Source organism: Pseudomonas fluorescens, assembly GCF_040448305.1.
GTDB classification, from domain to species: Bacteria; Pseudomonadota; Gammaproteobacteria; order Pseudomonadales; family Pseudomonadaceae; genus Aquipseudomonas; species Aquipseudomonas fluorescens_BH.
The window spans coordinates 173,015-288,357 of the sequence record NZ_CP148752.1 but is presented as its reverse complement, the minus strand read 5'-3'; the positions used below and the strand labels follow the sequence as shown (position 1 = coordinate 288,357).

General features: G+C 59.2%; 99 protein-coding genes (2 of these 99 running past the window's edge). 34 read left to right on the top strand and 65 right to left on the bottom strand.

Annotation, left to right across the window (positions count from 1 at the left end):
• On the top strand, positions 1-200 hold the final stretch of the coding sequence (locus WHX55_RS01280) for an Abi family protein (protein WP_353741868.1). It extends 298 nt beyond the left edge of the window; the window shows 200 of its 498 coding nt (coding positions 299-498); the start codon falls outside the window, past its left edge; it ends in the stop codon at positions 198-200.
• A 244-nt stretch (positions 201-444) separates the two neighbouring features.
• Here the strand turns inward: WHX55_RS01280 and WHX55_RS01275 are convergent, their stop codons facing one another.
• The 7 genes from WHX55_RS01275 to WHX55_RS01245 all read right to left on the bottom strand — a co-directional run bounded on the left by WHX55_RS01275 (position 445) and on the right by WHX55_RS01245 (position 5,351).
• Positions 445-1,155: an SDR family oxidoreductase gene (locus tag WHX55_RS01275; RefSeq protein WP_150726491.1), complete on the bottom strand. Its 711-nt coding sequence runs from the start codon at positions 1,153-1,155 to the stop codon at positions 445-447.
• A gap of 43 nt (positions 1,156-1,198) precedes the next feature.
• Positions 1,199-1,855 carry a DsbA family oxidoreductase gene (locus WHX55_RS01270; RefSeq protein ID WP_353741867.1) on the bottom strand — a complete coding sequence of 219 codons (657 nt, stop codon included), beginning with the start codon at positions 1,853-1,855 and terminating at the stop codon, positions 1,199-1,201.
• Positions 1,852-2,073 carry a 4-oxalocrotonate tautomerase family protein gene (locus tag WHX55_RS01265; protein ID WP_150755619.1) on the bottom strand — a complete coding sequence of 74 codons (222 nt, stop codon included), beginning with the start codon at positions 2,071-2,073 and terminating at the stop codon, positions 1,852-1,854. The genes WHX55_RS01270 and WHX55_RS01265 overlap by 4 nt, the downstream gene beginning before the upstream one ends.
• Before the next feature lie 219 nt (positions 2,074-2,292).
• Complete coding sequence (locus tag WHX55_RS01260; RefSeq protein WP_008003166.1) at positions 2,293-2,577, bottom strand: helix-turn-helix domain-containing protein; 285 nt, start codon at positions 2,575-2,577, stop codon at positions 2,293-2,295.
• Entirely contained in the window at positions 2,567-2,884 is a 318-nt protein-coding gene (locus WHX55_RS01255; protein ID WP_046040827.1) for a hypothetical protein, read from the bottom strand. The genes WHX55_RS01260 and WHX55_RS01255 overlap by 11 nt, the downstream gene beginning before the upstream one ends.
• A 247-nt stretch (positions 2,885-3,131) precedes the next feature.
• Entirely contained in the window at positions 3,132-4,418 is a 1,287-nt protein-coding gene (locus tag WHX55_RS01250; RefSeq protein ID WP_150755618.1) for an OprD family porin, read from the bottom strand.
• A 261-nt stretch (positions 4,419-4,679) separates the two neighbouring features.
• Entirely contained in the window at positions 4,680-5,351 is a 672-nt protein-coding gene (locus WHX55_RS01245; protein WP_353741866.1) for a DsbA family protein, read from the bottom strand.
• A gap of 263 nt (positions 5,352-5,614) precedes the next feature.
• Between WHX55_RS01245 and WHX55_RS01240 the strand changes: the two genes are divergently transcribed.
• Positions 5,615-7,708, top strand: a complete 2,094-nt coding sequence (locus WHX55_RS01240; protein ID WP_150755616.1) for a TonB-dependent siderophore receptor — start codon at positions 5,615-5,617, stop codon at positions 7,706-7,708.
• Between the two features lie 229 nt (positions 7,709-7,937).
• Here WHX55_RS01240 and WHX55_RS01235 read toward each other — a convergent pair whose 3' ends face one another.
• From WHX55_RS01235 to WHX55_RS01225, 3 genes are all read right to left on the bottom strand, one after another.
• Positions 7,938-8,150, bottom strand: a complete 213-nt coding sequence (locus WHX55_RS01235; protein ID WP_007972820.1) for a hypothetical protein — start codon at positions 8,148-8,150, stop codon at positions 7,938-7,940.
• Between the two features lie 243 nt (positions 8,151-8,393).
• Complete coding sequence (aguA, locus tag WHX55_RS01230) at positions 8,394-9,500, bottom strand: agmatine deiminase (RefSeq protein WP_353741865.1); 1,107 nt, start codon at positions 9,498-9,500, stop codon at positions 8,394-8,396.
• 275 nt (positions 9,501-9,775) lie between these two features.
• The gene (locus WHX55_RS01225) at positions 9,776-12,688 is read right to left on the bottom strand and encodes an aminotransferase (protein WP_353741864.1); all 2,913 of its coding nucleotides are present in this window, start codon (positions 12,686-12,688) and stop codon (positions 9,776-9,778) included.
• A gap of 185 nt (positions 12,689-12,873) precedes the next feature.
• Here WHX55_RS01225 and rfbC point away from each other — a divergent pair, with 185 nt between their 5' ends.
• The 4 genes from rfbC to WHX55_RS01205 all read left to right on the top strand — a co-directional run bounded on the left by rfbC (position 12,874) and on the right by WHX55_RS01205 (position 17,208).
• Entirely contained in the window at positions 12,874-13,419 is a 546-nt protein-coding gene (rfbC, locus tag WHX55_RS01220; RefSeq protein ID WP_150726483.1) for a dTDP-4-dehydrorhamnose 3,5-epimerase, read from the top strand.
• 93 nt (positions 13,420-13,512) lie between these two features.
• The gene (locus tag WHX55_RS01215) at positions 13,513-15,321 is read left to right on the top strand and encodes an ATP-binding protein (protein WP_150755612.1); all 1,809 of its coding nucleotides are present in this window, start codon (positions 13,513-13,515) and stop codon (positions 15,319-15,321) included.
• Positions 15,318-16,712, top strand: a complete 1,395-nt coding sequence (locus tag WHX55_RS01210) for a sigma-54 dependent transcriptional regulator (RefSeq protein WP_150755611.1) — start codon at positions 15,318-15,320, stop codon at positions 16,710-16,712. The genes WHX55_RS01215 and WHX55_RS01210 overlap by 4 nt, the downstream gene beginning before the upstream one ends.
• A gap of 40 nt (positions 16,713-16,752) precedes the next feature.
• Positions 16,753-17,208: a thioesterase domain-containing protein gene (locus WHX55_RS01205; protein WP_150756828.1), complete on the top strand. Its 456-nt coding sequence runs from the start codon at positions 16,753-16,755 to the stop codon at positions 17,206-17,208.
• An 82-nt stretch (positions 17,209-17,290) separates the two neighbouring features.
• Here the strand turns inward: WHX55_RS01205 and WHX55_RS01200 are convergent, their stop codons facing one another.
• The 3 genes from WHX55_RS01200 to nudE form a co-directional block, all read right to left on the bottom strand.
• A complete protein-coding gene (locus WHX55_RS01200) occupies positions 17,291-17,704 on the bottom strand; it encodes a hypothetical protein (protein ID WP_150756829.1) in 414 nt (137 codons plus the stop codon).
• A 183-nt stretch (positions 17,705-17,887) separates the two neighbouring features.
• Positions 17,888-18,718, bottom strand: coding sequence for a 3'(2'),5'-bisphosphate nucleotidase CysQ (cysQ, locus tag WHX55_RS01195; protein WP_150756830.1), 831 nt, complete (start codon positions 18,716-18,718; stop codon positions 17,888-17,890).
• Positions 18,715-19,281: an ADP compounds hydrolase NudE gene (gene nudE / locus WHX55_RS01190; RefSeq protein ID WP_056726899.1), complete on the bottom strand. Its 567-nt coding sequence runs from the start codon at positions 19,279-19,281 to the stop codon at positions 18,715-18,717. Before nudE ends, cysQ begins: the two co-directional genes overlap by 4 nt.
• Positions 19,282-19,369: 88 nt before the next feature.
• On the opposite strand from nudE, the gene yrfG reads away from it, so the two are divergent.
• Positions 19,370-20,032, top strand: a complete 663-nt coding sequence (gene yrfG / locus WHX55_RS01185; RefSeq protein ID WP_150755608.1) for a GMP/IMP nucleotidase — start codon at positions 19,370-19,372, stop codon at positions 20,030-20,032.
• A 121-nt stretch (positions 20,033-20,153) separates the two neighbouring features.
• On the opposite strand, the gene lysM is transcribed toward yrfG, so the two are convergent.
• On the bottom strand, positions 20,154-20,594 hold the full coding sequence (gene lysM, locus WHX55_RS01180; protein ID WP_150726478.1) for a peptidoglycan-binding protein LysM: 441 nt from the start codon (positions 20,592-20,594) through the stop codon (positions 20,154-20,156).
• A gap of 128 nt (positions 20,595-20,722) precedes the next feature.
• Here lysM and WHX55_RS01175 point away from each other — a divergent pair, with 128 nt between their 5' ends.
• The 4 genes from WHX55_RS01175 to WHX55_RS01160 all read left to right on the top strand — a co-directional run bounded on the left by WHX55_RS01175 (position 20,723) and on the right by WHX55_RS01160 (position 25,748).
• Positions 20,723-21,610 (top strand): LysR family transcriptional regulator, encoded by an 888-nt coding sequence (locus WHX55_RS01175; protein WP_150755955.1) that lies wholly within the window; start codon positions 20,723-20,725, stop codon positions 21,608-21,610.
• A gap of 92 nt (positions 21,611-21,702) precedes the next feature.
• Positions 21,703-22,557: a formate dehydrogenase accessory sulfurtransferase FdhD gene (fdhD, locus tag WHX55_RS01170; RefSeq protein WP_150726476.1), complete on the top strand. Its 855-nt coding sequence runs from the start codon at positions 21,703-21,705 to the stop codon at positions 22,555-22,557.
• Positions 22,554-24,902 (top strand): FdhF/YdeP family oxidoreductase, encoded by a 2,349-nt coding sequence (locus tag WHX55_RS01165; protein WP_353741863.1) that lies wholly within the window; start codon positions 22,554-22,556, stop codon positions 24,900-24,902. The genes fdhD and WHX55_RS01165 overlap by 4 nt, the downstream gene beginning before the upstream one ends.
• Before the next feature lie 354 nt (positions 24,903-25,256).
• Complete coding sequence (locus WHX55_RS01160) at positions 25,257-25,748, top strand: glycine zipper domain-containing protein (RefSeq protein WP_353741862.1); 492 nt, start codon at positions 25,257-25,259, stop codon at positions 25,746-25,748.
• 66 nt (positions 25,749-25,814) lie between these two features.
• On the opposite strand, the gene WHX55_RS01155 is transcribed toward WHX55_RS01160, so the two are convergent.
• The 3 genes from WHX55_RS01155 to WHX55_RS01145 form a co-directional block, all read right to left on the bottom strand.
• Positions 25,815-26,237: a thioesterase family protein gene (locus WHX55_RS01155; RefSeq protein ID WP_150726473.1), complete on the bottom strand. Its 423-nt coding sequence runs from the start codon at positions 26,235-26,237 to the stop codon at positions 25,815-25,817.
• Between the two features lie 170 nt (positions 26,238-26,407).
• The gene (locus tag WHX55_RS01150) at positions 26,408-27,634 is read right to left on the bottom strand and encodes a 3-hydroxyacyl-CoA dehydrogenase NAD-binding domain-containing protein (protein WP_353741861.1); all 1,227 of its coding nucleotides are present in this window, start codon (positions 27,632-27,634) and stop codon (positions 26,408-26,410) included.
• 230 nt (positions 27,635-27,864) lie between these two features.
• Positions 27,865-29,799, bottom strand: coding sequence for an ATP-dependent DNA helicase RecQ (locus tag WHX55_RS01145; RefSeq protein ID WP_353741860.1), 1,935 nt, complete (start codon positions 29,797-29,799; stop codon positions 27,865-27,867).
• Between the two features lie 269 nt (positions 29,800-30,068).
• On the opposite strand from WHX55_RS01145, the gene WHX55_RS01140 reads away from it, so the two are divergent.
• The 3 genes from WHX55_RS01140 to WHX55_RS01130 all read left to right on the top strand — a co-directional run bounded on the left by WHX55_RS01140 (position 30,069) and on the right by WHX55_RS01130 (position 34,608).
• Entirely contained in the window at positions 30,069-31,112 is a 1,044-nt protein-coding gene (locus tag WHX55_RS01140; RefSeq protein WP_353741859.1) for a S8 family peptidase, read from the top strand.
• A gap of 333 nt (positions 31,113-31,445) precedes the next feature.
• Complete coding sequence (locus tag WHX55_RS01135; protein WP_056726907.1) at positions 31,446-31,736, top strand: hypothetical protein; 291 nt, start codon at positions 31,446-31,448, stop codon at positions 31,734-31,736.
• 154 nt (positions 31,737-31,890) lie between these two features.
• On the top strand, positions 31,891-34,608 hold the full coding sequence (locus WHX55_RS01130; protein WP_353741858.1) for an RHS repeat-associated core domain-containing protein: 2,718 nt from the start codon (positions 31,891-31,893) through the stop codon (positions 34,606-34,608).
• A gap of 38 nt (positions 34,609-34,646) precedes the next feature.
• Here WHX55_RS01130 and WHX55_RS01125 read toward each other — a convergent pair whose 3' ends face one another.
• The 11 genes from WHX55_RS01125 to WHX55_RS01075 form a co-directional block, all read right to left on the bottom strand.
• Positions 34,647-35,291, bottom strand: a complete 645-nt coding sequence (locus WHX55_RS01125) for a methionine ABC transporter permease (protein ID WP_030128490.1) — start codon at positions 35,289-35,291, stop codon at positions 34,647-34,649.
• The gene (locus WHX55_RS01120) at positions 35,281-36,402 is read right to left on the bottom strand and encodes an ATP-binding cassette domain-containing protein (RefSeq protein ID WP_353741857.1); all 1,122 of its coding nucleotides are present in this window, start codon (positions 36,400-36,402) and stop codon (positions 35,281-35,283) included. Before WHX55_RS01120 ends, WHX55_RS01125 begins: the two co-directional genes overlap by 11 nt.
• 2 nt (positions 36,403-36,404) lie before the next feature.
• Positions 36,405-37,214: a MetQ/NlpA family ABC transporter substrate-binding protein gene (locus WHX55_RS01115; protein ID WP_223465378.1), complete on the bottom strand. Its 810-nt coding sequence runs from the start codon at positions 37,212-37,214 to the stop codon at positions 36,405-36,407.
• 130 nt (positions 37,215-37,344) lie between these two features.
• The gene (locus tag WHX55_RS01110) at positions 37,345-38,703 is read right to left on the bottom strand and encodes an LLM class flavin-dependent oxidoreductase (protein WP_150755947.1); all 1,359 of its coding nucleotides are present in this window, start codon (positions 38,701-38,703) and stop codon (positions 37,345-37,347) included.
• Positions 38,704-39,897, bottom strand: coding sequence for an SfnB family sulfur acquisition oxidoreductase (locus WHX55_RS01105; RefSeq protein WP_150755946.1), 1,194 nt, complete (start codon positions 39,895-39,897; stop codon positions 38,704-38,706).
• A gap of 23 nt (positions 39,898-39,920) precedes the next feature.
• A complete protein-coding gene (locus tag WHX55_RS01100) occupies positions 39,921-41,153 on the bottom strand; it encodes an SfnB family sulfur acquisition oxidoreductase (protein ID WP_150755945.1) in 1,233 nt (410 codons plus the stop codon).
• 267 nt (positions 41,154-41,420) lie between these two features.
• On the bottom strand, positions 41,421-42,185 hold the full coding sequence (locus WHX55_RS01095; protein WP_353741856.1) for a hypothetical protein: 765 nt from the start codon (positions 42,183-42,185) through the stop codon (positions 41,421-41,423).
• 483 nt (positions 42,186-42,668) lie between these two features.
• Positions 42,669-43,424 carry an L-cystine ABC transporter ATP-binding protein TcyN gene (gene tcyN, locus WHX55_RS01090; RefSeq protein ID WP_150726462.1) on the bottom strand — a complete coding sequence of 252 codons (756 nt, stop codon included), beginning with the start codon at positions 43,422-43,424 and terminating at the stop codon, positions 42,669-42,671.
• 4 nt (positions 43,425-43,428) lie between these two features.
• A complete protein-coding gene (gene tcyL / locus WHX55_RS01085; protein ID WP_046040764.1) occupies positions 43,429-44,094 on the bottom strand; it encodes a cystine ABC transporter permease in 666 nt (221 codons plus the stop codon).
• Positions 44,094-44,894, bottom strand: a complete 801-nt coding sequence (gene tcyJ / locus WHX55_RS01080) for a cystine ABC transporter substrate-binding protein (protein WP_150755943.1) — start codon at positions 44,892-44,894, stop codon at positions 44,094-44,096. The genes tcyL and tcyJ overlap by 1 nt, the downstream gene beginning before the upstream one ends.
• Before the next feature lie 295 nt (positions 44,895-45,189).
• Positions 45,190-46,182 carry a D-cysteine desulfhydrase gene (locus WHX55_RS01075; protein WP_150755942.1) on the bottom strand — a complete coding sequence of 331 codons (993 nt, stop codon included), beginning with the start codon at positions 46,180-46,182 and terminating at the stop codon, positions 45,190-45,192.
• 190 nt (positions 46,183-46,372) lie between these two features.
• On the opposite strand from WHX55_RS01075, the gene epsC reads away from it, so the two are divergent.
• Both epsC and betT read left to right on the top strand, forming a co-directional pair.
• The gene (gene epsC / locus WHX55_RS01070; RefSeq protein WP_150673687.1) at positions 46,373-47,299 is read left to right on the top strand and encodes a serine O-acetyltransferase EpsC; all 927 of its coding nucleotides are present in this window, start codon (positions 46,373-46,375) and stop codon (positions 47,297-47,299) included.
• Positions 47,300-47,692: 393 nt separating this feature from the next.
• Complete coding sequence (betT, locus tag WHX55_RS01065) at positions 47,693-49,648, top strand: choline transporter BetT (RefSeq protein ID WP_353743018.1); 1,956 nt, start codon at positions 47,693-47,695, stop codon at positions 49,646-49,648.
• A gap of 9 nt (positions 49,649-49,657) precedes the next feature.
• On the opposite strand, the gene WHX55_RS01060 is transcribed toward betT, so the two are convergent.
• Both WHX55_RS01060 and WHX55_RS01055 read right to left on the bottom strand, forming a co-directional pair.
• Entirely contained in the window at positions 49,658-49,918 is a 261-nt protein-coding gene (locus WHX55_RS01060) for a hypothetical protein (RefSeq protein ID WP_150755941.1), read from the bottom strand.
• A gap of 137 nt (positions 49,919-50,055) precedes the next feature.
• Positions 50,056-50,796 carry an SDR family oxidoreductase gene (locus tag WHX55_RS01055; protein ID WP_353741855.1) on the bottom strand — a complete coding sequence of 247 codons (741 nt, stop codon included), beginning with the start codon at positions 50,794-50,796 and terminating at the stop codon, positions 50,056-50,058.
• 120 nt (positions 50,797-50,916) lie between these two features.
• On the opposite strand from WHX55_RS01055, the gene WHX55_RS01050 reads away from it, so the two are divergent.
• On the top strand, positions 50,917-51,807 hold the full coding sequence (locus WHX55_RS01050; protein WP_353741854.1) for a LysR family transcriptional regulator: 891 nt from the start codon (positions 50,917-50,919) through the stop codon (positions 51,805-51,807).
• A 134-nt stretch (positions 51,808-51,941) separates the two neighbouring features.
• On the top strand, positions 51,942-52,979 hold the full coding sequence (gene mgrA / locus WHX55_RS01045; RefSeq protein WP_150755938.1) for an L-glyceraldehyde 3-phosphate reductase: 1,038 nt from the start codon (positions 51,942-51,944) through the stop codon (positions 52,977-52,979).
• 144 nt (positions 52,980-53,123) lie between these two features.
• Here mgrA and tauD read toward each other — a convergent pair whose 3' ends face one another.
• The 7 genes from tauD to WHX55_RS01010 all read right to left on the bottom strand — a co-directional run bounded on the left by tauD (position 53,124) and on the right by WHX55_RS01010 (position 61,492).
• Positions 53,124-53,966: a taurine dioxygenase gene (gene tauD / locus WHX55_RS01040; RefSeq protein ID WP_353741853.1), complete on the bottom strand. Its 843-nt coding sequence runs from the start codon at positions 53,964-53,966 to the stop codon at positions 53,124-53,126.
• Positions 53,967-54,110: 144 nt separating this feature from the next.
• Positions 54,111-54,944 (bottom strand): taurine ABC transporter permease TauC, encoded by an 834-nt coding sequence (gene tauC / locus WHX55_RS01035; protein WP_150755936.1) that lies wholly within the window; start codon positions 54,942-54,944, stop codon positions 54,111-54,113.
• Positions 54,941-55,735 (bottom strand): taurine ABC transporter ATP-binding subunit, encoded by a 795-nt coding sequence (tauB, locus tag WHX55_RS01030; protein ID WP_150755935.1) that lies wholly within the window; start codon positions 55,733-55,735, stop codon positions 54,941-54,943. The genes tauC and tauB overlap by 4 nt, the downstream gene beginning before the upstream one ends.
• A 15-nt stretch (positions 55,736-55,750) precedes the next feature.
• Complete coding sequence (gene tauA, locus WHX55_RS01025; RefSeq protein WP_353741852.1) at positions 55,751-56,728, bottom strand: taurine ABC transporter substrate-binding protein; 978 nt, start codon at positions 56,726-56,728, stop codon at positions 55,751-55,753.
• Between the two features lie 240 nt (positions 56,729-56,968).
• Positions 56,969-58,552: a glutamate--cysteine ligase gene (gene gshA / locus WHX55_RS01020; RefSeq protein WP_353741851.1), complete on the bottom strand. Its 1,584-nt coding sequence runs from the start codon at positions 58,550-58,552 to the stop codon at positions 56,969-56,971.
• A gap of 232 nt (positions 58,553-58,784) precedes the next feature.
• Positions 58,785-59,168, bottom strand: coding sequence for a PaaI family thioesterase (locus WHX55_RS01015; protein WP_353741850.1), 384 nt, complete (start codon positions 59,166-59,168; stop codon positions 58,785-58,787).
• Entirely contained in the window at positions 59,168-61,492 is a 2,325-nt protein-coding gene (locus tag WHX55_RS01010; RefSeq protein ID WP_150755933.1) for a Tex family protein, read from the bottom strand. Before WHX55_RS01010 ends, WHX55_RS01015 begins: the two co-directional genes overlap by 1 nt.
• 361 nt (positions 61,493-61,853) lie before the next feature.
• Between WHX55_RS01010 and ompR the strand changes: the two genes are divergently transcribed.
• Both ompR and WHX55_RS01000 read left to right on the top strand, forming a co-directional pair.
• On the top strand, positions 61,854-62,594 hold the full coding sequence (gene ompR, locus WHX55_RS01005; protein WP_007972873.1) for a two-component system response regulator OmpR: 741 nt from the start codon (positions 61,854-61,856) through the stop codon (positions 62,592-62,594).
• Between the two features lie 115 nt (positions 62,595-62,709).
• Positions 62,710-64,023 carry an ATP-binding protein gene (locus WHX55_RS01000; protein ID WP_150726446.1) on the top strand — a complete coding sequence of 438 codons (1,314 nt, stop codon included), beginning with the start codon at positions 62,710-62,712 and terminating at the stop codon, positions 64,021-64,023.
• A 156-nt stretch (positions 64,024-64,179) separates the two neighbouring features.
• Here WHX55_RS01000 and rimK read toward each other — a convergent pair whose 3' ends face one another.
• Both rimK and WHX55_RS00990 read right to left on the bottom strand, forming a co-directional pair.
• Positions 64,180-65,085, bottom strand: a complete 906-nt coding sequence (rimK, locus tag WHX55_RS00995) for a 30S ribosomal protein S6--L-glutamate ligase (RefSeq protein ID WP_007972871.1) — start codon at positions 65,083-65,085, stop codon at positions 64,180-64,182.
• Complete coding sequence (locus tag WHX55_RS00990; protein ID WP_353743017.1) at positions 65,082-65,501, bottom strand: ATP-dependent zinc protease; 420 nt, start codon at positions 65,499-65,501, stop codon at positions 65,082-65,084. The genes rimK and WHX55_RS00990 overlap by 4 nt, the downstream gene beginning before the upstream one ends.
• A gap of 276 nt (positions 65,502-65,777) precedes the next feature.
• Between WHX55_RS00990 and WHX55_RS00985 the strand changes: the two genes are divergently transcribed.
• The 5 genes from WHX55_RS00985 (at position 65,778) to WHX55_RS00965 (ending at position 72,070) form a co-directional block, all read left to right on the top strand.
• Positions 65,778-66,185 (top strand): S4 domain-containing protein, encoded by a 408-nt coding sequence (locus tag WHX55_RS00985; protein ID WP_150726444.1) that lies wholly within the window; start codon positions 65,778-65,780, stop codon positions 66,183-66,185.
• A gap of 363 nt (positions 66,186-66,548) precedes the next feature.
• A complete protein-coding gene (gene hslO, locus WHX55_RS00980; protein WP_150726443.1) occupies positions 66,549-67,451 on the top strand; it encodes an Hsp33 family molecular chaperone HslO in 903 nt (300 codons plus the stop codon).
• 180 nt (positions 67,452-67,631) lie between these two features.
• The gene (locus tag WHX55_RS00975) at positions 67,632-69,173 is read left to right on the top strand and encodes a phosphoenolpyruvate carboxykinase (RefSeq protein WP_056726915.1); all 1,542 of its coding nucleotides are present in this window, start codon (positions 67,632-67,634) and stop codon (positions 69,171-69,173) included.
• A gap of 832 nt (positions 69,174-70,005) precedes the next feature.
• Positions 70,006-71,625, top strand: a complete 1,620-nt coding sequence (locus WHX55_RS00970) for a hypothetical protein (RefSeq protein ID WP_353741849.1) — start codon at positions 70,006-70,008, stop codon at positions 71,623-71,625.
• Between the two features lie 313 nt (positions 71,626-71,938).
• A complete protein-coding gene (locus WHX55_RS00965) occupies positions 71,939-72,070 on the top strand; it encodes a hypothetical protein (protein WP_353741848.1) in 132 nt (43 codons plus the stop codon).
• Between the two features lie 871 nt (positions 72,071-72,941).
• Here WHX55_RS00965 and WHX55_RS00960 read toward each other — a convergent pair.
• The 4 genes from WHX55_RS00960 to WHX55_RS00945 form a co-directional block, all read right to left on the bottom strand.
• A complete protein-coding gene (locus WHX55_RS00960; RefSeq protein WP_353741847.1) occupies positions 72,942-73,295 on the bottom strand; it encodes a DUF1493 family protein in 354 nt (117 codons plus the stop codon).
• Positions 73,292-74,569 carry a HipA domain-containing protein gene (locus WHX55_RS00955; RefSeq protein WP_353741846.1) on the bottom strand — a complete coding sequence of 426 codons (1,278 nt, stop codon included), beginning with the start codon at positions 74,567-74,569 and terminating at the stop codon, positions 73,292-73,294. The genes WHX55_RS00960 and WHX55_RS00955 overlap by 4 nt, the downstream gene beginning before the upstream one ends.
• Entirely contained in the window at positions 74,566-75,057 is a 492-nt protein-coding gene (locus tag WHX55_RS00950) for a helix-turn-helix transcriptional regulator (RefSeq protein ID WP_353743016.1), read from the bottom strand. The genes WHX55_RS00955 and WHX55_RS00950 overlap by 4 nt, the downstream gene beginning before the upstream one ends.
• Positions 75,058-75,261: 204 nt before the next feature.
• Positions 75,262-75,558 (bottom strand): hypothetical protein, encoded by a 297-nt coding sequence (locus tag WHX55_RS00945; RefSeq protein ID WP_353741845.1) that lies wholly within the window; start codon positions 75,556-75,558, stop codon positions 75,262-75,264.
• A gap of 519 nt (positions 75,559-76,077) precedes the next feature.
• On the opposite strand from WHX55_RS00945, the gene WHX55_RS00940 reads away from it, so the two are divergent.
• Positions 76,078-76,707 carry a class I SAM-dependent methyltransferase gene (locus WHX55_RS00940; RefSeq protein ID WP_353741844.1) on the top strand — a complete coding sequence of 210 codons (630 nt, stop codon included), beginning with the start codon at positions 76,078-76,080 and terminating at the stop codon, positions 76,705-76,707.
• 9 nt (positions 76,708-76,716) lie between these two features.
• Here the strand turns inward: WHX55_RS00940 and WHX55_RS00935 are convergent, their stop codons facing one another.
• The 4 genes from WHX55_RS00935 to WHX55_RS00920 all read right to left on the bottom strand — a co-directional run bounded on the left by WHX55_RS00935 (position 76,717) and on the right by WHX55_RS00920 (position 84,342).
• Positions 76,717-78,963: a glycoside hydrolase gene (locus WHX55_RS00935; protein WP_353741843.1), complete on the bottom strand. Its 2,247-nt coding sequence runs from the start codon at positions 78,961-78,963 to the stop codon at positions 76,717-76,719.
• Positions 78,964-79,130: 167 nt separating this feature from the next.
• Entirely contained in the window at positions 79,131-82,181 is a 3,051-nt protein-coding gene (locus tag WHX55_RS00930) for an efflux RND transporter permease subunit (RefSeq protein ID WP_353741842.1), read from the bottom strand.
• Positions 82,178-83,242 (bottom strand): efflux RND transporter periplasmic adaptor subunit, encoded by a 1,065-nt coding sequence (locus WHX55_RS00925; protein WP_353741841.1) that lies wholly within the window; start codon positions 83,240-83,242, stop codon positions 82,178-82,180. Before WHX55_RS00925 ends, WHX55_RS00930 begins: the two co-directional genes overlap by 4 nt.
• Entirely contained in the window at positions 83,239-84,342 is a 1,104-nt protein-coding gene (locus WHX55_RS00920; RefSeq protein ID WP_353741840.1) for an efflux RND transporter periplasmic adaptor subunit, read from the bottom strand. The genes WHX55_RS00925 and WHX55_RS00920 overlap by 4 nt, the downstream gene beginning before the upstream one ends.
• A 177-nt stretch (positions 84,343-84,519) precedes the next feature.
• Between WHX55_RS00920 and WHX55_RS00915 the strand changes: the two genes are divergently transcribed.
• Positions 84,520-85,689 (top strand): AAA family ATPase, encoded by a 1,170-nt coding sequence (locus WHX55_RS00915; protein WP_150726433.1) that lies wholly within the window; start codon positions 84,520-84,522, stop codon positions 85,687-85,689.
• A 387-nt stretch (positions 85,690-86,076) separates the two neighbouring features.
• Here WHX55_RS00915 and WHX55_RS00910 read toward each other — a convergent pair whose 3' ends face one another.
• The 8 genes from WHX55_RS00910 to WHX55_RS00875 all read right to left on the bottom strand — a co-directional run bounded on the left by WHX55_RS00910 (position 86,077) and on the right by WHX55_RS00875 (position 96,877).
• A complete protein-coding gene (locus WHX55_RS00910; RefSeq protein ID WP_008045406.1) occupies positions 86,077-86,859 on the bottom strand; it encodes a MetQ/NlpA family ABC transporter substrate-binding protein in 783 nt (260 codons plus the stop codon).
• Positions 86,860-87,037: 178 nt separating this feature from the next.
• On the bottom strand, positions 87,038-91,750 hold the full coding sequence (locus tag WHX55_RS00905) for an RHS repeat-associated core domain-containing protein (protein WP_353741839.1): 4,713 nt from the start codon (positions 91,748-91,750) through the stop codon (positions 87,038-87,040).
• A gap of 32 nt (positions 91,751-91,782) precedes the next feature.
• The gene (locus WHX55_RS00900; protein ID WP_353741838.1) at positions 91,783-92,829 is read right to left on the bottom strand and encodes a hypothetical protein; all 1,047 of its coding nucleotides are present in this window, start codon (positions 92,827-92,829) and stop codon (positions 91,783-91,785) included.
• 211 nt (positions 92,830-93,040) lie between these two features.
• The gene (locus WHX55_RS00895) at positions 93,041-93,967 is read right to left on the bottom strand and encodes a sigma 54-interacting transcriptional regulator (RefSeq protein WP_353741837.1); all 927 of its coding nucleotides are present in this window, start codon (positions 93,965-93,967) and stop codon (positions 93,041-93,043) included.
• Positions 93,968-94,022: 55 nt separating this feature from the next.
• Positions 94,023-94,604, bottom strand: coding sequence for an alpha/beta hydrolase (locus WHX55_RS00890; RefSeq protein ID WP_353741836.1), 582 nt, complete (start codon positions 94,602-94,604; stop codon positions 94,023-94,025).
• A 290-nt stretch (positions 94,605-94,894) separates the two neighbouring features.
• Positions 94,895-95,296 (bottom strand): biopolymer transporter ExbD, encoded by a 402-nt coding sequence (locus tag WHX55_RS00885; protein ID WP_008045412.1) that lies wholly within the window; start codon positions 95,294-95,296, stop codon positions 94,895-94,897.
• A 1-nt stretch (position 95,297) separates the two neighbouring features.
• Complete coding sequence (locus WHX55_RS00880) at positions 95,298-96,023, bottom strand: MotA/TolQ/ExbB proton channel family protein (protein WP_353741835.1); 726 nt, start codon at positions 96,021-96,023, stop codon at positions 95,298-95,300.
• 44 nt (positions 96,024-96,067) lie between these two features.
• Positions 96,068-96,877, bottom strand: a complete 810-nt coding sequence (locus tag WHX55_RS00875) for an energy transducer TonB (RefSeq protein WP_353741834.1) — start codon at positions 96,875-96,877, stop codon at positions 96,068-96,070.
• 374 nt (positions 96,878-97,251) lie between these two features.
• Here WHX55_RS00875 and WHX55_RS00870 point away from each other — a divergent pair, with 374 nt between their 5' ends.
• Positions 97,252-97,563: a hypothetical protein gene (locus WHX55_RS00870; protein ID WP_150756841.1), complete on the top strand. Its 312-nt coding sequence runs from the start codon at positions 97,252-97,254 to the stop codon at positions 97,561-97,563.
• Between the two features lie 53 nt (positions 97,564-97,616).
• On the opposite strand, the gene WHX55_RS00865 is transcribed toward WHX55_RS00870, so the two are convergent.
• Both WHX55_RS00865 and WHX55_RS00860 read right to left on the bottom strand, forming a co-directional pair.
• Positions 97,617-99,977: a TonB-dependent receptor gene (locus tag WHX55_RS00865; RefSeq protein WP_353741833.1), complete on the bottom strand. Its 2,361-nt coding sequence runs from the start codon at positions 99,975-99,977 to the stop codon at positions 97,617-97,619.
• Between the two features lie 134 nt (positions 99,978-100,111).
• Positions 100,112-101,032, bottom strand: coding sequence for a TauD/TfdA family dioxygenase (locus tag WHX55_RS00860; RefSeq protein ID WP_353741832.1), 921 nt, complete (start codon positions 101,030-101,032; stop codon positions 100,112-100,114).
• A 183-nt stretch (positions 101,033-101,215) separates the two neighbouring features.
• Between WHX55_RS00860 and WHX55_RS00855 the strand changes: the two genes are divergently transcribed.
• Positions 101,216-102,136, top strand: coding sequence for a LysR family transcriptional regulator (locus WHX55_RS00855; RefSeq protein ID WP_353741831.1), 921 nt, complete (start codon positions 101,216-101,218; stop codon positions 102,134-102,136).
• 105 nt (positions 102,137-102,241) lie between these two features.
• Here WHX55_RS00855 and WHX55_RS00850 read toward each other — a convergent pair whose 3' ends face one another.
• Positions 102,242-103,255, bottom strand: coding sequence for an ABC transporter substrate-binding protein (locus WHX55_RS00850; protein WP_150755912.1), 1,014 nt, complete (start codon positions 103,253-103,255; stop codon positions 102,242-102,244).
• A gap of 403 nt (positions 103,256-103,658) precedes the next feature.
• Between WHX55_RS00850 and WHX55_RS00845 the strand changes: the two genes are divergently transcribed.
• Genes WHX55_RS00845 through WHX55_RS00835 form a run of 3 tightly spaced genes read left to right on the top strand, consistent with a single transcriptional unit; the run spans position 103,659 to position 107,695 of the window.
• Positions 103,659-105,257 carry an ABC transporter permease subunit gene (locus WHX55_RS00845; protein WP_353741830.1) on the top strand — a complete coding sequence of 533 codons (1,599 nt, stop codon included), beginning with the start codon at positions 103,659-103,661 and terminating at the stop codon, positions 105,255-105,257.
• The gene (locus WHX55_RS00840) at positions 105,254-106,069 is read left to right on the top strand and encodes an ABC transporter ATP-binding protein (protein WP_095944998.1); all 816 of its coding nucleotides are present in this window, start codon (positions 105,254-105,256) and stop codon (positions 106,067-106,069) included. The genes WHX55_RS00845 and WHX55_RS00840 overlap by 4 nt, the downstream gene beginning before the upstream one ends.
• Positions 106,070-106,084: 15 nt before the next feature.
• A complete protein-coding gene (locus tag WHX55_RS00835; protein WP_353741829.1) occupies positions 106,085-107,695 on the top strand; it encodes an arylsulfatase in 1,611 nt (536 codons plus the stop codon).
• 132 nt (positions 107,696-107,827) lie between these two features.
• On the opposite strand, the gene WHX55_RS00830 is transcribed toward WHX55_RS00835, so the two are convergent.
• The gene (locus WHX55_RS00830) at positions 107,828-108,901 is read right to left on the bottom strand and encodes a fatty acid desaturase (protein WP_353741828.1); all 1,074 of its coding nucleotides are present in this window, start codon (positions 108,899-108,901) and stop codon (positions 107,828-107,830) included.
• Between the two features lie 100 nt (positions 108,902-109,001).
• Here WHX55_RS00830 and WHX55_RS00825 point away from each other — a divergent pair, with 100 nt between their 5' ends.
• Positions 109,002-110,006 carry an AraC family transcriptional regulator gene (locus tag WHX55_RS00825; protein ID WP_150756843.1) on the top strand — a complete coding sequence of 335 codons (1,005 nt, stop codon included), beginning with the start codon at positions 109,002-109,004 and terminating at the stop codon, positions 110,004-110,006.
• Here the strand turns inward: WHX55_RS00825 and WHX55_RS00820 are convergent, their stop codons facing one another.
• The 3 genes from WHX55_RS00820 to WHX55_RS00810 all read right to left on the bottom strand — a co-directional run bounded on the left by WHX55_RS00820 (position 110,007) and on the right by WHX55_RS00810 (position 112,282).
• Positions 110,007-111,239, bottom strand: coding sequence for a type II toxin-antitoxin system HipA family toxin (locus WHX55_RS00820; RefSeq protein ID WP_353741827.1), 1,233 nt, complete (start codon positions 111,237-111,239; stop codon positions 110,007-110,009). It abuts the gene before it with no gap.
• Entirely contained in the window at positions 111,232-111,480 is a 249-nt protein-coding gene (locus WHX55_RS00815) for a helix-turn-helix transcriptional regulator (RefSeq protein WP_150755905.1), read from the bottom strand. Before WHX55_RS00815 ends, WHX55_RS00820 begins: the two co-directional genes overlap by 8 nt.
• 115 nt (positions 111,481-111,595) lie before the next feature.
• Positions 111,596-112,282 (bottom strand): Crp/Fnr family transcriptional regulator, encoded by a 687-nt coding sequence (locus tag WHX55_RS00810; protein WP_150755904.1) that lies wholly within the window; start codon positions 112,280-112,282, stop codon positions 111,596-111,598.
• Between the two features lie 83 nt (positions 112,283-112,365).
• Between WHX55_RS00810 and WHX55_RS00805 the strand changes: the two genes are divergently transcribed.
• The gene (locus tag WHX55_RS00805; protein ID WP_353741826.1) at positions 112,366-112,884 is read left to right on the top strand and encodes an Mpo1-like protein; all 519 of its coding nucleotides are present in this window, start codon (positions 112,366-112,368) and stop codon (positions 112,882-112,884) included.
• A 121-nt stretch (positions 112,885-113,005) separates the two neighbouring features.
• Here the strand turns inward: WHX55_RS00805 and WHX55_RS00800 are convergent, their stop codons facing one another.
• The 3 genes in view from WHX55_RS00800 to cysT are tightly spaced (at most 12 nt apart) and all read right to left on the bottom strand, a layout consistent with a single transcriptional unit that may run on beyond the window.
• A complete protein-coding gene (locus tag WHX55_RS00800; RefSeq protein ID WP_150755903.1) occupies positions 113,006-113,995 on the bottom strand; it encodes a sulfate ABC transporter ATP-binding protein in 990 nt (329 codons plus the stop codon).
• A 3-nt stretch (positions 113,996-113,998) separates the two neighbouring features.
• Positions 113,999-114,868, bottom strand: a complete 870-nt coding sequence (gene cysW / locus WHX55_RS00795; protein ID WP_150726413.1) for a sulfate ABC transporter permease subunit CysW — start codon at positions 114,866-114,868, stop codon at positions 113,999-114,001.
• A 12-nt stretch (positions 114,869-114,880) separates the two neighbouring features.
• On the bottom strand, positions 114,881-115,343 hold the 3' portion of the coding sequence (gene cysT, locus WHX55_RS00790) for a sulfate ABC transporter permease subunit CysT (protein ID WP_007972956.1). 356 nt of this gene lie beyond the right edge of the window; the window shows 463 of its 819 coding nt (coding positions 357-819); its start codon lies beyond the right edge, outside the window — the gene reads right to left on this strand; its stop codon occupies positions 114,881-114,883.

The window sequence follows — 115,343 nt, the reverse complement described above, 5'->3', positions numbered from 1 at the left end:
CACCTGGCGACGGGCCTCAGCCTAAGCAGCGTCTGTACATCGTATTGACGATACTGGCCTATCTAACCGACCTGATCAGTCCAGACAGTCAATGGAAGCTTCGCCTGGCAAAAATCATGGATCAGCAGGAACCGGGCTATTTGAGACTCATGGGATTTCCAAATGATTGGAAACGTCAGCAGCAATGGAGTTTGGAGTAAGGAAGCCAGAAATCGTGGATTGTCCCCCCGAATAAGCACAGACCTCCTCCTGATTGAGCTTGTCGTGTGGCTCCTCCAGAGGCCTTGATAGTCGTATCGACTGCGATGATCGTCCTCACGTATGAGGCCCTGAGGAAACCTAATCTTCCCGAAACATACCGTTCGTCTGGCGGGCACCACACAAAACGAAGCCCTCATAGCAACACGAGGGCTTTGTTGTTTCCGGGGTTTGGAAAAAGTGCTTTCAGTGACCTGCGCTCTGACCACCGTCCACGTGCAGGATTTCGCCAGTAACGAATTTGGCGCCATCCAGATACACGACCGCTTGCGCAATATCATCGATCTCGCCCATGTGCCCGACCGGGTGCAGATTGCCCAGCGCGGCATGGGTTTCCTCGCCGTGCATCGGGGTCTTGATGATGCCCGGGCTGACCGCGTTCACCCGGATCCCGCGCTTGGCGTATTCGATGGCCAGGGATTTGGTTGCCGCGTTGAGGCCGCCCTTGGTCAGTGAAGCCAACACCGATGGCACTCCGTCGATGGCGTGGTCCACCAGGCTGGTGGTGATGTTGACGACGTGGCCGCTGCCTTGTTTTTCCATCTCGGCGATAGCGAGTTGGGTGATGTAGAAGAAGCCATTGACGTTCACCGACAGCACATTGGCGTAGTCTTCTGCGGTGTACGCGGTGAACGGCTTGGCGATGAAGATCCCGGCGTTGTTGACCAGGGTGTCGATGCGACCGAAACGGGACATCGCTTCACGGATGACGCGCTGGGCGGTTTCCGGCTCGCCGATGTCACCGGCCACGGTGAGAATGTCCGGATCGGTGGACGGTTTGATCGAGCGCGAAGTCGCGACGATCCGGTAACCGAGTTCACGAAAGGCTTTGACCATACCGTCGCCGAGACCTTGGGATGCGCCGGTGATTACGATGACTTTTTTCGAAATGCTCATGATGAAGACCTCTGACAATAAAAAGTGGGGTAGAAATCTGTAATCAGGCTTCGGCCGGGGCGTTCGCCATTTGTCGCAACATCTGTTCGTAGTACTCGACCGATTGCGAACCGGACACCAGGTGGCGACCGTTCAGCACCAAGGCCGGGACCGAGTTGATGCCGTGCTGGCGGTAATACATTTCAAGTTCACGCACTTCGCTGGCGAATGCGTCGGACGCCAGCACCTCTCCCGCATCTGTCGCATCCAGCCCCGCCTCAGTCGCCAGACGCACCAGCGTCGAGTGATCGCTCGGGTTCTGGCCTTCGCTGAAGTAGGCCTGTAGCAGCACCTTCTTCAGCTCGACCTGCCGGCCTTCCTGCAACGCCCACAGCAACAAACGGTGCGCATCGAAGGTGTTGTAGAAGTGCGTGCGCTTCTCCAGATCGAACTTGAAGCCGATGGCCTCGCCGCGAGCGATCTGCATGGCCTTGCCGGCGGCGACGTCGTCGGCCGTTCTCCCGTACTTGCGCATCAAGTGCTCGACCGCTTGCTCACCTTCGGCCGGCATATCCGGGTTCAACTCGAACGGCTTGTAGGTCAGCTCGACCGAGACTTCCCCGGCCACGTTTTCGATCGCCTGCTCCAGCGCCGTCGCCCCCAGCGCGCACCAGGGGCACACCACATCGGAGATGAAATCGATGGTGACGGAGGACGTCATGATTGCCCTTGCGCCTCGGCCAGCTGCTTGCGGTACTGGGTGGTGGTGATTCCGGCGTAACCCCAGTTATCGGTGTCGACTTCCTCGATCACGATGTGGGTCAGGTCAGGGCGTTTGTTGAGGACGCGTTCCAGTGTTTCAGTGATCTCGGCAATCACCTGAGCTTTCTGCTCAGTGGTAACGCCATCGCGGGTGATGCGTACGGTTACGAAAGGCATGAGGGCAACTCCAGTGACCTTCCCGTCGGGATGATGGGAGAGGCGTTGGAGATGAATGTATGGGGTTGGCGGGAGGGGATAAAGGTGGGGGCGGGAACTTCATTCGTTACGTGGCGTAATGAATTAAAGAGAAAGCATGCAAAGTACTGGCGCCCATCGAGAAACCTGCCGACTTTCTCAATTTCGGCGATGTGTTGAGAATGGAGTTTGCCTTCTTAGCTAAATCGCTTGAAGGTCACGCAATGCCTCAGGATGCTGACTCGCCACACGCAATAGTGTCTGCGCCGCTCCCGTCGGTTGCCGCCGCCCCTGCTCCCAATCCTGCAACGTTCGCAAACTGACTCCAATCAGCTTGGCGAATGCACTTTGAGATACACCGACTTTTGCCCGCGCTTCAGCTGCCGCAGACAACGGCACCTCAGTCACACGAGCGGCTTTGCCTGCTTTCATTTGACGCACAGAGTCCAGCAAGTCCTGCTGGAATTGCTCCAGTTCATTGACCATTACTGATTTCCTCCTTCAGCTGCTTAAGGAAGGCTGCGGGTAAATTGTCGAATTTCGCCTTGGTGTAGGCGATTAGCAACCAGATAGAGCCTTCAGAAAGCGTGTTGTAGTAAATGACACGAGTACCACCTCGTTTGCCCATCCCGCTACGGGACCAACGAACCTTGCGCAGACCACCGCTACCAGGAACCACGTCGCCGGCCAACGGATTAGCCGCCAGCCAGGTAATGAATTCATGACGTTCGCCATCGTCCCAGATGGATTCAGCATAACGCTTGAAAATTTCGGTTTCGATAATCGTGAACATGGACCCAACTATACGGCATTGCCGTATATTCGAGCAATCGATTTGAAGTGCTACGACGTGTCGCAATTTTTCACTTTTTGCGACACGTCTTCCGAACATGTCGCCGCGGACGACACGTTCGAAAGACGTGTTACCGAAATCGAGTTTCGGCGACATGAGCACATCAAAAGTAAAAAAAACCCCGAACCAGTCGGGGCTTCTTCTTTTTTCTCAGCCTTGCATCAGGCCTCGATACCGCAACCCATCATCAAAAAATATTGATCGGGTAATCCACAAACACACGCACTTCGTTGCCGCTGACGTTGTATTCGCTCGACTTCTGCGACACGCGCAGGACCGAGCTGCGCAGTTTCACGCTGAGGTCTTTGGCCGGGCCGCTTTGCACGACGTATTTGATCTGGTTGAAGATCTCGCGCTCGGTGCCGCCTTCGCTGGTGGACGTGGTGATGTTGTCGCCGCGCACGTAGGCCACGTTGTAGCTCAGGCCCGGTACACCGAAGGTGCTGAAGTCCAGGCCGTAGCCCACTTGCCAGCTGCGTTCGTCTTCGGCGTTGAAGTCGGACCAGTAGGAGTTCGCCAGGTAGATGGTGTTGCCACCGTCGCCGACACGACCCTGGTCTTTCTGGTAGCCGCCGTAGGCGTAGCCCAGGTTGCTGTCGCCGGTGCTGCGCTGGTGCGCGAGGGTGAATGAGTGCGGGCCGGTGATGAAGGTGGCCGCCAGGCTCCAGATCTTGTTGTCGTCACCGGTGATACCGTTTTCGCGGACGTAGGAATCTTCCAGCTTGGTACGGTAGCCGTTGAAGTCCAGGGTCAGGGACTGATCCTTGTCGATCGGGAACACGTAGTTGGCGTTCACGTATTGTTTCTTCAGCACGTCTTCGACGTCGGAAGCGTACAGCGCAGCCTTGAATTGCTCGGTGAACTGGTAGCTACCGCCCAATACGTTGATCGACTTCAAGCCACCGCTGTCATGGCCTTCGGCGCTTTTGCGCGATTCGGCGGTGAAGCGACCCGCGTCCAGTTGCAGGCCGTTGATCTCTTTGGAGGTAATCAAGGTGCCGGTGTAGCTTTCCGGCAGCAGGCGCGAGTTGTCGTAGTTCAGCACCGGCAGGGCCGGCATCTGGTCGCCGTAGGTCAGGGTGGTGCTGGACAGGCGGAACTTGATTGCTGCGCCGCCCTTGGACAGGTCGTCCGCCGGTTGGCCGCTGTCGCCCTTTTTGAAGAAATCGATGCCTTGTGCGCCGCTACGGTCTTCGCTGCGCTCCAGGTTCAGTGCGTATAACCCGAAAGCGTCCACACCCACACCCACGGTGCCTTGGGTGAAGCCGGACGAGAACGTACCGATGGCCGCCTGGCCCCACTCGGATTTATCCGGGTTGCCGTCTTTGAAGTCACGGTTCATATAGGCGTTGCGCAGCAGCACTTTGAGACTGCTGTCTTCAACAAAACCCTTGGATTCGGCCTGGTCGTTCGCCATGGCCTGTGTCGCACTCAACATCCCCAGAGCGATCAGGCTGATTCGCTTGTTCAACATTTTGTTCTTTTCCTTAATTCCGGTTGATACGCGCTGTGTTGAACGGCCGAAACGGCGCTATCGCGCTCTTATTTCATGACAAAAACAAAAAGGCCCGCCCACGATTTCTCGCGGCGGGCCTTCTTATAATTTTTGATCGTGGCGGTCGGCCACAGGCGTTGGGCCGAATCGTAGCCGCGCCCTCAACGATGTGTCAATTTCATGAATCGTCTAAAAACAAGCGAAAATCGTCTAAGAAATGGCTTTACGCGGCAGGAATATTCAATCAACGCAGCCTTCGAGGCCACAGGCTGCTGCGGAAATGGATGATCCCTGATCGGGCAGCGACTGACCCAGCCACTGCGCAAATGCCTGGGGTTTGCCCAGCCATGGCCCGATATCGATCAGGGTGAATTGGTCATTGTGCTCAAGTGCCAGGGTCGGAAAGCCCTGCCCGCCAACCTTGGCCAGAAGCGCTCGGCTGTTCCTGATATGGCCTTCGGTGTCGGCCGCCCTGAAGGCTTTTTCGAAGGCTTCGCGGTCCAGCCCCATGCCGTGGGCAAGTTCAAACAGTACCGACTCGTCGGCGATGCGGCACCCCTCCACGTAGTGAGCACTTTGCAAGTGCCCCAGTAACTCCAGCCCGCGACCGGCCATTTGCTCGGCAGCCAGCACCGCAGCGATGGGTGGCGCCGAGTCGAACACGGCGGTGTGATCACGCAGCAAACCTTCGAAATAGGCTTCACCGAACGGCTGCCCGCTGTATTCGGCAATACGCCGGTCGTGGGGCATGACGTAATTGCGCAGTTGTGGCGAAACCTTTTGCCGATTGGCCCCCGTCATCATGCCGCCGCCGTGGGCAATCACGGGCAGCACTGCTTGGGCGGCCTGCACCAGCGGTTTGGCGCCGTAGCACCAACCGCACAAGGGGTCGTAGATGTAATGCAGGATCATGGGAAAGCTCCGACAGAAATTCAGGAAAATTCGATGTCGGCAGGTTAGTGCCGCAGCGGCCCCGGAAAAACGCCGGATTGGCTTTCAGTTTGTTGCTTGAATCGGTCGAATGAATGCGTCGGCATTTTGTATTAATTCCGACACAATTCGAAACAATCAAATGAGACAAATTCTCAATAACAACTAACGACAGTAAATGACAAGCATTACTATCCGCGCCCTCCTACACGCTTCAATCTAAAATCCTACGGATGCGCTCTTCAATGCCTGCCCCTTTTCGTCTTGCGCCCTACAGCTTTGGGCTCTCTGCCTTGTTGTCTGCCGGTTTTTCCTACGCTGCACCGACCACCCTACCTGCCACATCGATCAGCGCCGAAGCTGAAGCCGACGACCCGCGCGTAACCCAAACCAGCACGGCAACCCGGACCGCCACACCGGTGCGCTACGTGCCACAAGCCATCGACTCGATCAAAACCTCGAACGTCATGGATTACGGCACCAACGATCTGGGCACGGCGCTCAGCGGTATCCCCAACGTCAGCAGCGGCGCCGACACTCGTTTCGACAGCCTGCGCATCCGCGGCTTCGACGCCAGCAACGACTTCTATCTTGATGGCATCCGCGACGACAGCCAGTACGTTCGCGACCTGCACAACATCGAACGCATCGACGTGTTAAAAGGCCCCGCCGCCGTGTTGTATGGCCGTGGCAGCCAGGGCGGCATCGTCAACCGGGTGAGCAAACTGCCTGAGTTCGGTCGCCGCTCGACCATTGAAGCCCAGGGCGGTAGTGAGGACTTGCGCAGCCTCTATGCCGACCTCAGCACCGACCCTTCCGAGAACATCAGCCTGCGACTGAACATGGGCAACATGGACGAGAACAGTTTCCGCGATGGCGTGAGTGGCAATCGTCAGTTGTTCGCGCCCTCGATCAGCTGGCAGCTGACCCCCGACCTGAACTGGTTGGTGCAGTACGAATACAGTCGCTATAATCGAACACCGGATCGCGGCATTCCCGGTGTAAACGGTCGCCCGGCAGACGTGGGACGCGATACGACCTACGGCAGCGAAAACGATTTCATCGACGATAAGGCGCAATCCCTGCGCTCGAAACTCACTTATGAACTGAGCGACAACTGGCAACTGCGCCAGACCCTGGGTGTGTTCAAGCTCGACAGTGATTTCGACAATACCTACCTGAGCGGCTACGTCCCGGCCACCAACAAGGTCACGCGCCAGCACTGGCAGCAGGACCTGAACACTCGAAACATCTACAACAACGTCGAGCTGGAAGGTGGCTTCGATACCTTTGGCCTGGAGCACCGCCTGCTCACCGGCATCGAAATCGGCAGCCAGCGCCGCGACCCCCTGTTGTACACCGCCGCCACTTCCGGACCGGGCAGTTCATCGGTGCCGGCGCTGGACCTGTACAACCCCGACCGCAACTTGCGTCACACCGGGCGCATGGTGGTGTCGAGCAATACCCACACCGAGGTCGAGAGCCGCGCGGTGTATGTACAGGATCAATTGCGCCTGAACGATCAATGGCAATTGCTCGGTGGCCTGCGTTACGACACGTTCGATATCGAGTCGACGAACAAGGTGCGCAACATTTCCGAAGACAGTGACAGCCATAGCACCAGCCCTCGCGTTGGCGTGGTCTGGACGCCGCTGCAAAATCACTCCTTCTACGCCTCCTGGAGCAAGACGTTCTCACCGGCCGGCGGTGGCTTGATCGGCATCACCCCGGGCGCGGCGGGCAACAGTAATGACCTGAGCCCCGAGCTGACCAAGCAGAAGGAAATCGGGGTCAAGAGTGACTGGCTCGATGATCGTTTGAGCACCACGCTGGCCATCTATGAGCTGGAGCTCTACAACCGCCGTACCAGCGACCCGAACAACCCGACCATTACCCTGCTTTCAGGTCTGCAACGCTCTCGCGGGATCGAGTTGACCGCCGCCGGCAGGATTACCGGCAACTGGTACATGCGCGGTGGCGTGGGTCTGCAGGACGCAACCATCGAAAAGGACAACAACGGCCTGGAAGGCAAACGCATCAACAACGTGGCCAAGCATAACGGCAGCCTGTTCCTGACCTGGAAACCGGAAATGGGCTGGTACGCCGAAACCGGCTTGACCCTGGTCGGCGACCGTTACGCCGACAACCTCAACACCACCGTGTTACCGGGTTATGGCCGCTGGGACGCCTTGGCGGGCTTCCGTCAGAAGGATTGGGATTTGCGCGCAGCGCTGAACAATATCAGCGACAAGACGTATTACGAGTCGGCGACCAGTGCATTCCAGATCCAGCCGGGGGCACCGCGTAGCCTGGTGGTGACGGGTACCTACAGTTTCTAAACACCATTTATCCCGGTGTGAACCAATAACACTGGTTCACACCATTCCCTTGTGGGAGCGAGCTTGCTCGCGATAGCGGTGGGTCAGTCAATATAAATGCTGACTGGTCGGGCGCCATCGCGAGCAGGCTCGCTCCCACAGGGGATCGCGGTGATTGCATGAACCTGCGCAAAAAAAAGCGCTGCCATCCCGGCAGCGCTTTTTTTTGTTCAATCCGTTGTTGTTCTTCTTATCCTTCCATCACATCCCACAACGCATCCAGTTCCGCCTCGCTGAATAAACCAGCAGGGTAACGCTCGATCATCGTCCGGCGCGGATCAGTTTCGCTGATCTGACGCATTCCATTGGACTTGAACCAGTGCGCCAGGATCTGGAGCGATTCGCTATTTACTGCCAGGGGATGCAACGCCTTGTCGCTCACTACGTTCACTTCGGCGTTCATTTCAGCGCTCTCTCCCGGTTTGTGAGCGGCTAACTTATCCAAGGTTTATGACAGAACATCGAAGTCCTCCCCACCCCGAGTTACAACAGCAGAGATACAAGAGCTGTGCCAAGGTTTCTGAAGTGTGGCCAAGCGGATACAAAAAAGCCCGCAGGCCTGTAGGGCCGCGGGCTCCGTGCAACGCTGGTGGCTGATCGACAGCCTGAGGAATTTCGCAATCAACTCAAGCTGTTACGACCTCACTCACTCCTTGTGCGGCGCGGGTTGTTGCTGGGTAAGGCAGTGAATATTGCCGCCCCCCAGTAACAGTTCGCGACCAGGCACCATGACCACTTCATGCTGCGGGAACAGGTTCTGCAGGATCTCTTTCGCCGGGCCATCCTGCGGGTCGTCAAAGCTCGGCGCGATGATGCCGCCGTTGACGATCAGGAAGTTCACGTAGGAACCGGCCAGACGAACAGTAGGATTACGCTCCTGCGTACCATCGACCGGATCGACACCGGCGCACTCTTGCTCGGTCGCAAACAGCGGACCCGGGATCGGCATCTTGTGCACCGTGAATGGGCGGCCCTTGGCGTCGGTGCTGTTTTGCAGCACGTTCATTGCCGCCTGGCAGCGCGGGTAGTTCGGGTCCTGCGGATCATCGGTCCAGGCCAGCAGCACTTCACCCGGACGCACGTAGCAGCAGAAGTTATCCACATGGCCATCGGTTTCGTCGTTGAACAAGCCATCCGGCAGCCAGATGATTTTATCCACAGCCAGGTTCGCACTCAGCACCGCTTCGATTTCTGCGCGATTCATGTGCGGGTTGCGATTGCGGTTGAGCAGGCATTCTTCGGTGGTGATCAGGGTACCTTCGCCGTCGACGTGAATCGAACCGCCTTCCAGCACGAAGCCTTCGGTGCGGTAGCGCGGGCTGCGCTCGATCTCGAGGATCTTGCCGCCGACCTGCGAGTCACGGTTCCACGGCGAATACAGGCCGCCGTCGAAGCCACCCCAGGCGTTGAAGTCCCAGTTCACGCCACGGACTTCACCCTTGTTATTGATGACAAAGGTCGGGCCGGTGTCGCGGACCCAGGCGTCGTCACTGGACATCTCCACCACACGAATATTCGGCACGTCGAGACGGGCACGGGCGTTTTCGTACTGGCCGGCGGAAACCGCCACGGTTACCGGTTCGAAACGGGCGATGGCCTTGGCCACTGCCACGTGGGCGGCTTGTGCCGGTTTGCCCCCCAGGCGCCAGTTGTCCGGGCGCTCGGGCCAGATCATCCAGGTCTGAGTTTGGGGTGCCCATTCGGCTGGCATGTAGAAGCCGTCGGCGCGAGGGGTGCTGTTCAACGTGGTCATGGCTCAGGACTCCGGAGTGACTTTGATACCTGACAGAAATGGAAGCGTATGGGTACACGCCGTGGACTGGCCACTTTATATCCGATAAATATCGACCTTTAAAGCACCTTACATCCAGAGTTACAAAAACAATTGATAAAAAGCCGATATCAATCGAATTAAAAGCACCATTTATGTGGGAGCGGGCTTGCTCGCGATGAGGCCATTTCAGTCACAGTTTTTTCGACTGAAAAACCGCTATCGCGAGCAGGCTCGCTCCCACAGGAGGGATGTGTTTACAGCCCTTCCGCGAGCACCTTCGACAGCATGTCCACGAAGAAATCCACGCTCTGGCGCGAAGTGACCATCGGCGGCTTGATCTTGAGGATGTTCAGGTAATCGCCGGTCGGCTGCATGAATATCCCCAGCTCGCGCAAGCGATCGCACAGTGCGGTGGTTTCTTCGGTGGCCGGCTCCAGGGTTTCGCGGTTGCGGATCAACTCGACGCCCAGGTAGAAACCGGAACCGTGCACCGCGCCCACTAACGGATGAATATCGATCAATGCTTCGAGGCGCTTCTTGAAGTGCCCGCCTACGACCTGGGCGTTCTCCCAGAGTTTTTCCTCTTGCATCACATCCAGCACGGCCATGCCGACCTGGCAACTGACCGGGCTGCCACCGGCGGACGAGAAGAAGTAACCCTCGGCCTCCAGCGCCTCGGCGATTTCCCGGCGGGTGATGACCGCGCCCAGTGGCTGGCCGTTACCCATGCCCTTGGCCATGGTGATGATGTCCGGTACCACGCCCTGCTCTTCAAAGCCCCAAAAGAAATCGCCCATGCGCCCGTAGCCGACTTGCACTTCGTCGGCGATGCACACGCCGCCCCTGGCCCGGACCATTGCATAGACTTGTTTCAAATAACCTGGAGGCAGCGAGATACCGCCGGCATTGCCGTACACCGGTTCGCAGATGAAACCGGCCAGTTGGCGTTTCTGCTCGGCGATTTTCGCCAGGTTGTGTTCGACGCTGCGCACATAATCCGGCGCGCTGTCGGGGCCACGGAATTCACCGCGATAGGTGTTTGGCGCGGTCACCGGGTGCACCCAGTCCGGGCGGCTGCTCAACGCCTTGGGGTTGTCGGCGATCGAGGTCGACACCGAATCCGCGCCCACCGTCCAGCCGTGATAGGCCTCCAGCACGCTGAGCATGTCGCGGCCGCCGCTGTAGGCCCACGCCAGGCGGATCGCCAGGTCGTTGGCCTCGCTACCGCTGTTGACCAGGAACACGCGGTCCATGCCGTCAGGGGACAGCTTCAGCAAACGTTCGGAGAACTCGGCCACGGCTGCGTAGTTGAAGCGCGAGTTGGTGTTGAGCAACGACCACTGGCGGCTGGCGACGGCGGCCATGCGTGGATGACCGTGCCCCAGCACCGCGACGTTGTTGAGCATGTCGAGGTAAGAGCGGCCCTGCATGTCGATCAAATGGTTGCGCCAGCCACGTTCGATGCGCGGCGGATCAACGTAATAATGTTTTTGCGTGCGGGCGAAGCTGGCATCGCGCCGGGCCAGCAGGGTCGGGCCGTCGAGCTCGGCTTCGGCATCACAGGCCAGCCCCAGCAACGCTGCCGGCGAAGGGCACAACGCCTGCCAGGCCGCCGCGCGCGAAGGTGTACAGAACAACGGCGCATTGATCGATGCGCCACGGCACAACTGCACGATCAATGGCCCGCTGACCGAACCCAGTACCTGGCCTTTGACCAGTGCCGCGCCGCTGTGCAGCGCCGGTGTGACGCCCCAAAGCCGCACACTCAGTTGCGGGCCGTCCAGTTGCAGCACCCCCGCCGATGGGTGATGCACCACCCCGGCAAACGGCGCTTCGACCGTCGTGCTCAGCGGCACACGCAACTCGACGTGCAACGGGCAAGTGTCCGGCTCAGCAGCGCTGTCCGGGCGGGTGTGGGACAAGCGGTATTGCCCATAACGACTGGCCGCCAGACCATGTGCCGCGGCCGCTTCGTCCAGCAGGCGCTGATCGACGCCTTCTTGCTCCCAGTTCCCGGCCTCGAAATGCGGACTGAGCACACCCAGGTCGATCAGCGCGAACTCACGCCCCACCAGGCTCGGCAACAGCGGCGCGAAGCCTTCGCTGCCGATGGTGGGCAGGTTCTGGCCGACGGCGGTGAGGATCGCCGCCTCCATCAACGCCAACGGCACCGAAGTGGCCACACGGAAGATTTCCCATTCATGGACCAGGTTGTCGCGGCTGTAGGCATTGCCCGGATCGATGCTGACCTGCTGTTCGCCGCTGAGCACCAACACCGCCGCGCGGGCGACGATCAGCGGCCACAACGCCTGCAGTTCTTCGTGTTGCAACGGGTTGACCGCGTGATAGGTCTGGATTGCCGGCAAAATGCAGAACGGATCGCCCTCGCCATGATGCAGCAGCGCGGCGCAGGTCACCGACAGATCGGTGATACGCCAAGTGCGCACCAGATCGCCGAAATCGATCACGCCCTGCAGCTGCCAATGGCGCTGCGCATCACGCTGCCACACCACGTTGTCGTCAGTGATGTCCATGTGAATGGCCTGCACCGGCAGTTTGTCCTGCAGAGGCTGCAAATACCGCTCGGCTTGTTCGGACGCTTCGACGATCAGTTTGCGCTGGGCTTCGTCCTTGATCACCGGCAGCAAATGCGCGATCAGGGCGTGAGCATGGCGGGCGTCCCATTGCAGGGTTCGCACCAAACCCGGATGGTCGAAATCCGCCAGGGCCAGGTCCATTTCACCGCACAGGCGCCCGAAGCCGGACACCACCGTCGGGTTGAAATGACCGAGGCTCGTCAGTGGCTGGCCTTCGATGTAGTCGAGCAGGCGAACGTGCACTGCCTGGCCATCAACGTCCAGCGACAGCAGATCTGCACCGTTTTTCGCCGCGATAACACGCGGCACCTGTACATCGGGATGTTCGCCCAGATGCTTGAGCCCGGCATGTTGCGCCTGAAGCTCCAGTACCGAGTAGTCGCCACGGCAGATTTTCAGGACGAAACGTCCCCGCTCGCTGTCGACGCGGTAGTTCAGGTCTTGCTGGCTGCCAAGGGCCTGCAACCTGCCGCTGAACCCGTAATGTTCCTCCAGCAGCCCTAGCGCTTGCTCCGCAGACACCTGCGGACTGGGCAAACTGGCGCGATGAATCAACGTGGCGAGCGGCATACAACGACCCCTGAAATTTTATTAGGCGCCTATATCGCCACTGGTTCGGGCGATACGCAACCCCCCGGGGCTGGCGCTGGTCGTTTGTCAGGGCGGTATTGAGCGTTTTATCCCTGCGTACTCGCCTCGATCAGCACTTTGCGCAAGAATGGCGGCCATCAAACGCCTGTTACTGGAGAAACACCATGAATGTAGTGACCACCGACCTGCCCGGTGTTCTGATCCTCGAACCCAAAGTGTTTGGTGACGAACGTGGTTTCTTCTACGAGAGCTTCAACGCCAGGGCTTTCAAAGAGGCCACCGGACTGGACACTGAATTCGTTCAAGACAATCACTCCCGTTCGCAGAAGGGCGTGCTGCGCGGTCTGCATTACCAACTGGAAAATACTCAGGGAAAACTGGTTCGCGTCACGGTCGGTGAAGTGCTGGATGTAGCCGTAGACATCCGTCGCAGCTCACCGCACTTCGGTAAATGGGTCGCTGTGCGCCTGTCTGCCGCCAATCATCGCCAGCTCTGGGTCCCGGAAGGTTTCGCCCACGGGTTCGTGGTCTTGAGCGAATTTGCCGAGTTCCTTTACAAAACCACCGACTACTACACGCCATCGGCCGAGCGCAGCATTCGCTGGGATGACCCGGACCTGGCCATCGACTGGCAACTGGAAGGCACACCGCAACTGTCGGCGAAAGATCAGGCCGGGGTATTTTTCAAGGATGCCGACGTCTTTGCCTGAAAGGCCGGCTGAAGCTCGCCGATCAAGATGCAGCTGACCCAAGGCGGGCAAGCCTAGGCATAATGCGCCTGTACCCACAGGCGCATGCTGCTCATGAAACCGACTCTTCCCCCCAGACCCCGTTGGCGCAGCCTGGCCCTGCTGGCACTGTGCCTGGCGCCGTTGCTGTGGCCGCTGGAGCATCTCGCCGAGCGTTACTACCGCAGCGAGCTGGCCAGTCAGAATCGTCAGACCCTCGACCTCTACGTCGCCAACCTGCTGGGTACCCTGCACCGCTATGAAGTGTTGCCGCAGATCCTCGGCGACCTGCCGGCCTTGCGTGCCGTGCTCGGTGCGCCAGACGATGGCGTCACCCAAGGCAATGCCAACCGCCTGTTGAAAAACATCGCCACCCAGACCGGTGCCGAAGTCATGTACCTGATGGACGCCACCGGCAAGACCCTGGCCGCCTCCAACTGGGACAAACACGACAGTTTCGTCGGGCGCAACTTTTCCTTCCGGCCGTATTTCAGCGAAGCCATGGCCGGGCGGCTCGGGCGCTTTTTCGGCCTGGGCACGACCTCCGCCAAGCGCGGTTACTTTTTCGCCGCCGGCGTGCGCAACGGCGAAAAAATCGTTGGCGTGCTGGTGGTCAAGGTCGACCTCGACCATACCGAAAGCCTCTGGGGCAAAACCCCGGAACAACTGTTGCTGACCGACCACAACGGCGTGGTCATTCTCACCTCGCGACCGGAGTGGCGATTCCGCTCGACCCGCCCGTTGAGCGAGGATGAAAGCAAAGCCATCACGGCGATCCAGCCCTATCCAACCCGCGATCCAAAACCGCTGAAGCTCAATCCCAATGCCTGGCTGACCCAGACCCAGCAGATCGCCGAAACCGGCTGGGACGTCAGCATCCTCGCCCCGCGCACCTTGATCGACCGCCCGGTGCGCACAGTTGTGGCCATCGGTGGTGCAACGTTGCTGGTGTTGATGCTGTTGCTTGGCCTGATGATGCAGCGCCGTCGCCATTACCTCGAACGCATCGCTTTCGAAGCCAAGGCCCGCCGCGAACTGGAAGGTCGGGTCGCCGAGCGCACCAGCGATCTCGAGGGCCTGAACCGGCGCCTGAAACAGGAAGTGCTGGAACGCGAACAGGCCCAGCAGGAGCTGGTCCGCGCCCAGGATGATCTGGTGCAGGCCGGCAAATTATCGGCACTGGGCACCATGTCGGCGAGCATCAGCCACGAACTCAATCAGCCGCTGGCAGCGATTCGCAGCTACGCGGAAAACGCCGAAGTGCTGCTCGATCACCAGCGCACCGACGATGCCCGCGGCAACCTCAAGCTGATCAGCGAATTGACCGGTCGCATGGCCTCGATCATCGCCCACCTGCGCGCTTTTGCCCGGCGCGACCGGCATGCTCCGGAAAGCGTCGCCCTGCAACCGGCGCTGGACGATGCCCTGGCCTTGCTGGCCAAGCGTCGACGCAGCATGGAAGTCGAGCTGATCCGTGATCTGCCCGCCGCCACCCTGTGGGTCGAGGCCGGAGAAACCCGCTTGCGCCAGGTACTCGGCAATCTGCTGGCCAACGCCCTGGATGCCCTGACGGAAAAAGGCCCGCCACGTAAACTCTGGCTGAGTGCCCAATCCACGGCCGATGGCGTCAACCTGTACATTCGCGACAATGGCCCCGGCTTTTGCATGGAAGCCCTTGGGCGCGCCAGCGAGCCGTTCTACACCACCAAGACCCGCACCCAGGGCCTCGGCTTGGGGCTAGCGATTTGCGAAACCCTGATGCGCGCCTTCGGCGGTGAACTGTCATTCGCCAACCACAAGGAGGGCGGCGCCCTGATTACCCTGAAGCTGCGCGCAGGCGCACCGGGCGTGAGCCTGCAACCGTCCGAGGACCGAAGTGCATGACCATCGACAACCGCATTCAGGTCGTGTTGATCGACGACGATCCCCACTTGCGCCAGGCCTTGAGCCAGACGCTGGATCTGGCGGGCCTGAAAATCCTGCCGCTGGCCGAAGCCAAGGGCCTGGCCGCGCAACTTGAACGTGATTGGCCAGGGGTGGTGGTCAGCGACATCCGCATGCCCGGCATGGACGGTCTCGAATTGTTGACCGAACTGCATGCTCAGGACCCTGAGCTCCCGGTGCTGTTGATCACCGGCCACGGCGATGTGCCGCTGGCGGTGCAGGCCATGCGCGCCGGCGCCTATGACTTTCTGGAGAAACCCTTCGCCAGCGACGCCCTGCTCGACAGCGTGCGCCGTGCATTGGCCCTGCGCCGGCTGGTACTGGACAACCGCAGCCTGCGGCTGGCCTTGAGCGACCGCAATGAGCTGAGCACACGGTTGGTTGGCCACTCACCTTCGATGCTGCGCCTGCGCGAGCAGATCGGTGCACTGGCGGCGACCAGGGCCGACGTGCTGATCCTCGGCGAAACCGGCGCTGGCAAAGAAGTCGTGGCCCGGGCGCTGCATGATTTATCAAGCCGTCGCAACGGTCCGTTCGTGGCGATCAACGCCGGTGCCCTGGCCGAATCAGTGGTCGAAAGCGAGCTGTTCGGCCACGAGCCCGGCGCCTTTACCGGTGCGCAGAAGCGTCGCATCGGCAAGTTCGAATTCGCCAATGGCGGCACGCTGTTCCTCGATGAAATCGAAAGCATGAGCCTGGATGTGCAGGTCAAATTGCTGCGCTTGCTGCAAGAGCGGGTGGTCGAACGCCTGGGCGGCAATCAACTGATCCCGCTGGACATCCGCATCATCGCCGCCACCAAGGAAGACCTGCGTCAGGCGGCGGATCAAGGGCGTTTCCGTGCCGACCTGTATTACCGCCTGAACGTTGCGCCGCTGCGGATTCCACCGCTGCGCGAACGGGGCGAAGATGCGCTGATGCTGTTCCAGTATTTTGCCGATGAAGCCAGCGCCCGCCACGGCTTGCCGCCCCATGAACTGCAACCGGGGCAACGTGCCTTGCTGCTGCGCCACACCTGGCCCGGCAACGTGCGCGAGCTGCAAAATGCGGCCGAACGTTTTGCCCTCGGACTGGAGCTGGAACTCGACCACAGCACGCCGGATGGCGGCGCTGGCAACAGGGTCGAAGTCGTCAGCGGCGGTTTGAGCGAGCAAGTGGAGAACTTCGAAAAAACCCTCATCGCCGCCGAACTGGCACGTTCGCACAGTTCTGTGCGCAGCGTCGCCGAAGCCCTCGGCATTCCACGCAAGACCCTGCACGACAAACTGCGCAAGCACGGTCTGAGTTTCACCGACAGTGGCGCCTCGGCCCACCCTGACGATCTCGACTGAGCTACCGTCCAATCATCCACTTCAAGCCAGAGGCCCCTGAATGAGCCGCGACAGTCGACAACTGGAATCCGTTCTTCATCACGACATTCCCCTCACCCGGGACATGGGCCTCAAAGTGCTCGACTGGCATGACCAGCAACTACGCCTGTACTTGCCGCTGGAAGCCAACGTCAACCACAAGAGCACCATGTTCGGCGGCAGCCTGTATTGTGGCGCGGTCCTGGCCGGTTGGGGCTGGCTGCATTTGCGCCTCAAGGAAGAAGGCATTACCGACGGGCACATCGTGATTCAGGAAGGGCAGATCAGCTATCCGCTGCCGGTGACGGGGGATGCCAACGCCATTTGCCAGGCGCCGGACCCGGTGATCTGGAAGAAATTTTTGACCACCTTCCAGCGATACAGCCGAGCGCGGTTGACGCTGCATACGCGGGTCGTCAATGAAGGCCGTGATGAGGATGCGGTGAGGTTTGTTGGGCAGTATGTCCTACATAAGTAATCCTGCACTCAAATACACCTCAAAGGTCCGTTGAAGAGGAGCATGTTTCGACGCGTGCTCCTTATATTTCAAGCACGCAGAATCACGGATTTTTAGTAAACGTAATAACTACATCGTTAGCGCCTTCAGTCCTTAGCTGGGTAAGTTTTTTGCTATCGCCATTGCAAGTTTCTTCTTTAAAACCAACGATTTTCATTTTGACCGAATATTTCCCATCCATAGTACAGGCAATATGATTACCATAAAGCCATTCCGCCCCCTCACTATGAAACAAGTCAACAAATCCAATAATGTCCCCTTCGAGATCCGGAGATATATACCCATTAGTTACTGATACACCTGTGAGAATCAAATCCTTATCCCCATATTCCAGCTTACCAGCGCTTGTATGCAGGAGAAGTCCTTTCGGCGGGGCTTTAATAGTAAGCGTTCCAGCGGTTGCCATACCGGCGAACACTGAAACAAACGCAAGCAACAACAGGTTTTTAATTTTCATTTAATGCTCTTCCCGAAAAGTGAAGAAAGTATTTAATTGGGCACACCCACATCAACTACACAGAGCAGCATTAGTGAGACTCCAAATTAAAACTACCACCAAACAAACAAATAAAAACCTGTCAAAATTGACAGGTGTATAAACCGACAGCACAACAGCTAGTAGGCCTGTGGCTTTACATGACTACATAATCGACGCCAAATGCAAAAGCCTATCTCGCCACGCCGCCTTCGCCGGTAATGCCAAAAAGAATTCATTCAACAGCGACTCCCGCGCCGGATAGCTAAACGGCTCACCGCTCAACTCCAGCACCTCACCGCCTGCGCCTTCCAGCACACCTTGCGCTGCCGCCGTGTCCCACTGGGAAGTCGGTGCCAGGCGCGGATAGCAATCCGCCGCCCCTTCAGCCAGCAGGCAAAACTTCAGCGAACTGCCGATACTGGCCAGTTGCAGCTCGCCAAGGCTGGCGCTCAACCCGGCCAGCAAGCGCTCCTGCTCCGGGCTCGTATGACGACGGCTGGCCACCACGGTGAACGACTCGCCGGGCGCTAATGCATCACGCACCTTGATCGCCACGGGCGTACCACCTTTATCGCCGCGCCAGGCACCGAGGCCGGCGCCACCGACATAGAAGCGCCCGTTGGTCGGCATCGACACCACGCCGAACACCACCCGACCGTTTTCGATCAGCGCGATGTTGACGGTGAACTCTTCGCTGCCGCTGATGAATTCCTTGGTGCCATCCAGCGGATCGACCAGCCACCAGCGCTGCCACCCGGCCCGCACGCTTTGGGGAATGTTGGCGTCCTCTTCGGAGAGCACCGGGATGCTCGGATCGAGCGCCGTCAGCCCGGCCAGAATCAGGTGGTGCGCGGCCAGGTCGGCAGCGGTCACTGGCGAGTCATCAGCCTTCGCCGTAACGGCCGTGCCTGTGCGCCAGAACGGCAGGATCGCATTACCGGCCTGCAAGGCCAGCTCAATGACCGGTGCCATCAACGGATGCGGGAAATTCATGGCTGGAACGCTCCGCGCTGAGTCAGCAGGTCTCGGGCCAGGTACAGCGCCGCCAAGGCACGGCCTTCGGTAAATTGTGGGTTTTGTGCAAGCGCCGAGAGTTCACGCAGATTGACCTTGTCCACTCGCATCGGCTCTGGCTCGTCGCCTTCCAGACGCTCTTCGTAGAGGTCGGTAGCCAGCACCACTTGAATCTTCTGGCTCATGTAACCGGGAGACAGCGACAACTCGGTCAGGTGCTCCAGTTGCCGCGCGCCAAAACCGGCCTCCTCCTTGAGCTCGCGCTCGGCTGCCGCCAGCACGTCTTCACCCGGCTCGATCAAACCCTTGGGCAATGACATTTCATATGCATCCGTGCCGCCGCAATACTCCTCGACCAGCACCGCATGCTCGGCATCGAGCATCGCCACGATCATCACCGCGCCGTACCCGGCGCCCTTGCCGACCAGGCGTTCATACGTGCGCTCCACGCCGTTGGAAAAGCGCAGCTTCATCTCTTCCACGCAAAACAATCGACTGGTGGCGACAATTTCGCGGGCGAGTATGGTGGGTTTCTGGCGCATGCAAAGCTCCTTGGCGTGAACGCGCTACTATAACGCGGCTTTCCCGATTGTTTACGCCAGAAATCTTTCTACTGCCCGAGACGTTGCCATGCCTTCATTACCCTGGTCCGACATCGATACCGTTCTGCTGGACATGGACGGTACGCTGCTGGACCTGCATTTCGACAATCACTTCTGGATGGAGCACCTACCCCAGCGTTACGCCGAACTGCACGGGGTCAGCCGGGCCATGGCCGAGATGGAATTGCAGCCGTTGTTCGAGCGTAATGCCGGCCAGTTGCAGTGGTACTGCCTGGACTTCTGGAGCGCCGAACTGAAGCTGTCGGTACGCGACCTGAAACTGGAAACCGCGCATCTGATCGCCCTGCGCCCGGATGCCGATACCTTTCTGGCCGCGATCAAACGGGCCGGCAAGCGTGTGGTGCTGATTACCAATGCCCATCGGGATGCGCTGTCGTTGAAGCTGGAAAAAATCGAACTGGCGCCCTACTTCGAACGCTTGATCAGTTCCCATGACTACGGCTTCCCCAAGGAAAACCCACAATTCTGGGATGCGCTGCAAGCCGATATCGATTTCGATCCTGCGCGCAGCCTGTTCATCGACGACACCTTGCCGATCCTGCGCAGCGCACGGGACTTTGGAGTGGCGCATTTGCTGGCCGTGCGCGAGCCGGACAGCCGCAAGGGGCCGAAGGATACGGCGGAGTTTGCGGCGGTCGGGGATTATCGGGATTTGATTGCAGGACTTTAGACCGAGTTGACCGCATCGCGAGCAGGCTCGCTCCCACATTTGATCTTGGTCGTATACAAATCCCGTGTTCACGGGAGATGCATTGTGGGAGCGAGCCTGCTCGCGATAGCGGTCTTGAGGCTTACTCAGGAATCCGCAACGACTGCCCCGGATAGATCTTGTCCGGGTGCGACAGCATTGGTTTGTTGGCTTCAAAAATCTTGTTGTACTGGTTGGCACTGCCATACACAGCCAGGGATATGGCGCTGAGGGTGTCGCCCTTTTTCACGACCACGAAGCGCGCGGCAGCAACGACAGGCCCGGTCACGGTAATCTGATCATCCACACTGCCAACCCCGGCGATATTGCCCACCGCCAGCAGGATCTTTTCCTTCTCTTCCTGGCTCGCCACTTCACCGGTCACCGTGACCTTGTCGCCATCGACCGTCGCCTGCACATTCGGGTTACCCAGACCGACCTTGCTGATGTGCGCCTTCAATTGCTCACTGGCATTGGCGTTGCCTGGCGTCAGCAAATCCAGCAATTTTTCGCCTGCTTCCTTCACAAAGCTCAAAAGACTCATGGTGCACTCTCCTTGGGTTTCGGGTTCCAGACGTCAAAGCCTAGACCACGGTCGTCACCTGCGAATCCAACCCGACCAATGACCCCGCTTGCGATAGAATCCGCACCTTCCCACCCCCTGGAGCGCAGATGGACATCAAGCAGCTGAAATTCCTCATCGCGCTCGACGAAACCCGCCATTTCGGCCAGGCCGCCGCACGCTGCCACATCACCCAGCCGACCCTGTCCATGCGCCTGCGCAGCCTCGAAGAAGAACTCGACCTGCCGCTGGTCAATCGCGGCCAGCGTTTCGAAGGCTTCACCGCGCCGGGCGAGCGGGTGCTGGCCTGGGCGCGCACCGTACTGGCGGCCTACGACGGCTTATACGCCGAGGCGGCCGCCTGTCGCGGCAGTCTGGTCGGTACGTTGCGATTGGGTATGGTGCCGCTGTCGAGCTTCGATCCGCTGCCGCTGCTGCAACGCCTGCACGGGGAGCATCCGAACCTGCGCTTCGAACTCTCGGCCCTGAGTTCCGAGCAGATCCTCGAGCAACTGGCGAACAATCGCCTGGACCTCGGTGTTTCCTACCTGGAACGCCTCGACACCGAACATTTCGACTCCCAGGCCTTCAGCGAAACCCGCATGGGCCTGCTCTACGACCAACGCTTCTTCACCTTTGGCGAGGCACCATTGAGTTGGGAATCGTTGATCGAACTGCCACTGGGCATGCTCACCAGCGGTATGCACTTTCGCCAGTCCATCGACCACAACTTCCACAGCCGCGGCCTGACCCCGCAGCCGTTGTTGCAGACCGATGCCGTGCATCAACTGTTACAAGCCGTGCATGGCGGCCTGTGTTGCGCCGTGATGCCATTGGAAGGTGGCCTCGAAGGGCTGACCGAACACCTGCGCCTGCAACCGATCGAGAACGCCCAGACCCTTGGCCGACTGGGGCTGATCATGCGTCGCAGCGCACCGCGCTCGGCCTTGGCTGAGGCCTGTTTCGCGATCTATCAACAATCATTGATCGGCGCTTGATCGACGGCATCTATCGGTAGATCAGTAATAGCGATTAGACGCGACAACTTGCCGCGCCTAGTCTTAAAGCTGATCAATCCGTCGGTGATGCCATGAACACCAAGCGCCCAGCCTGCGCGGCGCCTGCCCTCGAAACGCCCGCACCCGCCGCCAGCCAGACTTACAGCTACTGCAATCTGCGTCGTACCGAAACGGATAGCGCCGAATCGGCCAGCACCGCGCTGGCCGAGGAAGTCGCACTGGCGATTGCCTTCAACGGCATCAGCCAGGCGGTCATGCTGGTAACGCCCACGGACCTGGAAGATTTCATCGTCGGCTTCAGCCTGGGCAGCGGCATCATCCAGGACGCCACGGACATCTATGACCTGCAACTCAGCGGCTCGGGTTCGGCGCAATACGCACAAGTGACCATCGCCAACCGCGCCTTCTGGAACCTCAAGCAACAGCGTCGGCAACTGGCCGGCACCAGCGGTTGCGGGTTGTGCGGCGTGGAAGCGCTCGAGCAGGCGTTGCCGGACCTTCAGGTATTACCCGGCGCCCCGTTGCCGCCGGTCGAATGGCTTGACGGCCTGCGCGAGCGCATCGGCGCCTTCCAGCCGCTGGGCCAACATTGCGGTGCGGTGCATGCCGCGGTGTTCATGAATGACAAAGGTGAGTTGTTGCTCGGCCGCGAAGATATCGGCCGGCACAACGCCCTCGACAAACTGATCGGCGGATTGATCCGCCAGAAGATCCCGACCGCTGGCGGGCTGGCGATTGTCACCAGCCGCTGCAGCCTCGAATTGATCCAGAAAGTCTTGCGCGCCGGCATCCAGACCCTGGTCAGCCTGTCGTCGCCCACGGGCCTTGCCGTGCAATGGGCCCGTCGCCACAACCTCAATCTCATCCATCTGCCACAGAAGAATGCACCGCGGGTCTACAGCCCAACGTTGGAGAATCAAGCGTGAGTCAACACCGTCAAGCCGATCAGAAACCCGTCCCTCGCTACAAGCCCTACAAAGGCCCGGCCGGTGGCTGGGGCGCACTGATCAGCGTGGCCCAGGCTTGGTTGACCAGCGACAACGCGCTGAAAAACTTGCGCATAATGCTCAAGACCAACCAGAACGGTGGCTTCGACTGCCCGGGTTGCGCCTGGGGTGACTCTCCGGAAAAGGGCATGGTGATGTTCTGTGAGAACGGCGCCAAGGCGGTGAACTGGGAGGCGACCAAACGTCGTGTCGATGCCAAGTTCTTCGCCAAACACAGCGTCACTTCGCTGCTGGAGCAAAGCGACTATTGGCTCGAATACCAGGGCCGCCTGACCGAGCCGATGAGCTATGACGCCGAGACCGATCGCTACCAGCCGATCAGCTGGGACGACGCATTCGCCCTGATCGCCAAGCATCTGAACGGCCTGTCGAACCCCGATCAGGCCGAGTTCTACACTTCCGGCCGTGCCAGCAACGAAGCGGCGTACCTCTATCAGCTGTTCGTGCGCGCCTATGGCACCAACAACTTCCCTGACTGCTCGAACATGTGCCACGAGGCCAGCGGTGTCGCGTTGTCGCAAAGCGTCGGGGTCGGCAAAGGCACCGTGACCTTCGACGACTTCGAACACGCCGATGCGATTTTCGTCTGGGGCCAGAACCCCGGCACCAACCACCCGCGAATGCTCGAACCGTTGCGCGAAGCGGTGAAGCGCGGCGCGCAAGTGGTGTGCATCAACCCGCTGAAAGAGCGTGGCCTGGAGCGCTTCCAGCATCCGCAGCACGCGCTCGAAATGCTCACCAACGGCGACAAGCCGACCAACACCGCATTCTTCCGCCCGGCCCTAGGTGGCGACATGGCGATCATGCGCGGCATGGCGAAATTCCTCCTGCTGTGGGAGCGCGACGCGCAGAAAACCGGTGCCCCGGCGGTGTTCGACCATGACTTCCTCAACGAGCACAGCGTCAGCGTGCTGGATTACCTGGCCGTCATCGACGACACCCCGTGGGAGCAGATCGTCGAGCAATCCGGCCTGAGCCTGGTGGAAATCGAGCAAGCCGCGCGCATGTACGCCAAAGGCAAGAACGTGATCATGTGCTGGGCCATGGGCATCACCCAGCACCGCCATTCGGTGGCGACCATCCAGGAAATCGCCAACCTGATGCTGCTGCGCGGCAACATCGGCCGGCCGGGTGCAGGCCTGTGCCCGGTGCGTGGTCACAGTAACGTGCAGGGCGACCGGACCATGGGCATCAATGAACGCCCTCCTGTCGCGTTCCTCGATGCTCTGGAGCGGCGCTTCCAGTTCAAGGTGCCACGCGACAACGGCCACAACGTGGTCGAGGCGATTCACGCCATGGCTGAAGGCCGGGCGAAAGTCTTCATCGGTCTGGGCGGCAACTTCGCCCAAGCCACGCCGGACAGCCCGCGCACGTTCCAGGCCCTGCGAAACTGCGACCTGACCGTACAGATCAGCACCAAGCTCAACCGCAGCCATTTGACCCACGGTAAAGACGCGCTGATCCTGCCGTGCCTGGGCCGCACCGACATCGATATCCAGACCCAAGGCCCGCAAGCGATAACCGTCGAAGACTCGTTCAGCATGGTCCACGCCTCCAATGGTCAGCTGCAGCCGCTGTCGAACCAGATGCGCTCGGAGCCGGCGATCCTGGCCGGCATCGCTGCCGCGACCCTGGGCAGCCACCCGGTGGACTGGAACTGGATGGTGGCCGACTACAGCCGCATCCGCGACCTGATCGCCGAGACCATTCCCGGCTTCAAGGACTTCAATGAGAAGATCAAGAACCCGGGCGGTTTCTACCTGGGCAACAGTGCCGGTGCACGCAAGTGGAGCACCGCTTCGGGCCGGGCCAATTTCCGCTCGAACGCACTGCCCAAAGACCTGGTACACGAACGCACCCGCGCTACCGGTGTGCTGCCGGACCTGATCATGCAATCGATGCGTTCCCACGATCAGTACAACACCACCATTTATGGCCTCAACGACCGTTATCGCGGCGTGAAGGGTCAGCGGGACGTGTTGTTCGTCAACGAAGCCGACATCATTCGCCTGGGCTTCAAGCCGGGGCAAAAGGCCGACATCGTTTCGCTCTGGGACGATGGCGTGGAACGTCGGGTAAAAGGCTTCACGCTGCTGGCGTTTGATATCCCGGCCGGGCAAGCGGCGGCCTACTATCCGGAAGTGAACCCGTTGGTGCCGCTGGAAAGCACCGGCGATGACAGCCATACGCCGACATCGAAGTTTGTGGCGATCCGGTTGGAAGCGGCGAGTGAGACCGGGTTGATCATGGCCAGGTCTGCTTAATATGTTGTCTGAACTGGCCCTATCGCGAGCAAGCTCGCTCCCACAGGTTTTTTCTGTTGTTCACATAATCTGCGTTCGACTGAAATCCCTGTGGGAGCGAGCTTGCTCGCGATAGGGCCAGACCAATCACCAAAAACTCTGGACCCTGCACTTTCCTTTCGCCCACAAAAAAGGCCGTTTCCTCATGAAAACGGCCTTTGCGAAGTAGTAAAAGACCGGCAAAAAAACGTTAAGTTCCGCCCAAAAAACAGTAACTTGCAATATTGTATACAGGTCGTGTTATTCGTCGGATTTCGATTGTCACGCCCATTCCAGAGCCTCAGGATCGCGCCGTCATCCCCTTGAGGTTCCTCCATGAAGTTCTCCTCGATTCTCTTGTTGTCCCTTGGCCTGGTCAGCGGTATCGCGTCTGCTGGCGGCACCACCGAAGCCGGTGTAGGCGGCGCATTGGGCGGGGTTTTAGGCTCGGTCGTCGGTCAGTCGTTAGGCGGCAATACAGGTTCCACCATCGGCGCGGCCCTGGGTGGCGCGGGTGGTAGCGCCGTCGGTGCAAACAAACACAGCCGTGGCGAAGCAGCCCTTGGCGGTGCGTTGGGCGCCGCGGGCGGTAACGTGGTCGGTCGCAGCGTGGGCGGCACCACCGGCAGTCTGATCGGCGCAGCAGCAGGCGGCGGCGCCGGTGGCGCGCTGGGTAACTACATGGGCAAAGAGTACGATAATGATGACGACGACGATCGTCGTTCGTATCGCGGCCATGGTGATCGTCGTTACTACCGTGACGGCCATCCGGGCCGTGGCCATGCCTATGGCCATCGCAAGAAGCACCACAAGTACTACCGCGACTAAGGCCTCGAGCACCTCGCTGGTAAGTACAACAAAAATCGCAGCCCAAGGGCTGCGATTTTTTTTGCCTTACTGATCCACCAGACGCTCCAGCGCCCCGCGCAACCCTGCAGGAATCGCCACGGGTTGATTCGACGCACGATCGACAAACACATGCACGAAGCGCCCCGCCGCGCAGGCCTCGTCTTCTCCCTGCTTGAACACGGCCAGTTCGTATTGCACCGAACTGTTGCCCAACTTGCCCACCCGCAGACCGATCTCGATGCGGTCCGGGAAGGCAATGGAAGCAAAGTAATCACAGGAGGAGCTCACCACGAACCCCACCACCTCACCATCATGGATATCCAGGCCGCCAACTTCGATCAGGTAAGTGTTCACCGCCGTATCGAAGAAGCTGTAGTAGGTAACGTTGTTGACGTGACCGTAGGCATCGTTGTCGTGCCAGCGGGTGGTGATGGGCTGGAAGTGGGGGTAGTCGGTGCGTTGGGGCATTGGCGTTGATTCCTGAGTGGGTTCGCCAGTCTAAGGCGAAACCGCGTTGTATTCATCGCGAGCAGGCTCGCTCCCACATTGGATCTCGACCAGACGCACTAGCTGTCTTCACCCGATCACCTGTGGGAGCGAGCCTGCTCGCGAAGGCGCCCTCACAGGCGCCGCATCAATCACTTGTCAGCAAAGCCCTTGCCAGCCGCCGCCAACTCCCCAATCAACCGCGCTGGCTGCCAGTGATCGCCCTGACGCGTCTCAAGGTCCATCAAGCGCCGGTGAATGTCCGCCAGCCCTTGCTGATCCGCCCAGGCCATCGGCCCGCCCTTGTCCGCCGGGAAACCATAGCCGTTGAGGTAGACCAGATCGATATCGTGAGCTGACCCGGCGATGCCTTCCTGCAGGATCTTCGCGCCTTCGTTGACCAGTGCCAGCAAGCAGCGCTCGAGAATCTCCTCCGGGCCGATCTCGCGGCGATGGAACCCTAGCCCTTCGCTGACCTCCAGCACCAGCGCATCCACCAGTGGATCGTGTTCGGCCTGACGACTGCCCGGTTCATAGTGGTAAAAGCCGTTGCCACTCTTCTGGCCGAAACGTCCCTGCTCACACAAACGGTTATCCACCTGAACTTGCGGCGCATCCTGTCCAATGCCGGATAACTGGCGCGCGCGCCATTGCAGGTCGACGCCCACCACATCGAACATGCGGAACGGCCCCATGGCAAAACCGAAGCCTTGCAGCGCTGCATCCACCTGATACGGATAAGCGCCTTCCAGCAGCATTTTTCGCGCTTCGAGCACATAGGTATTGAGCATGCGGTTGCCGATGAAACCGTCGCAATTGCCCGACACCACACTGACCTTGCCCATGCGCTGGCCGAGCGCCAGTGCCGCGTCGAGCACCGCCGGCGCCGTCTGTGCACCACGGACGATTTCCAGCAGCTTCATGATGTGCGCCGGGCTGAAGAAGTGCAGGCCCAGTACTTGTTGCGGACGGCGTGTGACCGCAGCAATGGCGTCGATGTCCAGCGCCGAGGTATTGCTGGCCAGAATGGCTTCGGGTTTGAGCAGGTCATCGAGCTCGCGGAAGATTTTCTGCTTGAGCTCAAGGTTTTCGTACACCGCTTCGATGACCAGGTCGACATCGCGGATGGCCGTGTAACTATCTGCCGCCGTAACGCGCGCGACACGGGCATCGGCTTCGCTCTGATCAATCCGGCCCTGGCGCACGTTGTGGGCGTAGGTGTCCGCTACAGTGACCAGCGCTTGCTCCAGCATTTGCGGATTATTGTCGACCCACTGCACGGCCACTCCGGCGTTGGCCAGGCACATGACAATGCCACGGCCCATGGTGCCCGCGCCGATGACGGCGGCGCGCTGAATATTCGACGGTGTCTGGCTCATGTTTTGATCTCTTGTTGGCGATCCGAAGACAGCCATCACCATAGTCAGCCACCGGGGTTTTTTGAAATTTATTCCTGTGATGAGCAACATTCAGCGGATGGATGTAGCACTGCCGGGCCCTGAGGTTCCTGTGGGAGCGAGCCTGCTCGCGATAGCGGTGTGTCAGTCGCCATCACTGTTGAATGTACCGGCCTCATCGCGAGCAGGCTCGCTCCTACACTGACCGTGTTTCAACCAGGTAGATGTTGCTCGGCCCACTCCCGCACCCCGGCATACGGATAATCCTCCAGCGCCGCAAACCCCGAAATCGACCGCGCCTTGAGCTTGGTGAACAACGGTACGCTGATCCCGCACAGAAACCGTGTCACGCGTTCAGCCGAAGGCAAGTTGCCCGTGTGCTGCTCGTGCCTGTGGATAAAACCGCCACACAGCGACTCGAAATTCTTATCCACAAGCGCCGGCAACTCCGGTGGTGCCGGTAGCCGCGCCACTTGCCCATGACACACCGAACAATGCCCGCATTGCTGCGGGGCATTGTGGTCGCCGAAATACTCGGCCAGGCGATAACCCAGGCAACGGTCGGTGGCGAACAGATCCAGCATCGCGTGAATCCGCGCGATCTCGGTGTGCTCATGCCGAGTGAAATAGCCGTGCAGTTCTTCGCCCAATGCGACGCTGTCGAACCCGCTTTGCAGCACGCTGTAGACCTCGGTCATCTGCTTGCTTTCGAGCTCCACCCAGCCCTTCTCCTGGAAATAATCCAGTGCCTTGACCACCCGACTGCGCTCGGCCTGATGCTGCTCGTGCAACGCCTCGAAATTCACCGTGGCCCAGGTCCGCGCACGGCTGGATGTCTGGATGATCGCAGCGACAAAATCCCTGCGCTCGCCTTCGAAACGCGCCAATAGCGCCTCGGGTTCCTGCACATACTTGAAACGGTACTCGGCGTAGTACGCGTAGCGCGGGGCGATCAGCCCGCGCAACTCGAGTTGCACCAGCAAGGTCTTGAGCGGCAACTGGCGAATATTGCTCTGATCGGCCAATGGCCCCAGCAGAAACTCCCACTGCCCTTCAGTTGCCGCGGCATGCATCTCGTCAAGCACGCAACGGATGCCATCCAGCTCGGGCGTGTCGCCGTAGACGAAATTCTCCAGCACGTTGAGGCTGTCGCGGTTGGCCAACACCAGGCAGTCCGACGGCTGCCCGTCACGCCCGGCGCGGCCGATTTCCTGGCTGTAGTTTTCGATGGATTTGGGCAGGTCGAAATGCACCACGTTGCGGATGTCACTCTTATCGATGCCCATGCCGAAAGCGATGGTGGCGACGATGCAATTGGACTGCCCGCCCATGAATCGACGCTGGATCGCTTCCCGTTGCTCATGGGGCAACCCGGCGTGATAAGCCTCGGCCTGAATGCCGTTGCGGTTCAGGTGTTCGGCGATGTGCTCGGCGGTTTTCTGCAAGGTCACATAGACGATGCTCGGCTGGTCCGGACGCTGGCTCATCCACTCGACCAGGCGTCGGCGTTTGTCCGCTCCGCGAACCGGCTCCACCAGCAAATTGAGGTTCGGGCGATAGAAACCGGTGGTCACCACATCGTCGGCGGCGATGGCGAATTTCGCCTGCATGTCGTCGATGACCTTGGGCGTCGCCGTTGCGGTCAGCAGCAACACCTGCGGGATGTTGAACTGGCGTTGATAGTCGGGAAGCTTGAGGTAGTCCGGGCGAAAGTTATGCCCCCATTCGGAAATGCAGTGCGCCTCGTCCACCACCAGCAACGAGATCGGTACTTGCTGCAAAAAATGCCGGAAGCGCTCGTTCTTCAGGCGCTCCACGGAGATCATCAAAATCTTCAGTTCGCCGGATTTGGCCCGGGCCATGACGTCGCTGGCGTCATCGCGGCTCTGCGCCGAATCGATACTGCCCGCCGAGATGCCGTGGCGTTGCAAGAACGCCAGTTGATCCTGCATCAATGCCAGCAAGGGTGAGACCACCAGCGTCAGGTGCGGCAGCAACAACGCCGGCAATTGGTAGCAAAGGGATTTGCCGGAACCGGTGGGGAAAATCGCCGCCGCCGAACGCCCGGCCAGCACGGCACTGACGGCCGCCTCCTGACCGGGTCGAAATTGTGGATAACCGAAAACCTGTTCCAGGGTGTTGTGCATAAGCTGTCACTCCATTGACCGCTGCGGAGTCAAAAGCCTGGCCGGCGATCGCAGCGAGTCGAGAAAAGGTCGGGGGCAAAAACGATAGGGGATGATACAGCCTAGACGCGTCCTGCTGACGCCACAGGTTGAAACACACAGAGCACTCTGCCATCTGACGCCCCCCTCAGTCCCGCAGGTATGGTTCAACCCCAACAACCGTAACGCTGCGCGAAGTCTTCATGACAACAGGAGGCCTGATGTGCGTAGCCCATGTCGAAGGACCGACCATGTTTCAACGAACTGTTTTTCCATTTGCTCTCTTGCTGTCAGTGCCGCTGCTACTCAGTGGATGTCTGACCATGCCCGAAAAGCCCGCAATCAAACCAGACACATTCGAAACAGCCGAGTATCACGCTCAAAAAGGGTTGGCGGTCATCCAGGCATCACGCCTGTACGCACGTGGCGGCACCGGCCAAGGCGTACCCGTCGCATTGATTGATTCAGGCCTGAACGCCGAACTGCCAGCGTTTCAAGGCAGGGTCCGCGACCCCGGTTTTGACTTTGTAGAAAATCGTCCCGGCACCCATGACCGCATTGGCCACGGCACTCAAATGGCCGGCATTCTGGCCGCCAACAAAGACGGCCAGGGTATGCACGGCGTTGCGTTCAACGCTCAACTGATCCCCTTCCGTTTCGGTGACGACAACGAACCCTTCTTCTTCGACAGTGAAATTTCCCGCTCCTGGCAAGCCGGATTCGATCGTGGTGCGCGCATATTCAACAACTCGTGGGCCAATGCCATTCCAGCAACGGAAATCACCGAAGCACGTTACAACCAGGTCATGTCCGAGTCGCTGGCGAGCGCTCGGAAACTGGTTCAGCAAGGTGCGGTATTTGTGTTTCCGACCGGTAATGAACTCAAACGAGAGCCTCTGGCAGAGCCGGGCTTACCCCTTGCCATCCCTGAATTGGAAAAAGGTTGGATCGCCGTCGTTGCATTGAAAAACGATGGCAGTGCCATCAATGGAAAATCCAATTATTGTGGTGTCGCAGCGGCCTGGTGCATCGCCGTTCCCGGTGGGGACTCAGGCACAGACCAGGGATTGCTGACCACTGGCAAGGACGGCAAATACGTCCAGACTGCCGGTACATCCCCCGCCGCCGCATTAGTCAGTGGCGCGTTGGCGGCAGTTCAGAGCCTGTATCCCGAAATGAGTGCACAACAAGTGCGCAACCACTTGCTTGAAACCGCAAACCGGACCGGTCTCTACGCCAACAGTGAAGCCTTCGGTCGAGGATTGCTCGACCTTGATGCGGCGTCACGACGCTGAAGATCAAATGTGGGTGCGAGCCTGCTCGCGAAGAGGCCAACACACCCACCGCAAAACTCGAAATACCCGACATAGTCCAAGGCCCTCTCTACCGAGATTTACTGCGAAGCGGCTGAAAATGCTGTAAGCATTTTTACCTCTCGCCATTCCACGTTGAAAACCCAGCACCAACGTGTAGTCCCCTTCCTCAAAATATGACAAAACCCTTACAAAGCCTGTCGATCTCAGCCGTCTTGTCCCGTAACGCCATACCCTCCTATAGTTTCCAGCGCGGCTGAAAACAGTGTCTCGGCCTGCCGGGAACACTCGCCGATTTCGCACAGGACCCACTCAATGAAAAACCCCGACTCACTGACAACCCGCTACCACCCTCTCAAGACCCGCTACAGCGAAACCCCGGTGCTGGTCATCGATACCGAGGCCGACCCCTTCGAGATCCTCGACGCCGCCCGACAACGCATCCACGCCGCCAGCGACCTGCTCGAAACCCTCTATTGCATGTGCTTCAAACAGGCCAATGCCAGCGACATCCCCAAGATCGTCAGCGCGCTGTACCTGCTGACCCAGGACGGCAATGACCTGCTCGACATCGCCCGGCAGCGTTTGCCGAAACTCACCGGCTGAAGCACCACCACAACCTCCTGTGGGAGCGAGCTTGCTCCGGGCGGCGTTCCGACGATGGCCATTTCGCGGACATCGACCTGTTACTTCTTACAGTTTCGGCTCGGTCAAAAAAGGCTCAGTCTGTCCTCAGTCAGAGCGAAGGACCGTCAATGCCGTGAACACTCACCACCACGCCGCGACACCAACGCTGTCGGTCATCGATCCTCGTGCCCTGTCGATTCGCAGTGTGGGTTACTGCCGCCATCCCGACAGCCCGGAGATTGACCCGCGCACCACCCGGCAACGCTTCGACGCGGCGGGGCGGTTGGTCGAGTCGTGGGACCCTCGGCTGTGGGGCACGGCGCCGAAGCCGAACCTGACCACGGTCTACGGCTTGAGTGGGCAACCGTTGTTGACGGACAGCGTCGATGCCGGGTGGCAGTTGAGTGTGCTGGATCAGGCGGGTTTGCCCTGTGCCTTCTGGGATGCACGAGGCAGTCAGCGTCACACGGTGTTCGACGAACAACAGCGACCGATCACCGTCACGGAACAGGCCGCGGGGGAACGACCTCGCGTGGTGGAGCGCTTGAGCTACGGAGATTCCGCTCCTGCTTTCGCCGAACACAACCAGTGCGGGCAGTTGATCCGTCATGACGATCCGGCGGGTACACACTGGGCTGCCGACTACGGACTCGCCGGTGCCGTGGTGGTTGAAGAGCAACGCTTGCTCGCTGACCTCGAAACACCCGACTGGCCAATCGAAATCGATGTCAGAGATGAGTATCTGGAAGCCCAATCATTCATCACCCGCCACATATTCAATCCCATCGGCGAGCTTCAGGAACAAACCGATGCCATGGGCAACGTTCGCACCTTTGGTTACGACGTGGCGGGCAAACCGAGTGAGGTCTGGCTGCAAATGGCCGGTGAGAGCAAGCAGCCGCAATCCTTGGTCCACGACATTCGCTACAACGCCCAGGATCAGGTCGAGCGCGAAACCGCCGGCAATGGGGTGCTGACCCACGTCGAATACGCTGCCGATGACGGCCGGCTGATCCGGCTGGTAGCGGCAGTCGGAAACCAGAAGCCCTTGCAGGACCTGAACTACGTCTACGACCCGGTGGGCAATATCGTCAAGCTGCACGACGAGTCCCAAGCCGTCAGCCATTTCAACAACCAGCGCATCGAGCCAATCAATCGCTACCGCTACGACAGCCTGTATCAACTGGTCGAAGCCCAGGGCTGGGAGGTCAGCCAGCCGAGTCATGGCCCGGCCCTGCCGACACTGCTGCCCACGCCGCTGGACCCCAGTCAACGGCGCAATTACACCCAATGCTTCGAGTACGACCGGGGCGGGAATTTGATTAGCCGCCAGCACAGCGGCGCGCCCGGCTTCTCGATGTTCACCTCGGCACGAAGCAACCGTAGCCTCGCGCAACGCGACGACGGCTCGCTGCCGGGTGAGCCAGACATCGCCTCGGGTTTCGATACCGGTGGCAATCAACAGGAACTGCAGCGCGGGCAAGCCATGCTCTGGGACAGCCGCAATCAGTTGAGCCGCGTGACGTTGGTCAACCGCGAAACCGAGCCTGACGACTACGAATGCTACCGCTACGACCGCCCCGGCCATCGCTTGCGCAAAACGGGATTCACCCACAGCAGCGGCCGCACCCTGCGCAGCGAGGTCCGTTACCTCCCCGGTCTGGAAATCCACCGTCAGGCCGACGGTGAAGAACACCACGTCATCAGCGTCGAAGCCGGGCGCAGTAGCGTGCGGGCACTGCACTGGCCCGAAGGTGCGCACAACGATCAACTGCGTTACAGCCTCAGCGATCACCTCGGCTCCAGCACCCTGGAATTGGATGACGAGGCGGGCGTACTGACCCGGGAACACTATTACCCCTGTGGTGGTACGGCATGCTGGGCCGGTAAAAGTGCGTTGGTGGCGAAGTACAAGACCATTCGGTATTCGGACAAGGAACGGGATGCAACGGGGCTGTATTACTACGGGTATCGGTATTACGCGCCGTGGTTGCAGCGCTGGATCAGCACTGATCCAGCGGGAAATATTGATGGTTTAAACATGTATTGTTTTTGTGCTAACACGCCAATTACATATCGTGATGAATATGGCTTGGTAAGGGGGCGTGGAGATAGTCTGGAATTTATCGAAAAATTGAAAGGCAACACATTTCTCGCTCGGGGTGTAGATGAAATAAAGAATAAAAGTCCTGATAAAGGACAGCGATTGACTGAAAGTTTATCGAAGTTATCGGAGTGGTCGGCAAAAACCGTCAGCGCTCTAGAGCAGCAGACAGTCGAGGAAGGCGTAAAAAAAATAATTTCCGTTGTGTATGCTGGAGATGTACCTGTATCGGAATTATTGCCAAAAATCAGGGTTATGGACTCGGCAGTGAAGGAGTATGTCGCGGGCAATAGGGATATTATTTTGATTGGCTCAAAAAATGATAATGTGAAAGCACATGTAATTTCACGCGATCCTCACAAGCGAATATTCATTTCAGAGGACACGCTTAAAGATACGCCTGAGGAAATTGCGATGACTATTTATCATGAAATATCTCACTTTAAAGGTTCCAACCTGGAGGACGGATTAGGTAGTCAAGATTTTATATATTTAGATAATATAATTGTAAAGCCAGATATAAATAATCCAAATCAACAGTTTCTCAAGACGGAAAAGTTACATAATGTCATCGCCCGACAGTCTGTAAGTACCGTTTCAGGTGACAAGCGGCAAAAATTTTTTAAAACGCCATGGGAAAACGGAATACGGAAAGCGTTGAACAAAAGTCCTGAACTGACGACAAAAGTATTGTTAAATAATGCTGATTCATATGCCATGCTCGTTGCATCTATTGGGCTTAGATAGTTGTTTGCGCGATCCATTGAGTGAGGGTTTCCTTCGGTTCAACGCTTGTTCAACCCCCGAGCCAACCGATCCCCACCCAACTGAATTACAGCCACCAACACCACCAGCAACACAATCACCGTCAGCATGATCTGGCTATCAAACCGCTGATACCCATACCGATAGGCAATGTCCCCCAGCCCACCCGCGCCAATCGCCCCGGCCATGGCCGACGAGTTGATCATGGTCACCAGGGTAATGGTGAATCCGCCAACAATCCCCGGCAGCGCTTCCGGCAACAACACGTGCCAGACGATGTGCCAACGCCGGCAGCCCATGGCTTGCGCCGCTTCGATCAATCCATGGTCGACCTCGCGCAAGCTGACTTCGGCAATGCGCGCAAAGAACGGCGTAGCCGCGATGGTCAGCGGCACCACAGCCGCCCATACGCCATAGGTGGTGCCGACGATCAATCGGGTGAACGGAATCAGCGCCACCATCAAAATCAGAAACGGAATCGAGCGAAACAGGTTCACGAACGCGCCCAGTGCGCGGTTCAGCGCCGGGGCTTCGTAGATGCCGCCCTTGGAGCTGGTGACCAGGATCACCGCCAGCGGAATGCCCGCCAACAGTGCGATCAACGACGACACGCCGACCATCAAAAACGTGTCGATGAAACCCTGCAGCAAGCGATCAAACCACATAACCCAATACCTCCACTTGTTGCGCCCAATGGCCGGCGCGTTGACGCAATTGCTCGGCATCGAGAGTCGAGCCGGTCACTGCCAGCAGCAGTTGCCCGAGGGCATGGCCCTGAATCCGTTCCACGCCGCCTTGCAGCAATCGCACACGGCCTCCGAGGGCGCTGAACAGTGCCGCCAGGTCCGGTTCGTCGCGTTGGCTGCCGGTGAACTGCAAGCGCAGGACCACGGCGGCGTCCGAGGAATTTGGCTGCGCCTGCAAACGTCTTTGCAGCTCTTTCGGCAATGCGTGTTGCAAGGGTGCCAGCAATGTCTTGCTGACCTCATGCTGTGGATTGCCGAACACTTCCCACACCGGCCCTTGCTCGACGATGCGCCCGTGTTCCAGGACAACCACGCGATCACAGATCTCACGGATTACCGCCATCTCGTGGGTGATCAGCACAATGGTCAGGCCCAGGCGCTGATTGATCTCGCGCAGCAGGCCAAGGATCGATTGCGTAGTCTCCGGGTCCAGCGCTGAAGTGGCTTCGTCGCACAACAGGATCTGCGGGTCATGCACCAGCGCCCGGGCAATGCCCACGCGCTGTTTCTGCCCGCCGGACAACTGCGCCGGGTAAGCCTTGTGCTTGGCCTGCAAGCCCACCAATTCCAGCAGTTCACGGACCTTCTGCTCCCGTTGTTCCTTGGGTACGCCGGCGACTTTCAGCGGCAGCTCGACGTTCTGCCAAACGGTCTTGGCCGACATCAGGTTGAAGTGCTGGAAGATCATGCCGATGCGCCGACGCAGCGCCACCAGGCGGTCTTCGTCGAACTCGCCGATGTCCACTTGATCGATCAGCACCCGACCGCTGCTCGGCTGTTCGAGGCGATTGATGGTGCGGATCAGCGACGACTTGCCGGCGCCGCTGCGGCCGATGATGCCGAACACTTCGCCGCGCTGGATCGCCAGGTCGATGCCGTGCAACGCGGCCACCGGTCCTTGCTGGCCGTTGTAGGTTTTACCCAGATTGATGAAGCGCACATGAGCACGATTGAGCTCGGGATGCAGCTCCGTTTGTGCAGCTTTTGCAGGCTCTGGAAGCTCCAGTCGCCGTTGGATGGCGGCGGTCATGCTCAGCTTTCCCAACCGGCTTGATAGAGCTTGCCGTGAGCTTTATCCAGCGCGGCGCGCACAGCCGGTGAGTGCTGGTAGATGTCGACGAACTTGATCAGGCGCGGGTCGGTTTTGCTCTTCGGCTGGATCACGAATTGAATCACGTACTCCTTGTGATCGAGGCCGTCGAACAGCAGCGCGGAGCCCGCATCGAAGGTTTTCGACAAGCGAATGTAGGCCGGATAGCCCTGCACCAGATCGGCATCGTCATAGGCACGAACCAGTTGCACGGCTTCGACCTGGAGGATCTTGATGTGCTTCGGGTTGGCGATGATGTCTTCTTCGGTGGCCTTGTAGCCGACGCCGGGCTTGAGGGTGATCAGACCGGCCTTGGCCAGCAGCTGCAAGCCACGACCGCTGTTGATCGGATCGTTGGCGATGGCCACGCTGGCGCCTTGCGGCAGTTCGTCGAAGCTTTTGTATTTCTTCGAGTAGAGGCCGACGTTGTTGATGATGCCCGGTGCGAACGGCACGAGGTCGAAACCTGATGCAGCCTTGGCGTTTTCCAGGAACGGGATGTGCTGGAAGTAGTTCACGTCGATGTCGCCTGAAGCCAGACTGACGTTCGGCGCGATCCAGTCGCTGAACTCCACCAGTTCGACTTTCAGGCCTTGTTTGCCGGCTTCTTCGACCGCCGCTTCCAGAGGAATGGCGAAGGCGGCGGTGGTGCCGATTTTCAGTGGCGCGTCGGCGGCGAAGGTTGCCGAGCTGAACAGGCCGAGGGCCAGGGCCAGTGCTTTGACTGGGTGAGAGAGGTAGTTCTTTTTCATGATCAGGTTTTCCAGTCAGTGCATAGAGTTTGTGGTGTCTGTTCGGGCCTCATCGCGAGCAAGCTCGCTCCCACAGTGGATCTCGGGTGTTCACAAAACCCCTGTGGGAGCGAGCTTGCTCGCGATGCTTTTAGCGTCGGAAAGCCGAGCCGGTATGTTGCTCAGGCAAAAACGCCTCCCGCTGAAACAGCTTTTCGCGCAAGGTGCCGCTGTCGTACGCCGTCTTGTACGAGCCCCGCCGTTGCAACTCGGGAATCACCAATTCGATGAAATCCACATAGCTTTCCGGCGTGACAATCCGCGTGAGGTTGAAGCCATCCAGCCCGGTTTCGGCGATCCACGACTCCAGCTCATCCGCCACTTGCTGCGGCGAACCGACCACAGTGATGTAGCGGCCGCCGAGGGCGTGTTGTTCCAGCAATTTGCGTCGGGTCCAGTCGTTGTTTTGCAGGTGTTTGGTGGCGGACTGGATCGCGTTGCTTTTCACGTACTGGATCGGCTCGTCGATTTCATACTGGGAAAAATCGATCCCGGTGGACGCCGAGAAGTGCGCAACACCCGCCTCGGCACTGGCGTAGCTCAGGTATTCGGCGTGCTTCTTCCAGCCAAGCTCTTCGGTGGCGCCAACGATCACGTTCAGCCCCATGAACACCTTGATGTCCTCGGGATTGCGCCCGGCGGAGGCGGCCGCGGTGCGCACCTTGTCCACCTGCGCCTTGGTCGATGCCTTGGTCTGGCCGCTGATGAACACGCACTCGGCATGTCGCCCGGCGAACAGCAACCCGCGATCCGAGCTGCCAGCCTGGAACAGCACCGGCGTGCGCTGCGGCGAGGGTTCGCAGAGGTGATAACCCTCGACCTGATAGAACTCGCCCTTGTGCTCGACCTTGTGCACTTTGTCCGGCTGCGCGTAGATCCGTTGCTGCGGATCGTTGAGTACCGCGCCGTTTTCCCAACTGCCTTCCAGGAGTTTGTAGAGCACCTCCAGGTACTCATCGGCCTGGTCATAGCGGCGGTCATGCTCGACCTGTTCGCTCAGGCCCATGGCCTTGGCGGCGCTGTCGAGATAGCCGGTGACGATGTTCCAGCCGACACGCCCGCGACTCAGGTGATCCAGCGTCGACAGGCGTCGGGCGAACAGATACGGCGCTTCGTAGGTGAGGTTGGCGGTCAGGCCGAAGCCGAGGTTTTTCGTCACCGCGGCCATAGCTGAAACCAGCAACAACGGGTCGTTGACCGGCAACTGGATCGACTCTTTCAACGGCACGTCCACCGAGTTCTGGTAGACGTCGTAGACCCCGACGATGTCGGCGATGAACAGACCGTCGAACAGCCCGCGCTCCAGAAGCTGCGCCAATTCGGTCCAATATTCGATCGTGTTGTAGCGGGTGGACGTGTCGCGCGGGTGCGTCCACAAGCCATGGTTGATGTGCCCGATGCAATTCATGTTGAAGGCATTGAGCAGGATTTTCTTTTTCACGGCGGCCATTCAGATGGTCCCCCGCAGTGGCGGGTTTTCATCGTTGAGGTAGTAATTGCCGACGGCGTGGTACTTCCAGCGCACCGGGTCGTGCAGGGTGTGCACCCGGGCGTTGCGCCAGTGGCGGTCGAGGCCGTGTTCGATCAGGGTTGCCTGGCTGCCGGCCAGTTCGAACAGTGTGCTGCCGGCGGCCAGGGAGATTTCGGTACTGAGGGCGCGGGCTTCGGCGACGGCAATCGACGCGGCAGCAACGGTCTGGGCATGGGTGCCTGCCTGAGCCTGGTCGATGTATTCACCGGCACGCTCCAGCAGTGCCTCGGCGGCGTGCAGGCGAATGCTCAGGTGGCCGAAGCTCTTGAGGGTCAGCGGATCGTCCGTGGCTTTTTCGTGGGTGGCGTCGATCCACGGCCGGGTTTTCGTGCGCACGAAGTGCAGTGCATCTTCATAGGCGGCGCGGGCGATGCCGGTGTCGATGGCGGCATGGAGAATCTGCGCCAGCGGGCCGACCGGGGTCGGGCGCTCGAAAGCGCTCTGAAAGGGGATGACATCTTCGGCGGCGACGTAGACATCTTCGAACACCACCGAACCGCTGCCGGTGGTGCGCTGGCCGAAACCGCTCCAGTCGTCGATCACGCTCAGGCCCTTGCTGTCGCGCGGGACGAACGCCAGTTGCTGCACGCCATTTTCATCCACCACCGAGGTGGGAATGCGCTGGGCGTAGATCGCGCCGGTGGCGTAGAACTTGCGACCATTGATGCGATAGCCACTGGCGTCGCGAGTCAGGCTGGTGACGCGATCGTGTGCGGTTTTGGTGCCGAGTTCGGCCAACGCATTGCCGAAGCGCTGACCGGCCAAAACCTCAGCGTACAGGCGTTGCTTCTGCTCGTGGCTGCCGTTCACCCGCAGCACTTCGAGGGCATAGAAATGGTTCTGTGGAATCTGCCCAAGCGAGCCGTCGGCCCGGGCGATCAAGGCGATGACCTTGGCCAGGGTGACGTTGGAAACACCGGCGCCGCCGTATTCCTTTGGCACGCTGATACCCCACAGACCCGAGCGGGAAAACACCTCCAGTTCCGGGTGTGGCAAACGGCGTTCGCGGTCGCGTGTGGCGCTGTCGCGCTTGAAGTCTTCGGCAAGGTCGCTGGCGACGATCAGGGCTTGTTCATCGCTGGTGATGACCGCGACGGGGTGAGAACTTGTCATGTGTTTCTCCAGATGTCTGGTCGTCAGATCCAGGAATGGCGATTAGGCAGCGTGCCGTTGAGGCGATAGGCGCCGACCGCGTAATACTTCCAGCGCACCGGATCGTGCAGGGTATGCACCCGGGCGTTGCGCCAGTGGCGATCGAGGTTGAATTCGGCGAGGGTCGCGCGGCTGCCGGCCAGTTCGAGCAGCTTTTCGCTGGCCAGCAACGAAATCTCGGTGCTCAGCACTTTGGCCTCGGCCACGGCAATCGAGGCGCGGGCGGCAGACTCGGCGGTGAAGGGTGCGGCGCTGACTTCATCGAGCACTTGTCCGGCCTTGCGCAGCAGCGCTTCGGCGGCGTGCAATTCGATTTTCAACTTGCCGATATCGGCGATCACGTACAGGTCATCACTGGCCCGCTCGACCTTGGCGTCGATCCACGGCCGGGCGCGGGTTTTCACGAAGTCGATGGCGTCGTCGATGGCACCTCGGGCGATACCGGCGTCGATGGCCGCTTGAATCAGCTGCGAGACAGCACCCTGGATGTTCGGTGTGTCGTTGATCCGCCAGTTATCCACCACCAGTTCGGGGTCGGCCTGCACGTTGTTGAGCAAAATCGTGCCACTGGCGGTGGTGCGCTGACCAAACCCGGACCAGTCATCGACGATGCGCAATCCCGGTGTGCCGCGCCGGATGAACGCCAACACTTGTTTGCCGTCATCGTTCAACGCTTTGACCGCGACCCAATGGGCGAACAGTGCGCCGGTTGAATAGAACTTTTGGCCATTGAGGACGCCGTCAGCGGTGATGCGAGCCTTCAGTTCCAGGGTGTTTTTGCTGCCGCGTTCCGGCCCGGCATTGCCGATGCGCCAGCCATCCAGAACGCTTTTGAACAGCAGATTTTTCTGCGCTTCGGTGGCGCTGCCGAGTACCAGGTTAAGAATGCCGAACTGGTTTTGCGGGATCTGCCCAAGCGCCGGGTCGGCCGCGGAAATGATCGCGAAGACCTCGGCCAAGGTGACGAACGAAACCTGTGGGCCGCCGTACTCGCGGGGGATGGAAATGCTGCCCAGGCCGCTGCGGGTGAACTGTTCGATTTCCGCCCATGGCAGCTTGCGCTGCCGGTCACGTTTGGCCGCTTGCAGGCGGGCGACTTGCGCCAGTTCGTGGGCCGCCTTGATGGCTTGAGCGTCATTGCGCAAGACTTTTGCGGGCAACAACAGCGGGGCGATGTCCAGATCACTCTGGACGATTGCATCTGCCAGACTGGACATCAGTGCCGCTCCTTGGCTGCACGCAATGCCCTGGCGATCTGCACTGGGGTGATTGTGTTCCGGACCATACCTACCTCACATCTTATGGAAGCGCCGCTTGTGGCCGCGCATGAAAACAAGGATGTCCGGTGGTCCGGTGCATATACCCTAAACGTGTATAAATATTTTATGAACTAACTTTTAGGAATATGCATAGAAGGATGATTCCGCTGGTGTGCACCGACCCCTGTGGCGAGGGAGCAAGCCCCCTCGCCACAGGGGGTGTGATCATTTTTCGCGGGGTTCAGCAGCCTTGAGGGGCTGTTTCTTCGGGACTTTCAGATAGGGATTGGCACAACCAATCTTCAGCGTACGTGCTGGCGCCCAGCGGGAGTTATTACCCACCCGGTCGAGGATGCAGTAAGTCACTTCCAGCCGCAGGTCTTCGCCGGCTTCGAGGATGATGGCCGGCGGTATCCAGACCTGAACCGGCTGACCCACATCGGCGGACTTGAGCCGTGGCAGATCCATGCGCACATCGCCCCAGCGCAGGGTGATTTCATCGTCGACGGCCATGTTCAGGTACGGCTCGATGGTCAAGGGAACACCGCGTTTGACCTGGCTCGGATTGACCCCCTGACGGCGGATCGCCTCGGGAATGCTCACCGGTGCCAGGCACTGGTTTTCATCGCCGCACAGCGCGGAGGGTTGGCCGCCTGGACAGTCGAGTTTGATCTGCACGTTTCGGCTGGCCGAAACCACCGGGTCTCGACCAACTTGCATGATCCGGTAGTGAATGTGCGAAGTACCGTTGGTGACAAAACTTTCAGGCACCCGCAGCTGCACCGGTAGGCCGACATCGCTGGCCGTCAGCACGCGGGAGGCCACGTAGCAGTTGTCCCAGAACAGTTCGATCAGGTCGCCTTCGTCCATGGCGGGGTAGGGCGCTACCTCGATCAGCAGGCGCGCCGCGCAAGTGACGTTGATGCCGGTCTTGTTGGATTGCGCCAGGGTCGGGGCCACAAGCCCGGATTTGTTCGAGGTGCTGTTCATGAAGTCTCCTTGAAGTCTTGCAACGAAGTCCGTTTCTGGAATATCAAAAACCAATAATTGAACAGAAAAACCATTCATTACTTTGAGTTTAAATAATGATTCAAGCGTGATGAGTGTCGCTGGCTGGAGGCTAGATAAGAGCCAGGAAGATCAGGTGTCAATAAGATTTGTTAGTTGTGGGTGGTGTGTGGTGCTATTCAGAAAGTTCCTACGCTCCCAAGTAAGTAAACCACGCCGTAGCGTCGAATTTATCTACTGAAATCGGGGAAATACGGGAGGGTTTGTGCAAGTCGCAAGCACTGTCTTGCGATGGGTGATCTGGTTGGGTTGGCACTGTTTAATTGTGGCGATGCATATGTATGTGCGGCGTGCGCACACAAGATATGCGTCTCGAATAGATAGGTTTAGTTTGATATTGATGACGCGTATTTCGAGGGGGTAACTTCCATCCGTGGAAGATTACACCGTTGTTGCGCAGGGTTATTAGTTGTGAGCGTTATTCAGGAACTTGCTCAGGAACTGTTTCGTCCGTTCTTCTTTCGGGTTGGCAAACAACGCCTTTGCTTCGCCTTGCTCGACGATCACGCCCTTGTCGAAAAACACCACACGGTTGGCCACGTCCCGGGCAAAGCCCATTTCGTGGGTGACGATCACCATGGTGCGCTTCTCTTCGGCCAGGCCGCGGATGGTCGCCAATACCTCGCCCACCAGCTCCGGGTCGAGGGCCGAGGTCGGCTCATCGAACAGGATCACTTCCGGCTCCATCGCCAGCGCCCGGGCAATCGCCACGCGCTGTTGCTGACCACCGGAGAGGCGACGCGGGTAAGCGTCCTCCTTACCCGCCAGACCGACCTTGGCCAGGAGCTTTTTACCCAGGGCAACGGCATCGGCGTGCGCGATCTTCTTCACGATGATCGGGCCTTCGATGACGTTTTCCAGAGCGGTGCGATGGGGGAACAGGTTGAAGTTCTGGAACACGAAACCTACGTGCTGGCGCAAACGCCGCACCAGGCTCTGCTGCTGGTTCAGGGGACGGCTGGTATCGACCTCGATATCGCCGACCTTGATCCGGCCGCTGGTGGGTTCTTCCAGAAAATTCAGGCAGCGCAGGAAGGTGGTCTTGCCCGAACCACTAGGGCCGATGATCGCGACCACCTCGCCTTCCTTGACCTCAAGATCGATGCCGTTGAGCACGACTTGACCCTTGAACTGCTTTGTCAGTTTTTCCACGACAATCATTGGGTCAGGACTCCTGGTCGTGCCGATTGACCCGCGCTTCCAACTGGTTCTGCAGGTGCGAAAGCACCGTGGCCAGGACCCAGTAGATCAGTGCGGCGGCAAGATACATGGTGAAGATTTCGAAGGTGCGGGCGGTGATCAACTGTGCCTGACGGAACAGCTCCGGCACCTGGATGGTGGCGGCCAGAGCAGTGTCCTTGACCAGCGAAATGAAGCTGTTGCCCAGCGGCGGCAATGCGGTGCGCATCGCCTGCGGCAGGATTGCCCGGCGCAGGGTCTGCGCGCGGGTCATGCCGATACTGGCAGCCGCTTCCCACTGGCCGCGCTCGATGGAGCTGATCGCGGCACGCAGGATTTCACAGGCGTAGGCGGCCATGTTCAGCGAGAAGCCGATCAGGGCCGCTGGTAGCGGATCCAGTTCCAGACCCAATTGCGGCAAGCCGTAATAGATCACGAACAGTTGCACCAGCAACGGCGTGCCGCGAAAGAACGACACGTAGATGCGGGCGATCCAGCTCACCAGTTTGAAGCGCGACAGGCGCATCAGCGCCAGGCCGAAGCCCATCACCAGGCCGAAGAACATCCCGCCCAGGCTGAGGATGACCGTGTAATACGCGCCCTTGAGCAGAAAGGGCGCGGAGTCCAGTGCGAGTTGGAAAGCTTCTCCCATTATTGAGTGACGTCAGCGTTGAAGTATTTTTCCGAGAGCTTTTTCAGGGTGCCATCGGCGCGTAGCTTATCGATTGCCTTGTTCACCGCGGCCAGCAGTTCAGGCTCGCCTTTGCGCAGGGCAATGCCGGCTTCCTGACGGGAGAACGCATCACCGGCGGCGGTGGTGTCCTTGGCTTTCTTGGCGTATTCCAGCGCTGCGAGGCGGTCGATCAGGATGGCGTCGATACGGCCGACACGCAGGTCCTGGAACTTGGTCGGATCATCTTCGTAGGTGCGGATGTCAGCGGTCGGCACATTGGCTTTCACCCACTCTTCGTAGTTGGTGCCCAGGCCTACGCCGACTTTCTTGCCGGACAGGTCGGCGGCGGACTTGATGTTCAGCTCGGCAGCCTTCTTCGTCAGCACCAGCGCCTGAATCCCGGAAACGGTGTACGGCTCGGAGAAGTCATACTTCTTCTTGCGCTCTTCGGAGATCGTCACCTGGTTGATCACTGCGTCCAGGCGCTTGGATTCCAGGGCCGCGAGGATGCCGTCCCATTTGGTCGGTTGCAGTTTGACCTTCACGCCCAGCTCTTTGGCCAGGGCTTCGGAGAACTCGACTTCGAAGCCGGTCAGTTTGCCGTCGGCGTCGACGAAGCTGAACGGTGGGTAGGTGCCTTCCAGGCCGACGTTGATCACGCCTTTGTCCTTGATTTGTTGCAGTTGCTCACCGGCAACCGCCTGGCCAATCAGGCCGGCGCTCAGTGCCAGGCTCAGCGAACCCATCAGCAGATTGCGACGTAGTGCGGAAAAATTCATGACAAGCCCCTGTGTTTTCTTATGGAAGACGCTTTAGGAAAGTTGGCAAATTCGGGATTTTGACGACTGCGATATCCTGCCCTAAAGCAGCTTATGCGTCTCGTTGCAAATTCGCCTGCGGCGTGACTATAAGATGATGCCGTTAGATAGGAAAATAATAAATATACTATTTGTTATTCGTTAATTGAATATGTGCTTCATAGGAAAAGATCGCAGCCTGCGGCAGCTCCTACAGGGATCGGCATGCACCTGTAGGAGCTGCCGCAGGCTGCGATCTTTTGATCTTCTGTATCGCCTACAGAAAATCTTTATAGGCAAACAACGCCGGTGCCCCGCCGGTGTGCAGGAAGATAATCGGACCGTTGTCGAAACGCTGACGCCCGATCCCGTCCAGCAAGCCCGCCATGGCCTTGCCAGTGTAGACCGGGTCCAGCAGCAAGCCTTCCTGGCTCGCCAGCAGCTTCACCGCCGCCAGTGTCCCGGCATTCGGCTCGCCATAACGCGGGGCGAAATATTCATCCCACAACTCGACCTTGAAAGCCTCCGGCAGATTCACGCCCAGCAACTCGGCCGTGCGTTCGGCGAGGCCTTGAACCTTTGGCCGCTGATCTTCATCGCTGCGTGAAACCGTCACGCCGATCACTGGCAGATCCGGCAGCGCTTCACTCAAGGCCAGTGCCAGGCCGCTGTGGGTGCCGGCACTGCCCGAGGCCAGGACCACGGCGGCGAACTTCAGGCCGGTGTCCTTGATCTGCTCGGCCAGTTCCAGCCCGGCGCGCACGTAGCCCAGGGCACCCAGTGCATTGGAACCACCGATCGGCACCAGGTACGGCTTCTTGCCGTTGCTGCGCAGTCGGTTGGCCAGGGCTTGCAGTTGCTCGTCGGCGTTGTCGAGGTTTTCCACCAATTCGACCTTGGCATCGAACAGGTCGAGCAGCAGGCGGTTGCCGTTGCCGGTGTAATTGCTGTCGCCAGTGCCGAGAGGATTTTCCAGGAGGGCTACGCAGCCCAGCCCCAACTTTGCGGCAATGGCGGCTGTCTGGCGCACGTGGTTCGATTGCAGCGCGCCCGCCGTGATCAAGGTGTCGGCACCCTGGGCCAAGGCATCGGCGGCCAGGTATTCGAGTTTGCGCAGCTTGTTGCCGCCCATCGCCAGCGGCGTCAGGTCATCGCGCTTGACGTACAGGTCGCGGCCCAGCCAGGTTGACAGGCGTTCGAGTTTTTCCAGGGCGGTGGGCTGACCGAGCAGGTCGAGGCGGTTAAAGCGGGCGAGCTGTTGTTTGATCATGAGTCCGTACTGGCGGTTGAAGATCTCAGGACTATAGGCACGCCAAAAAGTTGGGGCAACCGCCAATCGCTTATAGCCAATCGAACTGAGCACAGCACTATTGGTTCTTAATTTGCCTCGCGGCCCTTGCCGTAAAGTAATCGCGGTCAGTGCGGCCAGACAGTCCGGCCGCCCGTGAGGAGTTTTTACCGTGAGTGAGCGTTCCAGCCATTGGCAATTGCAGACCATCGTCAGCCAGCTGCGCACGGCACGTGAACAGTGGCGTGCACAAAACGGCCGGGCCACCGGCGAGCAGGGCGGTCGCGAATTGCCGTCCCGCGCAGCCATGGCGGACATTCTCGAAGCCCTGTGCGGTGCGTTGTTCCCGATGCGCCTGGGGCCGGTTGACCTGCGCGAAGAGAGCGAAGACTTTTACGTCGGCCACACCCTGGATGTGGCGTTGAATGCTCTGCTGGCCCAGGCGCGACTCGAATTGCGCTACGCCGCGCGCCACAGTGCCCAGGCCGAGACTGAAGTCGAAGCCAAAACCATCCAGATCATTCAGGATTTCGCCCTCGCTTTGCCTGGGTTGCGCAGCCTGCTGGACACTGACGTATTGGCCGCCTATCACGGTGACCCGGCGGCGCGCAGTGTCGATGAAGTGTTGTTGTGCTATCCGGGGATTCTGGCGGTGATTCACCATCGTCTGGCCCACCATTTGTATCGCGCCGGGTTGCCGCTGCTGGCGCGGATCAGCGCGGAAATCGCTCACTCGGCCACCGGCATCGACATTCACCCTGGCGCGCAGATCGGCCGCAGTTTCTTCATCGACCACGGGACGGGTGTGGTGATTGGCGAGACGGCAATCATCGGCGAGCGTGTACGGATTTATCAGGCGGTGACCTTGGGCGCCAAGCGCTTCCCGGCGGACGAAGACGGTCAGTTGCAGAAAGGCCAGCCTCGGCATCCGATTGTCGAGGATGACGTGGTGATTTATGCCGGGGCGACGATTCTGGGGCGGATCACCATCGGCCAGGGCTCGACCATTGGCGGCAACGTCTGGCTGACCCGCAGCGTGCCGGCGGGCAGCAACCTGACCCAGGCGAATTTGCAGTTGGATGATGGGGCGCAGAAGTAGTCTCCTGAATCTTCGCTGACTGTTCTGGCCTCTTCGCGGGCAAGCCCGCTCCCACAGGGTTTCCTGGCGTTCACAGCTTTTGTGTTCAACCCGGATCCACTGTGGGAGCGAGCTTGCTCGCGATTGGATTTCAAGCCGAATCGAGTTGTTGGTCTTCAGCAAATTTCCTCCCTTGAGCTAGCGTACAACCAGTACCGCCGAGCCCTGCGATTAGTCCTTAGCCCCCTATCCATGTTTAACTTGAACGTTCATTCAAGTTAAACCGGCGGTTCGCTGCCCGCTCACAACAGGAGGCTTGCCTTTGCTGAGTCCGATTTCTACAGCCACGTTTTACCCCTTCGAGGTGCACCGAACATGAGTGCATCGTCCATCCCTCCAAGCGGTCTGATCCGCATGAATCCGCCGGTGTTCTGGTTCTCGGCGAGTTTCATCCTGTTGTTTGGTGTCGTTGTCATCGCCATGCCCGAACAGGCCGGTGCCTGGTTGCTGGCGGCGCAAAACTGGGCGGCCAACACGGTCGGCTGGTACTACATGCTGGCGATGACCCTGTATCTGGTCTTCGTGGTGGTCACCGCCTTGTCCGGCTACGGCAAGATCAAGCTCGGTGCCGACCACGACGAACCCGAATTCAGTTATTTGTCCTGGGCCGGCATGCTGTTCGCCGCCGGGATCAGCATCACCCTGTTTTTCTTCTGCGTGTCCGAGCCGCTGACCCACATGCTGCAACCGCCCCAGGGCGAGGCCGGTACGGCGGATGCGGCGCGCCAGGCGATGCAGATTCTGTTTCTGCACTGGGGCCTGCATGGCTGGGGCGTGTTCGCCTTTGTCGGTATGGCGCTGGCCTACTTTGCCTACCGGCATAACCTGCCACTGGCCCTGCGCTCAGCGCTGTATCCGCTGATCGGCAAGCGCATCAATGGCCCCATCGGCTACGCAGTGGATGGCTTCGGCATCATCGCCACGGTGTTCGGCCTCGGTGCCGATATGGGCTTCGGCGTGTTGCACCTCAACTCGGGCCTGGACTATCTGTTCGGCATCGCCCACACCCAATGGATTCAGGTCGGCCTGATCACCTTGATGATGGGCGCTGCGATCATCGTTGCGGTATCCGGTGTCGACAAGGGCGTGCGGGTGATGTCCGACATCAACATGCTGCTGGCCTGCGCGCTGTTGCTCTTCGTGTTGTTCGCCGGCCCCACGCAGCACTTGCTCAACACCCTGATCCAGAACCTCGGCGATTACCTCGGCGCCTTGCCGATGAAGAGTTTCGACCTCTACGCCTACGACAAACCCAGCGACTGGCTGGGCGGCTGGACAGTGTTCTACTGGGCCTGGTGGATTGCATGGTCGCCGTTCGTGGGCCTGTTCATCGCACGGATTTCCCGTGGCCGGACCATCCGCGAATTCGTCTTCGGCGTGTTGTTGATTCCCCTCGGCTTCACCCTGGCGTGGATGTCGATCTTCGGTAACAGCGCCATCGATCAAGTGCTCAACCACGGCATGAGCGCGCTCGGCATGTCGGCCATCGACAATCCATCGATGACGCTCTACCTGCTGCTGGAAACCTACCCGTGGAGCAAAACCGTCATCGCGGTCACGGTGTTCATCAGCTTTGTGTTCTTCGTCACCTCCGCCGACTCCGGCACCGTGGTGTTGTCGACGCTGTCCGCCAAGGGTGGCAACCCCGATGAAGACGGGCCGAAATGGCTGCGAGTGTTCTGGGGCGCGATGACCGCATTGGTCACCAGTGCGCTGCTGTTTTCCGGCAGCATCGATGCGTTGAAGTCGGCGGTGGTCCTGACCTCGCTGCCGTTCTCGCTGATCTTGCTGTTGATGATGTGGGGTCTGCACAAGGCGTTTTATCTGGAATCGCAGAAGCAGATTGCACAGATGCATTCCCTGGCGCCGGTGTCCGAGTCACGCCGGGGCGGCTGGCGTCAGCGTTTGAGTCAGGCGGTGCACTTCCCTTCACGGGATGAGGTCTACCGCTTCCTCGACACGACGGTGCGTCCGGCGATTGAAGAAGTGTCTGCCGTGTTCATCGAAAAGGGTTTGCACGTAGCGACACACCCGGACCCGGCCAACGATAGCGTCAGCCTGGAAATCGGCCACGGCGACCAGCATCCGTTCGTTTATCAGGTGCAGATGCGCGGCTACTTCACGCCGTCGTTTGCCCGAGGCGGCATGGGTTCCAAGCAACTCAACAATCGCCGCTACTACCGGGCCGAGGTGCATTTGAGCGAGGGCAGTCAGGACTACGATCTGGTCGGCTACACCAAGGAACAGATCATCAACGACATCCTCGACCAGTACGAACGGCACATGCAGTTCCTGCATCTGGTGCGTTGATCAAGGCCTTCACGTCTCGGCGGTCAACACCATGAACAACACCAGCGCCGCCACCGGGACACCGAATACGGCGCTACCAACCACCAGTTCGGTGCTCAATGGCTGGCCGGCATGCACCATGCCGACTGCGCCATTGATCAGCGTCAGCGCCAGCCACAGCAGGATAAAACCGTAGGCCAGGGTCTGGCGGGTGAAGCCGATTTTCTCGCCGATGTAGAGCATCAGCGCCAGGAGGATCAGGCCGAAGGTGATGATGATGGTGGTGTGCATGGTGGGCTCTGCCTTCAGATGTGTGCTGCCATCGAGGCCGCTATCGCGAGCAGGCTCGCTCCTACAAGGATCACGGCGAGCTCTGTGGGAGCGAGCCTGCTCGCGATAGGGTCACTGCGGTATTTGTCTGAGCATAGTTAAACCAACCCACCATTGACCCGCAAAACCTGCCCGTTGACCCACGCCGAATCCGGTCCGGCGAGGAAGGACACGACTCGGGCAATGTCTTCTGGCTGACCCAGGCGCTCCAGCGGCGCCATCTTCGCGAAATTCTGAATCTGCTCCTCACTCTTGCCGTGCAAAAACAGCTCAGTCGCCACCGGGCCGGGAGCCACCGCATTGACGGTGATGTTGCGCCCGCGCATCTCTTTGGCGAATACCTGGGTCAGGGATTCCACTGCCGCTTTGCTGGCGATGTACACCGCGTAGCCCGGCAGGTTCATGCCGACGATGCTGCTGGAGAAGTTGATGATCCGGCCGCCGCTGTTCAGGCGGGTCGCCGCTTCACGCAGGGTATTGAAGGTACCGCGAGCGTGGATGTTGAAGTTCTGCTCGAACAGTTCGTCGCTGTGTTGCGCCAACGGCAGGACCTTGAGGATGCCGGCGTTGTTCACCAAAACATCGACCTTGCCGAACTGGGTTTCAACCTCGTCGAACATCCGGCGCACCTCGTCGGCATTGGCCACATCGGCCTTGATCGCTATGGCCTGGTGGCCGGCCTGACGCAGCTCCACCACCCGTTTCGAGGCTTCGGTGGCGCTGCTGGCGAAGTTGATGGCAACGGCGAAACCTTCGCTGGCCAGTTGTTTGGCGATGACCGCGCCGATGCCGCGGGAGGCGCCGGTAACGATGGCGACTTTCGGAGTTTGATGAGCCATGTTGATGTTCCTGTTGATGGGGTGTGAAGCCAATTTCACATGTTTACTCAGGCCGATAAATGCACCAGAGTTGCCTTGACTGTTCAATAATCGCCAACAATCGAGCGCCTGGAGTGAGCTGTGGACCAAGTCAAAGCGATGAAGGTTTTTGTGCGGATCTACGAGCGCAGCAGCTTCACGCAGGCAGCCGATGACCTGAACCTGCCACGCGCGACACTGACCCACACCTTGAATCAGTTCGAGGCCTGGCTGGGTACGCGTTTGTTGGAACGCAGCACGCGTAAAGTGCGTCCGACGCTGGATGGCGAGGCGTACTACCTGCGTTGCGTGCAACTGCTGGCAGAGCTGGAAGAAGCGGAATTGGCGTTTCGCGGTGTGGCCCCGAAGGGGCGGCTGCGGGTGGACTTGCACGGGACATTGGCCAAGCACTTCGTGATCCCGGCGTTGCCGCAATTCATGGCGCGTTATCCCGACATAGAACTGTCCATCAGCGAGGCTGACCGCCAGGTCGACCTGATCACCGAAGGTATCGATTGCGTGTTGCGCGCAGGAACATTGGGCGACTCCACGCTGATCGGCAAACGTGTCGCCAACCTGCGTCAGATCACCTGCGCCAGCCCCGCCTATTTACGTATATACGGCGAACCGAAAAGCCTCGCCGACCTGAGTCGGCACCGTGCGGTGAACTACGTTTCGCGTACGACGGCCAAGTTGTTCCCGTTTGAATTCATGGTGGACGGTGAACTCAAGGAAGTGGCCATAGACGGTGCAGTCTCGGTGTTCGGCGCAGAAATCTACGCCGCCTCAGCGATTGCCGGGCTGGGCCTGATCCAGTGCCCGCACTACCGAATGGAAACGCAGATCTCCCAAGGCCTGGTGCAGGAAGTCCTCGTCGACACCCCTCCGCCATCAATGCCGGTATCGGTGTTGTACCCGCACAACCGACACATGTCGCCCAGGGTCCGGGTGTTTGTGGACTGGTTGGGAGAGGTGTTTGCGGGGGCACAGTAGCTTGTTGGCGGGGAAATACGTGAAACGTTTCAGTCATTAGTCGAATCAGGGGTTTTCTGGTGTTTGTCCGGGCGTATGCTGGGCGACTGGCAAAGCAGTCGATACCAGATTCAAGACCGACAAGAGAGGATTCGATGACCTACACCGCTGCCGAAAACCGCTACGACTCCATCCCCTACCGCCGCGTGGGCCGCAGCGGGCTGGTGCTGCCGGCGCTGTCGTTGGGCCTGTGGCACAACTTCGGCGACAGCACGCCGATCGATACCCAGCGCGCGTTGTTGCGCACGGCATTCGACCTGGGCATCAACCACTTCGACCTGGCCAACAACTACGGCCCGCCGTATGGCAGCGCCGAGATCAACTTCGGCCGTTTACTGCGTGAAGACTTCAAGCAGTACCGCGACGAGCTGATCATTTCCAGCAAGGCCGGTTGGGACATGTGGCCCGGCCCTTACGGTCAGGGCGGCGGTTCGCGCAAGTACGTGCTGGCCAGCCTCGACCAGAGCCTGCAACGCCTGGGCGTGGACTACGTCGATATCTTTTACTCCCACCGTTTTGACCCGGACACTCCACTGGAAGAAACCGCCAGCGCACTCGCCACGGCGGTGCAGCAGGGCAAGGCGCTATACATCGGCATCTCGTCCTATTCCGGGGTGAAAACCCGCGAAATGGCGGCGTTGCTCAAAGAGTGGAAAGTGCCGCTGCTGATTCACCAGCCGGCCTACAACCTGCTCAATCGCTGGGTGGAAAAAGATCTGTTGGACACCACCGAGGAGCTCGGCACCGGCGTGATTGCCTTCACCCCGCTGGCCCAGGGCCTGCTGACCGACAAATACCTCAATGGCGTGCCGACGGATGCACGGGTCAATCGTCCGGGCGGTGGTTCGTTGCAGGCGTCGCACTTGTCCGAGGCCAACATTGCCCAGGTGCGGGCACTCAACGAAATCGCCAGGCGTCGTGGCCAGAGCCTGGCGCAATTGGCCCTGGCCTGGACCCTGCGCGATCCTCGGGTCACTTCGGCCTTGATCGGCGCGAGCCGGCCGGAGCAGATCATCGAGAACGTCGGGGCGTTGAAGAACCTGAGCTTCAGTGCGCAAGAACTGGCGGAGATTGACCGGTTTGCCCAGGAGGGCGGAATCAATCTTTGGGAGAAGCCTTCGACGGCTGAGTAAGTAGTTGGCGTCGGATTATTCGGCGCCTTTCAGATCGCCATCGCGAGCAAGCTCGCTCCCACATTGGATCTGCGTCAAGCACATACCCTGTGGGAGCGAGCTTGCTCGCGATGGGGCCAGCCCTGACAGTAAAGATTTCAGGGGTCAGCGAAAGAAAGGCACATCCCCCAACACCGTCGCCCGCTGCATCACCCGCCGCGCCGGTCGGTAATCGTCCACCGCGTAATGCTGGGTCACGCGGTTGTCCCAGAACGCAATGTCGTCCTGCTGCCAGCGCCAGCGAATAGTGAACTCAGGCCGCGTTGAATGGGCGAACAGGAATTTCAGAATCGCCTCGCTCTCGGTTTCCGACAACTCGTTGATCTTCGAGGTGAAGCCTTCGTTGACGAACAGCGAGCGGCGCCCGCTGACCGGGTGCGTGCGGATCACCGGGTGCGACAGCGGCGGATTCTTGCGCCGTGCTTCTTCCCACTGGGCCAGTGCCTCAGGCGTGTTGCCATAGCGCTCCAGCGGAAACGAACGGGTGAAGTCATGGGTGGCGGTCAGACCTTCGAGCAAGGTTTTCAGCGACTCCGACAAGGCTTCATACGCCGCAATCCCGCTGGCCCATAACGTGTCGCCACCAAACTCCGGCAGCAGCTTGGCGCTGAGCACCGCGCCCATGGCCGGGGTCGACAGGAAGGTCACGTCGGTGTGCCAGATCGCGTTATCGCGCACGTCGGTGACGGCGGTGTCGAGGATCAGCACTTCGGGTTGCTCCGGCACATTCGGGTAGATCGGGTGAATGTGCAGGTCGCCGAAATTCGCGGCGAATCGCGCCTGTTGCTGTGGCGTGATCGGCTGGTTGCGGAAGAACAGCACCTGATGCTTGAGCAGGGCCTGTTCGATGGCATCGCGCTGTTCAAGGTTCAGCGGCTGGCTGATGTCGATGCCACTGATCTGTGCGCCGAGGGCGGAGCTTAGGGGGGCGATGGTCAGATGGCTCATGGTGGTTCTCTTCAAATTCGGGCTGTTGACCACTGTGGGAGCGAGCTTGCTCGCGATAGCGATTTGTCAGTTACAGCCGTGGTGTCTGACACTATGCAATCGCGAGCAAGCTCGCTCCCACAGGGTTTTGCATAGAACAATTATTCAGTGGGCCTGGCCATGCCACGGCACCAACTTGCGTTGCAGGGCACGCAGGCCCAACTCCATCGCAAAGGCGATCAGTGCGATCACCAAAATCCCCAGTACCACCACATCGGTGACCAGAAACTGTGCGGCCGATTGCACCATGAAACCCAGGCCGCTGGTGGCGGCGATCAGTTCGGCGGCGACCAGTGTCGACCAACCCACGCCGAGGCCAATGCGCACACCGGTCAGAATGTCCGGTAAGGCACTCGGCAAAATGACGTGGCGAATCAACTGCACGCGCGTTGCGCCCAGCGACTGCGCGGCACGCAATTTGGCCGGGTCGACGGTGCGCACGCCGGTGGCGGTGGCGATGGCAATCGGGGCGAAGATCGCCAGGTAGATCAGCAGCACTTTCGATAATTCACCGATGCCGCACCAGATCACGATCAGTGGCAGATAAGCCAACGGCGGAATCGGCCGGTAGAACTCGATCAGCGGGTCGAGCACGCCACGGGCGATACGGTTGGCGCCGATGGCGATTCCCACCGGCACGGCGGTGAGAATCGCAAAGCCCAGGCCCAGGCCGATACGGCTCAGGCTCGCGCCCAGGTGCTGCCACAGGGTTGAATCCATGTAACCCGAGGTCGCCAGCAGCCAGCCTTTTTGCAGCACGGCGGAGGGCGGCGGCAGGAACAGCGGCTCGATCAAGCCGGTCGCCGTTACGGCCCACCAAATGGCAACGAGAACGACCAGTGTCAGCACACTGATCCAGCGAGTGCTCAAACGGCGACTTGCCGGAATCACGGCTGAGCCTGGCGCTATCGCTGCGACGGGAATTTCGTAACTGCTCATGCGCGCTCCTGCCGCTGGGCGGCGCTGCGTTGGGAGAACACTTTGGCGAGTACGTGTTCGCGGGTTTCGATAAAGCGTGGGTCGGACTTGATCGAGCGAGCCGACTCACCGGCGGCATAACGCTGACCGAAATCGAGGCTCAGGCGCTCGACGATTTGCCCAGGGTTGGGCGCCAACAGAATCAGGTCGGTGGCGAGGAACACGGCTTCTTCGATGTCGTGGGTAATCAGGAACACCGGTTTGGCGGTGCGTTGCCAGATTTGCAGCAGCAACTCCTGCATTTGCTCGCGAGTGAAGGCGTCGAGGGCGCCGAAAGGTTCGTCCATCAGCAACACGCGCGGGTCGGCGGCGAGGGCGCGGGCCAGGCCGACACGCTGCTTCTGGCCGCCCGAAAGCTGCCAGATGCGGCGCTGTTCAAAACCGGACAGATCGACCAGGGCGAGCATTTCCCTGGCGCGAGATTCGCCTTTGTCCCGGGCGATACCGGCCAGCTGAAGGCCGAACCCGACGTTGGCCAATACGTCTTGCCACGGCAGCAGCGCGTCGTCCTGGAACACCACGCCGCGCTCGGCACTCGGGCCTTTGACGGGCACGCCATCGAGGGTGATGCGCCCGGCGCTGGGTTCGACGAAACCGGCAATCAGGTTCAACAGCGAAGTTTTGCCACTGCCGGACGGGCCGAGGGCGACCAGCAATTGCCGGGGCCCCAGGCTCAGGGAGATATCCGCCAACACCGGTTCCGGGTTGCCGGGGTACTGTGCGCTGATGCGCTCCAGCTGTAGCAAGGCCATCGCGTTGACTCCCGATCAGTGGGTGATGAACTTGGCGCTGACGTACGGCGCGTAGTCCGGCAGTACGGCCTCGACCTTGCCTTGTTCCTTGAGGAACGCCGCGGTGTCGGTGATGGCTTTGGTGGTCGGCGCGCCGAGAGTGAGCACCTGGTCAACCGCCAGCGGGTAGACGTTGCCTTGCAGCAGCAATGGAATGTCGCTGGCCTTGGCGCCAGACAGTTTTACAAGCTTGTCGACGTTGCCCTGGTTGGCGAGCCAGGCTTGCGGGTCTTTGCGGTAATCGGCGTAGGCGTCCAGGGTCACTTTGGCGAACGCGGTGACGATTTCCGGGTGCTTCTCGGCGAAATCCTTGCGCACGATCCAGGCGTCGAAGGTCGGTGCGCCGAACTTGGCCAGCTCGCCGGAGGTGATCAGTACCTTGCCGTTTTCCTTGGCGACACCGAGGGCCGGGTCCCACACGTACGTGGCGTCGATGTCACCGCGTTTCCACGCAGCGATAATTGCTGGCGGGGCGAGGTTGAGTACGGTGACTTTCGACGGGTCGATGTTCCAGTGCTTGAGCGCAGCGAGCAGGCTGTAGTGGCCGGTGGATACAAACGGCACGGCGATCTTCTTGCCGATCAGGTCTTGCGGGGTCTTGATCCCGGAACCGTCGCGGGCGACCAAGGCTTCGGCGGCGCCGATCTGGGTGGCGATGAGGAAAGTTTCCACTGGCACTTTGCGGGTGATGGCGGCGGTCAGGGGGCTGGAGCCGAGGTAGCCGATCTGTACGTCGCCGGAGGCGATGGCAGCGATGATGTCGGCACCGTTGTCGAATTTGCGCCAGCTGATATCGGCCTTGGTGGCCTTTTCGTAAGCGCCGTCAGCCTGGGCGACTTTCGCCGGGTCAACGGTGGTCTGGTAGGCGACGGTGAAGTCGGTCGCCTGGGCAAAAAAACTCGCTGTCGCCAAGGAAGCGGCCGCCAGCAAGCGTAGAGGGAAAGTCAGTTTCATCAGAAAGCTCCTTGTCAGGCGACCGAATGTCGGCGTGATAAAGAGACTAAATGATCTAATAATTCGAAAATAAATAACTTTTTCGAATTAGCTTATGAGGGGAAAACTTTAGACAGGAGTTACCGCGTACCGCTTTTTGTGGCGAGGGAGCTTGCTCCCGCTCGGCTGCGTAGCAGCCGCAAAAATGGGAGTCCTACGGCCTCCAGCGGGAGCAAGCTCCCTCGCCACAATAGTCTGCGGTTAGTTACTGATCGCCAGAATGCTCGCCTGGTACGCCCCGACAAACACATCGAAATCGCCGACTTCGTTCTGCTCCAGTTCAGCCTGCTGAGCCAGCGACGAACGCGCCCGCTCTTCAAATTTCGCCTGCTCCTCAGCCGGTAACGGCTCGCTGCGGAAGAACTCGGCATGGGCCTGGCTCTGGCGTAGGGAGAACTGGGCGAAGCTTTCCTTGTGTTCGGCCATCGCTGCCAATACCTGGGCCGACGGCGTCAGGGACGGGTCCTGAACCTTGGACATCTGGGCGTCCAGGGCCTTGCTGTGGGCACCGCCACCATGGCTCTGGTCGAGCATCGCCGCAAGCGGAGCGATTTTTTCCAGCAGCTCGCCGGCCCATTCCTTCAGGTCAACCGGCTGGCCATCCCGTTGCAGTTGCAGGCCCGGACGGCGACCTTCCTTGACCACGCTGAGGAAGTTCGAGGTCGCGTTGCCGCAACTGGTGTTGGTCAGCAGCGGGCTGTCATTGAGCGCGCAGTACAGCAGGAACGCATCGAGGAAGCGCGACTCGGTAAGGTCGATGCCCATTGGCAGGAACGGGTTGATGTCCAGGCAGCGTACTTCGACGTACTGGATGCCACGGGCCATCAGTGCCTGGATCGGGCGCTCGCCGGTGTAGGTCACGCGTTTCGGGCGGATGTTGGAGTAGTACTCGTTTTCGATCTGCAGGATGTTGGTGTTGAGCTGTACCCACTCGCCATCCTGGTGGGTGCCGACTTCGACGTACGGCGCATACGGCGTGGCCACCGCTTTGCGCAGGCTGTCGGTGTAGCTGTTCAGATCGTTGTAGCACGGCGTCAGGCCGGCCTGGGCGTTGCTCTGGTAACCCAGGTCGCTCATGCGCAGGCTGGTGGCGTACGGCAGGTACAAAGTCTGTGGGTCCAGTTGTTCCAGCTGATGCGAACGACCGCGCAGGAAGCCGGCGTCCAGTGCCGGTGAAGCACCGAACAGGTACATCAGCAGCCAGCTGTAGCGGCGGAAGTTGCGGATCAGCGCGATGTAGGACGACGACTGGAAATCGCGGTCGGTGCCGACAAAGCCTTCGGCCTGTTTGAGCAACGGCCAGAGTTTTTCCGGCAGGGAAAAGTTGTAGTGGATGCCGGCAATGCATTGCATGGTCTTGCCGTAACGCAGGGCCAGACCCTTGCGGTAGACATACTTGAGCTGCCCGATATTGGACGTGCCGTAATAGGCGATCGGGATGTCTTCCTCGGCCGGCAACGGGCACGGCATCGATGGGCTCCACAGGTACTCGTTGCCGAGCTTGCTGTAGGCAAAGCGGTGAATGCTGTCCAGGCTCGCCAGCGTATCGGCAGGATCGGGCAGGGCCGGGGTGATGAACTCCAGCAGCGACTCGGAATAGTCGGTGGTGATCTGTTCATTGGTCAGCGCGGAACCCAATTCTTCCGGGTGCGGCGTTTGCGCCAGGCGACCTTCGCCGTTCACGCGCAGGCATTCACGTTCGATGCCGTGAAGGCACTGTTCGAGCAGAGAGAGGTTAGCGCGCTCGCCGAGCAGAGCCAGGCGGCGGTTGAGAAGTTCGCTCAAGTTGGATTCCTTCACGCGTCAGTCGCCCCAATATGGGGGTGGGCAAGACGGTCTACAAGGGTGAGGTTAAAACTGGCGTTTTCGCCTGGTTTTGTAGGAGCGAGCTTGCTCGCGATGGAGGTTAACGATAACGCGGGGTGCCTGAATGAAAACGGCGCCCTGACGTTCATCGCGAGCAAGCTCGCTCCTACAGGTCTTAGCGCCGAAATTAACTCAAATCGATGACATCTAGCTACAGGACAGCGAACGTGCCTTGTGCTTTTGCGACCAGTTTGTCGCCCTGCATCACATCGGCCTCGACCACCAATGTGCGGCGGCCCGGGTGGATCACCCGCGCCGTGCACATCACCTCGCCGTCTGAGACGGCGCGGATGTAGTTGATCTTGCACTCGATGGTCGCGCTCTGCTGGTCAAAGCCGTGGGTGCTGGAACAGGCCAGCCCCATGGCAATGTCCACCAGGCTGAACAAGGCCCCGCCGTGCAGCTTGCCACCGCGATTGCGCAGCTCGGGTTCCAGCGCCAGGGCGACTTGCGCCAGCCCGGTTTCCAGACTGTGCAAGCGGCAGCCCAGCAGCTTGAAAAACGCGCTTTCGGTCAGCCCGGCGGGAATGTCCATCAGCGTTTCTTCAACTGCTTGGCATTGGCGAACAGCGAAGCCATGGCGTTGTTGCTCGGTGCTGCCGCCGTGGTTTCCTTGCGCGGTGCGGTGTTCTGGGACTGGCGTGGCGCCGATCCCGGACGCGCGCCGCGAGCGCCGTCGATTTTCTCGCCCGGGGTGTCGCTCATGCGCATCGACAGGCCCACGCGTTTGCGCGGGATGTCGATTTCCATGACCTTCACTTTCACCACGTCACCGGCCTTCACCGCTTCCCGTGGATCCTTGATGAACTTCTCCGAAAGTGCGGAGATGTGCACCAAACCGTCCTGATGCACGCCGATATCGACGAACGCGCCAAAGTTGGTCACGTTGGTCACCACGCCTTCGAGGATCATGCCCAGTTGCAGGTCCTTGAGGTCTTCAACGCCTTCCTGGAACTCGGCGGTCTTGAACTCGGGGCGCGGGTCGCGCCCAGGCTTTTCAAGCTCCTGAAGGATGTCGGTCACGGTTGGCAGACCGAAGGTTTCATCGGTGTACTTCTTCGGATCGAGACGCTTGAGGAACGCGGCATCGCCAATCAGCGAGCGGATGTCACGGTCGGTTTCGGCGGCGATGCGCTGAACCAGCGGATAGGCTTCCGGGTGAACCGCCGACGAGTCCAGCGGGTTTTCACCGTTCATGACGCGCAGGAATCCGGCGGCCTGTTCGAAGGTTTTCTCGCCCAGGCGCGCGACTTTCTTCAAGGCTGCTCGGGTTTTGAACGCACCGTGCTCGTCGCGGTGGCTGACGATGTTCTGCGCCAGGGTAGCGTTGAGGCCGGAGATCCGTGCCAGCAGCGCCACGGAAGCCGTGTTCACGTCGACGCCGACGGCGTTCACGCAATCCTCGACCACTGCATCCAGGCCACGGGCCAGTTTCAGCTGCGACACGTCGTGCTGGTACTGGCCGACGCCGATGGATTTCGGATCGATCTTCACCAGCTCAGCCAGCGGGTCTTGCAGGCGTCGGGCAATCGACACGGCGCCACGGATCGACACGTCGAGGTCCGGGAATTCCTTGGAAGCCAGCTCCGATGCCGAGTAAACCGATGCACCGGCCTCGGAAACCATGACCTTGGTCATCTTCATGGCCGGGTATTTTTTGATCAGTTCAGCGGCCAGCTTGTCGGTCTCGCGGCTGGCGGTACCGTTGCCGATGGCGATCAGGTCCACCGAGTGCTTGGCGCACAGGGCGGCGAGCACGGCGAGGGTCTGGTCCCACTTGTTATGCGGCACGTGCGGGTAAACCGTGGCGTGATCCAGCAGCTTGCCGGTGGAGTCGACCACGGCGACCTTGCAACCGGTGCGCAGGCCCGGGTCGAGGCCCAGAGTGGCGCGCGGGCCGGCCGGGGCCGACAGCAGCAGGTCGTGCAGGTTGTGGGCGAACACGTTGATCGCTTCGGTTTCCGCGCCATCGCGCAGCTCGCCCAGCAAATCAGTCTCCAGATGGGTGTAGAGCTTGACCTTCCAGGTCCAGCGCACCACTTCGCCCAGCCATTTGTCGGCGGCGCGGTTCTGGTTCTGGATGCCGAATTGCTGGCCGATCATGCCTTCGCACGGGTGCATGGTGCCCGGCAGTTCGTCGCCGACTTTCAGTGCGGAGCTGAGGATGCCTTCGTTGCGACCACGGAAAATCGCCAGCGCGCGGTGCGACGGCATGCTTTTCAGCGGTTCGTCGTGTTCGAAGTAATCGCGGAACTTGGCGCCTTCCTCTTCCTTGCCGGCAATCACGCGGGCACTGAGGGTGGCTTCCTGCTTGAGGTAGTTGCGCAGCTTGTCCAGCAGGCCTGCGTCTTCGGCGAAGCGTTCCATCAGGATGTACTTGGCGCCTTCGAGGGCAGCCTTCACATCGGCCACGCCTTTTTCCGCGTCGATGAAGCGTGCGGCTTCGGTTTCCGGGCTCAGGGACGGGTCGTTGAACAGGCCGTCGGCCAGCTCGCCCAGGCCGGCTTCCAGGGCGATCTGGCCCTTGGTGCGGCGCTTCTGCTTGTACGGCAGGTACAAGTCTTCGAGACGGGTCTTGGTGTCGGCGAGCTTGATGTCGCGCTCAAGTTGCGGGGTCAGCTTGCCCTGCTCCTGGATGCTGGCGAGGATGCTGATACGCCGTTCGTCGAGTTCTCGCAGGTAGCGCAGGCGCTCTTCCAGATGACGCAATTGCGTATCGTCGAGGCTGCCGGTCACTTCTTTCCGGTAACGGGCGATGAAGGGAACGGTAGAGCCTTCATCGAGTAGCGCGACGGCCGCTTCGACCTGTTGTGGGCGTACACCGAGTTCCTCGGCGATGCGGCTGTTGATGCTGTCCATAAAACCACCTGACAAATTGTGAAAGCAGGCTCGCAGGCGCAGGGATAGGGCCTCGGCGAGTCTGGTTGAGCGGCCTGACCTGCGCCGCTACCTGGATCAAAAGGTATCCCGTTGACCCGTGAAATCGAACAATTACTGCCGACGCCATGAAAAAAAATGGTGTCCGTCTGTAGTACCTGTCTGATGTTGCCTGACACAAAAGGCCGCGCATTATAACCAGCGTTACGGCATTCGGGGGCATCGCGGGTTGCCGGTGCAATGGCCGGTTTTCTGGCACTAAAGGAAAAATCTGCTAACAATGCACACGGTGCGTATAACGGCAGCTACGCCATAATGCGCGCCGAGATCAAAGGAGCATCCAATGAGCAGCACTGCACAAACTGCTGAAGGCGAAAAAATTCTTATCGTTGACGACGATCCGGGGCTCAGCAGCCTGCTGGAGCGTTTTTTCGTCAGCAAGGGCTACCGCGCCCGCGCCGTACCGAACACCGAGCAAATGGATCGCCTGCTGGCGCGCGAAGTGTTCAACCTGGTCGTCCTCGACCTGATGTTGCCCGGCGAAGACGGCCTGACCGCCTGCCGCCGTCTGCGCAATGCGAACAACCAGATTCCGATCATCATGCTCACCGCCAAGGGCGACGAGCTGAGCCGCATCAAGGGCCTGGAGCTGGGCGCCGACGATTACCTGGCCAAGCCGTTCAACCCCGATGAGCTGATGGCTCGCGTCAAAGCGGTCCTGCGTCGCCAGTCGGCTCCGGTACCGGGCGCGCCAGGCAGCGAAGACGAAAGCGTGACCTTCGGTGACTACGAGTTGTCCCTGGCTACCCGCGAGCTCAAGCGCGGCGAAGAAGTGCACATGCTCACCACCGGTGAGTTCGCTGTACTCAAGGCCCTGGTGATGAACGCGCGTCAACCGTTGACCCGCGACAAACTGATGAACCTGGCCCGTGGCCGCGAGTGGGATGCCCTGGAGCGCTCCATCGATGTGCAGATTTCCCGTCTGCGCCGGATGATCGAGCCCGATCCGTCCAAACCGCGTTACATCCAGACTGTCTGGGGCGTGGGTTACGTGTTTGTACCGGATGGTACCGCCACCAAGTGATTGGCGATTTGTAGGAGCGGGTCACGCGGACAGCGGGTCAATCGATCCTGTCCGCAGACTCGCGATCCGCAATATGCGAGCATCGCTCGCTCCTGCAAGTGTTTAACGGTTATCCATGAAAACCCCCGTTTGGTTTCCCCAGAGCTTCTTCTCCCGCACCCTTTGGCTGGTGCTGATCGTCGTACTCTTCTCCAAAGCGCTGACCCTGGTTTATCTGCTGATGAACGAAGACGTTCTGGTGGACCGCCAGTACAGCCACGGTGTCGCCCTGACGCTGCGCGCCTATTGGGCTGCCGATGAAGAAAACCGCGGCAAGATCGCCGAGGCCGCGACCCTGATCCGGGTGGTGGGTGCCGGCGTGCCGGAAGGCGAACAGCACTGGCCTTACAGCGAGATTTACCAGCGGCAGATGCAGTCGGAGCTGGGTGCCGACACTGAAGTCCGGTTACGCATGCATTCGCCACCAGCGCTGTGGGTTCGGGCACCGAGCCTGGGCGATGGCTGGCTGAAGGTACCGCTTTATCCCCATCCGTTGCGCGGCCAGAAAATCTGGAACGTGCTGGGCTGGTTCCTCGCAATTGGCCTGCTGTCTACCGCTTCGGCCTGGATCTTCGTCAGCCAGCTCAATCAGCCTTTGAAGCGTCTGGTGTATGCCGCGCGGCAACTTGGCCAGGGCCGCAGCGTGCGCCTGCCAATCAGCGATACGCCGAGTGAGATGACCGAGGTTTACCGCGCCTTCAACCAGATGGCCGAAGACGTCGAACAGGCCGGTCGCGAGCGCGAGCTGATGCTGGCCGGGGTGTCCCACGACTTGCGTACGCCGTTGACACGCTTGCGCCTGTCCCTGGAACTGATGGGCGATCACACCGACCTGACTGACGACATGGTGCGTGACATCGAAGACATGGACGCGATTCTCGATCAGTTCCTGGCGTTCATTCGCGACGGGCGTGACGAGTCGGTGGAAGAGGTCGACCTGAGTGACCTGGTCCGTGAGGTCGCCGCGCCCTATAACCAGAATGAAGAGAGAGTGCGACTGCGCCTGGAGCCTATCCAGCCGTTCCCGTTGCGTCGTGTGTCGATGAAACGACTGCTGAACAACCTGATCGGTAATGCGTTGCATCATGCCGGTAGTGGTGTGGAGGTGGCGGCGTATGTATCCGGGGACACCAGCGCACCGTATGTGGTGCTGAGCGTCATGGACCGTGGTGCCGGGATCGATCCGTCGGAGCTGGAGGCGATCTTCAACCCGTTCACCCGCGGTGATCGTGCCCGGGGTGGCAAGGGCACCGGGTTGGGATTGGCAATCGTGAAGCGGATTGCTTCGATGCATGGCGGCAACGTTGAGCTGCGTAACCGCTCGGGCGGTGGGCTGGAAGCGCGGGTACGGTTGCCGTTGGGGTTGATGCTGCCGCGGGATGCCGTTTAAAACCTGATTTTTTCAGTGGGGCTTATGGCCCCATCGCGAGCAGGCTCGCTCCCACATTGATTGGTGTCGGACGCGAAATTTGCATCCGCCAACGATCCACTGTGGGAGCGGGCTTGCCCGCGAAGGCGGCCTCACTGCCGCCACAAGGCTCGAGGTTTAACCCTTCCCTTTGGTCCGCGTCATATTCGGCCCACCATTCTTCTCCAGATGCTCAATGATGATCCCCGCCACATTTTTCCCGGTGGTGGTCTCAATCCCCTCAAGACCCGGCGACGAGTTCACTTCCATCACCAGCGGCCCGTGATTGGAGCGCAGGATGTCGACGCCTGCCACCGCCAGCCCCATGACCTTCGCCGCACGCAACGCCGTCATGCGTTCTTCCGGCGTGATCTTGATCAGGCTCGCACTGCCGCCGCGATGCAGGTTGGAGCGAAACTCGCCGGGTTTGGCCTGGCGCTTCATCGCCGCAATCACCTTGTCACCGACGACGAAGCAGCGAATGTCCGCACCACCGGCTTCCTTGATGTACTCCTGAACCATGATGTTCTGCTTGAGGCCCATGAACGCCTCGATCACCGATTCTGCGGCCGTGGCGGTTTCGCACAGCACCACGCCGATGCCTTGGGTGCCTTCCAGCACCTTGATCACCAACGGCGCGCCGTTGACCATTTCGATCAGGTCGGGAATGTCATCGGGGGAGTGGGCAAACCCGGTCACCGGCAGACCGATCCCGCGACGGGACAACAATTGCAGCGAACGCAGCTTGTCCCGCGAACGGGCAATGGCCACCGATTCGTTGAGCGGGAATACCCCCATCATTTCGAACTGGCGCAGCACTGCACAGCCATAAAAGGTCACGGATGCGCCGATCCGTGGAATCACCGCATCGAAGCCTTCCAGCGGTTTGCCGCGGTAGTGGATCTGCGGCTTGTGGCTGGCGATGTTCATGTAGGCGCGCAAGGTGTCGACCACCACCATTTCATGGCCACGCTCGGTACCGGCTTCGACCAGACGACGGGTGGAATACAGACGCGGATTCCGCGACAGCACAGCGATCTTCATGCAACACCTGTGGAGGAGGTAGATACCGGGAACACCGGCTTGTCTTGTACATACTTGATGCCCGGATTGACCACCAACTGGCCGTGGATCAGGGCTTTGGAACCGAGCAACAGGCGATAACGCATGGACTTGCGGCAGGCGAGCGTGAACTCGACCCGCCAGACCCGATCACCAAGGGCCAGGGTGGTGCTGATCACGTATCGCACCTGCGCGTGACCGTTTGAGCTTTTAATGGTTTTCCTCGTCACCAGCGGTGCTTCGCAGCGCCGGTGACGCAACTGAACCACCGTGCCCAGGTGCGCCGTGAAGCGCACCCACTGCTCACCGTCCCGGTCAAATGTCTCGATGTCGGTGGCATGCAGGCTGGAGGTGCTGGCGCCGGTGTCGATTTTTGCCCGAAGGCCGGCGACTCCCAAATCAGGGAGCGCCACCCACTCGCGCAGACCGACAACGGTCAAATGGTCAAATGTCTTCAAAATTGCTCAACCGGTAGAAACCGCAGTGGCCGCAGGCGGCCAAATTCGCGGTATTCACGCAGAATAATGGTTAAAAGGCGACAGATATCTACAGCCCGGATTTCCAGTCTCACAAGGAGGTTATGGAATGTCAGCATTGTAGTCCGGGATGGAGTAATTCTTGGTACGACAGAAACGGTAGTACAGTTCACCAATATTTCAGAATGAGGAAATTCCATGGCACAAAAAAACGAAGAGGACGACAAAGTCCGCCTCGATAAATGGTTGTGGGCTGCACGATTCTACAAAACCCGCGCCTTGGCCAAGGCGGCGATTGAAAGCGGCAAGGTGCATTGCCGGGGCGAACGTTGCAAGCCGGGTAAAGAGCCACGAATCGGCGATGAGTTCGTGATTCGCACCGGATTCGAGGAGCGCACGGTGGTGGTCCTGGCACTGTCGATCGTTCGTCGCGGCGCCCCGGAGGCGCAATCCTTGTATGCCGAAACCCTGGCCAGCATCGCCAAGCGCGAAGAGGCCGCGGCACAAAGAAAAGCCGGAGCCCTGGGCGTAAGCACTGACGGTAAGCCGAGCAAGAAACAGCGGCGGGATTTGTTCAAGTTTCGTGGCAGCAGTAACGACGACTAATTCAGATATTTCTCGGGCGATTGCCGCGCACTCGCCCGGCCTCACCACGTCTTAAGGCCAAGACTTGCAATTGACCCTTTGCGCATCCATATCTGTGCTTCGCCAGCAGTGCATCGCATGGACGATATCGCCGCTCGTCGAAAATCACACACAGTCTCTGACCTGTAGGCCATAACCACATTGCCAGCAGTGCGGGGCGGGAAACGACCCAAAACCCATCAGCGCTTGTTCCACCTTGCTTGGATCAGGCCCGGATTGTTCATAAAATGCCTTTCATGGCTGAACGTTGCGCACCCGAGGGGTGGCGCAGGGTAAATTTCTTGTTTCCTGTAACCTTTTTCACTAATTCAGATACCCAGACCTATGACCGATCACGCGGATAACGACTTCACACAACGCTTCATCTTCGATGACAGCGACACCCGTGGCGAACTGGTCTCGTTGGAGCTCAGCTACGCCGAAGTCCTGGCCAAACACGCCTACCCGCAGCCGGTCGCGCAACTGCTCGGCGAGCTGATGGCGGCCGCATCGTTGCTGGTTGGCACGTTGAAGTTCGATGGCTTGCTGATTCTGCAGGCACGCTCCGAAGGCCCGATCCCGCTGCTGATGATCGAGTGCTCCAGCGAGCGCGAGATCCGTGGCCTGGCCCGTTACGAGGCGGACCGGATTGCCCCCGACGCTACCCTGGCTGACTTGATGCCGGATGGCTCGCTGACGTTGACCGTCGACCCGAAACGGGGCCAACGCTACCAGGGCGTCGTCGATCTGGATGGCGAAACGTTGTCCGACTGCTTCACCAACTACTTCGTCATGTCCCAGCAGATTGGCACCCGCATCAAGCTCTGCGCCGATGGTCGTCGCGCCCGTGGCCTGTTGCTGCAACAACTGCCGGCCGACCGTTTGAAAGACGAAGACGAGCGTGCCGCCAGCTGGCAGCACATCACCACCCTGGGCGGTACGCTGACCGCCGATGAGCTGTTGAGCCTGGACAACGAAACCGTGCTGCATCGCCTGTACCACGACGAGCAGGTGCGCCTGTTCGATGTGCAGAAGCTGCGCTTCCGTTGCAGCTGCTCGCGCGAACGTTCGGCCAATGCGCTGGTCAGTCTGGGTATGGAAGACGCGCAGCAATTGGTGGTCGAACACGGTGGCAACATCGAAATCGATTGCCAGTTCTGCAACCAGCGCTACCTGTTTGACGCGGCCGATGTCACTCAATTGTTCGCCGGCGCGGGTATCGAGACGCCGTCAGATACTCGTCACTAAAACGGTTCAGCGCAGGTAAATTCACTGGCTGCCGCCGGATTAATGCCGTTACGACAGGAGGGGCCTACTCTTTTTGGGCTTTTCTGGCATAATCCGGCCCACTTTTTTCGCGGTAGTAGTGCACGACTTTCTACTACAAAAACGTTTGGAGCACTCGGCCACTGGCCGACGGGGAACCTCATGACGCAAGCCAACAATGCCGTGTACACCGATCTGAGTGTTGATGATCTGGTTAAAGAAGCCCTCAACCGCGGTGAAGGCGAGCTTGCCGATACCGGCGCACTGGTTGTTCGTACCGGTCACCGTACCGGCCGTTCGCCAGTCGATCGTTTCATCGTTGAAGAGCCAAGCACCCAGGCCGCCATCGCCTGGGGCCCGATCAACCGCAAGTTCCCGGCCGACAAGTTCGACGCCTTGTGGGCTCGCGTTGAGGCATTCAACAACGCGCAAGAGCATTTCGTTTCCCACGTGCATGTAGGTGCGGCTTCCGAGCACTACCTGGCCGTGAAGATGACCACCCAGACTGCCTGGCAGAACCTGTTCGGCCGTTGCCTGTTCATCAACCCGGCTCAGTACAACCCGGCGGGTCGTGACGAGTGGCAAGTGCTCAACGTTGCCAACTTCGAGTGCGTGCCAGAGCGTGACGGCACCAACTCCGACGGCTGCGTGATCCTCAACTTCGCACAGAAGAAAGTGCTGATCGCCGGCATGCGTTACGCCGGTGAAATGAAGAAAGCGATGTTCTCGGTGCAGAACTTCCTGCTGCCGGCTGCCGACGTACTGCCAATGCACTGCGCCGCCAACATCGGCGAAGAAGGCGACGTGACCCTGTTCTTCGGTCTGTCCGGCACTGGTAAAACCACCCTGTCGGCCGACGAAAGCCGTTACCTGATCGGTGACGACGAGCACGGTTGGGGTGAAGGCGTTGTGTTCAACATCGAAGGCGGTTGCTATGCCAAGTGCATTGACCTGTCCGAGAAGAACGAGCCGGTTATCTGGAAAGCCATCAAGCACGGCGCGGTATTGGAAAACGTCGTTATCGACGACGCCAAGCACGCCGACTACGCCGATGTCAGTCTGACCCAGAACAGCCGCGCCGCCTACCCGCTGGAGCACGTTGCCAAGCGCTCCGAGAAGAACCTCGGTGGCGAGCCGAACGCTGTGATCTTCCTGACCTGCGACCTGACCGGCGTGCTGCCGCCAGTGTCGATCCTCAACGAAGAACAAGCGGCTTACCACTTCCTGTCCGGTTACACCGCTCTGGTCGGTTCGACCGAAATGGGTTCGGGCAGCGGCATCAAGTCGACCTTCTCCACCTGCTTCGGCGCACCGTTCTTCCCGCGTCCGGCCGGCGAATACGCAGAGTTGCTGATCAAGCGCATCCGCGGCTTCGGTTCCAAGGTCTACCTGGTCAACACCGGCTGGACCGGTGGTGGCTACGGCGTCGGCAAACGCTTCAACATCCCGACCACTCGTGCCGTGATCGCAGCGATCCAGAGCGGCGCGCTGATCGGTACCGAAACCGAGCACCTGGACACCATCAACCTCGACGTGCCAGTGGCCGTACCGGGCGTTGAGACTGGCCTGCTGAACCCACGCAACACCTGGGCCGATAAAGCCGCCTACGACGAAGCCGCCAAAGCACTGGCCGGCCTGTTCATCGAGAACTTCAAGAAGTTCGAAGTGAGCGACGCGATCAAGGCTGCGGGTCCAAAGCTGTAAGTGCTGGATTGAGCTAACGAAGAAGCCGCCCCTCGGTTATTCCCCCCTCTTGGGAATACATAGTTAGGCCCTTTTCAGCCAGTTACTGCATCAATACCCCTCTATGAGGGGTATTTTTTTATCCGTAGATGTGAAAGCCATACCATGATTTAGCATGGCATGTAGGCGAGGCCCAGTCTTATGCATGACCACGTTGTGCTCCTCGGCAGAGTTTGCAGGTTCCGGCGAGTTGACCGTGTGTACGGATAGATGCTGACAGCTTCAGGGGCTCACACCGAATTCTCCAGCCGCACTGGGTTGCGACTATCACGGCAAGCACTTTGGTGCTCCGTACCTTGACGCTCAGTGCATTGATGGTTTTCTCTGGGACGAAGACAGCTGCGATGAACCGGGTGGCGCTTTGCATAACGGCGGCGATATTCCATGCCCGAAATGCAATGCAGCCGAATACGCCGCCGAATATGGGGATACAAAAAATGAGTGACGAACAGACCTACCCCGCGCAGAGGCGCTGGAGCACAGGCGTGTTGCATTTGAAGAGGGGATCAAGCGGATCGCCGTTGAGCGGTTCGGCTATAGGGGAAGAACGTAATGCGTTATCGGAGCAACAAAGCAGGGACAAGCCGGAGAAGCCGCCTTTTTGCCTTTGTAGCGCAGTGCATAGCTTTGGCTTTCTGCGCGGGCTTACCGACTGGTGCTCCTTGAGCGCCTCCAGGAAAGTCTTCCACGGAGGCGACTCGAGCGGGCCTTGGAATAGTCCCATTGGACGATGAGTGATGCTTGCGCGCGCTCGACAATGGCGACTTCTCAATTAATCCGGAATTTGCCAATCATGCCAACAAATATCCATGAGCGCAGGTCTAGGAAAAAGATCTATATTCTTCTGTCAGCTTCGATGCTGGTGCTGGCCTGTATTGGTATAAAGTTCCTGGTTGCGGATAAGCTGCCCCTCTCGCTGACCGCCTTCCGGGAGATCCTCGGGGGGGCTAGCGATATTGGCCACCTGGCCAACGGATCGGCAAACCGCGAATTTCAAGTGGCAGACGGAATCAGGGTGCCAACGCTGGTTGGAAGCCACCCGCTGATTCCGCACCCCCTGCCGAGACTGCCTATGTCAGACCATCCATTTCTTATGGATGAAACCGCGAGCGGCGGGGTTCATGGGGATACGTATAATTCCAGTACCACGCCATATGCGGGGCCTCTCGGGATCGCGCCAATAGCGACATATGTGCCGACACGCCCCGGCAACGAGATTTCGATGTGCACGCCCATGCTCATGACGCCCGGTGAAAAACTGGCGTCCTTGTGCGTCGGCTTGGGCAATCCGAGCCAGCTGGTGCTTTTTGATCCCAAGAACAATTTCAAGGTCGCGGCGCAGGTCGCCACGACCAGCAAGAAAATGAATTTCCTGGAGCCGGGAATGGGATGGTACACCGGCCTCGACGCTCTGGGTCGGGCCATCGTGGCGAACCCGGAACAAAAAGTTCAGATATATTCTATTGTTGGAAGCAATGACCAATACAAATGGTCTCTTGAAAAAGAGTATGACCTAAGCAGCGCCTTGCCTGATGGCCAACCAATTTCAGATGTTCATCCTGACTGGAAAAATAATCTCTGGTTTAGCACGATGTATGGCTATGTCGGCTACATCAACCAAATGACCGGCAAGATAGAACGTATGAAACTTCCGGGGGGTGAGGTTTCAGGTACGGCACTGGCGTTGAACGCGGATGCGACGTTCGTACTCACTACCATGGCACTTTATCGCTTTGAAATAGATGATGATGGAAAGATTATCACTCGCTGGCGATATGAATATGGACAGTCCAACTCAAGTGGTGATTTGACCGCTCCGACGCTGTTCGATGAAGGTAAGTTGATCTCATTCGGTTTGAACGATGACTCGCATCGCTTTGCGAGGGTGCTGGTACTTAAAACCGACGGCGCAGCAATGGCAAGCAGCTCCAGGGTCGTATGTGAGCATCCCGTGTTTAAAGAAGATAGAGGATATCTTGATAATACATTTGTAGGTTACGGAAAGTCACTTGTAATTCAAAATAATTATGGGTCGAAGTTCTTTGAACCGGCAGCATCCGAACCCGGGCTTGCGAGAGTCGATGTCAGGCCTGGATACAGTGGATGCAACACGATCTGGGAGAATTACTCGGTTTCGTCAAAGGTTCCACCCAAACTTTCGACTGCCGATGGTTATGTTTATCAATACACTATGAAATCGGGCGCTGGAGACAAGCAGGACGCATTTTATCTCAGTGCCCTCGATTTCCAGACTGGCAAACTAGCTTCAGAAATATTTATTGGAAGTGGAAAGAGGCTGGACAGCCCGATGCTGTCAATCAATTTCCTGCCTGGCGGTGTGATGGTTGCCGGCGTGCGGAACGGGTTGGTCACGTTGAGAGATCGCCCCGAGGCAACGGCCGGTGCCAGATAGGTTCAAATTGTGCCCAGACCTGTCGGTGACCATGGTGCGCGAGTTCGGCGTGAAGGCTTCCTGCTGGTTCTGAACACAACGGATGGCCCCGGCCCGGACGGCCCGGGGCATCGAAATCCTCAGGGTCACTTAGCCTCCAAGGCGAAGGACTTTGGAACGTACCGTCCGCATTTCAACGGGCTCAATGCGGACAAGTGAGGAGCAAGCAGTTGAAATCTATCGGACGAATGATCAGTCTGTCCGGGATGGCTTTGGCTATCGGCGTGCCTGCGAGTATGACGGCTTGACGACGTAGGCTTCGGCGCTGGGCGTGATGGCAGCCACCAATGAAGCGGTCGAACACGCCGAGGTGGTGATACTGGTGTCGATCTTCGGTGCCATCACGCTGCAAAGGGGTCGTGACAATCGGGGACAGACCACGGTTATCTATTTCGATCTTGTCTGACTAATCGTGGACTGTCCCTGGTTATCCCCGCTGCGCGAACTACAGAGTGGCCAGGGCGGTAACGCCCACTACAGGCCGAATATACGAATGCAACCGCACTGACGACAGGGTTGGAAGAGCTTTACTCACTACTTGTGAGGAGAGTCCATATACGCATTGTTTGTTAGGTGCTATTTGAACCCAACCAGATTTATGTAGGATATGCCCTTCATACCCATTTGGGACTCTGTGTGGGCTGACTCAATGTAAGCGTTTCTAACTCCGCACTGGCATAATTTGTTGATATGGTTTTTGATTGCACCTTCAGTGCTGTGGTCGAAACTAAATGCACTGCTGCCCTCTACAATGCATATTTCTTTGGCCATGCCATTTTCTATGGCCTGATTCTTTGTTTGATATACCGTGACCTCGCAGCTTGGCTCTACGCGGACAACGTCGACCCCGATCGACAAGCCATTCTCGCATCGCCGACTTCCTTCGAGGAGCTTGTCGCCCTTGCGAAGGGAGATATTTGCCAGATCCGCTTGCGCGTACAGCCTGGGCACGAACCGGGACTGACACATTGCCTTCAACCCGCCTTCGCGTTTGAGCTACCCACAGTCGGTGATCGGCTACCCGTGCGATTCGCAAGGTGCTTGACGACTGACCGTCGCAATGAAAAAGCGCCGACATTGCCGCCGGCGCTCGAAAGTAACGATGTATTCTGATGTAGCGATACATCGCTAACTCAGATGGGCCAGACCCTTGACCAGGTTGGCTTCTGAGCTATCCGCCCCTGAACTATGTACCGTTACGGTATAAGTCTTGAGAGGGCGGCTTTTTTGTGCGCAAAATTCGGTTTTTCGCGGGCAAGTCAGAATGCGTCGGGCCGTTACAGGCCTTCGAGCTCATCCGTGTCCCAGCGTTGGGCCTTGATGGCCCGGTAGAGCATGTCGAGGGTCAATGGCACCTTCTCGCCGCGACCCTTGGCTTTTCGCTTTAGATTCACGTCAAAGCCGTCGGGCTGGAAATAGCGATAGCTGTCGAAATCCACGAAATCGATGGCGAAGTGGTCTTCCAGGGTTTCGATCAAATGCCGGGCGTCTGCACCGTTGCAGTCCAAGTCGAAATTGATCGAGGTGCCGAGGTTGATGGTTTTGCGTTCGGGGAAGCCGAGTTCTTCATGCAGCAGTTGCATGAGTTGCTGCATCAAGTGGTCGTCGGGGAGGTTGGGGGCGAGGTTCATTGCGTAGGCTCCGCTAATCGAAATGCAGGCGCCATATTATCCTGCTCACGTTTCGATATCCCCAAAGCCCCCGCTAGTGTTGGCCATTGGCTGACAACCTCTTTGAAGCTGTCGATGATGTTTTCTGCATCCACACGACCGACCCGAAAATACTCTGCCACTTCCCGGGCCAACTCCAGATCCAGTGCGTTATCGGTATCTGTGATGTTGAGCTTCAAGCCGTCTGCGTGCGCCACCGGGTTCATGTCATAGGCGGCAGACAATCGCCATCCCCGACCCGGATCAAGGATAAAGCCGTGGTTACGCAGGTGATCGTCGCTGTTGGAGACCAGGATGTTGAACACAATCCGAGACCACAACTCCCGTAAGTCTGCTTTGGTTTCCGAGCCGTGTTCCATGAGCACTTCAGCCAACTCAAGGTAGCTCGCGCCGACGGAGGCATCGTCACCGTCAACGCGATCAGTCATGGTCATGCCTGAGGCAAAGTGCAGACGGCCACCGCGTTCAGTGCGATCGAAGCGCTTGACCATGAAGCAGTGATGATCACTGGCATAGCGTCGGGCGATACCGGTCGCGACTCGCAGGCCACAATGATTGGCCAAGGCATTCACCACCAGTTCCCAAGCGCCAATGTCATAGTCATCGCGGGTGCTGGGGAACTTGGCAATCCACAAGTGACCGTGCTCGTCTGCAACGCTGGCCTTGGGGCGGGCGCCACCCAGTGAGCCTCCAGGTGCGATCAGCATTCTCAGCCACTCGCGGCCATCGAGTGAGGTGTTGTCCGGATCGTTTTCCAGAGCTCGGCTTGCTTGTTCCAACGCCCGCAGCTCAATGAACGGTGGAGCGGCCACGCCATCACGATCATCGAGAAAGTTGCCTTGGTCATCGAGCTTGTAGCGGATTGCACCGACCCGATAGAGATCATGTACGCCTAACAGGAAATCTGACTCGTGGAGCTTGCTGCCTTTGGCAGCCAAGCCGTCGCGGATATCGCGCTCCAGCCGTCGCTTCATCAGTAATTGACCCCACCGATCCGGGCTTGAATCAGCGAACACGCCAAACCGGCTTTGATGTTGCCCCGGAAACTGACGACCCTCATAGAGTCCGATTCGAGGGTCCAGGGGTGTGAAGTTCAACTCGGGATCTGCCAGCGCAGCCTTGTCGTACTCAAACTCGAAGACTTCTGTGGAGCGGGCGTTTCGGGCATGCAGGAAACCGAGACGTCTGGGCCCATTCAAGGATTCCCAATCGGCATACACCGCAATCTGCGTCATTTCTCACCCGTCGCGGGCTTGGTTTTTTTCTTGGCCAACAGATTGGAAAGTGAGTGGGTGTTGAAGGGGTAGTCAGCGGATAGATCTGCTGTGGTGGCACTTTCAATCACTCCAGTGCTTTTTTCAGGTATTGGAGCATTTTTTCTCACTGCACTCGTTCTGCGTGCTCGCTGGCTTGAGCCTGCAGTGGAGGTGGTCCTGGATTTCAGTTGTGCGTCCTGCAGTTGACGGCCCACCTCATCGGTTGTCGCGAGTTTGTTCAAGTCTTTTTCCAGACCCAGAACTTGCATGACAGACAGGTAGGCTCCGATGGTCACCCCTGAGCCACCTGATTCCAGGGAGCGCAAGGTTGTCAGGGACATGCCCGCCCTCTCAGCAACTTGTTTAGCGGTGAGTTTGCGGCGTAGGCGAGCGAGTTTCAGTCGCTCGCCGAACTCGGAAAGTAGTTTGGAAGCGGCAGGCAAGAGCGGAGCTGTCTTCTTGGCCATGTGCCAATATTCCTTCATTAAGGCGCTATAACTGCCAGAATAATAGCACTTAAAGAAAAAGGTGAGCTGCGATTGGGACATTGAAAAAAACACCCTTCTCGTGACGCTGATTTCCTTAAGGAAGGCATGTTAACTGGCATTATTCCAGCTGTTTTATATTGAAACAGCCAGAATAATTCCACTTTATCGCTCTGATGATTGGCGTCAGGCTGGGGCTTTCCAGTTCAACATGCGTTGCTGGGCAACTTTGAGCAGGTCGCAGCCGTCCTGTGTCAGCAGGTAGAGGGCGTGGGTGATGTGCGGGATGTCTTCGAGGTCGCCGTGTTTGAAGCATTGGCAGTGCAGGGTTTGCAGCAGGTCGCTGGAGGCCCGGATGCGCTGGAGGGCGGCTTCGAGGATGTCTTGTGGGTTGGCCTCTGTGTCGATGATCAGGGCCGGGGTGTCGGTGAGGTTGGTGTGGAGTGGGCGGTAGCGATTTGGAAACGGGTTCAGAGTTGACATGGCATGTACTCGGTTTGTTGTTAATTAACCGCCAGCACCGTGACCAAACGATGGGAGGCGGACTGTGCGCAGGCTTGGTCAACCGAGAACAACAACTCGGCTCGCCCGAAGGCGTCCCGCACACAGTCGCCATGACAATGCACTGCGAGGACATAGATGTCCGCGGCGCGAATGATGGCACAACTATGTGCGTTGTTCTCAGGTGACCAAACCTGATCACTGATTTGGCAGCGACAGTCCGGACTATATGTTCGAGCCACTGGCTGGCGATAGCCGACAAGTTGTCTTGTTTTGTAGGACCTTGCCGAAGCTTCCATAGGTCGTTGCTGACGGAGTTATCCACAGCGAAATTTCTAGCATTTGCATGTCCTCAGAAGGACCGCGTGGCTCGCTCACAGTTGACCGTGGATACCTGTGGTAGCGGGCTTGGTCCTGGCGGCGTTCCGACGATGGGCTGCGCAGCAGCCCCCAGCGCCATGGCGTATATTCGGTAAATCCAAATTGCCTGCGCAGCCGACCATGAAGCAAACACCCGACGACCTCGAACAGATCACCACCACGACCCTGGGCCACTACAACTCGGTGGCTGAGGATTTCCGTGAGGGGACGCGAGATCACGATGTCAGTCAGAACATCGATGCCCTGTTGCGGCACATTCAGGGCGAAGCGCCTTTCGACATTCTCGACTTCGGCTGCGGCCCCGGTCGGGATCTGCAAACCTTCACCCGCATGGGCCACAAGGCGGTCGGCCTCGACGGTTCGGAAAAATTCGCGCAGATGGCCCATGAAGACAGCGGCTGCGAGGTGTGGCAGCAGGACTTCTTGAAGCTTGATCTGCCAGCCGAACGCTTCGACGGGATCTTTGCCAATGCAGTGTTGTTTCATGTTCCGCGTCAGGAATTACCACGGGTGTTGAAGCAGTTGTGGGGAACGCTGAAACCGGGTGGGGTGTTGTTCAGTTCCAATCCCCGTGGCGAGAATCAGGAAGGCTGGAATGGATCGCGTTTTGGGTCGTATCACGATCTGGCGGCTTGGCAGCAATTGTTGATCGAGGCGGGGTTTGCCGAGCTGGAGCATTACTACCGGCCGGCAGGGCTGCCGCGGGAGCAGCAGCCTTGGTTGGCGAGTGTCTGGCGTAAGCCCGCATGATCGAGTTTTTCAGCGCGGCGTAGAAACCTCATGACTCAGGGTCGAGCCGTCCATCATCAGCGCGGTAATGCTTTGGCCGGCCAGACGTAAACCGTTCACTTCGCGCATCTGTGCAGCAAAATTGGCCAGCAGCCGCGTGCCGTCGGCGAACGTGGTTTGCTGTATCAGACGATCAGCGCTGAGCCAGCGAAAGTCCGTCATCGCCTGCGTGGCCAGACGTTCGTGCAACGGCCGGAAGAATGCATCCTGACGGGCCATCAGCGGCAACCGCTCACTCAGGGTAGCGGCACTCAAATGGTAGAGCGGCGGCACGTTATAGAGCAGTTGGGTCAGTTCATTCGGCACCCGCACGTTGCTCAGTTTCAGGCTGTCGAACAACCAGTGATGGGTGCTGATGACAGAGCCGTGGAACACCGTTTGATACATCGGCAATCGAGTCACCGGATCAAAGTGAATGCGCCGATAGGGTTCTTTCAAGGGCACTTGTTTGAAGAACACGGCCGGCTGCTCGGGTGGATACCACTTGCCCAGAAAAAAGTCGGAGTCGGTATTTTTGCTCAGATCGACATCGCCCCAACCAATCACTGGCGTTTGCATGCCGTGGGTGAAGAACACGCCTTGGGCGGTGGTTGCGTTGCCATCCTCGGAGCCGCTGGGCAGTTGCAGGCTTTCGTTGATCCAGCGCGAAGCGTCAATTTTGTCCTGTGCATTCTGCGCCTGCGTCAGCGTCGCACCCGGGCGATAGCTGTCGTAAAGCATGCCAGTGGCATAAGCATCGAGAAACCAGCTGTTAAACCCGGCCCGCGCCTGGACGGCCCTGACCCGGGCCTCGAGCAACGAGCGCATGCATCCCGGATCGGTGTAGTGACCCGATTGCTGGAAGCCACTTTTCAATGTGCGGTCCTTGAGCACGATGGCGCATTCGGCATGGGCCTTGTCGCCCAGATGCGCCGTGGTCCAGTCCGGGTTTTCATTGGACGCCAACGCCGTTTCATAAGAGTCGTAAGGCGCCAGCAAATACCCCGCCGCCACACCGGCGCGCACCGTTTCCGGATGCCACAAGCCGCCTTCCCAGCCCTCGCCAAGACCCAGCCACAGTCGCGACAGACCGGCCTTGCGCAATTGCTCGAAGGTGTTCAGCGACAAGGTGCTGCCCCAGCGCTCGGGTGTGGCGCTCAAGGCATCCGCGAAGTCACGCGCCAGACGCGTGCGCAGCTCACCATAAGCGTTGGCAAGCAGCTGCATATCCGGCACGGCTCGCGCCTGCCAGTTCTTGCGCGTCAGCGTGTTAAGCGCGGCGTTGAGACTGCGCAGCAAAACAGTTTGCCGGTAGTGATCCAATGGGGTATCGCCGCTGTCGAGTATCTGTGTGGTTTCGTGATCCAGCCCGCCTCGCAGTTCCCGCGCCAGCGGTGTCTGACTGCGTAACTGCGCGAGCAGAGCCGGCCAGTTGCGCACATCCTTGGGCCCCAGCAGATCGTTGCCCCACAGATAGACATGACTGGCGCCCAGCAGCTTTGCAGCTTGCGGGGTTTTCTCGAGTTTGCCGCTCAAGGGCTCGTAGCGCCCGTTGTCGATCAGCCATTGGCGGTAGCGCTTTGCCCCTGCCAGCGGGTCGGCATCGCCGAGAAACAAGGTGAACGTCAGCGGTGCCGAGGGCTCCAGCGACGTGAATTCATGCCTCGCCGTCAGCGCCAAAGCCCTGCCGTCGGCGCTGAAGGTCAGGCGATTGTTGTAGGGATTGGTCATCAGCCAATGCAGGCTGAATCCGCCATGGTCAACGCCCCAGAGCGGCAGGCTCAAATCCTGGGTGGTATTGACTGCGCCCTGCTCCAGCAAAAACGTTTGCCACTGCCGATCGCCGGCCGGCACGTAATGCCCCTCGGCCATCGGCCAGCTCAGGCCTTGACCCATAGCGCTACCGGGTTGGTCGAGAAACGTCAGGTCGGCGGCTGCATGCGCCTTGATCGACAGGGAAAGATCCGCGCCCTGTAATTCGGCGCTGAGGGCATACGTGCCCTCATCCCATTGCCACTCCAGACGCTCGGCCGCCTGTTGCAGCGCACTGACCCGCCGCGCCGCAACGCCGGTGGAGGCCTGAACGGTTTCATGGCCAGCCGGTGTCGCGCTTATCGCCAGGGTCGCAGGGTCGATATCGATACGCCATAGCGGGTTTTCCAGCACGGCACTTGTCGCGGATGTCGACCAGGCCAGCAACAAGCCAAACAGCAGCGCCCCGCGAATGAGGTCAAGCATGAGTTGTCCCCTCCGTTCCTGATTGAAGGAGGGACAGACTAAGGCACTCGACCCAGGCTGTAAGTCAGACCGTTCCGAAACAATCGTGAGCAGGCTCTCCCCCCACAGTTAATCGCGGTCAACTGTGGGAGAGAGCCTGCTCGCGATGAGCGCGAAGCGCTCGCTTTTTAAACAGCCTCTTTCTTCGGCTCGCGAATCTTGTACCAGGCCACATACAGCGCCGGCAAAAACAGCAGCGTCAGCAAGGTGGCGATGACGATCCCGCCGATCATCGCGTAGGCCATCGGCCCCCAGAACACTTCCCGGGCAATCGGGATCATCCCCATGCTCGCCGCCGCAGCGGTCAGCAGGATCGGCCGACGTCGGTGTTCGGTGGCTTGCACCACCGCATCCCACGGCGCGTAGCCCTTCTGCTCGTACTCTTCGATCTGGGTCACCAGGATCACCGAGTTACGGATGATGATACCGATCAGCGCCAGAATCCCGAGGATCGCCACGAAGCCCATCGGCGTACCCGTCGGCACCAGCGCGATCACCACGCCGATCAACCCCAGCGGCGCAACGCTGGCCACCAGGAACAGCTTCTGCACGCTGTGCAGTTGGATCATCAGGAAGGTCGCCATCATGAACAGCATCAGCGGCACAACCTTGGCAATCGGGCCCTGGGCCTTGCCGCTTTCCTCCACCGTACCACCGGTGGCGACCTTGTAGCCCGCCGGCAGTTTGGCAGCGAAAGCGTCTATGGACGGCTTGAGGATTTTCACCAGGTCCGTCGGCTGGATCTCGTCACGAATCGCCGCCTTGATGGTGATGGTCGGCAGGCGATCGCGACGCCACACCAGCGGTTGTTCCAGTTCGTAGCGCACCGTGGCGAACGCCAGCAGCGGAATCGACGTGCCGCTAGGCGTGACGATTTGCAGGTTCTGCAGGGTTTCCGGCGTACCGCGTTCGGAATCCACCGCGCGCCCGACCACGTTGATCAGGTAAATGTCGTCATCGACCTGGGTCACCGTCTGGCCGCTGACGATGCCGTTCATCAGGTTGGCCACATCCTCGGAAGACAGCCCCAACTGCCGCGCCTTGTCCTGGGCGATGTCGATGCGCAGGACTTTGCCCGGCTCGTTCCAGTCGTAGATGATCTCGCCAATGTGCGGGTTCTTGTCCAGCTCCGTGGCCAGGTCGATGGCGTGTCGACGCACCTGGTCGATGTCTTTGCCGCTGACCCGGTACTGGATCGGACGCCCTACCGGCGGGCCCATTTCCAGTGCCTGGACATAACTGCCGATGCCGACGAAGTCGTTGCGCAAGCGCTCGCGAAGCTTCTGCATCATGGCTTCACGGGTATGGCCTTTGCTGACGATCACCAACTGCGCGTAGAACGGGTTTTGCAGTTGTTGGTCCAGTGGCAGGTAGAAACGGATCGCACCCTGACCGACGTAGGTGCTCCAGCGCACGATGTCCGGATCGTCCTTGAGCGTGGCTTCGAGGCGATCGACGGCCCGGCGGGTTTCGTCGAGCGAGGCGTTTTGCGGCAGGTTCAGGTCGACCAGGATTTCCGGGCGGTCCGAGGACGGGAAGAACTGGTTCTGCACAAAACGCATGCTGAACACCGCCAGTACAAAGCACAGCACGGTGATGCCAATGGCCCACCAGCGATTGCGCATGCACCACAACAGCCCGCCGTTGAACGCCTTGCCGATACGCCCGGGTTCGCCTTCGTGGGGTTTCACCTTGGTGCTGAGAATGTGCACGCCGATCACCGGCGCAAACAGAACCGCCACCACCCACGACACCAGCATCGCGCAGGCGATCACCGCAAACAGGGTGTAGGTGTACTCACCGGCGGAGCTGGCGTTCAAGCCGATCGGCACGAAGCCTGCCACCGTCACCAGCGTACCGGTGAGCATCGGGAACGCCGTGGAAGTGTAGGCGAACGTCGCCGCCTGCTCCTTGGTCTCGCCCATTTCCAGGCGCGTGACCATCATTTCCACAGTGATCATCGCATCGTCCACCAGCAGGCCGAGGGCGATGATCAGAGCACCGAGGGAAATCCGCTGCATGGTGATGCCGCTGTATTCCATGAACACGAACACCATCGCCAGCACCAACGGGATCGAGCACGCCACCACCAGCCCGGCGCGCACGCCAAGGCTGACGAAACTGACCAGCAGCACGATCACCACCGCCTCGAACAAGGCACTGGTAAAGCCGCCGACGGCCTCTTCCACCACCACGGCCTGGTCGGACACGTTGTAAATGCCGACACCCACCGGCAGGTCGGCGGTCAACTGGTCGATACGGGCGTGCAAGGCCTTGCCGAATGCCTGAACGTTGCCACCCTTTTGCATGGCAATCGCCAGGCCGATGGCCTGTTTGCCGTTGTAGCGGAATTCCGGCGAGGCCGGATCGACGTAGCCGCGACTGATTTCGGCAATGTCGGCCAGACGATAGTAGCGGTCGTTGAGCTTGAGGTTGACCTCGGCCAGGTCTTTCTCCGAAGCGAACTTCCCTGAAGTGCGCACCGAAATCCGCTCCGGCCCGGCCTCGATGACACCTGCCGGGGTCACGGCGTTCTGAGATTGCAGGCTCTGCACCACTTGACGCTCATCGATGCCCAGCGCTGCGAGTTTGCGCGTGGAGAAGTTCAGGTACAGCACTTCGTCCTGCTGGCCGACCATTTCGATCTTGCCCAGCCCCGGCACGCCGCGAATTTCCATGCGCGCCTGTTCCACGTAGTCGCGCAACTGACGCAGGGTCAGGCCGTCGGCGGTGAAGGCGTAGATCGAGCCGAAGACGTCACCGAACTCGTCGTTGAACGACGGCCCCTGTATGCCCTGCGGGAACTGGTATTTGATGTCGTTGATCTTCTTGCGCACCTGGTACCAGATTTCCGGGATGTCCTTGGCACTGGTGGTGTCGCGCAGGTACACATACACCGTGGATTCACCGGGGCGCGTGTAACTTTTCACATAATCGAGGGAGTCGAGTTCTTCGAGCTTTTTCTCGATCCGGTCGGTGATCTGCTTGAGGGTTTCCTCCTGGGTCGCCCCCGGCCATTTACTCTGGATCACCATGGTCTTGATGGTGAACGAAGGGTCTTCTTCGCGCCCCAGGTTGAAGTACGAGAACACACCCATCAACAATGCGACGAACATCAGATACCAGATGAACGACTGATGCTTGAGGGCCCATTCCGAGAGGTTGAAAGGCCCTTTCATTGACTGTCCTCGTCGATTTTCACTTGTTGCCCCGGTTTGAGGCTGTTGACACCGGCACTGACCACCCGCTCGCCGTTCTTCACGCCGCCAGCCAGCACCACGGTGCTGTCGGTACGGCTGATCACCTGGATGTCACGGGGAGAGACGGTTTTACTCTGTGCATCAATCACCCAGATGCGTGGCTTGCCATCGACCTCCTGCAACGCGGTGACAGGCAACTCGATGCGCGGCTTGATCGCAGAACTCAGGGTGACGCTGATGGCCGTTCCCAAGCGAAAGCCGGGCGGCGTTTCGGCCAGGGTCAGGCGGGCGCGACGGGTGCGTGTGGCGCTTTGAGCCTTGGGTTCGATTTCGCGGATGATGGCGGTGGAGTTGATGCTTGGATCAAGTTGCGCAGCGACCAGGAACACCACATCGCTGGGCAGTTGATCGACCAGCGTATCGGGTAGGTCGATCACCGCTTCCTTGATGTCCGGTTGCGCCAGGGTCACCACTTGCTGACCGGCCGACACCACTTGCCCGGCCTCGGCACTCCACTGGGTGACCACGGCTTTATGGTCGGCGCGCAGCTCGGTGTAGCCCAGTTGGTCCTTGCTCTGGTTGACGGCCGCCCGGGCCTGATCGAGTGAGGCCTGGGTGGTTTTCAGGTCCGTGTTGGCCTCGTCGAGTTGCGCTTGTGCACCGACCCCGCGGTCAAACAAGGCTTGCTGACGCTGGGCCGTGGCCTTGGCGTTGATCAGTTGCGCCTGGATTTTCGACAGATCGCCCTGGGCCGAGCGCAATTGGTTCTGCTGGTCGGAAGGATCGAGGGTGGCAAGCAGCGTACCCTTCTCCACCTCGGTGCCGACATCGACGTTACGGCTGGCGATTCGCCCGCCCACACGGAAGCCGGTATCGGTTTCATAACGCGCCTGGATGCTGCCGGCGAAGCGGCCCAGGTCCTCTTCGATCAAGGTCTGGACCTTGATCGACAGCACCGGCCGCACCGGCGCCGGCGGCGGTTCGCTTTCAGAACAGGCGCTCAGCACCAGCCCGATGGACAACGCCCATAAAGGCTTCATGGCTTGGCTCCCCACGTCAGATCCTTGTAAGTGTTTTCGGCAATCTCGACTTCCATGTCCGGGTGCAAGAGTTGTCCGCCTGCGATGATGACTTTGTCCCCGTCCTTCAACCCGTCGCTGATGATGACCTTGCCGGTCAGGTAGCGGCTGACCGTGACCGAATGCAATTGAGCCTTGCCCTTGTCGTCGACAATCCAGACAGCGGGGACACTGATGTTTTTGGTCAACGCCGACCACGGCAACTCGATGACCGACTTGCCCGATCCCCTGGCCGTGGCACTCACCACCGAGCCCAGTTGCATACCGTCGGGCAGTTTGTCGAGGCCGACCTTGACCTGCACGGTTCCGGATTGCGCCGACACCGCGGGGGTGACTTCGCGCACGGTGCCGGTGGTTTTGATCGCCGGGTTGTCGAGCAGACTGAGGACGATGGTTTGATCTTTCGGCTTCTCGGCCAGCAGTGATTCATAGACGTTGAACACCGCATCCCGGTCGCCGTCACGGGCCAGGCTGAAGACCGGCATGGTCGCTTGCACCACCTGGCCGACTTCGGCCTGGCGCTCGGTAATGATCCCCGGCGCATCGGCGATCAGCGCCGTATAGCTCAACTGATCCTTGGCGTTGGCCAACTGCGCCTGGGCAGCGCTCAAGGCACTCTGACTACTGTGCAAGGCGGCTTGGGCCGAATCGTATTCGCTCTGGCTGGTGTAGCCCTTGGGCAGCAATTTTTGCTGACGCACGAACGCCGCCGCACTCTGCGTCACCCGCGCCTGCTCGGCGACGACTTGCGCCTGGGCCGAATCGACATTGGTCTGCAAATCCTTCGGGTCGAGCCGGGCCAGCACTTGCTTGGCTGTCACTCGATCACCGACGTCAACCGAACGCTGGATGATTTTGCCACCCACACGAAAAGACAGTTCGGTCTGTATCCGCGCCTGGATATCTCCGGTGAGGGTAACCGAGGCCGCGTAATCCGCCGGCTTGACGACTTGCACGAACACCCGCGGCAGGTATTCCTGCACGGGTTTTTTCTCGTCGCAAGCCGTCAGCAGGGTGACGACACTCAAGGCCATTACTGCTTTCAATCCGGGAACCACCATGCAAACTCCTTGGCCTTTTTCATATACAACACGACAGAGAGCTTAGAACAGGAATTCGACCTTGCACGTTCGTCTTATGAAGAAAAAATTCGCTATGTTTTACCCCTAAAACACTTGCAATAGACGCCTGCACATACCGGACAATGAGCCCCGGTCGATCCCGCCTCAGGACCCCACATGCTCAACACTCTCGCGGTAGCCAATTACCGCTCGATCAACAAATTGGTGATCCCGCTGGGCCGGCTGAATCTAATCACCGGCCCCAACGGCAGCGGCAAATCCAACCTTTACCGTGCGCTGCGCCTGCTGGCGGAAACCGCCCACGGCGGCGTGGTCAATGCCCTGGCCCGTGAAGGAGGCCTGGATTCGACCTTCTGGGCCGGCCCGGAAACCATCACCCGGCGCATGCGTAATGGTGAAGTTCAGGTCGAAGGCAGCGTCCGTCAATCGCCCATGCGTTTACGCCTGGGATTTTCCGGTGAAGACTTCAGCTACGCGATCGCACTGGGACTGCCGATGCCGCAGCCGGATCACATCACGTACTTTTCGCTGGACCCCGAGATCAAACGAGAATGTATCTGGGCCGGCGCCGTGTACCGTCCTGCCAGCCTGCTGGTGGACCGCAATGGCCCGATGGTCCGTGCGCGGGACGGTCGCCAGTGGGAAGTGCTGGCCCAACACACGCCGGATTTCGACAGCCTGTTTGATCAGATCGGCAGCTTTCGCACCACGCCGGAAGTCATGCAACTGCGTGAATTTATTCGTCGCTGGCGTTTCTACGATCACTTTCGCAGTGACGCCGACGCGCCGGTTCGCCAACCGCAACTCGGTACCCGCACACCCGTGTTGCACCACGACGGTCGTGACCTGGCGGCGGCTTTGCAGACGATCAGGGAAATCGGCGATCCCGAGGTGTTGCAGGCGGCGATCAGCGATGCCTTTCCCGGCGCGCGACTGAACATCGCGCCGTTGCAGGGCGGGCGGTTTGCCATTGAGTTTTATCAGGAAGGGCTATTGCGGCCGTTATCGGCGGCCGAATTGTCGGATGGCACACTCCGTTATTTGCTGCTGGTCGCCGCACTGCTGACACCACGCCCACCCACGTTGATGGTGCTGAACGAGCCGGAAACCAGCCTGCACCCGGACCTGCTGCCGGCGCTGGCACGCTTGATCATCCGCGCCTCCGGGCAGTGCCAGGTGTGGGTGGTGTCCCATGCCCGGCGCTTGATTTCGGCCTTGCAGCAGGACCCTGACTGCAACTGCATCGTGCTGGAGAAAAATCTTGGCCAGACCGGGATCGTGGGCCAGCGCATGCTGGATGAGCCGGCATGGTATTGGCCGGATTGAGCGGCGCCTGATTTGCCGGGGCAATGGAAGACGTCTATTTTCCCTTGCACCGTAGGAAGGATCTTTTTTCGAAACACAGCGCCAAGGACGAACCACTTTTGGCCAGACTCCCGGGCAAAATCTCACAAGGACGAGAACATGGCAGACGAACCAACGCCGCAACGGCTGGATCCGCAAGACATTCTGAAATTATTGATGGCGTTGCGCAGGGCGTTGAAGGCCGGGCCGGTCTGAGCAACTCCAGGGTCAACAGGCTCTTTGTGGCGAGGGGGCTTGCCCCCTCGCCACAAAAGCGTCCTCGCCACTGGTAAACCGACACACATAAAAAAACGCCGACGCTAAATCAGCCGTCGGCGTTTGAAACCTTGAAGGGGTTTGCTTCGCGAATCAGAACGCCGGCAATACCGCGCCGCTGTACTTCTTCTCGATGAAGGCTTTCACTTCCGGGCTGGTCAGGGCCTTGGCCAGTTTCTGGATGGCAACGCTGTCCTTGTTGTCCGGACGGGCCACCAGGTAGTTCACGTAAGGCGAATCGGCACCTTCAATGATCAGCGCGTCTTTCGCCGGGTTCAGGCCCGCTTCCAGCGCGTAGTTGGTGTTGATCATGTCCAGGTCGACCTGATCCAGCACACGCGGCAACATGGCCGATTCGAGTTCCTTGAACTTGAAGTTGTGCGGGTTCTTGGCAATGTCTTTCGGGGTCGACACGGCGTTTTTCGGGTCTTTCAACTCGATCAGGCCAGCCTTCTGCAGCAGGATCAGGGCACGGCCGCTGTTGCTGCCTTCGTTCGGGATGGCAATGGTCGCGCCGTCTTTGAGCTCAGCCAGGGTTTTGACTTTCTTCGAGTAGCCACCGAAGGGTTCAACGTGAACACCGATCACGGTTTCCAGGTGAGTGCCTTTGCCTTCGTTGAAGCTCTTCAGGTACGGCAGGGTCTGGAAGTAGTTGGCGTCCAGGCGCTTCTGGTCGACCTGCACGTTTGGCTGAACGTAGTCGGTGAAGACTTTGATTTCCAGGTCCACGCCTTCTTTGGCCAGGGTTGGCTTGATCAGCTCGAGAATCTCGGCGTGTGGCACCGGGGTCGCGGCAACCACCAGTTTCTCGCCAGCCTGGGCCAGGCCCGTGGTCAGGGCAGCCGCCAGTGCGGTGAACAACAGAACCTTTTTCATGCAGTGTCCTTATCGAAAATCACAGTCGCTTGTGGCGACGGCTTGAACATGAGGGTGCCAGTGAAGTGCTATCGCTGGCGTGAAGCGGACAATACCGGGATTTTTTATTCCCGAATAATAACTTTTATTCAAGTTTATATTCCATTTTGAAAGCATCCAAATCTCTGGTCATCATTGCTCAAATGCCACGCAGCGTGACAATCTGCTCGCCAATCTCATGGGTGAATGACTCCAGAGCGTCCACCGCATCGCTTCGAAACCTCTGAGCACTGAAATCCTCAGCCAGTGATGACCAGTGATCTTGAAGAAATGCGTCGGCTTTGGCGGCGTACTTTTCCGAATTCGCGACCATGAAAGCTGTTGTAGAAGCGATACTCGCCCCACTGATTACCTTTTTTGCCGTCAACACGTTGTTGAGCCGGCTCTGCAATTTGACTGTACTTCTCAATGCCTCATTTGCCGTGGAAACAGCGCCGTATAGACGCCGCCCCACCGCCACGCGCGCGACTCCTCGCTGTGCAGTCATCACGTCCGCCAGAGAGTCCACACTTTTCGTCAACGCAAAGCCAATGCCTTTACCGCCAACTTTTGCAACCGCGGTGGCCCCGAACGACACCACACCCAGCACTATCGACGAGTAGGTCAATATCTGGCCGCCAACGGTATCCGGAGCCAGCTCATCGACAACCGCCGAGGCAATTGAAACCGTCGCGGAAATGACCTCCAGTGTTAACAAGGCGAAGGCGTTAGCCGAGATCGGCACGAGTGGTGCGGTTGCGCCCATGGTAACGACTGTCAGCGCAATCGCAGCGGCGGCCAGGGCGGCGGTCACACCGATTTTCACCCACCCCAAGGTCGAGATATGCCCGGTGGGATCCTTGAGATTGACCGGATCTCCCAGACAATAGGCATAGGCATTGATGCCGCCACCCTCAAAGGGGCTCCAACTGTCGGGGCTGTGAAACCGCATCAATCGGGGGTTGTAGGCCCGATAACCCCTGCCGAGCAGATAGCACCCGGTTGACGGGTCCAGTCGCTCACCCTGAAACCCCAGCAGGGCGCCAAGTCCGCTCGATGCGGGGCGATCACCATAGGGAAGACAGGACAAAACAGATTCGTCTTGAGATCCAAGACGAGCAAGGGCCGTGCCCTGACCATCCGTGACAAACAAGACAACGTCGTCACCTTGCTGCTCGGCCAAGGACTTGCCGTCGCCTGACAACAGACTGCGTCGGTGGTTACCCGCCACTTCGCTGCACAGCGCATGCTCGCTATAGAAAAACCTGATCAGCTCTCCGGATTCGGCAGCCACCGCATGCAATTGATCTTCGCCGTCGTATTGATAATGCGCACCACCGCCAGCGCTGGCCACACTTTCGAGCCGACTCAGAGTGTCATACCGGAACGTGCGCCCTTGGTTATCGTTGAGCAGATTACCGTTGGCATCGTATTCGAAGCTCACATGCCCGGGCTGATAGTGCGCATGACTGTGAGTCAGTGAACTCAACTGGGTTTTGTCAGGACGATCGTAGGAAAACGTGCACAGGTCCTCCTCCCCATCGAAACCCGTACGCACCGTCAACAGGTTATCGAGGTAGTCGTAGGTGAATTTCTGAAAATCAATGCGTTTCCCCCAGGCATCGGTCGGTGCCTGCGTGCCTGCACAGTCATAGCGCTTCAGGCGCCCGCGACAGTCGTAGGCGAAGGCGAAGGTTTCTGTACGTGATTGCGCACCGGATACCAACGATCGCTGCTGAAGTTTGTCATCGGCCCCAAATACTTGAAGGATTTCCAGGCGAGATCCGTCGCCGAACTGCGAAGTACGCTGGATCTCACGACCGAACTCATCGTGAATCAAGGTGGTCGTCAGCGAGCGTTTCGAGGCGGTGTCTTCGACACTCAATGTCAGCAACTGGCCCCGGGCACCGTAGGTGTACTTCGCCAGAACCGGTCCCTGCTGAATTTCTACGGGCCGCGCCGCAGCGTCATAGATATAAGTAGTTTCTACATCGTTAACATCGGTAAAGCTGATGGGCAGCCCATTCAATGAACGGGTAGTGGCGGTGCCGAAGCGGCCTTCACTGGAGATCCACTCCTGGGACTTCTCTTTGCCTGACCTGGCGTACTCAACCCGGCGCTGGATGGCAGGGCTGGAGGTTTCGACGAGTTGCCCGGTCAATGGATCAAATCGATATCTGGCTGATTGAGCGTGGCTGCCGATCCGCGCGGTCACTGCCCCGTTGAGCTTGGGATCAAGGGTGAACCTGAAAATATCGCCCGCCGCCGTCACTTGCTGCAAAGCTTGAGCGCCACCACCCTCATAGGTCCTTGCTTCGGTTCTGCCGCCGACAGTCGTACTGGTGACACGCAATAAACCGTCATAAGTCCGGGTGCCCAACACGTAGTCATCGGCACTGATTTCGATCGGATGATCACCCGTGCTCAGAGGGTCATACTTTTTTTTAATCGAAGTACCATCCGGCAGAATCGTCTCGATCAGACGACCGAAAAGGTCATAACGGAAGCTCGTTTCGAATCCTGCCTCGTTGGTTTGCGTCAGGCAACGCCCAAGTCCGTCGTAGGAAAAAGTCGCGGTAATCGTGACCACACCCTCGGAATCGATGCGTTCTTCCCGATCTGGCTTACCGAACACGTTCAATACAGAACGGGTTTTTCCAGCGCCGTCGCACCAGCATGTTCGAGTCAATGAAACCGGGTCAAACACATCGTTCACCGCGACACCATCAGGACCTACCGTTCTGCATACGCGCCCCCAGCCGTCGTGGCTGTAGGTCGTGGTTGACGCAGTGACCTTGCCATCGAGCCAGTCCTGGCTGACTTCGCTCACCAGTCGACCAAAATTGTCGTAGTGGGCCTCATAGCTCAGACGCATTGGCGTGTCGGTTGAATCGAAATCCTGAACTTCGACTTTGGTCGTGCGCCCGACCCCGTCGAGCCAAATCTTGCTCAGCACACCCCGTATGCTGGTGATGCCGATGGTTGCGCCGTCCTCTGGCTGGCTTTCACCGTTGAATTCGGTGATGCGTGACGCGATATCCGTTCCATCGAATGCCACTGTCTCGCAAACAACACGGTTCAGATTGTCGTACGTCTTCAACAACTCATTACCGGCCCCATCCCGAACCTTGACTTCCTGTCCGATAAATCGGTCATGCCAGACTTTGCGATCATGCCTTTCGCTACCCACGTACAATTGTTGAAGGGTTTCTACCCAATCTCCATCAATTGAATATTTGAATTCGAGACGGCGGTTGCCGTTGTGCTCGACTTGCGAGCGACTCTTGAGGCGTCCGTAAAACGCATCACTGGCATCATCGATGTACTCGAATCGAGTATCCACGCTTGGCTTTTTATTCCCTCCTTCAAACAGCCTTTCGCTTTGAGGCAACAAAAACCGATGACCGTCTTCGCGCATGGAGGGCAAGTCAATGTAGGAAAAACAGACAATGACCATCGGCGCCTGGGCAAAATCAGGTGAAGGCGTGACCGATCGCTCCTTCAATGCCGTGATGAAACCCAGTGGGTTGGGGGGGCAACCCTCGGCACCTTCTGCCGGATAATAGACGTAATCCTCCCGGGCTCCGCTCGGATTTATCTGCGTTAGCAGATTGCCGGATTCATCATAGGTCGTATGGGTGGTTTCGGTTCGGGACGCGGCGCTCGTAGAGGTATCGACATAACTGACGACAGATGTTTTCTGCAGTTGGAAATGGGCGGGCTGATCGGAGAAGTCCAGACCGTCAACATCGTGATAGCTAATCGTTCTTTGCTGCACTTTCCCGTTGGTAAGTGACTTTTCCGAGATCATCAGGTGGAAGCGGTTGTAGGTTCTTTCGATGCGACTCAGTTCAACTGTCTTTTTGCCCACGCCCCTAACCAGGCTTTCGGTACAGGAGTAGGTGTAAGGCCCTTTGTGCCCATGCAGATGGTCCCCGTCCTGCACCCAACGAAGTCCCGATTGATAGCCGAGGAAATTTTTGTCGGAGTATTCATAGACACGGGTGATCGTCGGCAACCCTGAACCCGGCACCAGAACACTGCGCCGTACCGCCGGCAAAGCACTGATTGGTGCCCCGAGCGGCAACTGATGCTGCTGAGGAGCGTACACAATACTCTCGACACTGCCACCTGGCGCGCGGACCTCCGTCATGACCAGAAAACCATTGTGTAACTGGTAATCGAATGACCATGCAAGGTGCTCGGCGGGACCGTGATCAAGGGTTATCTGCCGGAGCCATCCATCGCGAACCCCTAAAACAAACTTCAAGCGTCTTTGCGGATGATCAGGCCATACGGTAATGCTGGCGGGTTGATCTTTCGCTTCATAACTCAGGGCCACGACGCGGTGTTGCTGATCGTGAATTTCGTGCAGGACGCGGCGACCCCGTACCAACATGTATTTCAGACTGATCGAGCGCCCTTCGTTGGAGTGAACATGTTCGGGTAACCATTCGTCATACGTTTCATCCGGCCTGACCAACCTCTCGATCAGACCGTTTTTATGGCTGACAACCAGATTGTCGCCGTCGAGCGTGACCCAAGTGTCTTGAAGCTTTTTATCCCTGACGATGAGCTGCCCTCTGCTGATGTAGACACGATAAGAAACACCGCTTGCAAGGGTCAGCTTACGGGTCTTCCGATTGTAGGAACTCAAACCCAATGACCAACCGCGTCCCCAACCGAAATCTGTTGTGCGGAAACTATCGAATGAAATACTGAAGGATATCTGCGGACCGTTGATATTGTTAGCCACCCACCCCGCGAGATTAATGCTGGTACTATAAGAGCCGGTACGGACATCAACTCCAGACTGGATAAATTCAGAAAAATTGAATGCGTTGGATTCCACTTCTGGCACTGCTGTACTCATCATCATTCCTTGACTTTGCAGATACAGTAAAATTAAACAACTTCGATCATCGAAGGATTTCGGGTGTTCATTGCGACGTCGATTTCATGCCTGTTCCCATACATATCCCGAACAAACACCTTCACCAACAAATGATCATGTCGAACCTGGGACGTTCCGCCCTTTCTGGCAAAATGCATCAAAAAAGTGACTTTGCCTTGCTCTTCATGGTAGGTCGCAAGTGTATCGGCTGTTTCCCACAATACCTCCGCGCCATGATTAGCCTTGAGCCCTTTAAAATAGCCAACGGCGTAATACCCGAGATAGTCGGGATGCTCACTGCGTGCATGCAACACGCCGGTAATCGAGCAATCGATGAATTTTATATGGCGCTGATCCTCTAACAGGTCCAGAACATATCGATCAACCTTGGCAACGTTCTCTGTCGGTTCCCAGTTGCCGGATAGGTGTTTGACCCTGAACTGTTCTTTTCGATAGATCGGCGGTGGAACAGTCGTCAGGAATATTCCACCGAATTCCGAGGTTTCTTCCGAATAGAACACCTCCCCGTCCGAACGGGTAATGGCTGCAATCAGCTTGATGGGATCGGGAGAGTTGCTGCTAACGTAGAACTCCTTGAGAAAGATGGCTTTCCCCCGCACAACCGGGCCATGTAGTTCACCCGTGTGAGGATACGGCTCGTATGGTAAGCGTCGCTCCAGCGTGCACTTCCACGCCGGATCCTCGCCGTCTCGAATGTTGTCTATCGGCAGGGCTTTGTCGGAATAGGCATCCAGCAGTTGAATGCTGTCTAACTCGCTTTGGGAAATTCCTGCTACCTTTTGCCCATCGCCTACAACTTGCACAACCACCATCAATTTCAACTGCTGATACCCATTGGCGTAAATTTTATTTCCGCCCGAAGTCGAGAAGACTTGAAATCGTTTGAGGTCTATCCACTCAGGAAAATCAGCCTCTTGAACAGACAGGGGTGCCATCCCCGGATCAGCAGGCATATGACCCTCGACAAAGGGATTGATATCTTTCAACTCATCGTCGACACCTGGAGCTATCGCAGCATTATTTTCAACAAACCTCACAGAAAATCCTTTTTCATATGATATTTAACAATGACGGATATCAATGTATCCAGGAGAAATTAAAAGATATGTCAAACCCCACCGGCCTGCAAAACGCAAAATTGTTACAACCACACTACAAATAGTACAAAATATAACAACAAGGATCAGCGCCCACAAAAACCAAGCAACAATCAACTCCCTGGTTTCGTTATAAAAACAACCAATGAGCCTATATATTTATGCTTGTGAAATATTTTTTCAGCGCTTGGACTTCAGCGACATCTCCTTGTTGAACAAGTTGATCTATCCATCCTTGTATAAGAACCGCAGATGGCCGGACAACCGACAGATTCAAATGCTCCGGCAAGATTTCGTCACCTGTACTGACCAGCAATGCAAAGTGAATGACGTTCTCCAGCTCCCGGGTATTGCCCGGCCAACTGTGCCGTTCCAACACTTGTTGCGCCTCCTCGCTGATCAGCGGTACTGGCAAGTCGAGGCGCTGGCTGTAGATCCCGAGGAAGTATTCGGCCAGCGATAGGATGTCACCCACCCTCTCACGCAGTGCCGGCAGTTCGAGCTGGCCTTCGCTGAGGTAGTGATAGAGCCGTTCATGGAATTTTCCGGCGGCAACCGCCTGGGCCAGATCGATGCTGGTGGCCGCTACCAGCCGCACATCCACCGGACTCGGCTGCTGGGCACCGACGCGAGTGACTTCGTGGTTTTCCAGCGCAGCGAGCAATTTGGTCTGGATCGGCAGCGGCAGGTCGCCGATTTCGTCCAGGTACAGCGTGCCGCCGTTGGCCGAACCGAACCACCCGGCACGACTGCTCGCCGAGCCGCTGTAACTGCCGGCGGCATAGCCGAACAACTCGGCGTCGGCATAAGTCGGGCTGATGGCGCCGCAGTTGACCGACACGAACAACCCGCCGCGATCACTGGCGCGGTGGATATGGCGGGCCAGCAATTCCTTGCCGGTGCCGGTTTCGCCACGGATCAGCACTGACACTGAGCGCGTTGCCAGTTGCTCAAGGTCTTCACGTAATTGCCGTGACCGTGGATCGACAAACACCAGTGCCTTGGCGCGGATGCTCAGGGGACTTTTTTCGGCATCGGGAAAGGTCAGCAGCGGCTGACCGAAGGTTTCAAAGCTCATGGCAGACTCCCGCCCAAAACCGCCGGGAGACGGGGGCGTTAAATAAAAAAAGTGTTCAAGCGCGGCGCAGGGCGTGGTGTTCCATGCGGTTTTGCAGGCGATAGAGATAGGCAAAACCCTGCTCCCAACGCTGGTGACCGGACTTCACGTTGATATGCCCTGCCCCCGCCAGAATCCCCGCTTCGGCGCCCCAGTGGCGCGCCAGTTCCAAGGCTCGCGGTGCACTGACGGCGCTGTCGTTGTCGGAGCTGACGATCTGGCTCGGGAATGGCAGCAGATCCGTCGGAATCGGCGCGAAGTTGCGCAAGGCCGGCGCGCAGGCCGGGCGTTCGACGTCTGCCGGCGCGACGAGCAAGGCGCCGCGCACTTGACGCAAAAACTGCACGGGGGCGCTCGCCGCCCAATGGGCGACGGTGATGCAACCCAGGCTGTGGGCAATGAGAATCACCGGTGTGCTGTCGGCGGTAATCGCCTCGGCCAGCGCCGCGACCCAGTCTTCACGGCGCGGCGTCAGCCAGTCGGCCTGTTCCACCCGTGCGCTGTTCGGCAGGCTGTTCTGCCAGTGGCTTTGCCAATGATCTTCTGGCGATCCTTGCCAGCCCGGCACAATCAGGTAGCGAATTGATTCGTTGCGCATGGGGGAGCTCTCCTGCTGCGTGTCTGTTCCCGGTCGAGTATAGGGAGAGGATTTATATTCGTTAAGGAATAAGAAGCTATTTATTAAGACTCATATCGAATATAAACCACCGTCAACTGTGGGAGCGGGCTTGCTCGCGAAAGCGATGGATCAGCCACCCTTGATGTTGAATTTGAAGATGCCATCGCGAGCAGGCTCGCTCCCACAGGGGTACTGCGGTGTTCGCGAAAATCGAGGCAAAAAAAGGGCCGCACCCTGCCAAGGAGACGGCCCCGGAAAACGAAAATCTGTTAACGCGCAGTAATCACCGACAACCTGGTAATCCCTGCCCGTTCAATCGACGCCATGGCCCGCGCCACTTCGCCGTAATTCACCCCATCGTCCGCCTGCAACTGCACGCGCACCTCGGGGTCCTTGGCCTTCGCCGACTTGAGGTTGAACTCCAGCAAGTCCGGTTGTATCTCGTCCTTGTTGATAAACAGTTTGCCGGCACCGTCGATGCTCACCACCAACGGGTCTTTCTGTTCCACCGGCGCCACCGCTTCGGTCTTGGGTAGGTTGATCGGTATCGCGTTGGTCAGCAGCGGTGCGGTGACGATGAACACCACCAGCAGCACCAACATCACATCCACCAGCGGCGTCACGTTGATCTCGCTGAGCACCTCATCGGTGTCTTGCGTGGAGAAGGCCATATCAGGACGCCTCCTTCACTTTCTGCGCATTGCCCTGGGCTGCCACCTTGTGCGCCGTCGAGTGGATCAGTACGCGGAACGAACTCTTCTGCGCCAGGCTGTAGAAGTCATGGGCGAAGTCATCCAGGTCCGCCGCCGTCAGTTTCAAACGACGTAAAAAATAGTTGTAAACCAGCACCGCCGGCACCGCGACGGCGATCCCTACACCGGTGGCGACCAGTGCCGCGCCAATCGGTCCGGCGACCGTTTCAAGGCTTGCCGAGCCTGCCGCGCTGATGCCTTTCAACGCTTCCATGATTCCCCACACCGTGCCGAACAAACCAATGAACGGCGAGGTGCTGCCAATGCTCGCGAGCACCGCCAACCCGGTTTCCAGCGACCGGCGCTCACGCACGATCTGCTGACGCAAGGCACGCTCCAGACGATCCTGATGATTGATCGCCTGGCTCAAGTCCGCCGCCTGCGGCGCCTCGCCCACCTGGATTGCCGCATAACCGGCCTGTGCAACCCGGGCTGCCGCTCCGGGTCGGGTTTCGCTCAGTTCGGCCGCCGAGTCGAGGCTCGAAGCGGCCCAGAACTGTTGATGAAACTTTCGATCCTGTGCCTTGAGGCGACCGAACTGCACGCCCTTGAGCAATGCCAGACCCCAGGTCGCGACGGAAAAAACCACCAGCAGCCAGATCACCGCGCTTTCGATGGATTCAAGTGGAGAGGCCAGTAACGTCATGGTGTATTCCTCGTGTAAACGTTTCGCGCGAAATTGGTTTCGGTTTAATGAATCTTGAAATCGATGGGCACGCTGACCCAGCCGTCCTGGGCGACATCGCCCTGCTTGGCCGGCACGAAACTCCAGCGTTTCACTGCATTCAGCGCGGCTTCGTCGAGTGCATCGCGACCGCTGCTTTTCTGGAGCTGGATCTCGCCGGGCTTACCGCTGGCCAGCACCTGCACGCGCAACAACACCGTGCCTTCCCAGCCGCGACGCTGGGCCAGTGACGGGTATTGCGGCGCCGGGTTTTTCAAGTAACCGGCGGTGGCCGAGGCTGGTGTCACAGGTGCGGGCGCCGGCGGTGCAGGTGGCGCCGGGGCCGCGACAGGCGCTGCCGGTTGTGGCGGCGCAGGTGGTTGTTCAACGGCTTTTGGTGCCGGTTTCGGTATCGGTTTGGCCACCGGCCTGGGCTTGGGAACCGGCTTCGGTGGAGGTGGTTTCACCGCCAGTTCGTCTTCCACGGGCGCAGGCGGCTCCACCACAGGCTGGACAGGTTGCGGTGGCGGCGGCTCGACCACCGGTGGCGCCGGACGCGAGAACTCGATGGTCATCGGCGGAATCTGCGGTGGCACGATGGGCAGCACGGTGGTCGGTTGCTGATTGACCCAAAAGATCACCGCGCCATGCACCAGCAACGCCAGCACGCCCAGCACGATCGCTTCCCGTCGGCGAAGGACGTCTTTGGGTGCACGCTGCAAACGCAACTGGCCCAAGGGCACCCGATGCGGTCGGCCGAGGTCGACCAACTCACCACCGGGTGCCTGGCGCCACAGCACTTCATGTGCACCGGCGGCGGTCTGGACATTGCCCATTGTTTAACTCCCTGCGGTCTCTTTGCGGATTAGCGAAACATCGTGCTCAACATCCCCCACACGACAGGTCGCTGGGTGAATCATTGGTCGGCACGCTTATCCCCGAAAGTAATTTTTAAAGTTGAAAATAGAACCAAAACGAATAACAGAAATGTTCGAATGGCTGCACGCCTGATTCCGCAAGGCGTCTGGCCAGGGGCCTGCAACCACATGCTTACAAGGCATGGAAAATATTCTCGGCAGGCATGCTTTTTGGCCGTTTTCGGCAAACGCACATGCCCCCTTACAACCGCAACATTGCTAAAGCGCCACCGCCCGTTTTAGAACGACAAGCGATGTACCCACACCAATCAATCAACTCAGGATGAGTACCCATGACATTCACTACCCGGCCATTGATCTGCATGGCGCTGTTACTGGCGCCACTCTCGATTTTTGCGGCCACCCCCAAGGACACGGGAGCGATTGAACTCGAGATCAGAAACAAGACCAGCTACCCGATCAACGTCTTCCAGGGAAAATGGAAAGGTGTCGTATTGCCGGATGAGCGCTTTCAGACCCAGGACTTCAAAGACGCAACCCTCACCTTTTCCACCTCCACACCCGAAGCGGTCATCAGGTTCGTTTCACTGAGTACCGGCAAGGGTTGTAAAGCCCAAACCTGCGTATTGATCACCGGCAACTGAGGCGATTTCCTCCTGCGGTTTTCCCCGGAAAGCCGCAGGTTTTTTTGTGCCGTTCAAAAGTCATATCGACCGGTCAGACCCAATGTCCGAGGCGTGGCAAGCAGGCCTTCATACCCGCCGTTCGCGGCCGTCCACAGCGTCGTGTAGTAGGTTTTGTCGAAGGCGTTTTTCAGCCACAGCGAAACGTCCCACTGCCCCTGGTTGAAGTCGCCGCGAAGGCCGGTGGACAGGTTGACCACCGCATAACTCGGGATCTGCCCGAAGTCGGAATCTTCCACCGTGCCCACCGCCTTGGAGCGGAACGCATAGCTGGCGGTGACGTACTCTTCGAAGCCGTTGCTCAGGTTCCATTTGTATTCACCATTGGCGTTGCCGATCCATTTCGAGGCGCCCACCACTTGATGGCCGCTGAGGTCGCAGGACGCCGGAGCGCCCGGCGCCAGGCTGACTTCCGGCGGGCACGGCGCGTCCTTGTACGAGAGGTAGCTGACGTCGTTGTACGAGCCATTGATGTTCAGCGTCAGGCCACGCAGCGGGATCAGGGTGCTTTCGAACTCCACGCCGCGGGAGCGCACGGAGCCGGCGTTGGTCAGGTATTGCACGCGATTGACGTCGTCGTAGGCGTTGGTCTGATAGCCGTTGACCTGGGTCCAGAACAGGTTGGCGTTGAGTTGCAGGCGACGCTCCCACAGGGTGCTCTTGAAACCGAGTTCGGCGTTGTTGGCGCGCTCGGTGCCGATCAGCAGCGAGTCGGCACCGGCCACCGGCGCCGTGCCGACGGCCAGGTTGACCCCACCGGATTTTTCGCCATGGGACAACGTGGCGTAAGTGAGCAGGTCGTCGGTGAGGCGGTAGCTAAGGTTCAACAGGCCCGAGGGACTGGAGCTGTACTGGTTCAGATCGCCGGAATCGAAGACGCCGGCGCGAGCACGTCGTGCCGCGGCCGCCGCACCGGTGACCGCTGCACCACCGGCCGGTGCATCACGGGTCACCCTGGCGTTTTTCTCCTCATAGGTGCCGCGCAACCCGGCAGTGAAATCCAGGCGTTCAGTCAGGTGCCAGGTGCCTTGGGCGAACAGCGCGAAACTGTTGGTTTCGATATGACCGTTGCCGACACTGTCGATGTTGTTCAATGCACCGTTGGGCGTGCCGTTCCAGATGTCCGCTTGCGGGCCGTAAAAGGCGAAGGATTTGTTGTCCAGATCGGAGCCGAAGTAATAAGCACCGAGCACGTAATCGAAGAGTCCGCCGGTAGGCGATGCCAGGCGAAACTCCTGGGAATACTGCTTATCCTCCACCGAAACCCCGGCATTGAAGAAGGTGGAGACGTTCAGGCCGTCATCATTGCGCGGGGTAAAATTCCACCAGCGATAGGAGCTGATGGAGGTCAGGGTGAAGTCGCTCGGTAGCGTCCAGTTGGCCTCGACCGAAGTACCGCCCTGATGCACGGTGACGTGCTGTTCGTTGTTCAGATTGACCTTGCGGTGCGTGCCGTCAACCAGTGTCGCACCCGCCGCATTGGCCCGGCGCTGGTAAAGATTGGTGCCATTGATGGTCGGGCCGGTGTTGAACAACACACGGGTGCCGGCGCTGGAATCTTCTTCGTTGTAGTCGCCGATCCAGCGCAGGCTGAATGACTCGTTGGGCTTGAACAGCAACTGACCACGGAAGCCATCGCGCGAGCCGCCGTTCAACTCGTGGCCGTCGAATTCATTCTTGATATCACCGTCGCTACGGGTGCGATACGCGGAAAAGCGTCCCGCCAGCTCGTCATTCAGCGGGCCTGAAATCGTGCCCTTGGTCTGGAAGTAGCCGTCCTCGCCCACCGAAGATTCGATGCTGCGTTCAGGGGTAAAGGTCGGCGCGCGGGTGCTGATGTTGATCACGCCGGCGGTGGTGTTCTTGCCGAACAAGGTGCCCTGCGGACCGCGCAGCACTTCGAGCTGCTCGATGTCCATCAGGTCGAATACGGCCATACCGGGGCGGCCCAGGTAAACGTTGTCGATGTACAGGCCGACACTGCCTTCCAGGCCATCGCTGGCCGGGTTGTTGCCCAGGCCACGGATCGACACGCTGGACTGGCGCGCATGCATGTAGGCGACGTTGACGCTGGGCACCAGCTGCTGCAGATCCTGGATGCGATAGACCCGCTGGATTTCCAGGGTCTGGCCGCTGACCACACTCATGGGCGTCGGCACATCCTGCGAACTTTCTTCGCGGCGGCGAGTGGTGACCGTCACGGTTTCCAATTGCGCGCTGTCGGCCGTGGCGGTTTTTTTGGGAGTGGTTTCAGGGGGCGTGCTTTCGGCCGCATAGCCCTGGCTCCAACTGGCGCTGCCTGCCAGCAACAAGGCCAGTGGCAGGCGTTTGAGCCGTTGGGGTGAAGAGGTTGAAGCGACGTGCAACGGACTCATAAGGCGGGGTTCCCGATCAAAGTAAATTCTTTGTTGCTTGATAGGCCGCCATCGCGAGCAGGCTCGCTCCCACACTGGTCCTGTGAACTCCGAAGATCCCCTGTAGGAGCGAGCCTGCTCGCGATAGCGTCGGCTCAGACGCCTTCGATATCCGGCCCTTTCACCGTCTGGCTGACCTGCCCGTTCACACCCACCGGCACTTCACCCTTGAGCGTCACCCGCCGCACGATGCGGTCCTGGGTCCCGTAGTCATCAACCGCGTAATGCTGGGTGGAGCGGTTGTCCCAGATCGCCACATCACCAGCCTTCCAGCGCCAGCGCACGATGTTTTCCTGGCGGATCACATGGCTTTGCAGCAGGCCGAACAGGTGCGTCGAATCAGCCTGGGAATAGCCCTTGATGCGCTTGACGAAATGCCCCAGCAACAGGCTTTTCTCACCGCTGAGCGGGTGCACGCGGACCACCGGGTGTTCGGTCTCGTAGACGGTCGAAGTGAAGATCTTGCGATAGCGCTCCAGCTTCTCGGCCGAGACGTCAGGCCGGGTGCCGGCGTAGTCGTATTCATTGCTGTGCACGGCGACCAGTTTGTCGGTCAGCTCACGCAGCTCCGCCGACAACCCGTCATAGGCAGTGGCGGTGTTGGCCCACAGGGTGTCGCCGCCGAAAGCCGGGGCCACCACCGAGCGCAGGATCGAAGCTTTGGGGTAGGCCTCGACGAAGGTCACGTCGGTATGCCACGAGCTGGCTCGCTGGCCCTCGGCACCGTCCAGTTCCAGCAGAAAACGCGTGCCTTCGCGCACCGGTACGGTCGGGTGTGCAACAGGTTCGCCGAGCAGGTGGGCGAACGCCTCCTGACGCTGATCGTCGAGCTGGGTCTGCTCGCGGAAGAAGATCACTTTGTATTGCAGCAGTGCCTGTTGAATGGCTTCAACAGTGGCGGCATCCAGCTCGCCCGAAAGCTGTACGCCACGGATTTCGGCACCGATGCGACCGGCCACCGGATGGATTTCAAGCGCGTGAACAGCGGGTTGTACTGCGAAAGCGGCATTGCTCATGGGTAGACCCTCATCAGACTGCTTGCGGTTGAACCGGCCGCGAAACACTGCTCTATATATATTCTATTTAGATCTAATAGATATCTTAATGCTTCGTTGACGGAATAAGAGCTTGCATTTAAAACCTCAGTCAACCCTCGTCGCAAATGCCTTCGAGCTATTTTTAGGATGCCGGAAAAGCATATGGATCTTCGCCAGTTGCGTTACTTCATCGCCCTCGACGAACACCGCAGTTTCGTGCGCGCGGCCGAGGCCATGGGCATTACCCAGCCTGCCTTCAGCCGCAGCATTCAGGGGCTCGAACACGAGTTCGGCTGCGTGCTGGTGGACCGTGGCAACAAGGACTTGCGCCCCACCCCCGAAGGCCTGGTGGTGCTGCAACATGCCCGCAGCCTGGTGCAGGGTGCGGCGTTGCTCAGCTGCGAAGTGACGCAGATGACCAAGCTTGATGCCGGTGAGCTGCGCTTCGGTTGCGGCCCGGCACCGGCGGTGAAACTGGTGCCGGATGCGGTGGCGCAATTCATCAATGCGCATCCGAAAGTGCGCACCTGTTTCGAGGTGGATAACTGGGAAAAACTCAGCCGTGCGCTGAGCCGTGAGGAGATCGAATTTTTCATCGCCGACATCCGCCATTTCGAGTCCGACCCGAACTTCCAGACCCAGGCCCTGACGCCCAAGCGCGGTGTGTTTTTCTGCCGGCCCGGGCATCCGCTGCTGGCCAAGGAAAGCCTGTCGACCAACGACATGTTCGATTACCCACTGGCAACCACGATGATCCCGCCGGGCATTCGCAAACTGCTGGCGAACCTCAGTGGACGGGTGGACTTTTCGCCGACCATCGAGACCGAGCATTTCCCGGCGCTGGTGAAAGTGGTGCTGCAATCGAATGCGATTGGCGTGGGGACTGAAGAAGCGTTTGTTGAAGACATTGCCCAGGGTTCACTGGTGCTGCTGCACTGGCGCAACCTGCCGCAGAACATCGAGAGCATGAATGCGCGGTGCGGGATCGTCAGCCGCACCGGGTTCCGCTTGTCGCCGGCGGCGCGGGCGATGATCGAGACGTTGGTGGCGGTGGACAGGCAGCAGATCGGCGTCGCGGTTTAGGGCCTCTTCGCGAGCAAGCCCGCTCCCACAGGGGATCTCCGGTGTTCACACGGTCAGTGTGGGAGCGAGCCTGCTCGCGATGAGGCCAGTGAGCTCACTGAAGATTCAGAGCTTGGCCGCAGCCAGTTCCGGCGCCACCCAATCGCTGACCTTGAACGACTTGCGAATCAGCTTCTGCTGCGAAGCCAAATCCACCGCGTCCTGCAATTTGCCAAGGAACACCGGGTCAAGCGTCGACGGGAAAACCTCGCTCAGTTTCTGATCCTTCAAATCCTGAGAAAGAATTACCGCCGGATAACTCGCCAGCCCCGACACCAGCTGAATGTAGGCGTCCTTGTTGCTGTCCTGGGTCAGCCACTCCACGGCCTGCTGTTGGGCCTTGAGCAGTTTCGCCACTGCCTCCGGATGCGCATCGACAAACTTCCCGGTCCCTATCAGCACCGCCTGTACACTGCCGGCGCCGCCCAGGTCCTTGGTATTGAGCGGCAACTCGGCCAGCCCCTTGGCCTGCAACGCCGTCAGCCCGGAACCGCCCCACGAGGCATCGATCTGCTTCGCCGCCAGCGCCGCGACCGCCGCGTTGAAGTCCAGGTTGATGACTTTCACATCCTTCTCGCTCAACCCCTGGCTGGCCAGTGCCGCATCGAAGGACAACTGGCTGGCGGTGCCACGGAAGATGGCCACGCGTTTGCCCTTTAGGTCCTGCAGGGTCTTGATCCCCGAACCCGGCACTACGCCGAGGTAATGCTTCACCCCGCGCGCCGAGGCACTGAGCAGTCGCGTATCCAGACCATTGGACTTGCCGATGATGGCCGCCAGATCGCCGAGGTAGGCCAGGTCCACCTGACCGTTGGCGAACGCCTCGTTAATCACCGGGCCTGCGCCTTTGAAGAAGCTCCACTGAATCTTGATGCCTTGATCGGCGAAAGCCTTTTCGAAGATCTGTTGATCACGCAGCACATCCACGACACCGCCACCACTGTGCTGGGTTCCGGCACTCAGGTCCGGCACCGCGATGCGGATTTCCTTGAGCTCATCGGCGTTGGCCGTGAAAACCAGCAGCCCCGCAAGGGCCGGTGCGGCGAACAGACTGATGACACGTTTGAATGGAAGGTTCATGGGTGCGGCTCCTTGGGGCAACGGGCGTTGAGGAGCCGAAAGTAGGCCGAAGTGGAACCAACACTTAAATACTATAAATTCACATTTTTAGATCTTTTAGATCTATATCAACGCATCCGGGGCTCTTGGCCGATATGCCCAAACGGCATCAAAAATATTCTTCGAATGCATTGGATGCGGAGGCTTAGGGAGGCCATAAATGGCTTCTCTTATCTCTCAATAGTATTGATTTTTAATTTTATAGATCAATTTTGCATACGCCTTGAACCCTTGTAGGAGCGAGCCTGCTCGCGAATAGCGGAAGGTCAATCGAGACATCTTTGCCTGACACACCGCTATCGCGAGCAGGCTCACTCCTACAAAAAAGCAGGCCTGTATTGCAACCCGACAACGGAGGTCATCCATGGCCCGTGTTTCTCTTCTCAGCCTGCCGCTGGCCGTGCCACCACTGGAAAACCAGCGCCTTTGGCCCAGTCTGAATCGTCGGCTGTTGCCTTGGTTGCTGCCGGTCACCCTGTTCACGCTCTGGTGGCTCGCCAGCCACAATCACTGGATGAGCGAGCAGATCCTGCCGGCGCCGACCCAGGTCTGGAGCGGCGCACTGGAACTGTCCCAAGGCGAGTTGTGGAGCCATTTGTGGATCAGCCTGCAACGCTTGTTCTGGGGGCTGCTGGCCGGGATCAGCGCTGGTGCTGTTTTGGGTGCGGCACTGGGTTTCAGCCGTCGACTGGAGCGTCTGGTATTTCCAACCTTCGCCGGGTTGGCGCAAGTCCCGACCCTGGCCTGGATTCCATTGTTCATGGTGTTTTTCGGCATTGGCGAAGTGCTGAAGCTGGTGGTGTTGATCAAGGCCATCGTGGTGCCGGTGACCCTGCATACACTGGTCGGTGTGCGCGACGCACAACCCAAGCTGCGCGAAGCCGCCGCCGTGTTGCGCCTGCCCAGGCACTTGTTGATCCGCCGCCTGGTGCTGTCTGCCGCGCTACCGGCGTTCATGGCCGGTGTGCGCCTCGCGCTGGCCGCCGGCTGGACTTCACTGCTCGCTGTCGAACTGCTCGCCTCCAGTGAAGGCATCGGCTACCTGATGGTCTGGGCGCGGCAGTTGTTCATGCTCGACATCGTGTTCGTGTGCATTGTGGTGATCGGTTTGATCGGCGTGGCGATGGATCGCGGCATCGGTTTGCTGGACAGGAAACTGGTGCACTGGCCGCACCCGGCCACCGCCGAAATCCGTCGCGGGCCGCGTTATCAAGGCTGGCAGCGCTTGCAACCGTGGCTGCTGCCATTGGTGCTTCTGGCGTTGTGGCAACTGACCTCGGATCAGCAGTGGATTGACGCGAACATTCTGGCCAGCCCGCTGGCCGTCCTGCAGACCACCCGGGATGGTTTGCTCGACGGCACACTGCTTGGCGGCATGGCCCTGAGCCTGGGCCGAACCCTTGGCGGATTGCTGCTTGGTGGCGGGCTCGGGTTTGCCCTGGGGTTGCTACTGGGGTTGTCGCGCACCAGCGAACGCGTGCTCGGCCCCACCCTCGCCGCCATCCGCCAGATCGCCATATTCGCCTGGGTGCCGCTGCTCACCGCGTGGTTCGGTCTGGGGGAATTGGCCAAGTGGGTGTTCGTTGCCCTCGCCGCCTTTTTCCCGCTGTTCATCGCCACCCAACGCAGCGTCGCGCACCTGTCGCCACAACTCAACGAAGCCGCGCAGGTGTTGCGTCTGAACCTGCGCCAGCGCCTGGGTCGACTGGTGTTACCGGGCGCGGCGCCGGGGATTTTTGCAGGGCTTCGGCTGAGCCTGATCTACGCCTGGCTCGGCACCATCGGCGCCGAATATTTTATGCCGTCCAACGGCGGCATCGGCAGCCAGATGATCGGCGCCCAGCAATTGCTGCGCATGGACCTGATCATGGCCGGCATGCTGCTGGTGGGCCTGACCGGTGCCCTGCTCAACCTCATTGGCCAACGCCTGGAAATCCGCGCCACTCGCTGGAGACACGCATGAACGCACCGATTGTCAGCTTCAATCACGTGGGCAAAACCTTCGACGTCGACGGCTTTACACTTGAGGCCATTCGCGAATTCAACCTGGACATCGCCGAGGGCGAGTTCGTCGCCATCGTCGGCTCCAGCGGTTGCGGCAAATCCACCTTGCTGCGGCTGCTGGTGGGCCTCGATACGCAGTTTCGCGGGCAGATCAGTGTGGACGGAAAAGCCGTCACCGGCATCGGCGGCGAGCGCGGCATCGTCTTCCAGGAACACCGCTTGTTCCCGTGGCTGAGCGTGGCCGACAACATCGGCCTGGGCCTGGTCAACGAGCCACTCAGCGCTGCGCAAAAGCACAAGCGCATCCATGATTTCATCGAACTGGTGGGCCTGGGCGACTTTGCCCGCGCCTATCCGCACCAGCTCTCTGGCGGCATGGCGCAGCGCGTGGCCATTGCTCGCGGCCTGGTGGCCAGCCCGCGAATTCTGCTGCTGGACGAGCCCTTCGGTGCCCTCGACGCCCTGACTCGCCAACAGATGCAGGACGAACTGTTGGCGATCCGCGCCCGAGCAAAAATCACCACCGTGCTGGTCACCCACGATGTCGAGGAAGCGATCTTCCTCGCCGACCGCGTGGTGGTGATGGAGCCGCGTCCGGGGCGGATAAAGCAAGTGGTCGACATTGCCTTGCCCCATCCACGCCAGCGCAGCAGTTTCGACTTCCACCAGCTGCGCGAGGAACTGCTTCACGAACTCACCAGCGACGATCACTACCAGCCCCCCGTGCCGGTGCAGGTCCGCGATCTGCCGTTGTCCTTCATTGCCTACTGAAAAAGGAAATGCTTGATGCCGCAACGTCCCAACTTTCTAGTGATCCTGGCCGATGACCTGGGCTTTTCCGACCTCGGTGCCTTCGGTGGCGAAATCAATACGCCGAACCTCGATGCATTGGCCAACAATGGCCTGCGCCTGACCGATTTTCACACCGCACCGACCTGCTCGCCGACCCGTTCGATGCTGCTCACCGGCACCGATCACCACATCGCCGGCATCGGCACCATGGCCGAAGCATTGACCCCGGACCTGATCGGTAAACCGGGTTACGAAGGGCATTTGAACGACCGCGTGGTCGCCCTGCCCGAACTGTTGCGCGAGGCCGGTTACCAGACCTTGATGAGCGGCAAATGGCACTTGGGCCTAACCGCAGAACTGGCGCCTCACGCCCGGGGTTTCGAGCGTTCGTTTTCGCTGCTGCCCGGCGCCGCCAATCATTACGGCTTCGAGCCGACCTACGATGAAACGACGCCACGGCTGCTGAAATCCACCCCGGCGCTGTACATCGAAGACGACCAATTCATCGATGAACTGCCCAAGGATTTCTATTCCTCCGATGCCTTTGGCGACAAGCTGCTGCAATACCTCAAAGAGCGCGACCAGACCCGTCCGTTCTTCGCCTACCTGCCGTTTTCCGCCCCCCACTGGCCGCTGCAGGCGCCGGCCGAGGTGGTGGAAAAATACCGCGGGCGCTATGACGCCGGCCCTGAAGTGCTGCGCCTTGAGCGCCTGGAAAAACTCAAAAAACTCAGTCTGATCGAGGCCGATGTCGAGCCGCATCCGTTGATCCAGTTGACTGCACAATGGGCTGCCCTGAGCGATGAGCAACGACAGATCTCCGCGCGGGCCATGGAGGTTTATGCGGCGATGGTCGAGCGCATGGACTGGAACATCGGGCGGGTCGTCGATTACTTGCGCCAGCAAGGGCAACTGGACAACACCTTCATCCTGTTCATGTCCGATAACGGTGCCGAAGGGGCGTTGCTGGAGGCCTTTCCGAAATTCGGCCCGCAGTTGCTGACTTACCTCAACCAGCATTACGACAACAGCCTGGACAACATCGGCCGCGCCAACTCCTACGTCTGGTATGGGCCGAACTGGGCACAAGTGGCGACCGCGCCGTCGCGGCTGTTCAAAGCCTTCACCACCGAAGGCGGGATCCGTGTTCCGGCGCTGGTGCACTACCCGCAGCTGCCGCTCAAGGGCCAGATCAGCCATGGGTTTGGCACGGTGATGGACATCACACCGACCATTCTGGATCTTGCCGGCGTGCGCCATCCGGGCAAGCAATGGCACGGCAAACCCGTGGCAGAAGTTCGCGGGAAGTCGTGGCTGGGGTTTCTGTCGGGCGAGACGGCGCAAGTGCATGACGAGCACACCGTCACCGGTTGGGAACTGTTCGGACGACGGGCGATTCGGCAGGGGCAATGGAAGGCGGTGTACATCCCGGGACCGGTGGGGCCGGCGACCTGGCAGCTGTATGACCTGAGCAATGATCCGGGGGAGATTCATGACCTGGCATCGAGCCAACCGCAGAAGCTTGGTACCTTGATCGAACATTGGCAACGGTATGTGGATGAGACCGGGGTGATCCTGAGCGAGTCGCCGTTTCAGCCGGATTGATGTTGCCTAATACACCGCTTTCGCGAGCAGGCTCGCTCCCACCTTTGATCTTCAGTGAACACAATATTTGTGAACAACCGAGATCTCATGTGGGAGCGAGCCTGCTCGCGAAGAGGCCCTTACAAACAACCCTCAAGCCTGAGCCGTACGCCCCTTTTCTGCAGCCACTTCTTCCTTGCCCTCAAACCGGTTAGCCCGCGCAAACGTGCCGAAATCATTGAACCGCACGCCCATCTCGCGCATCACCTTGTGCCCCACCGGCACAGTCAGTTGGCGGATGTAAAACGGTTCCTTCACCACAAAGTGATGGATCCCGTGACTGCTGCCGAAGTTGAAGCAGAACGCCTGCAACGGCCACAGCCACCAGGCATTCAGGACCTGGGTCTGCTGCATCACGTTGCCCGGCTCCACGTCACCGTAGTAGTGCATGTTCGAACTGATGAAGTGCAGGCAGAACGTGCGCAACACATTCGGGCCGATGATCACCACCGCCGCGATGTCGATCACCTGCATCACCGACAACGTGGTCGCCGACCACTCGATCGGTGCGCCCATCAGATGCGCAATGCCGTTCGCTGCGTGGAAACCGAGAAACACGTACCACGCGCCCCAATGCATCAGCGCCAGCGGTGCGTAGACCTTCAGCGTGCGCTGGACGATGCTGATCTTTTGCGCCCAGGTCTTGGCCCGCAGCATACGGATGAACGACGACATCATGTTGTCGCCGATCATCAAGAATCGCGCGATACCCCATGGTTCGCCATTGGTGATAGCGCGTTCTTCCATGTCGGTTTCAGAACCCGACACCTTGTGGTGATTGAGGTGCAGATGGCGGCGAATCCACGGATTGATCGTGCTCGGCCGCGCCAGCCACACCAACCCCATCATCAGGTTGTGCGGCATCTTCTGCTTGCGGAAGTACATGCTGTGGATCAGGTCGTGTTCCAGCTCATGGGTCAACGAGGCGAAAAATGCGTTGAGCAACAGGCACGCCCACCACGCCATGTGCCCGGTCATGTAGAGCGCCGCCGAACCGAACATGCCGGCCAGGGCGAAGGCCAGAATGCCCGCGCCGAGGGCGTCCTGATGCTTGAGAATCGGGTATTGCTCGCGCAGCTCGACGCCTCTGGCCAGCACCACTTCACGGATATGGGCTGATCGTTGGGATGCATTCAGTCGTTGGGGGCTTGCAGAAGTACGGTCCATGCTTCCATCCTCTGGTTATTGATGGTTGCATCCTGCCTTGCGATCCTTCGCAACGCGGTAGCCGAGAACGCCAACCTGTTGACCGGAAGCGCCAATCAGCATGACTGAACCGACCTCCCTCGCCAGCTGGACCCGCGCCCTGCGCAAGCAACTCGATGCCCTGGGCATCGACAGCACCGCTCTGTGCCAGCAAGCGGGGCTCGATCCACAACTGATGGACGACCCGAACGCGCGCTATCCGCTGTCGGGCACCACGCACCTGTGGAATCTGGCGGTGCAGGCCAGCGGCGACCCGGCGATCGGTTTGCGGGTTTCGCGTTTCGTCAGCCCAACCACTTTCCATGCGCTGGGTTATGCGCTGGTGGCCAGCGGCAGCCTGCGGGAAGTGTTCGAGCGCATCGTGCGTTATCACCAGGTGGTCAGCGATGCCCTGGAACTGGAGCTGACCCGCGCCGAGGATCGCTACTGTTTCAGTCTGAAAATTCCGCTGGGCAACCCGGCTCCTGCCTTCGAAGCCATAGACGCGTTCATGGCGATTTACGTGCGCACCTGCCGCAATCGCCTGGGGCGCGACTACGCACCACTGGCGACCTACCTGCGCCGCCCGGAGCCGGCAGACGCACACCAATGGCATAAAGTCTTTCGCTCGCCCGTGCACTTCGGTGCCGACGAGGATCGACTGGAGTTCGCCCTCGTCGACTTCGACAGCCATCTGGACGACGCCAACCCGGAACTGGCCGAGCACAATGAAACCGTGCTCAATCGCACCCTGGCGCAACTCAAGCCGCTGACATGGGAGCGCAAGGTCCGCGACGCCATTGAAGAACAACTGCCCGAAGGCGAACCCAGCGCCGAACACATCGCCAAGGCCCTGCACCTGAGCCTGCGCAGCCTGCAACGGCACCTGGCCGATGAAGGCTACCGGTTCGACACGCTGCTCAACGAAAGCCGTGAAAATCTGGCGCTGCTGCACTTGCGTGACCCGCAATGTTCGTTGAGCGAGATCAGTTATCTGCTCGGGTTTGCCGACACCAGCAGCTTCAGTCGTGCGTTCAAGCGCTGGACGGGGATGACGCCTGGGCAGTTTCGGGATGGGTTGCGCTGATCAGCCTTTGACCAGGCTGCGCGCCATCCCCTCGTTCCACTGCTCCAGCATTGCCTCTCCAACCTCGGCAAAAGCACTGTTTGCCTTTATGTGTTGGCCCATCTCGCCCATCGCCACTGCCATCCCATGGATGACTTGTTGCAGCAATTCGTTGCAGCGTCCCTCGGTCAAATTGCAGGCGGAGCGGCCAAACCGCATCAGCATTTTGTACTTGGGCCACGCCTTCGATCCGCCCAATAGCAACGCCATGCTATCGGTCTTGATGTAGACCGACGTGGTGATGATGTCGTAGGCAGGTGCCAGGCTGATTGGTGCATCGACACCACAGTCTTCGTACAGAACGCCAAAGTTCTTGAGGTGCGCGTCGCCATTTTTCAGACCCGATGACAGCGCGACGATTTTGAAAAACGACTCCAGTGCCTGATTGAGCAAAGGCGGAGAAACAAAGGCCTTGATCTGCTTGGCCGCACCTTCGTACGAACCATCGTATTTGGCTTTTGATGGCCAGGCATTGAGCACGCAGAAGTCCTCGAACCCCAGGTAACCCTTTTCATTCAGGTCGAAGCGTTCAACGATCAAAAACTTGCCGTGCTCACTGAGTTCAAACTTCGGCACCTCAAGACCCGAATGCAACGCCGCCCGCATGCAGAAGTATTCATTGGCAGCGAGTTCCGGGTATTGCTCAGGACGAAAGGCTTTGACCAGATGTGTGGCACCCCGATGGGACAGCCGATCGATGGTTGACGCGCTGTCACGCACCAGTACCTTCGGCTGTACACCGGAAACACCTGAATACTGGCCATAGGTCTGCAAGAGGTCTTCGAACAGACCTTGCGCACCATCATGTACAAGAAGCTCCGCCAGGCTGGTTTCAGGTGGCTGGTCGCCCAGACCCTGGGCCTTTGAAATGCCGACTCTTCCGAGCTGGTGCGGGCCTACGATGGCAAGCATCGAAAAATCGTCAAATCCTCGGACGGCCTTGCTGAAGCGACGAGTCAATTCATCGCGCAGGGCTCCCTCAGGCAGATTCATTTCAAAAACCGGCGGAACACCTGGTTCCCACGCGTAACTCTCCAGCCGCACCGGCATGGTCAACGAGACGGCGTTTTGTTCGGGCGCGTTTTCGGCGTAGGCAAACACGGTATCAACAGGTGACTGACCACGGCCAAGGACTCCCACCGCACTGTTGGAAACGCTGATAGTCAGTCGATCCTTCTCCTGCGGCTCATCCATGGAAATCCACCTTTTTCAGGGTGTCCAGCGTCGGCCGCTTCGTCTGTCGCGGCACGGCAGTCAGCTCATAACCGAAGCCATTTAGGATCGCCTCGACCTTGCGCAGACCAATTTCGGAGAGGGTGTTGTTTTCGATGCCGGAGATCGTCGCCCGGCTCATTCCGTATTGCTGTGCCAATGCCTGCTGGGAGAGTTTTCTTTCCTTGCGTAAGGTTCGGATCAGCTTGCCAAGGTTTTCCATTTCACCACCATGCATCGTATACAGTGCATAATTTATCAAATTAATGATTATGCATTGTATTTAGTGCAGTTAGAGACTGAAGTCCAGCTACATTTGACGACGCCCCTACCTGGCATCAAACCAACGCCAACAACCGCAACCGCTCGGCATCGATGATTTCAATTTCGCCGTAACTCAGCCCGATAATCCCTTGCCCCTGCAACTCCTTGAGGATCTGGTTGGTGGTCTGGCGCGACAGCGACAGCATCGACGCCAACTGTTCCTGGGGCAGTTGCAGGACGCGACGCGGGGGAGCGGTCTCGCCATAGCCTTCAGCGATCATCAGCAAGCGATGCGCCAACCTTGCCGGGGCCGGCAACAGGCTCAGTTGTTCGAGGTTGATGAAGGTCATGCGCAGTTTCTGGCTCATCAGCAAGGCCAGTTGTCGCCAATGCTGCGGATGCTCGTTTAGCAGCGCCAGCAAGGTGTTCTGGGGAATGTGCAGCAGCGTGCACTGGCCCACGCCGTACGCATCGTGGGTGCGTGGCTGGCCATCGAACAGGCAGATTTCGCCGAACCAGTGCGGCGGCTCCACCAGGCTCAGCAACGCTTCCTTGCCCTGCTCGCTCACGGCACCGACGCGCACCGCGCCTTCAAGCACCGCGTACAGGCCGCAGGGTGGATCGCCACGCTTGAACAGCCGCTGGCCCGGCGACAGCCGCCGCAGCCTGGCCGCCGACAGCAGGCTATCCTGTAGGGAAACAGGTAAATGGCTGAACCACTGACCGCTCATCAGGCGTGGACGCCAGACCTGCATATCCATGAAAACTCCTAAAGATTGTCGCCTGGCTGACAGAGCGGGAAGTGGCCCCGGGGCATGATCAATCACCCCACAGGAGAACAACAATGAAAAGCCTCGTCGACCACCTCAGTCAATACGCCGCCTACCACCGTGACCCGCGCAACATCGCCTCGCACTTTATCGGCATTCCGCTGATCGTGGTGGCCGTGGCCGTGCTGCTGTCACGTCCGCAGTGGGCCGGGGGCTGGCTTTCGCCGGCGGTGCTGGTGTCACTGGCCTCAGCGTGGTTTTACCTGCGCCTTGAACTGCGCCTTGGGGTGCTGATGACGGTGTTGCTCGGGCTGTGTGTCTGGGCAGGTCAGGTGCTGGCGCAACAAAGCACGCTGGTCTGGCTGGGCAGTGGCGTGGCGATGTTCGTGATCGGCTGGGCGATCCAGTTTGTCGGCCATCACTACGAAGGACGCAAACCGGCATTTGTCGATGACGTGACCGGGTTGATTGTCGGGCCGTTGTTCGTGGTGGCCGAGTTGGCGTTCATGCTGGGGATGCGGCATGAGCTCAAAGAGCAGATCGAGGCGCGGGCGGGTAGGGTGCGGGTCAATCCGAAGCGTGCCGCTGTTTAGATCGCATTCGCGAGCAAGCCCGCTCCCACAGTGGATTGGCGTTGAACACAAAAGTTGTGAACACCCCGAAACCTGTGGGAGCGAGCTTGCTCCGGGCGGCGATCCGACGAAGCTTTTGATTTTAAATATTCGCAACCTTCTGCCAGACCTTCGGCTTGAAAAACAACGTCTCGCCTTTTGCCAAACCAACCAGGCTGTCGTGATCCTTGACCACTTCAGCTTCGATCAGATCGCTCTGTCCTTCGACCTTCAACGTCACCCGCGTCGTCGCGCCCAGCGGACGAATATCGCGCACTTCCGCTGCGTGGTGATCTTCCAGCTCATGGCGCGACAGCGACACCTCGTGCGGGCGGAACAGCACGTGCCTGTCTTCGCCCAGGTGCAGTCGGTTCGAATCACCGAGGAAGTGATAGACGAAATCGCTGGCCGGGTTTTCGTAGACGTCACCCGGTGAACCGATCTGCTCGATCACACCCTTGTTCATCACCACGATGCGGTCGGCGACTTCCATCGCTTCTTCCTGGTCGTGGGTCACGAACACCGAGGTCAGGTTGATGTCTTCGTGCAGGCGCGCCAACCAGCGGCGCAGCTCTTTACGGACCTTGGCGTCGAGGGCGCCGAAGGGTTCGTCGAGCAGCAGCACTTTCGGCTCCACCGCCAGCGCTCGGGCCAGGGCAATGCGCTGGCGCTGACCGCCGGAGAGTTGTTCCGGATAGCGATCCGACAACCAGTCCAGTTGCACCATGTTCAACAGTTCGTGAACCTTGGTTGCGATCTGGCTTTCGCTCGGGCGCTGGTTTTTCGGCTTCATGCGCAGGCCGAACGCGACGTTGTCGAACACCGTCATGTGGCGGAACAGGGCGTAGTGCTGGAACACGAAACCGACGTTGCGATCACGCACGTCGTGGCCGGAAACGTCTTCACCGTGGAACACGATGTTGCCCCGGTCCGGGGTCTCCAGGCCGGCGATGATCCGCAGCAGCGTGGTCTTGCCGCAGCCCGACGGGCCGAGCAACGCGACGAGTTCGCCGCTCTGGATGTCCAGGCTGATGTTGTCCAGCGCCTTGAACGCGTTGAAATTCTTGCTGACGTTACGCACTTCGATCGACATGAATTATTCCTCCGCGGCGCTGGCGCGCAGGCGGTTAATACGGTTTTCGCTCCACTGCTTGAGCAGCAGGATGAAGAGCGCCAGGATCAGCAACAGGCTCGCCACGGCGAACGCGGCCACGTGGTTGTATTCGTTGTAGAGGATCTCGACGTGCAACGGCAGGGTGTTGGTCACCCCTCGAATGTGCCCGGAAACCACCGACACCGCACCGAATTCCCCCATGGCCCGCGCGGTACACAACACCACGCCGTAGATCAGGCCCCATTTGATGTTGGGCACGGTGACGTGCCAGAACATCTGCCAGCCGTTGGCCCCGAGCAGGCGCGCGGCCTCCTCTTCCTGAGTGCCTTGTTCCTGCATCAGCGGGATCAGTTCACGGGCCACGAACGGCACGGTGACGAAGATCGTCGCGAGCACGATACCCGGCAGGGCGAAGACGATCTGGATGTCGTGGTCCGAAAGCCATGGGCCGAACAGGCCCTGGGCGCCGAACATCAACACATAGACCAGACCCGCGATCACCGGCGACACCGAGAACGGCAGGTCGATCAGTGTCACCAGCATGCTCTTGCCGCGGAACGAGTACTTGCTCACGCACCACGCAGCACTGACGCCGAACACCAGGTTCAGCGGCACCGAAATCAGTACGGCGATGACCGTGAGCTTCAGTGCCGACAGCGCGTCCGGCTCAAAGATCGCGGTGAAAAACGCCCCGAGGCCGAGCTTCAGCCCTTGGGACACCACGATGAACAGCGGCAGCAACAGGAACAGCGCAAAAATCAGCCAGCCAAGGCCGATCAGGATTCGCCGCGAAGTCGCACTGCCACGGCGGGCAGCGTTCGAGGAAGCGGCAGCAATAGACGATTGGGACATGGGTGCGCCTCCTTATGGGGTTTCGATGCGCCGCTGCAACAAGTTGATCAGCAGCAACAGGACAAAGGAAACCACCAGCATCAGTACACCGATGGAGGTAGCGCCGGTGTAATCGTATTGGTCGAGCTTGACCATGATCAGCAGCGGCAGAATCTCGGTTTTCATCGGCATGTTGCCAGCGATGAAAATCACCGAACCGTACTCGCCGACCCCGCGGGCAAAGGCCAAAGCGAAACCGGTAAGCCATGCCGGAAGCAGTGCCGGCAGCAGGATATGGCGGAAAACCTGCAACGGTTTTGCACCCAGGCACGCTGCAGCTTCTTCCACCTCACGAGGAATATCCGCCAATACTGGCTGTACGGTACGTACTACGAATGGAAGTGTCACGAAAGTGAGGGCAAGGGTGATGCCCAAGGGGGTGTAGGCGATCTTGAAACCCAGATCCGCTGCAAATTGACCCACCAGACCGGTAGGG

What these genes read in the sequence shown, in the direction of transcription:
- WHX55_RS00985 (WP_150726444.1), top strand. Translation starts at nt 65,778, where the DNA reads ATGGCACAAAAAAACGAAGAGGACGACAAAGTCCGCCTCGATAAATGG.
- WHX55_RS01160 (WP_353741862.1), top strand. Translation starts at nt 25,257, where the DNA reads ATGAAGTTCTCCTCGATTCTCTTGTTGTCCCTTGGCCTGGTCAGCGGT.
- WHX55_RS00810 (WP_150755904.1), bottom strand. Translation starts at nt 112,282, where the DNA reads ATGGATATGCAGGTCTGGCGTCCACGCCTGATGAGCGGTCAGTGGTTC.
- WHX55_RS01175 (WP_150755955.1), top strand. Translation starts at nt 20,723, where the DNA reads ATGGACATCAAGCAGCTGAAATTCCTCATCGCGCTCGACGAAACCCGC.
- WHX55_RS00830 (WP_353741828.1), bottom strand. Translation starts at nt 108,901, where the DNA reads ATGGACCGTACTTCTGCAAGCCCCCAACGACTGAATGCATCCCAACGA.
- WHX55_RS01265 (WP_150755619.1), bottom strand. Translation starts at nt 2,073, where the DNA reads ATGCCTTTCGTAACCGTACGCATCACCCGCGATGGCGTTACCACTGAG.
- WHX55_RS00965 (WP_353741848.1), top strand. Translation starts at nt 71,939, where the DNA reads ATGGCAGCCACCAATGAAGCGGTCGAACACGCCGAGGTGGTGATACTG.
- WHX55_RS00825 (WP_150756843.1), top strand. Translation starts at nt 109,002, where the DNA reads ATGACTGAACCGACCTCCCTCGCCAGCTGGACCCGCGCCCTGCGCAAG.
- WHX55_RS01135 (WP_056726907.1), top strand. Translation starts at nt 31,446, where the DNA reads ATGAAAAACCCCGACTCACTGACAACCCGCTACCACCCTCTCAAGACC.
- tcyN (WP_150726462.1), bottom strand. Translation starts at nt 43,424, where the DNA reads ATGATTGTCGTGGAAAAACTGACAAAGCAGTTCAAGGGTCAAGTCGTG.
- WHX55_RS01235 (WP_007972820.1), bottom strand. Translation starts at nt 8,150, where the DNA reads ATGAACGCCGAAGTGAACGTAGTGAGCGACAAGGCGTTGCATCCCCTG.
- WHX55_RS01250 (WP_150755618.1), bottom strand. Translation starts at nt 4,418, where the DNA reads ATGTTGAACAAGCGAATCAGCCTGATCGCTCTGGGGATGTTGAGTGCG.
- WHX55_RS00920 (WP_353741840.1), bottom strand. Translation starts at nt 84,342, where the DNA reads ATGGTGGTTCCCGGATTGAAAGCAGTAATGGCCTTGAGTGTCGTCACC.
- WHX55_RS00805 (WP_353741826.1), top strand. Translation starts at nt 112,366, where the DNA reads ATGAAAAGCCTCGTCGACCACCTCAGTCAATACGCCGCCTACCACCGT.
- fdhD (WP_150726476.1), top strand. Translation starts at nt 21,703, where the DNA reads ATGAACACCAAGCGCCCAGCCTGCGCGGCGCCTGCCCTCGAAACGCCC.
- WHX55_RS00800 (WP_150755903.1), bottom strand. Translation starts at nt 113,995, where the DNA reads ATGTCGATCGAAGTGCGTAACGTCAGCAAGAATTTCAACGCGTTCAAG.
- tcyL (WP_046040764.1), bottom strand. Translation starts at nt 44,094, where the DNA reads ATGGGAGAAGCTTTCCAACTCGCACTGGACTCCGCGCCCTTTCTGCTC.
- WHX55_RS00875 (WP_353741834.1), bottom strand. Translation starts at nt 96,877, where the DNA reads ATGGGCAATGTCCAGACCGCCGCCGGTGCACATGAAGTGCTGTGGCGC.
- WHX55_RS00950 (WP_353743016.1), bottom strand. Translation starts at nt 75,057, where the DNA reads ATGGCCAAGAAGACAGCTCCGCTCTTGCCTGCCGCTTCCAAACTACTT.
- WHX55_RS01205 (WP_150756828.1), top strand. Translation starts at nt 16,753, where the DNA reads ATGAGCCGCGACAGTCGACAACTGGAATCCGTTCTTCATCACGACATT.
- WHX55_RS00960 (WP_353741847.1), bottom strand. Translation starts at nt 73,295, where the DNA reads ATGAACCTCGCCCCCAACCTCCCCGACGACCACTTGATGCAGCAACTC.
- WHX55_RS00925 (WP_353741841.1), bottom strand. Translation starts at nt 83,242, where the DNA reads ATGAAGCCTTTATGGGCGTTGTCCATCGGGCTGGTGCTGAGCGCCTGT.
- betT (WP_353743018.1), top strand. Translation starts at nt 47,693, where the DNA reads ATGAATCCGCCGGTGTTCTGGTTCTCGGCGAGTTTCATCCTGTTGTTT.
- WHX55_RS01215 (WP_150755612.1), top strand. Translation starts at nt 13,513, where the DNA reads ATGAAACCGACTCTTCCCCCCAGACCCCGTTGGCGCAGCCTGGCCCTG.
- WHX55_RS01100 (WP_150755945.1), bottom strand. Translation starts at nt 41,153, where the DNA reads ATGTCCAGTCTGGCAGATGCAATCGTCCAGAGTGATCTGGACATCGCC.
- yrfG (WP_150755608.1), top strand. Translation starts at nt 19,370, where the DNA reads ATGCCTTCATTACCCTGGTCCGACATCGATACCGTTCTGCTGGACATG.
- WHX55_RS01210 (WP_150755611.1), top strand. Translation starts at nt 15,318, where the DNA reads ATGACCATCGACAACCGCATTCAGGTCGTGTTGATCGACGACGATCCC.
- WHX55_RS01200 (WP_150756829.1), bottom strand. Translation starts at nt 17,704, where the DNA reads ATGAAAATTAAAAACCTGTTGTTGCTTGCGTTTGTTTCAGTGTTCGCC.
- WHX55_RS00955 (WP_353741846.1), bottom strand. Translation starts at nt 74,569, where the DNA reads ATGACGCAGATTGCGGTGTATGCCGATTGGGAATCCTTGAATGGGCCC.
- rfbC (WP_150726483.1), top strand. Translation starts at nt 12,874, where the DNA reads ATGAATGTAGTGACCACCGACCTGCCCGGTGTTCTGATCCTCGAACCC.
- ompR (WP_007972873.1), top strand. Translation starts at nt 61,854, where the DNA reads ATGAGCAGCACTGCACAAACTGCTGAAGGCGAAAAAATTCTTATCGTT.
- WHX55_RS01060 (WP_150755941.1), bottom strand. Translation starts at nt 49,918, where the DNA reads ATGCACACCACCATCATCATCACCTTCGGCCTGATCCTCCTGGCGCTG.
- lysM (WP_150726478.1), bottom strand. Translation starts at nt 20,594, where the DNA reads ATGAGTCTTTTGAGCTTTGTGAAGGAAGCAGGCGAAAAATTGCTGGAT.
- rimK (WP_007972871.1), bottom strand. Translation starts at nt 65,085, where the DNA reads ATGAAGATCGCTGTGCTGTCGCGGAATCCGCGTCTGTATTCCACCCGT.
- WHX55_RS00855 (WP_353741831.1), top strand. Translation starts at nt 101,216, where the DNA reads ATGGATCTTCGCCAGTTGCGTTACTTCATCGCCCTCGACGAACACCGC.
- WHX55_RS00840 (WP_095944998.1), top strand. Translation starts at nt 105,254, where the DNA reads ATGAACGCACCGATTGTCAGCTTCAATCACGTGGGCAAAACCTTCGAC.
- tcyJ (WP_150755943.1), bottom strand. Translation starts at nt 44,894, where the DNA reads ATGAATTTTTCCGCACTACGTCGCAATCTGCTGATGGGTTCGCTGAGC.
- WHX55_RS01255 (WP_046040827.1), bottom strand. Translation starts at nt 2,884, where the DNA reads ATGTTCACGATTATCGAAACCGAAATTTTCAAGCGTTATGCTGAATCC.
- WHX55_RS01240 (WP_150755616.1), top strand. Translation starts at nt 5,615, where the DNA reads ATGCCTGCCCCTTTTCGTCTTGCGCCCTACAGCTTTGGGCTCTCTGCC.
- WHX55_RS00915 (WP_150726433.1), top strand. Translation starts at nt 84,520, where the DNA reads ATGCTCAACACTCTCGCGGTAGCCAATTACCGCTCGATCAACAAATTG.
- WHX55_RS00970 (WP_353741849.1), top strand. Translation starts at nt 70,006, where the DNA reads ATGCCAACAAATATCCATGAGCGCAGGTCTAGGAAAAAGATCTATATT.
- WHX55_RS00935 (WP_353741843.1), bottom strand. Translation starts at nt 78,963, where the DNA reads ATGCTTGACCTCATTCGCGGGGCGCTGCTGTTTGGCTTGTTGCTGGCC.
- WHX55_RS01140 (WP_353741859.1), top strand. Translation starts at nt 30,069, where the DNA reads ATGTTTCAACGAACTGTTTTTCCATTTGCTCTCTTGCTGTCAGTGCCG.
- tauD (WP_353741853.1), bottom strand. Translation starts at nt 53,966, where the DNA reads ATGAGCCATCTGACCATCGCCCCCCTAAGCTCCGCCCTCGGCGCACAG.
- WHX55_RS00930 (WP_353741842.1), bottom strand. Translation starts at nt 82,181, where the DNA reads ATGAAAGGGCCTTTCAACCTCTCGGAATGGGCCCTCAAGCATCAGTCG.
- WHX55_RS00835 (WP_353741829.1), top strand. Translation starts at nt 106,085, where the DNA reads ATGCCGCAACGTCCCAACTTTCTAGTGATCCTGGCCGATGACCTGGGC.
- WHX55_RS01075 (WP_150755942.1), bottom strand. Translation starts at nt 46,182, where the DNA reads ATGATCAAACAACAGCTCGCCCGCTTTAACCGCCTCGACCTGCTCGGT.
- tauB (WP_150755935.1), bottom strand. Translation starts at nt 55,735, where the DNA reads ATGGCCTTGCTACAGCTGGAGCGCATCAGCGCACAGTACCCCGGCAAC.
- WHX55_RS01015 (WP_353741850.1), bottom strand. Translation starts at nt 59,168, where the DNA reads ATGGACATTCCCGCCGGGCTGACCGAAAGCGCGTTTTTCAAGCTGCTG.
- cysW (WP_150726413.1), bottom strand. Translation starts at nt 114,868, where the DNA reads ATGTCCCAATCGTCTATTGCTGCCGCTTCCTCGAACGCTGCCCGCCGT.
- WHX55_RS00845 (WP_353741830.1), top strand. Translation starts at nt 103,659, where the DNA reads ATGGCCCGTGTTTCTCTTCTCAGCCTGCCGCTGGCCGTGCCACCACTG.
- WHX55_RS00860 (WP_353741832.1), bottom strand. Translation starts at nt 101,032, where the DNA reads ATGAGCAATGCCGCTTTCGCAGTACAACCCGCTGTTCACGCGCTTGAA.
- WHX55_RS00975 (WP_056726915.1), top strand. Translation starts at nt 67,632, where the DNA reads ATGACGCAAGCCAACAATGCCGTGTACACCGATCTGAGTGTTGATGAT.
- WHX55_RS00815 (WP_150755905.1), bottom strand. Translation starts at nt 111,480, where the DNA reads ATGGAAAACCTTGGCAAGCTGATCCGAACCTTACGCAAGGAAAGAAAA.
- WHX55_RS00940 (WP_353741844.1), top strand. Translation starts at nt 76,078, where the DNA reads ATGAAGCAAACACCCGACGACCTCGAACAGATCACCACCACGACCCTG.
- WHX55_RS01110 (WP_150755947.1), bottom strand. Translation starts at nt 38,703, where the DNA reads ATGGCCGCCGTGAAAAAGAAAATCCTGCTCAATGCCTTCAACATGAAT.
- WHX55_RS01150 (WP_353741861.1), bottom strand. Translation starts at nt 27,634, where the DNA reads ATGAGCCAGACACCGTCGAATATTCAGCGCGCCGCCGTCATCGGCGCG.
- WHX55_RS01010 (WP_150755933.1), bottom strand. Translation starts at nt 61,492, where the DNA reads ATGGACAGCATCAACAGCCGCATCGCCGAGGAACTCGGTGTACGCCCA.
- WHX55_RS00820 (WP_353741827.1), bottom strand. Translation starts at nt 111,239, where the DNA reads ATGGATGAGCCGCAGGAGAAGGATCGACTGACTATCAGCGTTTCCAAC.
- tauA (WP_353741852.1), bottom strand. Translation starts at nt 56,728, where the DNA reads ATGAAACTGACTTTCCCTCTACGCTTGCTGGCGGCCGCTTCCTTGGCG.
- WHX55_RS01115 (WP_223465378.1), bottom strand. Translation starts at nt 37,214, where the DNA reads ATGAAAAAGAACTACCTCTCTCACCCAGTCAAAGCACTGGCCCTGGCC.
- WHX55_RS01225 (WP_353741864.1), bottom strand. Translation starts at nt 12,688, where the DNA reads ATGCCGCTCGCCACGTTGATTCATCGCGCCAGTTTGCCCAGTCCGCAG.
- WHX55_RS00870 (WP_150756841.1), top strand. Translation starts at nt 97,252, where the DNA reads ATGACATTCACTACCCGGCCATTGATCTGCATGGCGCTGTTACTGGCG.
- WHX55_RS00910 (WP_008045406.1), bottom strand. Translation starts at nt 86,859, where the DNA reads ATGAAAAAGGTTCTGTTGTTCACCGCACTGGCGGCTGCCCTGACCACG.
- WHX55_RS01125 (WP_030128490.1), bottom strand. Translation starts at nt 35,291, where the DNA reads ATGTGGTTTGATCGCTTGCTGCAGGGTTTCATCGACACGTTTTTGATG.
- WHX55_RS00865 (WP_353741833.1), bottom strand. Translation starts at nt 99,977, where the DNA reads ATGAGTCCGTTGCACGTCGCTTCAACCTCTTCACCCCAACGGCTCAAA.
- WHX55_RS00885 (WP_008045412.1), bottom strand. Translation starts at nt 95,296, where the DNA reads ATGGCCTTCTCCACGCAAGACACCGATGAGGTGCTCAGCGAGATCAAC.
- aguA (WP_353741865.1), bottom strand. Translation starts at nt 9,500, where the DNA reads ATGACCACGTTGAACAGCACCCCTCGCGCCGACGGCTTCTACATGCCA.
- WHX55_RS01120 (WP_353741857.1), bottom strand. Translation starts at nt 36,402, where the DNA reads ATGACCGCCGCCATCCAACGGCGACTGGAGCTTCCAGAGCCTGCAAAA.
- WHX55_RS01000 (WP_150726446.1), top strand. Translation starts at nt 62,710, where the DNA reads ATGAAAACCCCCGTTTGGTTTCCCCAGAGCTTCTTCTCCCGCACCCTT.
- WHX55_RS01055 (WP_353741855.1), bottom strand. Translation starts at nt 50,796, where the DNA reads ATGGCTCATCAAACTCCGAAAGTCGCCATCGTTACCGGCGCCTCCCGC.
- mgrA (WP_150755938.1), top strand. Translation starts at nt 51,942, where the DNA reads ATGACCTACACCGCTGCCGAAAACCGCTACGACTCCATCCCCTACCGC.
- WHX55_RS01260 (WP_008003166.1), bottom strand. Translation starts at nt 2,577, where the DNA reads ATGGTCAATGAACTGGAGCAATTCCAGCAGGACTTGCTGGACTCTGTG.
- WHX55_RS01245 (WP_353741866.1), bottom strand. Translation starts at nt 5,351, where the DNA reads ATGATCCTGCATTACATCTACGACCCCTTGTGCGGTTGGTGCTACGGC.
- WHX55_RS01155 (WP_150726473.1), bottom strand. Translation starts at nt 26,237, where the DNA reads ATGCCCCAACGCACCGACTACCCCCACTTCCAGCCCATCACCACCCGC.
- hslO (WP_150726443.1), top strand. Translation starts at nt 66,549, where the DNA reads ATGACCGATCACGCGGATAACGACTTCACACAACGCTTCATCTTCGAT.
- WHX55_RS00850 (WP_150755912.1), bottom strand. Translation starts at nt 103,255, where the DNA reads ATGAACCTTCCATTCAAACGTGTCATCAGTCTGTTCGCCGCACCGGCC.
- WHX55_RS00880 (WP_353741835.1), bottom strand. Translation starts at nt 96,023, where the DNA reads ATGACGTTACTGGCCTCTCCACTTGAATCCATCGAAAGCGCGGTGATC.
- WHX55_RS00945 (WP_353741845.1), bottom strand. Translation starts at nt 75,558, where the DNA reads ATGTCAACTCTGAACCCGTTTCCAAATCGCTACCGCCCACTCCACACC.
- WHX55_RS01270 (WP_353741867.1), bottom strand. Translation starts at nt 1,855, where the DNA reads ATGACGTCCTCCGTCACCATCGATTTCATCTCCGATGTGGTGTGCCCC.
- WHX55_RS01275 (WP_150726491.1), bottom strand. Translation starts at nt 1,155, where the DNA reads ATGAGCATTTCGAAAAAAGTCATCGTAATCACCGGCGCATCCCAAGGT.
- nudE (WP_056726899.1), bottom strand. Translation starts at nt 19,281, where the DNA reads ATGCGCCAGAAACCCACCATACTCGCCCGCGAAATTGTCGCCACCAGT.
- WHX55_RS01105 (WP_150755946.1), bottom strand. Translation starts at nt 39,897, where the DNA reads ATGACAAGTTCTCACCCCGTCGCGGTCATCACCAGCGATGAACAAGCC.
- WHX55_RS01145 (WP_353741860.1), bottom strand. Translation starts at nt 29,799, where the DNA reads ATGCACAACACCCTGGAACAGGTTTTCGGTTATCCACAATTTCGACCC.
- WHX55_RS00905 (WP_353741839.1), bottom strand. Translation starts at nt 91,750, where the DNA reads ATGAGTACAGCAGTGCCAGAAGTGGAATCCAACGCATTCAATTTTTCT.
- WHX55_RS01095 (WP_353741856.1), bottom strand. Translation starts at nt 42,185, where the DNA reads ATGAACAGCACCTCGAACAAATCCGGGCTTGTGGCCCCGACCCTGGCG.
- cysQ (WP_150756830.1), bottom strand. Translation starts at nt 18,718, where the DNA reads ATGAATTTCCCGCATCCGTTGATGGCACCGGTCATTGAGCTGGCCTTG.
- tauC (WP_150755936.1), bottom strand. Translation starts at nt 54,944, where the DNA reads ATGAGCAGTTACGAAATTCCCGTCGCAGCGATAGCGCCAGGCTCAGCC.
- WHX55_RS00890 (WP_353741836.1), bottom strand. Translation starts at nt 94,604, where the DNA reads ATGCGCAACGAATCAATTCGCTACCTGATTGTGCCGGGCTGGCAAGGA.
- WHX55_RS00895 (WP_353741837.1), bottom strand. Translation starts at nt 93,967, where the DNA reads ATGAGCTTTGAAACCTTCGGTCAGCCGCTGCTGACCTTTCCCGATGCC.